Source organism: Salinispora goodfellowii (assembly GCF_059570675.1).
In genome coordinates this window covers 1-91,609 of sequence record NZ_JCANTD010000022.1, presented here as the reverse complement: position 1 = coordinate 91,609, position 91,609 = coordinate 1, and the positions used below count along the sequence as shown (strand labels likewise).

Sequence of the window (91,609 nt, the reverse complement as noted above, 5' to 3'; positions counted from 1 at the left end):
TCACCAGCCTCGACGCCCACCAAGCCAGCCCTGCCGATCTGGCCACCGCGACCCGCGGGCACTGGTCAGTAGAGAACTCCTCACACCACATCAGGGACGTCACCTTCACCGAAGACGCCTCCACCGTCCACACCGGAACTGCCCCCCGGGCCATGGCGACCCTCCGCAACCTCGCCATCGGCGTGCTGAAAACCCTCGGAGCCGACAACATCGCCAAGACCACCCGGGCCATCCGTGACGAACCCCGACGAGCGCTCCCCATCCTGGGCATCACCAACAACCCGGACACTCACGGAACTTGATCAGGCCCTGGGTCGCCGGGCTGCGTCGCTCACCGGTGGTATAGAGGCGGGCGAATTCCGGCACCATCTCGTCAATAGCGGCATTGGTGCGGGCCGTCGCCGATGCTGACAGCCCTCGCTTGCGGCCCGCGTACGCCGCCCAACCCCGCAGCACCCGGGGCAGCAACGCCGCGTCGTCCATGTCCAGGACGGCCTGCCGGTGCACCCAGTCCAGCAGGAACAGCCCGGCGACCGTCGGGCTCCACCGCAGCGGGTCGGGGTCGGTGAAGGTGGCGGTGTGATCCAGCAGTAGCCCGAGGCAGAAGTGCAGGGAGGCCAGCTGGTCGTCGCCGAGGGAGTCCAACCCGAACTGGGTGGCCTCCGGCGCGGCGAGGAAGCGCCGGATCAGGTCCGTTCGCTCCGCCGCGGTGAGCGGATCCGCCGGCTGCCGCGTTGCTGCCGCCCGACTGGTCGGCAGCAATGCGAGCCGGGCCCCGACCAGGGCGCGGTCGGTGGCGAGGGACCCTTCTCCGGGCAGCTCGCTGAGCTCGTCGGTGATGGCCAGATGCCGGCTCACCTCGGTGTGCATGGCGGCTGGTGTCTCGTCCCGGAACCAGGTCAGCTCGTCTTCGGCGCACATCTGGCGGATCTGGTCGAGGACCCGGGCCGGCGGGCCACCGACGAAGATGTCCTTGGTGATGCCGATGTTGTGGTCCACGAGCGCCACCAGGGCGTGTTCCGGTCCGCCCGCCGGGTCGTCGTAGGCGAAGGTCGCCAGGTAAGAGGTCTGGTCGCCGAAGACGTCCCCGTACGCCCAGCAGCCGGTGAGGTGGACCCGGCCGAGCTGCCCCGACCAGGCTGGTGCGGCGGCACCCGGCCGGACCCGGTCCGCCCCGGGCGCGTCCGGCACCAACGCGGCGAAGACCGAGCGGATGGTGGTGGCCGCCGCCGCCCGGCGGCGGGAGGTGGCGGCGAGGAAGTCGCTGACGAAGGCGCGGACGGCGTCGCCTCGGCGGGCCTCGGCGACCGCGTAGACGCTGCCCAGCAGCGCCGCTCCGAGCCGTTCGGCGTCCAGGGCGTTGTCGAGCTCGGCCACATCCCGGGCCGCGTGTAGCACCGCGTCGTGGGGGGTCTGCGCAGTTCCCATCCACCGACCCTACGCTGCGGTCCGCCCACGGTGGCCCCGGAAGTGGCCGGGCGTCCCACCACCCCCCAACGGGTTGTTGAGCCCGCCCAGGAAGACGCCGTCAACCAACCCCGTGCGGCGGCCGTCGAGAGGGCGGAGCCGGGGTGACCGGGTGGGCGACCGTGCGGCGACGAAGAGTGACTTGCGCCGGGTACGCTCAACCTCGACTTGACGATCGCGGACGGCATGGCAGTATTGAGCCCGGTCCACTCAACTTGCGCGGGGTGCGCTGCGGCGGCGCCCGGCAACGGTTCAATCGAACGAAGCGAGGAAGCGAAGATGGCACGTGCGGTCGGCATCGACCTCGGCACGACGAACTCCTGCGTCAGCGTCCTGGAGGGCGGTGAGCCCACCGTAATCGCGAACGCCGAGGGCTCGCGGACGACCCCGTCGATCGTCGCCTTCGCCCGAAACGGCGAGGTGCTCGTCGGTGAGGTCGCCAAGCGGCAGGCGGTGACCAACCCGGACCGGACGATCCGGTCCGTCAAGCGGGAGATCGGCACCGACTGGTTCGTCGACATCGACGACAAGAAGTACACGCCGCAGGAGATCTCGGCTCGTACGCTGATGAAGCTCAAGCGGGACGCCGAGGCGTACCTGGGCGAGCAGATCACCGACGCCGTGATCACCGTTCCGGCGTACTTCAACGACGGCCAGCGGCAGGCCACCAAGGAGGCCGGTGAGATCGCCGGCTTCAACGTGCTGCGGATCGTCAACGAGCCGACCGCGGCCGCCCTGGCGTACGGGCTGGACAAGGGCTCCAAGGAGCAGACCGTTCTGGTCTTCGACCTCGGCGGCGGCACCTTCGACGTGTCGCTGCTGGAGCTGGCCGAGGGCGTCATCGAGGTCAAGTCGACCAGCGGCGACAACCTCCTCGGCGGGGACGACTGGGACCAGCGGATCATTGACCACCTGGTCAAGACCTTCAACGGTGAGCACGGCATCGACCTGGCCCAGGACAAGATGGCGATGCAGCGCCTCAAGGAGGCGGCGGAGAAGGCCAAGATCGAGCTGTCCGCCGCCGCCACCAGCAACATCAACCTGCCGTACATCACCGCTGGTGCCGCCGGCCCGCTGCACCTCGACGTGACGATCACCCGCGCCGAGTTCCAGCGGATGACGCAGGACCTGCTGGACCGCTGCAAGGTCCCGTTCGAGCAGGCCGTCAAGGACGCCGGGATCAAGGTCGCCGACGTCGAACACGTCATCCTGGTCGGCGGCTCGACCCGGATGCCGGCCGTGACCGAGCTGGTCAAGCAGCTCACCGGCCGGGACCCGAACAAGGGCGTGAACCCGGACGAGGTCGTCGCCGTCGGTGCCGCCCTGCAGGCCGGTGTGCTCAAGGGCGAGGTCAAGGATGTCCTGCTGCTCGACGTGACCCCGCTGAGTCTCGGCATCGAGACCAAGGGGGGCATCTTCACCAAGCTGATCGAGCGCAACACCACCATCCCGACCAAGCGTTCCGAGGTCTTCACCACGGCCGACGACAACCAGCCGTCCGTGCTGATCCAGGTCTTCCAGGGTGAGCGGGAGATCGCCGCCTACAACAAGAAGCTCGGCACCTTCGAGCTGACCGGCCTGCCGCCGGCGCCGCGCGGCATGCCGCAGATCGAGGTCACCTTCGACATCGACGCCAACGGCATCGTGAACGTCCACGCGAAGGACACCGGCACCGGCAAGGAACAGAAGATGACGGTCACCGCTGGCTCCTCGCTGCCGAAGGAGGACATCGAGCGGATGCGTCGGGACGCCGAGGAGCATGCCGAGGAGGACAAGCTGCGGCGGGAGGAGGCGGAGACCCGCAACGTGGCCGAGGCACTGCAGTGGCAGACCGAGAAGTTCCTCGCCGAGAGCGGCGACAAGCTGCCCACCGAGTCCCGGGACCAGATCAACGAGGCGCTCGGCGAGCTGCGCAGCGCCCTCGGCGGTCAGGACATCGAGAAGATCAAGTCTGCGCACGCGCAGCTGGCCCAGGTTTCCCAGCAGGCCGGCTCCCAGCTCTACACCCAGCAGCAGGGTGAGCAGGCCGGTGCGGCCGGCGATCAGCCAGGTGCTCAGGCGGGTGCTCAGGCCGGCGGCCCGGACGACGTGGTCGACGCGGAGATCGTGGACGAGGACAAGGACAAGGACAAGAAGTGACCGTTCTCGAACCCGGACTCCACGTACAGGGATGAGGTAGCCGTATGACGGACAAGCCACGAGCCACCGACCCGGACGCTGCCGGGTCGGTGCCGGGTGGCTCCGCCTCCGCCGGTGAGGCCGGTGCGGAGCCGCGGGTCGTGATCCGTGACAACCGCAAGATCAGCGATGCCGCGGGGTCCGGCTCGGATACCGCCGACGCGGAATCCGCCTCGGACGCGGCGAGCACCGCCGCGGAGGCGGCCGGCTCCGGCTCGGACGCGGCGGACGCCACCGCCGCCGACGCCGGGTCCGACGTCCCGGCAGCCGGGCTGGTCGAGGAGGCGGATGTCGTGGTTGACGAGATCCAGGCCGAGACCACCGAGGGGGCGTCCGCCAGCCCACCGGTGGTGGACGCGCCGGCCGAGCCGGTTGACGCCGCCACGGCGACCTCACTCGGTGCGGAGTTGGAGGCGTTGCGGGTCGATCTGGAGGAGCGGACCCGGGACCTGCAGCGGGTGACCGCGGAGTACGCCAACTACCGCAAGCGGGTGGACCGAGACCGGGTGCTCGTCACCGAGCAGGCCACCGGCTCGGTGCTCGCCGCGCTGCTGCCGATCCTCGACGACCTGGACCGGGCTCGTGAGCACGGCGACCTGGTGGGACCGTTCGGATCGGTGGCGGAGCAGCTCACCACCGCGCTCGGCAAGTTCGGGCTGACCCCGTTCGGCGCCGAAGGCGACCCGTTCGACCCGACCCAGCACGAGGCGGTGACGCACCAGACCTCCGCCGAGGTCACCGAGCCGACCTGCGTACAGGTCATGCGGCGGGGCTACCTGGTGGGGGAGCGGTTGCTGCGGCCGGCGTTGGTCGGAGTCGCCGACCCGGAATGAACGGGTGACACGACGGCGTGATCGTCCCGCCCGCCCGCCGGACCGGGCGGGCGGGACGATCACTCGACGGAAGGGGGCGGACCGGTGAGTTCCAAGGACTGGATCGAGAAGGACTACTACGCCGCCCTTGGAGTGGGCAAGGCCGCCTCCGCTGATGAGATCAAGAAGGCGTATCGGAGGCTGGCGCGCGAGTCGCACCCGGATCGCAATCCTGGCGACACGTCAGCCGAGGAGCGGTTCAAGGCGGCCTCCGAGGCGTACACGGTGCTTGGCGATGACGCGAAGCGCCAGGAGTACGACGAGATGCGGTCGTTGTTCGGTTCGGGCGCGTTCCGGCGTAACGCCGGCGGAGCGGGCCCGCCCGGCGGGATGCCGTTCGATGTCGGCGACCTGTTCGGTGGCGCGGCCGGTGGTGGCCGGCGGTCCAGCGGGGCTGGGTTTCAGAACCTGTTCGGTTCGATCTTCCCGGGTGGGGGTGCGGCCGCACCGCGTGGCCCGGCGCGGGGACGGGACGTGGAGACCGAAGTCGCGCTCGACTTCGACGACGCGATTCGCGGGGTGACCCTGCCGCTGACGTTGCGGACACCGGGGGTGTGTGACACCTGTCGTGGCGACGGGGCGGAGCCGGGCACGCAGCCGCGGGCCTGTCCGACCTGTCGCGGTGCCGGGGTGACCACCCGTAATCAGGGCTCGTTCAGCTTCTCCGAGCCCTGTTCTGACTGTCAGGGCGTCGGCACGGTGGTGGACGAGAAGTGCCCGGAGTGCCAGGGCAGCGGTGGCGTCACCAAGAACCGGACGTTGAACGTCCGGTTCCCGGCCGGGGTGTCCGACGGTCAGCGGATCCGGCTGGCGGGGCGGGGGGAGCCCGGGGCCCGGGGCGGGCCCGCCGGTGACCTGTTCATTCAGGTCCGGGTCAGTCCGGACGACCTGTTCGGGCGAGCCGGCGAGGACCTGACACTGACGGTGCCGATCACCTTCGCGGAGGCGGTGCTCGGCACCGATCTGCGGGTACCCACCTTCGATGGTGCGGTAACTCTCCGGGTGCCTCCGGGTACGCCGAGCGGACGCGTCCTTCGGGCCCGGGGCAAGGGGGTGGTCCGTACCGATGGACGGGCCGGTGATCTGTTGGTCACCCTTGAGGTGGCGGTACCAGCGAAGCTGTCGGAGGAGGCCCGGGCGGCGTTGGAGACGTTCGTTGCCCAGACCCCGCCGGCTGCTCGGGAACATCTCGACGCGCGGGTGCGTCGGGGTAGCTGACCGGGCGGCGGGCTCGGTGGAGTGCACGCGGAGGTGAGCGGGGATGGCGGACAACTTCGTCGGTATGGATGACCCTGCCTACGAGGCCAAGGTGCTGATGATCTCGGTGGCTGCCCGGATGGCGGGCATGCACCCACAGACGCTGCGTCAGTACGACCGGCTCGGTCTGGTGCAGGCCGGCCGGGCGGCCGGGGGCGGTCGTCGGTACAGCGTCCGGGATGTGGTGCTGCTCCGCGAGGTGCAGCGGCTCAGCCAGGACGACGGCATCAACCTGGCCGGGGTGAAACGGATCATCGGGTTGGAGCGGCTGCTGGAGCAGGCGCAGCAGCGGGTGGCCCGGCTGGAGGTGGAGTTGGAGGCCGCGTACCGCCGGATCGCCGAGTTGGAGGCGGTGGCCCGCTTCCCCGGCAGCGACCTGGTGCCCGCCCGCCGTACCTCCACCGCGCTGGTGGTCTGGCGTCCCCGCCGGAACCCGGAGCGGTGAGCTCACGCCGGATTCGAGGTTCGGCCCCGGGGAGCGTCCGGGTCGGCTAATCTCAGGATTAGCTTCAAATCTACCCAAATCGGACGTCGCTGGTAGGGGGTCATGGCGGAAGCAGCCAAGAGTCTCGCCCAACAGGCGGAGGAGAGCCTCGAGCAGGTGGCCGAGGCGGTCCGAAAGCGGTTCGACGAGCTCACTGAGGGAAGGTTCAGCGACCTGATCAGGGAAGGACGGTTCGCGGATTCGGGTGACTCTGGCACCGACCAGGGGCACCCCGCGGATCAGCATCAGCGTCGCTGACCGAGCCGGTCGGCCGATGGGCGGGCCGGGACCCACGGGGGGTCCCGGCCCATCCGGTCAGGAGAGGCGGCGGTTCTCCCGGACCAGTCCCCCCTCGCACCAGTCGCGGTAGACGAAGACGTCCGGTTGGGCCAGCAGGATCCGGCTGTTCTGCGCCCACGTCCGCATCGGCTCGTCCCCCTCCCGCTCGGCCCGCTCCACCAGCTTCCAGAACCGCCGTTTCGGGTGGGCCCGAAACCCCGATCGGATCCCGCCCGCGGCGTAGATGTAGAGGCAGTGCAGCGCGAAGCGGCGAGCCGGACAGGCCGGATCCATCGCCAGGTCGAAGAGGGTGGCTACCAGCCCGTTGCCGGCGACCAGGAGGTCCCAGTCCTGCGGCATGGAGGCCAACGGCACCGAGTCGGGATGGTAGGCCCAGGCCCGTAGCTCCGCCGGTGACGGGTCGACGGGGTTCGCGAAGCCACGGAAGGTCGAATCCTGCGCGCTCACCGGCCAACCCTCCGCTCTCTGCCTGGGTGACGGCCCCGGGCACCCCTTTCCCCGCTGTTGGGCGGCAACGGTAACGCGAGCATGCCAGCGGCGGTAGCCCTCGCCGGGGCGGAGTCGCTACCCGATGGGCCAGGGCCGGTCCGTCGGTGGCCCGCCCGGGGCAGGCCACCGAGGCGGGGCGGGGTCAGTCCCCGACGGGCACCGGTTGAGCCTGCTGCTTGGCGGCGCGTTGCCGCAGCCAGCTCTTGAACCAGTCGAGGTCGGGCACCCGGGCGAGCGTCGGCCCGACCACGACGGTGATCAACACGTACGCCGTGGCGAGCGCGGCCAGCTGCGGATCGACACTTCCGGCCGCCACCGCCAGCCCGGCGATGACGATGGAGAATTCCCCGCGCGGTACCAGGGTGAGCCCGGTGCGCCAGCGGCCGGGCTCGGCGATGCCGGCCCGGCGGGCGGCGAGGTACCCGGTGAGCGTCTTCGTGCCCATCGTCACCACCGCCAGCGCGAGCGCCGGCAGTAGCACCGGCGGGATGTCGCGTGGGTCGGTGACCAGCCCGAAGAAGAGGAAGAATACCGCGGCGAACAGGTCCCGCAGCGGCGTCAGGAGTTGGGTGGCGTGGTGCGCGACCGGTCCGGAGATCGCGATGCCGACCAGGAACGCGCCGACGGCGGCCGAGACCTGGAGCTTCGCGGCGACCCCGGCGACCAGCAGGGTCAGGCCGAGTACGCCCAGGAGCAGCGCCTCCGGATCACGGGCCGACATGACGTTGGAAATGGTCCGGCCATACCGGATCGCGACCACCAGCACGACCAGCACCGTGGCGACCGCGACGGCGAGCGCGGCGCCCCCGGCGACCAGCCCGGCTCCGGCCAGGACAGCGGTGAGTAGCGGCAGGTAGAAGGCCATCGCCAGGTCTTCGATGACCAGCACCGACAACACCACCGGGGTTTCCCGGTTGCCGAGCCGACCCAGGTCGCTGAGGACCTTCGCGACCACGCCGGAGGAGGAGATCCAGGTGATTCCGGCGAGTACGACCGCCGCTACCCAGTCCCAGCCGAGCAGCAGTGCGAAGGCGGCGCCGGGCAACGCGTTGAGCAGCCCGTCGATCATCCCGGCCGGCGCGGCGGCCCGGAGGTTACTGACCAGCTCGCTCGCGGAATATTCCAGGCCGAGCATGACCAGCAGGAGGATCACGCCGATCTCGGCGCCGATCGCGAAGAACTCCTCGCTGGCCTTGAACCCAAAGACTCCGCCGTGCCCGAAGAGGAGCCCGGCGAGCAGGTAGAGGGGGATGGGGGAGAGCCCGATCCGGCGGCTGAGTCGGCCGAGGAGTCCGAGCAGGAACAGCAGCGCGCCGACTTCGATGAGCAGTGTGGTGATGTCGTGCATCCGCCTCAGCCGTCCGGGTCGCCGTCGGCGAGGATGGCAGTCACCCCGTCGAGACCCTGTCGAGTCCCGACCACAACGACAACATCACCGGCCGCGAAGCGGAATGCGGGCTCTGGGGATACGATTACCTCGCCGTGGCGGAGCACCGCCACGATCGAGGCGCCGGTGCGGGTACGTGCCTTCGTGTCGCCGAGCTTACGGCCCACGTACGACGAGGCCGCGGGGATGGCGACCTGCTCGGTCAGCAGCCCGGCGGCCTGCTCCCGCAGCCCGGAGAGCTGGCCGAGGAGCAGCGACGCACCGAGGATGTCGGCGAGCGCCTCGGCCTCGTCGTCGGTCAGCGGGATGTCGGCCTGGCAGGCGTCGGGATCATCCGGGTCGTAGAGAACGAGATCTCGTCGGCCGTTGCGGTGGGAAACCACGCCGAGCCGCCGTCCGGACTCCGTCATCAGATCGTGGCGGACGCCGATCCCCGGAAGAGCAGTCTGTTCGACACGTACTCGCACGTGGACAAGGCTACCGCGCGCGTCAGGTCGAGATGATCGAGCGGGATCGCGGAGCCAGTGTCAGTGGGACACCCGATGGGGTGACTCACGTCACAGCGCCAAAGTTGAGCGAAATAGGCTCAACTTTGGCAGTGTCCGTACCAGTGGACACGCCGACCCCGGGGGAGCCCATGAACACCGAACGCCTCACCACGAAGAGCCGCGAGGCCATCACCGGCGCCGTCACCCTCGCCGGACAGCGTGGACACGCCACCGTGGAGCCCTGGCACCTGCTGCTGTCCCTGCTGGACACCACGGGATCGACCGCGGTCGGCCTGCTGCGCGCCACCGGAGCCGACCCGGACGAGTTGCGCCGGGCTGCCCAGCGTGCGGTAGCTGTGCTGCCCGTCGCCCGTGGGTCCAGCGTCGCCGAGCCGACCCTGGCCCGGGAGTTCGTCAACGCCATCGGCGCCGCCGAACAGATCGCCCGCCCGCTCGGCGACGAGTACACCTCGACCGAGCATCTACTTGCCGGCCTGGCCCAGGTCGGCGGCGCGGTGTCGGCGGCGCTGCGGAGTGCCGGGGCCACCGAGGAGGCCCTGGTGGCCTCGTTCCCGACCGTACGGGGCGGGGACCGTCGGGTCACCAGTGCCGACCCGGAGCAGACCTACCAGGCCCTCGCGAAGTACGGCGTCGACCTCACCGCCAGCGCCCGGGATGGCCGGATCGACCCGGTGATCGGCCGGGACACCGAGATTCGCCGGGTGATCCAGGTGCTGTCTCGGCGGACGAAGAACAACCCGGTCCTGATCGGCGAGCCGGGCGTCGGCAAGACCGCGATCGTCGAGGGCCTGGCCCAGCGGATTGTCGCCGGTGACGTCCCCGAGTCGCTACGGGACAAGAAGCTGGTCTCCCTGGACCTCGGCGCGATGGTGGCCGGCGCATCGTACCGGGGCCAGTTCGAGGAACGGCTGAAGTCCGTCCTTGAGGAGATCAAGAATTCGGATGGGCAGGTCATCACCTTCCTGGACGAACTGCACACCGTCGTCGGCGCCGGTAAGGGCGAGGGCGCGATGGACGCCGGCAACATGCTCAAGCCCATGCTGGCCCGGGGCGAGCTGCGGATGGTGGGCGCGACCACCCTCGACGAATACCGCCAGCACATCGAATCCGATCCAGCCCTGGAGCGCCGGTTCCAGCCGGTGCTGGTCGGTGAGCCAACCATCGAGGACACCGTCGGAATCCTGCGGGGCCTCAAGGAGCGGTACGAGGTGCACCACGGCGTGCGGATCACCGACGGCGCGCTGGTCGCCGCCGTCACCCTGTCCGACCGTTACATCACCGACCGGTTCCTGCCGGACAAGGCCATCGACCTGGTCGACGAGTCCGCGTCCCGGCTCCGGATGGAGATCGACTCACGGCCGGTCGAGGTGGACGAGATCGAGCGGGCGGTGCGTCGCCTCGAGATCGAGGAGATGGCGCTGGCGAAAGAGGCGGACGCCGCATCCGTCGAACGGCTGGAGCGGCTGCGCAAGGAACTGGCCGACAAGCGCGAGCAGCTCACCGCCCTTTCTGGACGCTGGCAGACCGAGAAGCGGCACATCACCCGCCTCTCCGCCGCCAAGGAGGACCTGGAGCGGCTCAGCGGGGAGGCCGAGCGGGCCGAGCGCGACGGCGAGTTGGAGCGCGCCGCCGAGCTGCGGTACGGGCGGATCCCGACGCTCAGGGCCGACCTGACCGAGGCGGCGGAGGAGCTGGCCCGGCTCCAGGCAGACGGTGCGATGCTCAAGGAGGAGGTCGGTGCGGATGACGTCGCCGCCGTGGTCGCCTCCTGGACCGGCATTCCCGCCGGCCGGCTCCTGGAGGGCGAGACGGCGAAGCTGCTGCGGATGGAGGAGTCGCTCGGCGAGCAGGTGGTCGGCCAGGCCCGGGCGGTGGGTGCTGTCGCCGACGCGGTCCGGCGGGCCCGTGCCGGTATCGCGGACCCGGACCGCCCGACCGGCAGTTTCCTCTTCCTCGGTCCGACCGGGGTCGGCAAGACCGAGCTGGCCAAGGCGCTCGCGGGGTTCCTCTTCGACGACGAGCGGGCGATGGTCCGAATCGACATGAGCGAGTACGGCGAAAAGCACTCCGTCGCCCGCCTGGTCGGCGCCCCACCCGGCTACGTCGGGTACGAGGAGGGCGGCCAGCTCACCGAGGCGGTACGTCGTCGGCCGTACTCGGTGATCCTGCTCGACGAGGTGGAGAAAGCCCACCCGGACGTCTTCGATCTCCTCCTGCAGGTGCTCGACGACGGCCGGCTCACCGACGGCCAGGGCCGGACGGTGGACTTCCGCAACGCCATCCTGATCCTCACCTCAAACCTCGGCTCGTCGGTGGTGGGTGACCTCACCGTGGCGGAGGAGCAGCGCCGCGAGGGCGTCCTGGCGGTGGTTCGGTCGCACTTCAAACCGGAGTTCCTCAACCGCCTCGACGACACCGTGGTCTTCGCCGCCCTCCAGGGCGAGCAGCTGCGGGCCATCGTGGACATCCAGCTGGACCGGATGCGCCGACGGCTCGCCGACCGCCGGTTGGGCCTGGAGATCACCGACCCGGCTCGGGAGTGGCTCGCCGAGCACGGCTACGACCCGGTTTACGGCGCCCGCCCGCTTCGCCGCCTGGTGCAGACCGCCATCGGCGACCAGCTGGCGAAGGCACTGCTGGCCGGGCGAATCCGCGACGGTGACACCGTCCGGGTGGGCCGGACCGACGGCAGGGACGCCCTCACCGTGACCGCCGCCTAGGCGCCCTTCGTCGCCCGGGTGCGGGCGCTTGCCAACTCCGCCGAGGTGCACCGGGTTGCTATCGTCTCCGATCGACATGCCTGGGGAGGTGGTCGGTGAACGGGCCGGTGGCGTATCTGCTGACGACGGTGGGCTGCCTGGCGGTGGTGGCCGGAGTGGTGATCGCCGCGTGGGCCCAGCGCCGGACCAGCCGCCGTCCCCCCGGTACGCAGGTCGCCCCAAAAGACCCGCTGCGCGATCGCGACGCGGACGCCCTTCGGGGCGACCCGCGGCGGCTCAAGCCCGGGGACCTCGTCGAGGTCTCCGGCGGCGTGACGTACGCGGTGCGCGGCTCCGTCCGGCTGGTGGAAGGTGCGTGGAGCTGGACGGAACACCTGCTCGACGACGCGGACGGCGTCCGGCGCTGGCTCTCCGTGGAGGAGGATCCAGAGCTGGAACTGGTGCTCTGGGCGGCCGAACTCGGCACGACGATCACCCCGGGGGCGCCGACCATCGACTTCGCCGGCCGCCGCTACCGCTGGAGTGAGTCCGGTCAGGCCCGCTACACCGCGGTCGGCACCACCACGCTCGACCCGAGCGGCACCCTGCGCTACCACGACTATCAGGCCTCCGGCGGCGAGCGGCTGTCGTTCGAGGCGTACGGCGAGGCGGGCTGGGAGGTGGCCCGCGGCGAGCGGCTGCACCGCTCCGAGGTGATGATCTATCCGCGGGACGAGGTAGCCTGAGTGCTCGTCACCCTGGTGGCCCCCTATGTCGACACCTGCGCCACCGACCTCAGCCTGGCGCTTGACGATGCCCCGCGACCCGCGCTGCACGTACTCCAGGTCGATTTGCCCGGCGCGGTCCAGGTGCGGCTGCGCCTGCTCGGCGCCTCGCACCAGGTGATGCTGCGTGCCCCGGGCACCGAGCTGACCGAGACGGTGGCGTGTCTGCCCGGTCGCCGCCCCGACCTGCCCGACCGGATCCACGACGAGTCCACCGGCTACCGGTTCACCGCCACCGTGCTGCGCCCCGGCGACGAGGGCCTGCGGGAACGGGTGGCGGCGCTGCGCGCCGACCTGGCGGATGACCCGTACGCCCTGGTCGGTGTCTTCCCCGGCGACGTTGACGCGGTGACCGCGTTGGCGGTGCGTCCGGGCCGATCGGGCGGTGCCCTCGGCTGGCGCACCTGGCACGCGTACCCGCAGACCCGGGAGCTGGTCCTGACCGAAACGGTGGTGACTCCGCGATGACGTACCGACGCTGGTTTGTGGTGGGGACGGCGTTCGCCCTTCTCGGCGTGTTGGTCGTGGCCATCGCCATCAGCTACGGCAGCTTCTCCCCGCGCGGCTTCGTCGAGGACCGCTACCAGCGGGCCGCCGCGCACGACCTCGACAGCGCGGCGCTGGCCTACAGCTCGACGAAGCAGCCGAGCCAGGTGGCCCAGGAGCTCACCGACGCCTGGCAGCCGGCGGACCAGTACGTCGACAGCACCGGCGTCTATCTGCGCTACGACGATGATTCGGTGGTGATCCGGCCGGTCGCCGCGGGCTCACTGATCCTTCTGGAACGGCTTACCACCGCGTATCCGCGCTACCACTCCCGGGTCGGAGGCCACTGGGGCTGGGGTCGGGGCAACACCGTCCGGGGCGGTGGCCCGGGCAGCGGCAAATAGGACCTCTGTCGACCGAACGAACCCCTGGAGCGCCCCTGTGTTGCAGACCCTCGTCACTGACCTCCTGCTCACCCTCGCCTACGGAGTGGTCGGGATCGCGCTCATGGGCGTCGGCTACGGTCTGGTTGACCTGGCCACCCCGGGTCGGCTCAATCAGCTGATCTGGAACGAACGCAACCGCAACGCCGCGCTTCTGCTCGCCTCGAACCTGCTCGGCGTCGGCATCATCGTGGTTGCCGCGATCGCCGCCAGCGAGGACGACTTCGTCGTCGGCCTGATCGGGGCGGCGTCCTACGGGTTCCTTGGTCTGGTCATCATGGCAGCCGCGTTCCTGTTGCTGGATCTCGCCACCCCCGGGCGGCTGGGCGAGATCCTCGTCGACCCGGAGCCGCACCCCGCGGTCTGGGTCACCGCCGCCATTCACTTCGCTGCCGGCGCGATCATCGCCGCCGCGATCAGCTGATGGCCCCGCGAGCATCCGCGCGGGGCGGGTGGGTGTGGGGTGGCATCGCCGTGGTGGCCGTCCTCGTCACCGTGGTCGCCGTTGGCTCCCGGACCGAGGACAACCGCTTGGTCGTACCGCCGCCGACCGCCACCGAACAGAACGACACGGTGGCTCTGCTGCGCGACGCCGCCGAGCAGCAGGACATTTGCTACGGCTGGGTGCTCAAGCAGGGAGGTGGGGACGTGGTCAGTGCCGGATCGAACCTCGGTGTCGGCCGCTCGGTGGTTGACCACCCGCAGTGTCCCCGCTGGCTGCGGGTCGCCGCGACCGTCGACTACACCCCGGAGAGCAGCGAGGCCGAGGACTTCGCCAGGGTGGTGGTCGACGGGTCGCCCGAATTCCGCTATGACCTCTTCAAGCTGGAGACCAGCTTGTCCCGGTTCGGTCTCGACGGAGCGGCCTTCCTCGCGGAGCCCGGATGGGCGGTGACGCGGGCCGCGGTGAGTCTTTCACTATTGGTCGTCGAACGTGGTGTGGTCAGCCCGGAGCCGGTGGTGACCAGCGCTCCTATCGCGGCGCCGAGCCCGCTGCCGGCAGCCGGCAGCGACCTGTGGCGGGAGCGTTCCGGCTGGCTGATTGGGGCCACCGGGATGGTGCTGATCGCCGTGCTGCTGGTCGTGGTCGGTCTGGTCGAGCGGCGTCGGCAGCGCGGCGGGGCGGCGGTTACGGCCCGGCGTGGCAAGGGCAGAGCTCGGCGCGGCCGGTGAGGCGGGCGTGACGGTGGACGTGGACGCGCCGATCCGGTGGCGGTCGGCTCGCGCCGCCGTGCTGGCCGCGGTGTTCGTCTGCGCGGCCTGCGGCCTGGTTTACGAACTGGCCCTGGTTGCGCTCGGTAGCTACCTGATCGGCGACACGGTCGGGCAGGCGTCGATCGTGCTCGGGGTCATGGTCTTCGCGATGGGGGTGGGAGCCCTCGCCGCGAAGCCGCTGCAATCGCGGGCCGCCGCCGTGTTCGCCGCGATCGAGCTGGCCCTGGCGCTGCTCGGAGGGCTGTCGGTACTCGGCCTCTATGCGGCGTTCGCCTGGCTGAACCTGTATCTGCCGGCACTGGTCGGCACCGCCTTCGTACTCGGGCTGTTGATCGGCGCGGAGATCCCGCTGTTGATGGTGCTGCTGCAACGGATCCGCCAGCAGGCGGCCGGCAGTGCGGTTGCCGACCTGTTCGCCGCCGACTACGTCGGCGCCCTCCTCGGTGGCCTGGCCTTCCCGTTCCTGCTGCTGCCGCTCTTCGGCCAGCTCAAGGGCGCGCTGGTGGTCGGCGCGGTGAACGCCGTCGCCGGCCTAGTGTTGGTCTTCACCGTCTTCCGGCGGGAACTCAGCGGTCGGGCACGCACGGCGTTGACCGCCGGTTCCGTGCTGGTTGCCCTCTGCCTCGGGTACGCGTGGCTGACCGCCCATGACTTCGAGGTGACCGCCCGGCAGCAGCTCTATCGCGACCCGGTGGTGCACGCGGAGCGCAGCCGCTACCAGGAGATCGTCCTCACCGACTCGGTGGCCGCGCCCGGTGGCCAGACCGACCTGCGCCTCTTTCTCAACGGGGATCTCCAGTTCAGTTCGCTCGACGAATACCGATACCACGAGGCGCTGGTGCATCCGGCGCTCGCTGGTCCGCGCGGCGAGGTGCTCCTGCTCGGCGCGGGGGACGGGCTCGCCGTTCGGGAACTGCTGCGCTACCCGGACATCCGTCGGATCACCGTGGTCGACCTGGATTCGGCGGTGGTGGCGTTGGCCCGCACCGAGCCGCGACTGCGGCAGCTCAACGGTGGCTCGCTCGACGATCCCCGGGTTCGGGTGTTGCCCGCCGACGCGTTCAGGTGGCTGCGGTCCACCACCGAGCAGTTTGACGTGGTGATCGCCGATCTACCCGACCCGGACGAGACGGCTACCGCGAAGCTCTACTCGGTGGAGTTCTACACGTTGGTCCGGAACGCGCTGGCCGTCGAGGGTCGGCTGGTGGTGCAGGCCGGTTCCCCGTACTTCGCGCCCCGGTCATACTGGTCCATCGAGGCATCACTGCGGGAGGCCGGATTCGCCACCACCCCGTACCACGTGGATATCCCCTCCTTCGGTGACTGGGGCTTTCTGCTCGCCGCGCCCGGTGCGAACCCGCCCTTGCTGACCCTGCCCAGCGGCGCGCCAACCCTGCGTTTTCTGGACGCGCCCACGCTGGCCGCCGCCGAGGTCTTCCCACCGGACCGAGGCCGGGTCAATGTGCCGGCCTCAACGCTGTTGCATCCCCGAGTGCTCGACTACGCGCGTGCCGAATGGCGCGGGTACTGAGGCTCGTACCGTCGAGTTTGTTGGCCCGAGGCCGTACGGTGTGGGGCGCGAATGAGGGAAGGAGACTCGTGGTAAATCCGCACCAGCCCGTTCGGGTACGTCCGGGCGTCGTCACTATTTCCAGCTACCTACTTATCTTCTATGCCGCCCTAGCCGTGCTCGATGTGGTGGTCGCTCTCACCACCCTGGGCGCGGTCCAGGAGATCTACGAGGATGCCTTTGCGGGCACCACAGCAGAGGGCACCGAGGGCGCCGTGGCGTTCATGGCTGCCGCGACGAGCGTGGTCAGCCTGCTGTTCGCGGTGGGAATCGTCGTTCTCGCCCTGCTCAACAACCGGGGGATGAACCCGGCCCGGATCACCACCTGGGTCGTCGGTGGCATCGCGCTCTGCTGCGTCGGCGCCGGCTTGGCCTTCTCCGCGGCGGGTAGCGTGGTGGAGGGCGATGGTTCCGGTGCCATTGTCAGCCAGGAGGAACTCGACCGCCGGCTGGACGAAGCCCTGCCGTCCTGGCACGAGCCGGTGCTGACCGCGACCGTCGGTGCTATCGCCCTGTTGGCGGCCCTGATCCTGCTTGCCTTGCCGCCATCGAACGAGTTCTTCCGCAAACCGCAGCAGCAGTGGGAGCCGCCGCTCCCGGGCCAGCCGGCGTATCCACCGGCTGCGGGCCAGCCGGCGTATCCGCCGTTCCCGGGCCAGCCCGCGTATCCACCGGCTGCGGGCCAGCCGGCGTATCCGCCGCTCCCGGGCCAGCCCGCGTATCCACCGGCTGAGGGCCAGTCCGCGTACCCGCCGCCCCCGGGCCAGCCAGGCTACCCGCAGGCTGATCCGAGTTCGGGCGCCTTGGGGAACCCGGGTTCGGCAGACCCGGGTCAAGGGGGGCAGTCCGGCTCCGGCGGCATCGGCTAGCCATCGGTGCTCTGCCCGCGATAGAACGCGACGTCGACTGGTCCCTCCGGATAGCGTGCAACCCGACGCCTACCGGAGGGACCAGTTGTGTCGTACCCCGAACCGGCCCGCCGCCCGGCTGCGGTGACCGCGGCTGTCCTGCTGCTGGCGGTGATGGCGGTGGTCGCCGTCGCGTACGCCGCTACCGGCCTGTTCGTGCTGGTCAGTACGGTTGACGCCTTCCGGCTGGCGGCGGCGGGAAGCGCGGCCTCGTCGGACGAGATCGATGGGGTGGTCCTGCTGGTCAGTGCCTGGACAGTGACGGGTGCGGTGGTCAGCCTGCTCGCCGGGGCGCTCCTGGCCGCGCTCGCCGGACTGGTGCGCATTGGCCGTTCCGGTGCGCGGGTGGCGACCTGGGTGGTCGCCGGCCTGGGGGTGGTCGCCGGCTGCTGTGGGTGCGCCGGTCTGGGCGGGATGCGGGCCTTCCCCATGCAGCCGGGGGACGAGGATCGCGCTCCCGTTGAGCTGTTTGCCCAACTGTCCGAGGCGTACCCGGACTGGTGGATTCCGCTCGGCGCAGGTCTTTCGGTTGGGCAGGTGCTCGGTTACCTTGTGGTAGCTATATTGCTGGCCTTGCCGCCGGCAGCCAGCTGGTTCCGGCGGCCCGTGCCCGGCATGCACGTGCCGTATCCACCCCCACATCCCCCGAGGTGAGGCGCTCGTGCCGAGTGACCAGTCGACCGCCGAGCGACGTGCCTTGATTACCGGTGCGACGGCTGGCATCGGGGCGGAGTTCGCGCGCCAACTGGCCGCGGAGGGCTGGCACCTGGTGCTGGTTGCCCGGGATGCGGCCCGGTTGGGGGAGGCCGCAGCCGAGCTGACCTCCCAGCACGGCCGAGAGGTTGAAACGATCTCCGCCGATCTGTCCACCGACGATGGATGCGCGGAGGTGGAGCGCCGGCTCACCACGGGTTCCCCGGTCGAGTTGCTGGTGAACAACGCGGGGATCAGCCTCAACACGCCGTTTCTGCGGTCGTCGCCGGAAGACGAGGCGCGCCTGCTCCGGCTCAACGTGCACGCGGTGATGCGGCTCACCCTCGCCGCCGTCCAGCCGATGACCGAGCGGCGGAGTGGGGCAGTGATAAATGTCTCTTCGGTCTCTGGGTTCGGGCCGGTAATGCCCGGTTCGACGTACCCGGCGAGCAAGGCGTGGGTGACCAGCTTCAGCGAGTCGGTCGGTCTGTCGGTGCGGGCGTTCGGTGTCCAGGTGATGGCTCTTTGCCCGGGCTACACCCGTACCGAGTTCCACGACCGGGCCGGCATCGACCGGTCGCAGACGCCGGCGTGGATGTGGCTGCGGGCGGAGGATGTCGTCGCTGAATCCCTTCGTGACCTGCGAAAAGGTAAGTTGATCAGCATTCCGGTATGGAAGTACAAGCTGCTCGTGGCGGCGATGCGGCACGCCCCCCGGCGGCTGGTGGAGGCCTTCTCGCAGGACACCCGGGGGCAGGTCGGCCGCCCGAAACAGTGATCGCCCGGGAAGGGCCATCGGCGGCGCCGACGGCCCTTCTGGTTGCGGAGCGTGTTGGTATATCGCCCGCTGTCGCATCGCCCGCAGGGTTGACCCAGGCCGCCCCGGCACATGGCTCCCAGCATCGAGCAGTACCCTCTTCGCCATGGGGGACCACGACGACCTGCGTAAATTCATCACCGACCTGGCAGTGGTCCATGGTCGGGTGGTGCTCTCCTCGGGGCGTGCGGCGGACTGGTATGTGGACCTGCGGCGCGTAACGCTGCATCACGAGGCCGCACCGTTGGTGGGCCGGGTGCTGCGGGAGCTGACTGCCGACTGGGCGTACGACGCGGTGGGTGGGCTCACCCTCGGCGCCGACCCGATCGCGCTGTCGATGCTGCACGCCACCGCTGGTACCGACCGCCCGCTGGATGCCTTCGTCGTCCGAAAGGCGGGCAAGGCGCACGGTCTGCAACGCCGAATCGAGGGACCCGATGTGGCGGGGCGCCGGGTGCTCGCGGTGGAAGACACTTCCACCACGGGCCAGAGCGTGTTGACTGCTGTGGAAGCTCTACGTGAGGCCGGGGCTGAGGTGGTGGGGGTAGCGGTTATTGTTGATCGAGGTGCCGGCGCCGCGGTGCGAGCCGCCGGACTGCCGTACCGGGCGGCCTATACGTTGGCTGACCTCGGCCTTGTGGCGTAAAAGTCTGCCGATTTGGATTCGCCGATATGTAGGCGAGTCAATGCTGCTGGTGGAAGGATGGAATACGTGGGAACTGCGTTGGCGGAAATGACAATGCCTCAGATCTCGCCGCTTGGCGGCGAGCCGATCGAACGAGCAGACGCGGAGCGGCTGGCCGGGGTCCTCAAGGCCCTTGCCGACCCCGCTCGACTGCGGCTGCTGAGCCTGATCCAGTCGGCTCCGGAGGGTGAAGCGTGCGTGTGTGATCTCACCGCGCCCCTTGGCCTCTCCCAGCCGACGGTCAGCCATCACTTGCGCATCCTCACTGAGGCTGGCCTCCTGGAGCGGGAGAAGCGCGGCGTCTGGGCGTACTACCGGCTGGTGCCGACCGCGATCGCGACCATCGCCGACCTCCTGACGCCGCCGCGTAAGCGCGCCGGCAAGAAGGCGCGCTGACCGTACCGCCCGTCCGACGCCCTCCGAGCGGGGTGGCGTCGGACGGCCGGTTTCGCGGAGCGCGGCCGGCCGGCTGACGGCTCGCCGGTCGGAGCGCGACTCGGAGTGTGCCTCGTCGCGCGACGGGGCACACCCTCTGACGTGCCGTTTCGAGCGTGGGCACCGCGGGGTCCCGGGGGCGCGGCCACACTCGGTGCCGCGCCCCGGCCAGGTTGGTGCTTGCGCCAGGTCAGTGCTTGCCGTAGTGCTCCCGGGTTTCCTGGATCGCCTCCTCGGCCGCGGCCCGCTCCGCCGCGGTGGTGCCGCGCCTCGCCGCAAGGCGGGCGCGCAGCAACTCGACCACGATCGGGACCACCGAGAGCACCACGATCGCGATCAGGATCAGCTCGATGTTCGCCTTCACGAACGGGATCTGGCCGAGGAAGTAGCCGAGCACCGTCACGCCGGTGCCCCAAAGGATTGCGCCGATCACGTTGTAGATGACGAACGTGCGGTAGTTCATCCGGCTGACCCCGGCCACGATCGGAGTGAACGTCCGGACGATCGGTACGAAGCGGGCCAGTACCACCGAACGGGCCCCGTACTTCTCGAAGAATTCGTGCGACTTCAGCAGGTTTTCCTGCTTGAACAGCTTCGAGTTGGGCCGCCGGAACAGCGCCGGCCCGACCTTGCGTCCGAAGGCGTACCCCACCTGGTCACCGGCGATGGCCGACAGCGTGATGAGTAGGCAGACCAGCCAGAGCGGCGTGGTGATCCACTTCCCGTCGGCGGTGAGTAGTCCGGCGGTGAACAGCAGCGAGTCACCCGGCAGGAAGAAGCCGATCAGTAGCCCCGACTCGGCAAAGACGATCACCAGGATGCCGAGCAGGCCGAAGGTCGAGATCAGCACCTCGGGATCGAGCCAGTCCGGCCCGAGGGCCAGGGTAGTGGTGGGCGTCGACACGCGGTGACCTCCGTGGGCTGCCGGGCGGTGGATGTCGCCAACGGCGACGGGAATGTCCGTAGTCTAGGTGGCCGCCCGGTCCGTCCGGTGCCTGACGTCATAGCTGCACCCACACCGCTGGTCGGGGTTCCTTGGCCGAGGACCAGCCCCGCGCGGGCCACTGACGCGAACCTGGCCGACCAGAATTTGCACTCTTATGCACGTTGCCCCGCCAACCGGACAGGCTGACGGGGCAGCGCGGTGCTGCTGGGTGATCAGGCGACGAAACTGTTCCGTCGGCGGCGGGCGACCAGGAAGCCGGCCGCACCGGTGGCGAGCAGCAGGCCGCCGAGGCCCGCCACCCGCAGGGTGGAGTCACCGGTGATCGGCAGGCTCGGGTCGGCACCGCCACCCCCGCCCCCGGTGTCGCCGGTTGCGTTGACCAGGATCGCGGCCTCGTCGTTGGCCGGCTGGATATCGTCGTAGAAGCCGCCCTCGCAGTGGCAGGGCACGTTAATTTTCGCCGCGGCGGAAGCGTCCGCGATGACCTCGTCGATCCGGAGCGTGAAGTCAAACGTCTGCTGCTCGCCAACCTTGCTGATGGTGGAGGCGTAGCAGTGGTATCTAGCTCCCCCCGGCTCACCCCATTCGCCCAACTCGCTGCCGCGCAACGGCGCGCAGCTGTCGGGGACCCCGACCGCCGTGGTGCCCTGCGGGATGTTGACCTCGAGGTAGGTCACGGGCATGTCCCTACGACGATAGTCGAGAGTGGCCGGGCCGTTGTTGTGGAAGCCGATGGTCGCCCGGACCTCGGCGTCTTTCTCCCCGGCGACCTCGGTGCCGATCGCCGCCAGGTCGGTGCCATTGCTGCCGGTGGCTGAAATCGACAGGTGGGACCAGTTGTTGGACGGATCCGTGTCGGCCTGCGCCTCGCGAGCCGACTGGGTACGGCTCTGCTCGGTCAGCGTCAGCTTCCCACCGGTGCCGGGCTCTCCCAGGGAGAGCCCCAGGCGGTGCAGGCGCGCCTCGTAGGCTTCGAACTCGGCCGGCGTGTGCCAGTAGAGCCCGCCGTGTACGAAGCTCGGCGCGTAGGTGTCCGCCCCGAGCGTGTGGGCGAGGGGGGCGCGGTAGCTGGCCCCCGGTGTCAGCTTCTCATCGAAGCGGCAGAAGAGCAGGTGGTCGCCGTCGTAGTTGCAGTTGCGGTAGCGCTGGTCGGCCCGGATCCCGTAGTCGTGGTCAAAGGACGCGACCGCCCCGTCGGCGGTGACCTCGCCAGCGTTGCTGACTGTCAGTGGTTCCGTGAACGTCTCACCGGGTGCGACGGAGAACTCGTGCTCTGCCCCAGCGACGAGATCGACTCCGGTGCCGATGCGTACTGTCGCCTCGTGGGTGACGGGGGAGAAGCCCTGGGCGCTGAAGCTGACCTTCAGCACCCCCTCGTCGCCGTTCGCGGCGGCGGCGGTGGGCACGAGAGACGCGCTGTAGGCGCCTCGGCTGTTCTCAATGGGGTCGGGGAAGGGGCGGACACAGCGCAACACATGCGGTTCCGGCGTGGTGCAGTCGTTGTCCCCGAACTCCGAGGAGACGTCAACCTTACCGGCGAGGTCGTTGAAGTCGTACTGGATGGTCAGGTCGTTCAGGGTGACCGGCGCCGAGGTGAAGATGGTCGCCCACCTTACCTTGCCAGCGGAGCCAGCGGCGAGGGTGACGTTGTCGAAGTAGACGTCGAGCGTGATGTCGGTCTCGGCCGCGGAGGCGGGAGCGGCGGCGACGACGAGCGCGCCGGCGAGGCCGATCCCGGCGAGCCAGCGCCGGGTGGGGTGTTTGAACATCGAAATCCTTCGGCTGGGGGTTTCACACCAAAGTCGGTTCGTGGATCGTAATTGGCACCCCGAAGCCTGACTGTCCCGAGTAGGGTTTGCTGACCGACATAAGCCGAAGATCTGAATCGAACTCGCCGTTTCGGCCAGTTGTATCCGGCTGCGATTCCGGCCGAATAGCCCCGGCCCGTTGGCCCCCGCTCAGCGGTAGTCGTCCTCGTCGCCCCCGACGGCGCGGGCCTGCTCCGTCGCATCCCAGCCGTTGACCTCCAGACCGCGGTGCGGCTCGACCTCCACCTCGCCCGGATCTGCCACCATGGCCTGCTCGACCGCGTCCGCCGGCTCGGCCTCCAAGTCCCGCTCGTCCGGCGTGAGGTGCTCGCCCGGGGCGAAGTCCTCGTCGGGTAGGCCCACGGTCCCTCCCTGGATCTGGTGCGGACAGCTACCCACACCGTACGGTCTGGTTACGCTCCGCGTCGGGGGTGGCGTGGACCGTGCCGGTCCGTTCGGAAACGGGAATGCCTCCCCGGCATGGCGCCCCGGTGCCACGATGGGGGCGGGGCCTTCGCCGGGTGCGAACGGGCGGTCCGGACCTTTCTGATCAGCGTCGCTGGGCTGGGTCGAACCAGGGGCATCGGGACCGGGTGTGCCCGGGCCGGTGGTGCCGACCGTAATCAACTGCGGGATACTGCCGGCGGTGGACAGCGCGGTCCGGCGCACCCAAGGACAACAGCGGCCGGCGACGGCCGAGAGCGTTAAGTAAGGAGCGTTCGACATGCCTATCGCTTCCCCCGAGGCCTACGCGGAGATGCTGGACCGTGCCAAGGAGGGCCGGTTCGCCTACCCCGCGATCAACGTGACCTCTTCGCAGACCCTCAACGCCGCGTTGAAGGGCTTCGCCGACGCGGAGAGTGACGGCATCATCCAGGTCTCCACCGGTGGTGCCGAATACCTCTCCGGCCCCTCGGTGAAGGACATGGTCACCGGCGCGGCGGCGTTCGCCGCGTACGCGCACGAGGTCGCCAAGAAGTACTCAGTCAACATCGCCCTGCACACCGACCACTGCCCGAAGGACAAGCTGGACAAGTTCGTCCGGCCGTTGCTGGGCATCTCGCAGGAGCGGGTGCGGGCCGGCCAGGAGCCGCTGTTCCAGTCGCACATGTGGGACGGCTCGGCGGTGCCGGTAGCGGAGAACCTCACGATCGCCGAGCAGCTTCTCGGCGAGGCCGCCAAGGCCAAGATTGTCCTTGAGATCGAGGTCGGCGTGGTCGGCGGCGAGGAGGACGGCGTCGAGAACGCCATCAACGAGAAGCTCTACACCACCGTTGACGACGGCCTGGCCATGGTTGAGGCGCTTGGCCTGGGGGAGAAGGGCCGCTACATGGCGGCGCTGACCTTCGGCAACGTGCACGGCGTCTACAAGCCGGGCAATGTCAAGCTTCGTCCCGAGGTGCTCAACCAGATTCAGGCGGCGGTCGGGGCCAAGTACGGCAAGGACAAGCCGCTGAGCCTGGTCTTCCACGGTGGCTCCGGTTCGCTGCTGTCGGAGATCCGTGAGTCGCTGGACTACGGGGTGGTGAAGATGAACATCGACACCGACACCCAGTACTGCTTCACCCGTCCCGTCGCGGACCACATGTTCAGCAACTACGACGGGGTGCTGAAGGTCGACGGTGAGGTTGGCAACAAGAAGAAGTACGACCCGCGGGTCTGGGGCAAGGCCGCCGAGGCCGGGATGGCCGCCCGCATCGTCGAGGCCTGCGAGGACCTGCGTTCCACCGGCACCCGGATGAAGTGATCTGATCGCCGTGTTCGACGGCCGGCTCCCGCACCGGGGGCCGGCCGTCGCGCTTGGTGCCCCCGGCGCTAGCCCGAAGGGGGCCCCGGCGTTAGCCCGAAGGGGCCAGGGTGCCGACGATCCGGTCGGTAGCCCGACGACGGTCCGCGCAGCATCGGACCCGGAGTCGGTGACCAGCAGCGCGACCGGCGGACGGCGATGGGGTCGCACGCGTGCGTGTACTGCGGTTGGGTCAGTCGACCCGCTCGCGGGTCGCCGGGGGAAGCAGGTTGAATAGGGCGATGCAGAACCTGTTGCCGGAGCCACCGGCCACCCTCCTGCCCGCACATGATGAGGCTGACAGCGCCATCGCCGCCGCTGCGGAGAGCGGCGCCGACGAGGACTTCGCCGCGGTGGCGGCACGTTTCCCCACATTCAGTGCGGCCTGGGCCGCGCTCGCGGTCCGCGCGTTCGCGGCGGACCAGGTGGTCCAGGCGTACGCGTACGCCCGCACCGGCTACCACCGGGGCCTGGACCAGCTACGCCGAAGCGGTTGGAAGGGGCACGGCCCGGTGCCGTGGTCGCATGAGCCGAACCAGGGCTTCCTGCGGTGCCTCTGGGTGCTGTCCCGGGCGGCTGACGCCATCGGTGAGGCCGACGAGGCGGCCCGCTGCGCCCAGTTCCTCCGCGACTGCGATCCGGCCGCGGCGGACGCGCTGGCGAGCGACTGAGCTGCCGCGGACGACCGACGCCGGGCTGGCAGCAGCCAGCCCGGCGTACCCGGCTCGCCTCGGCGGGTCAGAGCCCCTCGGCCACCGCAGCTGCGATCTTGAGCCAGGCGTCCCGAGCGGCCGACGAGAGCCCCGCGTACCGGAGCGGCTCGCCGGAGTCGATGAGCCGCTCGTACGGGGCCAGGAGCACTGCCCGGGTCCGCGCTGCGAAGTGTGCCTGGATCGCCGGCAGGTCGATCTCTTTCCGGGACGGCGGCATCGATACGACGGTCACCGCCTGCCGAACCAGTCGTTGTCGGTTGCTCTGCTCCAGATGGTCGAGCATCCGGGCGGCTGTCTCCGCTGAGTCGTTGCGGGCGGACATGGTCACCACCAGCTGATCGGTGGCGTCGATCGCGGCCTGCCAGTTCTGCGCCCGCACATTGTTGCCGGTATCCACAAAGATCAGTTTGTAGAAGCGGCTGACCACCTCGCGGATCTCCGCGAACGCCGTAGCGGTGAGCATCCCCCCGCCGGTGGCCGACTCGTCCGACGCGAGGACGTCGAACATCCCCTCGCCCTGAGCCCGGACGTACTGCGACAGGTCACCGACCCGGCCGTGGGAGCTTTGGAACTGATTCAGATCGTGCAGCAGGTCTCGCACCGTACGGGCGTGGAAATCCTGCTGGGCGCGCATGCCCAGGGTGCCCTGCGTCTCGTTGTTGTCCCAGGCCAGGACGTAGCCGCCACGTTTCTGACCAAAGGTCATGGCGAGCAACAGGATTGCGACCGTCTTGCCGGCGCCGCCTTTCGGGTTGACCACGGTGACTTGCCGCAGCCCGCCAAAGTTGCGGCGGACCATCTCAATGTCGCGGCGCAGCTCCTGCTCCTGGCGGCCAGGCGGGAGGCGGAGCCCAATCCGGTTGGCCATCGCCCGAACGCCCATGGTGGCCATCGGGTCCACCGGGCGTAGCTGCCGACGCCGGGCAAAGTCCTCGGCGGTTGGTGGCGCCTGCCCCGGCGGCGTCCACCCGGTCCGCGGAGGTACGGGGTTGCCGGGTACTGGTGCTGGGTGGGGAGCCGGAGCCGGCCCTGCGGTTGGTGGTCCCGAGGTTGGCGGCCCCACGGTTGGCAGTGCACCCGAGTCCGGGCGGTGGCGGGAACCGCCACCGCCCGGGTCGTCAACGCCGTGGTGGGGTTCGGCTATGCCGTGGCCAGGTTCGTCGACGGCGGGGCGGGGGTCGTTGGCGCCGTGGTGGGCATCGTTGGATGCCTCCTGCGGTGTGGGACGTTGCCTTGGCACCACCCGTGGCCACTCGGTCGAGGCGCCGCGGTCAGCCCAGGCAACCCGGTTGACGACGGGCGGGCTCTCCGACGATGCCTCGGCGGTCGGTCTACTGGTCGATATGCCAGGTGCCGGATCGGTCGGGTCGAGGCTGAACGGTTGGTGGAGATTGACGCCGGGAGCCGGCGCCACGTTGGGAACGTGGGGTGCCGGGACATCGGCTACCGCACTGCGCGGACCGCTCTCCGGGCTCGGCGCCCAGGCGCGCGCTGCATCGGAAGGCGTGCTCGCCCACTCGACGGGTACCTGCGTCTCGTCGGGCGGCGGAGGCGGCTGATTCTGGTCATCCGGTGCCGTCGCTGGCGACCAGGACGCCGGTTCGGCTTCGGCCGCTGGCCACCAGGGTTCGATGTCCCGCTCCGGCGCCGGCTGCTGGCCGGCCGTGTACGACCGGTCGACGTTTTCGTCCACCATGGTTCCTCCCCACGCCTCCTGCTGAGGATATGCCTCGGAAAGTGATTCTGAGTGGCTACGCGTGGGCGGTCGGGGGAGACCAGACCGCCCACGCGCCCGGCTCGGTCCACCAGGACCGCTTACGTTTGAGCTCGCCCTCGGCGCCGTCGTCGAGGAACGGGATCGCCCCCTCCCGGGGCGCCACGGCCACCGCCCGGCCGCGGGCACGGCGAACCTCCAGGCGGACCCGGCGGCGACCCCACCGGGACGAGGTGAGGACCGGGACCGCCACCGCGACCTCGACCAGACCGTCGCCCGGGTCGGGGGCGGCGAGCAGGGTCACGTCGGCCAGCTGGGCGTACCCACCAGCGTTGCCGATGGCGCAGGCCAGCAGCGGGTCGTCGCCAGCGGAGAGGAGCGTGTCGTCGACCTCGACCCGGCCGCGCCAGTGCAGCGGCTGGCCCCCCTCGTCGGCCGCGCCGAGCAGCGCGCCGTCCAGCGTGACCGATCCGGCGTCATTGCGCAGCAGGTCGAGCCGGCGGGGCGCGCCCGCCAACACCGCCGCCGCCACCGCCACCGGGTCGCGGGGCAGCCCGAGCTGTGCTGCCAGATCTCGAGGTTGGCTGCTGCCGCGGGCCGGGTCGAGCGGCAGCACGCCGACCGGGGGCAGATCCGGCACCGTCCGGTTGACCGGCAGATCCGTCGGACGGCGGCTCGGCGGCGGGGCGTACCGCCGGACGAGGCGACGTAGGACGGTGCGCAGCTGTGTGTCACTGGCGGTGCCGACAATCAGTCGGGTGCGGGAATCAGGGTCGGGCCAGTCGAGGCCGTCCGGTCGAGGTGGGCCATCGAGACGGCTCAGTACCTCGTCGATCTCCCGCTCGGACCTGGCGGTCACCAGGTCGACCCGCGCACCCCGGGCGGTGAGCGCGTCCGCGCAGGCCAGCACCGGTACGCGGGGGGTCTCGCAGCGGTCGGTCGCGGGCTCGTCGTTGGCCTTGTCGGGGTCGCCGCAGCAGGCACCGTCGCTGCCGCAGGCGCCCGGCGCGTCCCGTTCCGAGCCGAGCGTGAGCAGCACCACGTCGTACACGGGTCGCAGCCTCCTGCCTCTGGGCGCGAACCCCTGCCGGACGCGCCGTCACTTCTTGTTAGCCTGACACCTCGGGCTCGCCGACCGGTCGCCGCCTGGCACCCGAGCCTTCTGGAGGCTGAAGAAGATGCCAGCGATCGTGCTTCTCGGGGCCCAGTGGGGCGACGAGGGCAAGGGCAAGGTTACCGACCTGCTGGGGGAGCGGGTTGACCACGTGGTGCGCTACTCCGGCGGCAACAACGCCGGCCACACGGTCATCACTCCGGACGGGCAGAAGTACGCCCTGCACCTGATGCCCTCGGGGGCGCTCTCGCCCAACGCGAAGATAGTCATCGGCAATGGCGTGGTGGTCGACCCGAAGGTGCTGCTGGCCGAGATCGACGGGCTCGCCGAGCGCGGTGTGGACGTCTCCCGGCTGCGGATCTCCGGCGACGCCCACCTGATCATGCCGCACCATCGGGCGTTGGACCGGGTGGTCGAGCGGTACCTGGGGTCGTCCCGGATCGGCACCACCGGCCGGGGCATCGGCCCGGCGTACGGGGACAAGGTCGCTCGGATGGGGATCCGGGTGCAGGACCTGCTCGACCCGGGGATCCTCCGCAAGAAGCTGGAACTCGCCCTGCGCGAGAAGAACCAGATGCTGTTCAAGGTGTACAACCGCAAGGCGATCGACGTCGAGGCGACGGTCGAGGAGTACCTGGGCTACGCCGAGCGGCTCCGGCCGTATATCGCCGAGACCCGGGCGATGCTCTGGGAGGCGCTGGACCGCGGCGAGACCGTGCTGTTGGAAGGCGCCCAGGCGACCATGCTCGACATGGACCACGGCACCTACCCCTTCGTGACCTCCTCGAACCCGACGGCCGGTGGGGCCTGCGTCGGAGCGGGAGTCCCGCCGACCGCCATCACCAAGGTGATCGCGGTCAGCAAGGCGTACGCCACCCGGGTCGGTGCCGGACCGTTCCCGACGGAGCTGCACGACGACAACGGCCAGCACCTGCGCAAGATCGGCCACGAGTACGGCACCACCACCGGTCGGGAACGCCGGTGCGGCTGGTTCGACGCGGTCGTCGCCCGGTACGCGTGCCGACTCAACGGGGTCACCGACCTGGTCGTCACGAAGCTCGACGTGCTGACCGGCCTGCCGAAGGTGCCGATCTGCGTCGGGTACGAAATCAATGGCAAGCGCGTCGACGAGATGCCGATGACGCAGACGGACTTCCACCACGCGACTCCGATCTACGAGGAGCTCGACGGCTGGTGGGAGGAGATCACCAACGCGCGGACCGAGGCGGAGTTGCCCGCCGCCGCCCGCCGTTACATCGCCCGGATCGAGGAGCTTTGCCGTACCCGGGTCAGCGTGGTCGGTGTCGGCCCCGGCCGGGAGGAGAACGTCGTCTACCACCCGCTCCTGCCCTGAGTTCCCCGGTCGTCGTCCCTACCCCAGGACCGAGTGGGCTGCGAGTGGGGGCCGTAGGATCATCCCCGTGCGGGTACTTCTGATTGGTAGCGGTGGGCGGGAGCATGCCCTCGCGCTCGGGTTGGTGGCCGATCCCTCGGTCGAGGTGCTTTTCGCCGCGCCGGGGAATCCGGGGATCGGCACGGTCGCCGGGATGCGGGACGTGGTCTTCACCGATCCGGTCGCGGTGGCGGCGCTCGCGGTCGAGTGCCGCGCGGACCTGGTGGTCGTGGGGCCGGAGACGCCGCTGGTCGCCGGGGTCGCCGACGCCGTGCGGGCCGAGGGTATCCCCGTCTTCGGGCCGTCCGCGGCGGCCGCGCGACTGGAGGGGTCGAAGGCGTTCGCCAAGGACGTGATGACCGCCGCCGGAGTGCCGACCGCCCGCGCGTACAGCTGCGCCGACGCCGAGAGCGTCGGCCGGGCGCTGGACGACTTCGGTGCGCCGTACGTGGTCAAGAACGACGGTCTCGCCGCCGGTAAGGGAGTCGTGGTCACCGAGGACCGCCGGGCGGCCGAGGAGCACGCGCGGGCCTGCGGCCAGGTCGTGATCGAGGAGTATCTCGCCGGCCCCGAGGTCTCCCTCTTCGTCGTTACCGACGGTGAGACGGCCGTCCCCCTGCTGCCGGCGCAGGACTTCAAGCGGGTCGGGGACGGCGACACCGGGCCGAACACCGGCGGCATGGGGGCGTACGCGCCGCTGCCGTGGGCGCCGCCCGGCCTGGTTGACGAGGTGATGCGCGACATCGCCCACCCGACCCTGGCCGAGCTGCGGCGGCGCGGCACGCCGTTCGCCGGGCTGCTCTACGTGGGCCTGGCGATCACCGCCGCCGGCCCTCGGGTGATCGAGTTCAACGCCCGCTTCGGTGACCCGGAGACGCAGGCAGTCCTGGCCCTGTTGGAGACACCGCTCGCCGGGCTGCTGCACGCCGCCGCCACCGGTGAGCTGGCCGCGCACCCGCCGCTGCGGTGGCGTTCGGGCGCGGCGGTCACCGTCGTGGTGGCCGCCGAGGGGTACCCGGCGAAGCCGCGCACGGGCGACGTGATCCACGGGGCGGAGGTCTCGGGCATCATCCACGCGGGTACGGTGCGCCGGGCCGCCGACGGCGCGCTGCTCTCCGCGGGTGGCCGGGTCCTCAGCTGCACGGCCACCGGCTCCGACCTGGCCGCTGCGCGCGACGCCGCCTACGAGTCGGTCCGCGGCGTCGAGTTGGCCGGCTCGCACCACCGCACCGACATCGCCGCGGCGGCGGTGGCCGGCCGGATCACCATTCCCGGCTGACCGCCGTCGGCGGGCGCCGACTCATCGGGAAGCTGGCGGGTCGCGGTGCGCGGCGGGCAACCACTGCTCGCCGAGCGGCACCGGCCCCTCGCTCCGCCCCGTCGTCCCACCGGGCGGGGCGGGCGGATATCGGGGCGGGTCGTCCAATGCCGCCAACACCGGCAGCGGCGCGGCGACCAGCGCGGCCACCAGGAGCGCGCCGGCGAGCACCAGGAAGGCGGTGGCCAGGCCCAGCCACTCCACCAGCGGGCCGGCCAGCAGGTAACCGGCGGGCCCGGCGGCGTACGCGAACGAGGTCATCACCCCGACCACCCGGCCGCGGAGCTGCTCCGGGGTACGGGTCTGCATGGCGTAGTTGGCCAGCGGGTTGACCGGCCCGTAGGCGAGCCCGACCAGGCCAGCGAAGGCGAGCATCCCCGGGTACGGCGGCAGGAACGCGAGCCCGAGCAGGGCCAGGCCGGTGATCACGAGGGCGGCGGCCAGCAGGGAGCGGCGGCGGATGAACCGACCGGCCGCCGACGAGCCCAGCGCACCTGCCACGGCTCCGGCGCTCATCGCCATCAGGACGGTACCGAGGCGGGCGGGTTCCCCCTCGGCGACGAACCAGGCGGGCAGCAGCACCCCCTCGACCGGCAGGTAGAGCGCGACCAGCACCATCGTGATCAGGGAGAGGGTGCGCAGCAGTGGGTCCCGCCAGACGAAGCCCAACCCTTCCAGCGTGCCCCGCCACAGGCCGCTGGGTGGGCGTTCGGGACGGCCGGCGCCGGGCAGCCGGACGGCCGCGATCAGGAGAACCGACAGCGCGAAGCCGGCGGCGGTGACCCAGAACGTCGCCTCCGGGCCGACCGTGGCGATGAGTAGGCCGCCGACTCCGGGGCCGATCAGGAAGGCCAGCCCGAAGATCGCTTCGTGGACGCCGTTCGCCCGTTCGATTCGCCAGCCGGCGGCCTGCGCGGCGGCGGGCAGCAGCGTCTCGCGGGCGGTCATTCCGGCCGGGTCGAAGACCGCGCCGAGGACGGCCAGCGCGACGATCCAGCCGAGGTTCAGCCCGACCAGGGCGTCGACGAGGGGGATGGCGGCGACCGAGACGGCGGAGAGGGCGTCGGAGACCAGCGCGGTCCGGCGACGCCCGAGTAGGTCAACGACCGTGCCGGAGAAGAGGCTGGACAGCAGGAGTGGTAATCCGGTGGCGGCGGCCACCACCCCGGCTGCGGTGGCGCTGCCGGTGCGTTCCAAGACCAGCCAGGGTAGCGCCACGACGGCCACGCCGTTGCCGGTGGCCGAGAGCAGCGTCGCCGCCTCGACCAGCAGCAACGGTGTCCGGCGGCGGTGTTCGGTCCGAGTCATCGTGAAGATCATCATAGCCAGTCGGTCGGGACTGGCAGCGGCGTATTGCAGCGCTGACGGGTCTGCTGACGGCGCCGGCCGCGCGGAGTTCGGGGGCCGCTCCCCGGGCCCGGCAGAATCTGGGCCCGGTGAGCGGCCGGTGAGCGTCCGGGCTCCGGGGAGCCCGGCGCGGGTCAGCGGATCTGGACGCCGGAGATGGCGCGGGCGACGACGAGCCGCTGGATCTCGGAGGTGCCTTCGAAGATGGTGTAGATCTTGGCGTCTCGGTACCACCGCTCGACCGGGTGGTCGCGGAGGAAGCCGGCGCCGCCGAGCAGCTGCACCGCCTTCTCGGTCGCGCTGACCGCGACCTCACTGGCCTTCAGCTTTGACATCGAGCCCTCGCCGGCGGTGAAGGCCCGGTTGTTGCGCCCCATCCAGGAGGCGCGCCAGACCAGCAGCCGGGCGGCGTCGATCTCCATCTTCATGTCGGCCAGCGCGAACGCCACCGCCTGGTTCTCGATGATCGGTCGGCCGAACTGGACCCGTTCCTTCGTGTAGTCCAGCGCGTACTCGTAGGCGGCGCGGGCCACCCCGATCGCCTGCGCGCCGACGGTCGGCCGGGAGAGCTCGAACGTTCGCATCGCCGCCTGGGAGGCGGCCCGCCGGCCGGAGCGGGCCCGGGCCAGCCGTTCGCCCAGCGCGTCCTTGCCGCCGAGCAGGCAGCGGCCGGGTACGCGGACATCGTCGAGGAAGACGTCGGCGGTGTGCGACGCGCGTAGGCCCAGCTTGCGGAGCTTGCGGGTCGCGGCGAGCCCGGGGGTGCCCGGCGGTACGACGAACGCCGCCTGCCCGCGGGAGCCGAGTTCCGGGTCGACCGAGGCGGTGACCACGTGCACGCCGGCGATTCCGCCGTTGGTCGCGTACGACTTCTGGCCGCTGAGTATCCACTCGTCGGCGGCCTCGTCGTAGACCGCGCGGGTGCGTATCGCGCCGACGTCGGAGCCCGCCTCGGGTTCGCTGGTGCAGAACGCTGCCACGGCGGGGGATTCGAGGTCGCCGAAGCACTGCGGCACCCACTCCATCAGCTGCTCCGGGGTGCCGGTGCCGTAGATGGCGGCCACGGCGAGGCCAGTGCCGAAGATGCTCAGGCCGATGCCGGAGTCGCCCCAGAAGAGTTCCTCACAGGCGATCGGTAGGGAGAGGCCGCTGGGGTCGCCCCAGCAGGTTGCGAGGAACTCGAAGTCGTAGAGGCCGACCTTGGCCGCTTCCTGGATGATCGGCCACGGGGTCTCCTCCCGCGCGTCCCACTCGGCCGCGGCTGGGCGGACGACCTCGCTGGCGAAGCCGTGCACCCAGTCACGAAGATCCCGCTGCTCCTCGGTCAGATCGAGCGAGAACTCGGCCACTGTCAGCTCTTGGGAATGTCGAAGAGGTTCGCGATGTTGGCGGCCAGTCCCAGATCGCCCTTGGCCTTCAACTTGCCGCTCATGAACATCATGACCGGGTTGGCGCTGCCGGAGACGGTCTTGAGGAACTCCACCGGGCCCAGGGTGAGGCTCAGCTTCGGGTCGTGCTGGGAGGTCTGGTTGACGGTGCAGGCGCCGTCGGCGATGACCACCTCGTAGGTGTCGGTGCCGCCGTCGGGACCGCCGGTGATGTTCCAGTGGATGACCGTGTTGGTCGAGCCCGCCCGGTCGGCGCGGAACAGCTGCGGCATCCGGCCGAAGACCTCGTCGAGGACCTTGCCGCGGAGGTCGCCCGACATCATCTCTGTGATCTTGTCGTCGGGAGTGGACTTGACCAGCTGGGCGAACTCCTTGGGTCCGACGTTCGCGAACTTGGCCGGGTCGAACTCAGTCATGGGGCGCACCTTCCGAAATTTGACTACTCGCGCGTAACCCTACGCACGAGTAGGTATGCTCGCAAGAGTGTCCAGTACCCCCACCTTTCGCCGGCTGCCCCGAGCCGTCCGCGAGCAACAGATGCTCGATGCCGCAGTCAGGGTCTTCTCCCGACGGGGCTACCACGGGGCCAGCATGGATGAGATCGCCGACGACGCCGGCATTTCCAAGCCAATGGTCTACGCGTACCTGGGCACCAAGGAGGAGCTCTTCGTCGCCTGCCTGCACCGCGAGGGCACCCGGATGATGCAGGCCATCGCCGACGCCGTCGCCCCCGACCTGTCGGCCGACGAGCGGCTCTGGCGGAGCCTGCAAGCCTTCCTCGGCTTCGTCGGCGCGCACCGCGACGGCTGGGCGGTGCTCTACCGGCAGGCCCGGGGCGAGCAGCCCTTCGCCAGGGAGCTCACCGCCCTGCGGCGGCGGATCGTCGAGGTCGTCGCCGGGATGCTCGAACACACCCTGCGCAGCGAGGGGCGCGAGGTGACCGAGACCGAACTGGAGGTCGTCGCGTACGCCCTGGTCGGCGCGACCGAGTCAGTCGCCGACTGGCTGGTCGACCACCCGGAGGCGGATCCGGAGCAGACCGCCACCCGGATGATGAACGTCGCCTGGGTGGGCGCTGGCCAACTGCTCGCCGGGACCCTTTGGCGCCCGCCCAACAAACGGGGCGAAGCCCCCTCCTGACGCGTCCGGATCGCCACCGGTCTCCGGCGGGCGGCTCCCTCGGTCTCCGGCGGGGGCGCCCTCGGACTGCACGGGCGGCGTCCTCGGTCTCCGGCGGGGCGCCCTCGGTCTGCACGGGGCGGCGTTCTCGGTTACCGGTGGGCGGTGTTCCGGCGACGCGAGCGCCGGCGTAGCCGCCGGGTCAACTCCAGCAGGCCGGTCACCGCGACCGAAAGGGTCAGGCCAGCGAGTACGCCAAGCAGCGGCTCCTGCTGGAACGCCAGCCCGCCGAAGTGGCCCAGCAGCACGCTGTACAACGCCCAACTCCCCGCGCCGATCGCGTCAAAGAGCAGGAACGACCGGGGCGGATAGCGCACCGCACCCATCGTCAGGGTCACCGCCGTTCGCCCGCCGGGGACGTAGCGGGCGGTGGTGAGGACCAGCCCACCCCGCCGGTGCAACGCCCGTCGGGCCCACTCCGAACTGGCTTTCCGCCGACTCTGCGCCGGTAGCCTGGCCAGCCGTCGCGCGCCGCCGCCCCGGCCGATCACGTACGAGGCGTGGTCGCCGGCCAGCGCGCCGAGGGTGGCGGCGGTCCAGATGCCCGCCAGCTCCGGTACGTCGCCGCTGACCAGTACCGCCGCGGTGATCACCGCGGTCTCGGCCGGCACCATCGGGACGACCGCGTCGACCGCGGTGAGCGCGAACAGCAGCAGATACACCACGGGTGAGGTGATCAGCTGCCGCAGCAGGTCGAGCGCGGACTCCATCTCCTCATGCTCGGCGCGCCGGTATGGGAAAGGGGGCCCTTCCGTCACAAAAGGAAGGATGAGGGCGCTCTCACCGCTCGCGGAGCGTGCCAATGAGGTGAGGGCGGTCCCGCAGGTCGCACAGCGCGAAGTCGCCCGCCGAGGTGCTGCCGAAGGCGACGGTGCCGGGTAACGGCACCGGCAGCTTGAACGCCACGTCTACGGTGTACGCGTCCGGCAGCCGTGGCTCCAGCGCGGCCAGGCAGCGGGCCTTGCTCCACATGCCGTGCGCGATCGGGCCCCGGAAGCCGAAGAGCCGCGCGCCGAGCCAGGAGGTGTGGATCGGGTTGTGGTCGCCGGAGACCCGGGCGTACGCGGGCCCGACCGGGCGCTCGACCCGCCAGCGTGCGGAGGTACGCGGCGCCGGGGGCCGGTCACCCCGGTTGGCTCGCTCGCCACCGCCGGGCGTCTGCTCCCGGCCCAGGTAGGTGGAGACACCGCGCCAGACCTCCTCGCCGCCGACGGTGCCCACCAGCACCACGTCGATCAGTCGGCCCCGGTCGTGCGGGCGCAGGTTCGTCGCGTACGTGACGAAGTCGAGCGGCTCGGCGGCGTCGATCGGGCGGTGGACGGTGATCCGGTTGCCGACGTGGACCACGCCGGCGAGCGGGATCGGGAAGTCCGGCGCGGTCATCAGGCCCAGCGCCAGCGGGAAGCCCAGGACGTGCGGGAACGTCGCCGGCAACCGGTCGGCGAGCCGGAACCCGCAGACCCGGTCGTAGTCGGCGAGGTGCCCGCGGTCGACGGCGATGCCAGCGACCCCCAACTCGACCGCCGGGGGCTGCTCGGCCCGCCGCGACCCGGTCCCGGGCAGCGCGCCGCGCAGGGCCCGGCGGTAGAGGGCGCCGATCGTCGGCAGCGCGGCCAGCTGGACCCGGGACCGGGTGGCCGCGGCGATGTCGGACGGCTCCGGCGGGCCTCCCATCACGCCCCCAGCAGGCTCTGGCCGCAGACCCGGACCACGTTGCCGCTGACCGCGCCGGTGGCCGGCCAGGCCAGCCAGCTGATCGTCTCGGCGACATCCACCGGCAGCCCACCCTGGGCGAGGCTGTTCATCCGCCGGCCGGCCTCGCGCAGCATCAGTGGGATCCGGGCGGTCAGCCGGGTCTCGATGAACCCCGGGGCGACCGCGTTGACGCTGATGCCGCGTTCCGCCAGCACCGGGGCGAGCGACTCGACCAGCCCGATCACGCCGGCCTTGCTGGTGGCGTAGTTGGTCTGCCCCCGGTTGCCGGCGATCCCGGCGATCGAGGAGACCGAGACGATCCGGCCCCCGGCCGGGACCAACTCGCGTTCCAGCAGGAGGTCGTTGATCCGCTCCTGGCTGGAGAGGTTGACATCGATCACCTGGTCCCACCGGTCGACATCCATCCGACCGAGCGTCCGGTCCCGGGTGATGCCCGCGTTGTGTACCACCACGTCGACCCGGCCGTGTCGGGCGGAGAGGTGATCGGCCAGCCGGGCCGGGGCGTCCGGGGCGGTGAGGTCGAGCTGCACGGCGGTGGCACCGATGTCGTTGGCCACTGCGGCCAACTCCTCACCGGCGGCCGGGGTGTCCAGGGCGACCACCTCGGCACCGTCTCGGGCCAGGACCCGGGCCAGTGCCGCACCGATCCCCCGCGCCGCACCGGTGACCAGCACGACCTGGCCGTCCAGCGGGCGGTCCCAGTCCGCCGGGAGCGCGGCCTGCCCGGCGCCGACCCGGATCACCTGACCGGAGACGTACGCGGAGCGCCCGGAGAGCAGGAAGCGGAGCGTGGCCTCGAGGCTGGTTGCGGTGCCGGGGTCGTCGGTGTCGGTGACATAGACCAGCTGGGCGGTGACCCCCCGGCCGAACTCCTTGCCGATGCTGCGGGTCAACCCTTCGAGCGCCCGCTGCGCGGTGGCCTGTCGGGGCGTGGCGCACTCGGCGGGCGGGGTGCCGAGTACGACCACCCGACCGCTGGGCAGCACCGAGCGGGCGTGCGGGTGGAGGCAGTCGTAGAGCTGGCGCAGCGCGGTCGAGTCGGTGATCCCGGTGGCGTCGTAGACGAGGGCGCCGAGCCGGGCCCCGGGGGCGACATCGGCCGGGTCGCGGAGTTCGACTCCGGCGGCGGTCAGGAGTTTGCCGACGCTGCCGGCGAGCCGGCCACCGGCGGCGGCACCGAGCAGGACGGGTCCGGGAATGAGGGGGTCACCGCTCCGGTGTCGGCGGAGTTGGGGCGGGTCGGGCAGCCCGAGGCGCTTGACCAGCCCCCGGCCGACCCCCGATTGGACGAAGCTCGCGTACCTGTCGGTCATAGGCGTAGCCTACTGGCGAGTAGGTTGAGAGCAACCCCAGAGGAGGCGGGAACATGCAGAACATCCGGCGGGTCGCGGTCATCGGCGGCAACCGCATCCCCTTCGCCCGCTCCAACTCGCGGTACGCCGACGCGTCCAACGCGGACCTGCTCGGCGCGGCCCTCGACGGGCTGGTCGCCCGGTACGGCCTGGCCGGCCAGCGGGTCGGCGAGGTGGTGGCGGGTGCCGTGCTGAAGCACTCCCGGGACTTCAACCTGACCCGCGAGGTGGTGCTCGGCTCGAAGCTCGACCCGCACACCCCCGCCTACGACATCCAGCAGGCCTGCGGCACCGGCCTGGAGGCCGCCATCCTGGTCGCCAACAAGATCGCTCTGGGGCAGCTCGAGGTCGGTATCGCCGGTGGCGTCGACACCACCTCCGACGCGCCGCTCGCCGTGAACGAGCAGCTGCGGCGCACGCTGCTCAAACTGAACAGTGCCCGGACCCTCGGGGAGCGGGTGCGGACCGCCAGCCGGTTGCGTCCCACACACCCGTTCCGGCCGGAACTCCCCCGCAATGCCGAGCCCCGCACCGGCCTGTCGATGGGCGAGCACGCCGCCCGTTCCGCCCGGCGTTGGCAGGTCGACCGGCAGGCGCAGGACGAGCTGGCGTTGCGGTCGCACCACCGGTTGGCCGCCGCGTACGAGCGGGGGTTCTTCGACGACCTGATGACGCCGTACCTCGGGCTGACCCGGGACCAGAACCTGCGGCCCGACACCAGCCTGGAGAAGCTCGGCAACCTCCGCCCGGTCTTCGGAACGAAGGGCCCGGACGCCGAGCAGGCCACCATGACCGCCGGCAACTCGTCGCCGCTGACCGACGGCGCCTCGACCGTGCTGCTCGCCAGTGAAGAGTGGGCGCGGGCCCACAACCTGCCGGTGCAGGCGTGGTTCACCTGGTCGCAGACGGCCGCCGTGGACTTCGTGCCCGGCGAGGAGGGGCTGCTGATGGCCCCCGCGTACGCGGTGCCCCAGCTGCTGGCCCGCGCCGGGCTGACGCTCCAGGACTTCGACTTCTACGAGATCCACGAGGCGTTCGCCGCGCAGGTGCTGGCCACCCTGGCCGCCTGGGAGTCGCCGGAGTTCTGCCAGGACCGGCTCGGGCTGGACGCCCCGCTCGGAGCGATCGACCCGGAGCGGATCAACGTCACCGGTTCGTCGCTGGCCGCCGGGCACCCGTTCGCGGCGACCGGCGGTCGGATCGTGGCGACCCTGGCCAAGCTGCTCGCCGAGCGCGGCGGCGGCCGAGGGCTCATCTCGATCTGCGCCGCGGGCGGGCAGGGCGTAACGGCCATCCTGGAACGCTGACCGAGGCGCCAACCGGGCAGCCCACGGCGTTAGGCCAGTCGCAGCCAGCCCAGGAACCGTTCGTACAACTCCTCGGGTGGAAGGTGACGCAGGTCGGGTACCGCTGCCGTCAGCTGTGTGCTCAGGTAGATGCCGAGCGCTGCGGAGTTGCCCGCGTACCGGTCGAGTAGGCGCCGCCGAGTGCCGCGTCGGCGGTCGGAGTCGCTGGTGGCCCGCTGCGTCCACTCCGGCAAAGGTTGTTGCGCCGTCGGGTGACGATCGCTCCGACTTTGCTGCCATTCGAATAAAGTAGCAAGGTGTGACGATGCGTGAGCAGGCATAGATGGATACGCTGACGCAACAAGGAACCGCGGGGAGGTAGCGATGGGCGGATCTGACTGGCTCAGCGTCTCGATGCCCTATGTCCAACCGGACGCGACTCATGCTGGAGACGTGTGGGCCGCCGACGCCGCGGGGCAGGGCCGAAGCGGTACGCAGCGAATACTCGCGGTCGGTGAGGTGGTGGCGGCCGCTGAGGTGGCTGCGGCGCTACGAGTGGCACCGGGCGACCCGGTGACCGTCCGAAGGCGATTGATGCTGCTGGACGACGAGCCGGTGGAACTAACGGACTCGTATTATCCGGTCGCCATCGCCCGCGGTACCGCTCTCGCCGAACAACGGAAGATCCGCGGTGGGGCCGTCCGATTCCTCGCTGAGGTGGGCTATCGTCCCAGGCGGGTACGAGAGGATGTCTACACGCGCTTGCCGGAGCCAGCTGAGCGGCGCCTGCTTGGCCTGGCCGATCATGAGTGGGCGCTGGGCCTCACCCGGGTGTTGAGCACGCAGGACGACGTTGCGGTCGAGGTCAGCGTCATGACGATGGTGCCGTGGGGGCGACACCTCCGGTACGAGCTGGCGATCGACTGACGGAGCGGAGCAGCGGACATGGCGAGCGGATCCGACAGCCGTCCCCGTCATGAGCAGGTCGCGGCCGACCTTCGGTCCCGCATCATGTCCGGCGAGTTGCCGCCGGGGTCAGCGCTGCCGTCGATCCCGACGCTTGTGCGGCAGTACGCCGCTGCCACCGCGACAGTCCAGCGTGCCCTCGGTGCGCTGAAGGCGGAGGGCTCTGTCTACAGCGAGGTGGGAAAGGGCGTCTACGTCCGGCCGAGGCGACCGCTGGTGGTGGAGGCGTCGGCTTACCTCGCTCCCACCTCCGACGGGTACGCCTACCGGCTCCGCTCGGTGGCAGAGGTGGTGCCGCCCGCCGAGGTGGCGCGGGAACTGGAGATAGGTGCGGACGAACGAGCGGTCCTGCGGCATCGGCTGCTCGTGTGTGGTGACGAGCCGGTTGAGCTGTCCTGGTCGTACTATCCGGCGGCCATCGCCAGCGGTACGGAGCTCGCCGAGCGGCGCAAGATCCCGGGTGGTGCCCCGCGGGCTCTGGCAGATCTTGGGTACCCGCAGCGGCATACGCGGGACCGGGTTTGCGCGCGGATGCCCACGACGGAGGAGGTCGAAGCGCTCGACCTGCCGCCGTACGTACCGGTGCTCCGCCAGTTGCGGGTGATCCGATCGGTTGACGCCAGACCGGTCGAGGTGTCGATCCTCGTCAAGGGCAGCCACCGGCACGAGCTGCACTACGACCGGCGGGGGTAGTTCCGGGCCCGGTTTCTGGACGTATCGCGGGCGGAAATCGGTCGGTGGCGCGCCGGAGTTTTCGGTAGTCTCCCGTCCGTGTCCAGCATCGAGCTCCGACGAGTCCTCCTCGACCGCCTGAGCTGACCCTTCGTGTCCGGCGGATCGATCCGCCGGACACCCTGGTCGTCGATCTGCTCCCCGAGATTGGCGTACCTTTCATGGATCTTGAGAAGTTGCTGGCGGACCGGCTGGCACCGGCGTTCTCGGCGGTGGCCGGCGAACGGGTCGATCCGGCCGTGCGGCGGTCGCAGCACGCGGACTACCAATGCGACGCCGCCCTCTCCCTGGCGCGCCGGCTTGGCCGCCGGCCACGGGACATCGCTGCCGAGGTGCTGGGCCAGGTGGAGTTGGCGGACCTCTGCTCGGCGGTGACGGTGTCCGGTCCCGGTTTCATCAACCTGACGGTTGCCGACTCGGCACTCGGCACGCTGCTGTCGACCGCGGCCGCCGACACCCGGCTCGGGGTCGCGCCCAGCGCCGCCACGGAGACGGTGATTGTCGATTATTCGTCCCCGAACGTGGCCAAGGAGATGCACGTCGGGCATCTGCGGGGGACCGTGATCGGTGACGCCGCCGTACGGCTGCTCGAATGGCTCGGGCATCAGGTGATCAAGGCCAACCATCTGGGGGACTGGGGCACCCCCTTCGGGATGCTCATCGAGCATCTGCTCGACCTGGGTGAGTCGGAGGCCGCCGACGAGTTGTCCGTCGGGGACCTGGACTCGTTCTACAAGGCGGCCCGGGCCAAGTTCGACGCCGACGACGCGTTCCGGGAGCGGGCCCGGCAGCGGGTGGTCGCCCTGCAGGGTGGGGACGAGCTGACGCTGCGGTTGTGGCGGCTGCTCGTCGCCGAGTCGGAGCAGTACTTCCTCACCGTCTACGACCAGCTCGGCGTCCTCCTGACCGAGCAGGACTTCTGCGGGGAGAGTTACTACAACGACCGGCTCGCCCCGGTGACCGACGAGCTGGATCGGCTCGGCCTGCTGCGGGAGAGCGGCGACGCCGCCTGCGTCTTCCCGCCCGGCTTCGCCGGCCGCGACGGGCAGCCGCTACCGATCATTGTGCGGAAGCGGGACGGCGGCTACGGCTACGGCGCCACCGACCTCGCGGCGATCCGCCACCGCACCCAGGACCTCGGCGCGACCCGGTTGCTCTACGTCGTCGGTCTGCCGCAGCGTCAGCACTTCGAGCTGGTGTACGCGGTCGCGCGGCAGGCCGGCTGGTTGAGGTCACCGGCGCGGGCCGAGCACCTCGGCTTCGGCTCGATCCTCGGCTCGGACGGCAGGATGCTGCGCAGCCGGACCGGTGACTCGATCAAACTTGTCGGGCTGCTCGACGAGGCCGTGACCCGGGCCGCCGAGTTGGCCCGGCAAAAGAACCCCGACCTCTCCGCAACGGAGGTCGCTGACGTCGCCCGCGCGGTCGGCATCGGTGCCATCAAGTACGCCGACCTGTCCACCGACCGGAACAAGGACTACGTCTTCGACTGGCAGCGGATGCTCTCCCTCGACGGCAACACCGCCCCGTACCTGCAGTACGCCCACGCCCGGATCCGGTCCATCTTCCGTCGGGCCGAGATCGAGCAGTTCACTCCCGCCCCGATCACGATCGGGCACTCGGCCGAACACGCCCTCGCCCTCGAACTGGCGAGCTTCGGAGCCGTGGTGGCCAACGTCGAGCAGACCCTGCAGTTCCACCGGCTCGCCGGCTACCTGCACACCCTCGCCACCACCTTCAGCGGCTTCTACGAAGCCTGCCCGGTCCTGCGGGCCGAGGACGCGGTGCGGGACAGCCGGCTGGCCCTCTGCGACCTCACCGCCCGGGTCCTCCGGCAGGGCCTGTACCTCCTCGGCATCGCCACCCCCGACCGGATGTAGCGACCGGGCGTGCCGGCCGTGCATCCGGCTCGCATGGCCGGCTCGCGCGTCCGGCTCGCGTGGCCGGCGGCGGCCCGGCCGGGGACGCTGCGCCCGGGTACCGGAGAATAGGGCCGTGACGACGATCCCGAACGTGCTCGCCAACCGGTACGCCTCCCCCGAGCTGGTCACCCTCTGGTCCCCGGAGGAGAAGATTCGGATGGAGCGGCGGCTCTGGCTGGCCGTGCTCATCGCGCAGCGGGATCTCGGCGTGGACGTGCCGGACGGGGTGGTCGAGGCGTACCAGCGGGTGCTCGACCAGGTCGACCTGGCCTCGATCGCGCAGCGGGAGCGGGTCACCCGACACGACGTGAAGGCGCGGATCGAGGAGTTCAGCGCGCTCGCCGGGCACGAGCACGTGCACAAGGGCATGACCTCCCGGGACCTGACCGAGAACGTCGAGCAGCTTCAGGTGCGGGCCTCCCTGGAGCTGATCCGGGACCGGGTGGTCGCCACCCTGGCCCGGCTCTCCCAGCTTGCCGTCGAGCACTCGGGCCTGGTGCTGGCGGGGCGCTCGCACAACGTGGCGGCCCAGGCCACCACGCTGGGCAAGCGTTTCGCCTCGGTGGCGGAGGAACTGCTGATCGCGTACGAGCGGCTGGACGACCTGATCGGGCGGTACCCGCTGCGGGGGATCAAGGGCCCGGTCGGCACCGCCGCGGACCAGCTCGACCTGCTCGGCGGGGACGCCGGCAAGGTGGCCGAGTTGGAGCGTCGGGTGGCGGAGCACCTCGGGTTCGGCCGGGTGCTGGACAGCGTCGGTCAGGTCTACCCGCGTTCGCTCGACTTCGACGTGCTCGCGGCGTTGGCCCAGGTGGCGGCCGGGCCGTCGGCGTTGGCCACCACGATCCGGTTGATGGTCGGCCAGGAGTTGGCGACCGAGGGCTTCCAGCCGGGCCAGGTCGGGTCCAGCGCGATGCCGCACAAGATGAACACCCGGTCGTCGGAGCGGGTGAACGGCTTCGCGGTGATCATTCGTGGCTACCTGTCGATGGTCGGCGAGCTCGCCGGCGACCAGTGGAACGAGGGGGATGTCTCCTGCTCGGTGGTGCGTCGGGTGGCGCTGCCGGACGCCTTCTTCGCCGCTGACGGGCTGTTCCAGACGTTCCTCACCGTGCTGGACGAGTTCGGCGCGTACCCGGCCGTGGTCAACCGGGAGTTGGAGCGGTTCCTGCCGTTCCTGGCCACCACCAAGATCCTGGTCGCGGCGGTACGGCGGGGCGTCGGCCGGGAGGTCGCCCACGAGGTGATCAAGGAGCATGCGGTGGCGGTCGCGCTGGCGATGCGGGAGAAGGGCGCCACCGAAAACGACCTCTTCGACCGGCTCGCCGCCGACGACCGGCTGAACCTGACCCGCGCCGACATCGCCGACCTGGTGGCCGACCGTACGGCCTTCGTCGGTGCCGCCCCCGCCCAGGTCCAGGCGGTGGTGCAGCGAGTCGCGGCGGTTCTCGACCGCCACCCCGGTGCCGCCGGGTACAGCCCGCCGCCGATCCTCTGATCGCCGCTGTCCCCGCCCCGCGCCCTGGCCCGTCGGCGGCGGCCCTCGTGGGTCGGGGTGCGGCGGGTCAGGGCTCGGGGGTGGGAGTCTCGGCCGCGCTACGCAGGTCGGGTGCGGTGGCTGGCTCGCCGATGCCGCTGGGTTCCGGCGTGATTGTCGGCTCGTGTGCGGTCTCGGCCGCCACCAGGGGCTGGTCGGGGGGCATGACGTCGGGGACCCGGGGTACCACGATCACCGCCGTGCCGTAGGCGCAGATCTCCATCCACATCTCGCCGCAGTCCCGGCTGTCGAACCGCATCCCGATCACCGCGTTCGCGCCGAGCCGGCGGGCCTCCTCGCCGAGGCGGGCCACCGAGTCGGCCCGCCAGCGGGTGAGGTTGTCCGGCGCCATCGGGTCGTACGCGCCGCCCCGGAGGTTCTTCACGCCCTCGCGGTACGGGTTACGGGTCCTGGCCATCGAGGAGACCACCTCGCCGAGGATCTGGCGGACCTCATAACCGGGTAGTTGATCCGTCGTCACGACCAGCACGGTTCTGATGCTGTCAGCCGGCGCTGAGGTCGAACGTGGGCCTTGTTCACCTGATCGGATGGTGAAAAACAGCGCGGCGCGGACGGTCGGCGCTTGGCCGGCCAGCTGCGCCGTGCTGGCGCTAACCGTCGGACACCGGAAACCGAGGCGATCCAGGCGCGGTTGTACGCGACACCGCCTATGCATCCGGAGGCCGACGCCGCTGGCCACCCCGATTTGCTGATGGGAATGAGTCCGGCGGCGGCTGCTGGGATATAAATTGAAGCTCCTGTATTCTCTGGGGCTGTATCGCTCCGTTGGTAGGTCCGTCAACGACGTGGTCGGTTGCAACGAAATCGCATCGGGGTCACAACGGAACGGCATCGGACTTTGTGCCCGCCTTAACCGCGCCGGAGATTGCCCAATCCGCGTGCGGCCGGTGCGGGCGGCGCGGTATCTGCCAGGTAGGCTGGCTGCGCTCGCCCCTTGTGGGTCGGCACCCAACTGCGTACACAGTCAGGAGTGCCCAGTGCCTCGCGTCGTCGTCGACGTCATGCTCAAACCGGAGATTCTCGATCCGCAGGGACAGGCCGTCGCTAGCGCGCTGCCTCGGCTCGGCGTCGAGGATGTCGCCTCGGTCCGGATCGGCCGGCGGATCGAGATCGATTTCACCGGGGAGCCAGATCTGAACCAGGCCCGGGAGATCGCCGACAAGCTGCTCGCTAACCCGGTCATCGAGGACTTCACCATCCGACTGGCCGAGGATGGCGAGACCGTGGGCGCCCAACCGTGACCGCCCGAGTAGGTGTGGTCACGTTCCCCGGTTCGCTCGACGACGGGGACGCCGCGCGGGCAGTTCGGCTCGCCGGCGCCGAGCCGATCCGTCTCTGGCACGCCGACCCGCAGCTGCACGGGGTGGACGCCGTCGTCCTGCCCGGCGGCTTCTCGTACGGCGACTATCTGCGCTGCGGCGCCATCGCCCGGTTCGCCGCGGTGATGGAGACGATCGTGGACGCCGCCCGAGCGGGTCTGCCGGTGCTCGGCATCTGCAACGGCTTCCAGATCCTCTGTGAGGCCCACCTGCTGCCCGGTGCGCTGACCCGAAACCAGCACCTGCACTTCCGCAACCGGGACCAGGTCCTGCGCATCGAGTCGGCCGGCACCGCCTGGACCAACGCGTTCCAGCCCGGCCAGGAGGTGCTGATCCCGGTCAAGAACGGCGAGGGCTGCTACGTCGCGGACGCCGCGACGCTGGACCAGCTCGAAGCCGAGGGCCGGGTGGTAGCCCGTTATGTGGGCAACCCGAACGGGTCCCAGCGGGACATCGCCGCGATCACCAACTCCGCCGGAAACGTCGTCGGCATCATGCCGCACCCGGAGCACGCGGTGGAGGAGCTCACCGGCCCCTCCCTGGACGGCCTCGGCTTCTTCACCTCGGCGCTCAAGCACCTGGTGGAGACCGCGGCGTGACCGCAGGCGGCATCATCGGTCGGCTCACCCGCCCGACGGGCGGCCCGCTGCGTAACAAGGAGAGGCCATGACCACCCAGGACCCGGCCCGGGATACCTCAGACGCCGCGGCAACCGGAGCGACGGCTGCGCCGGACCGAGGCGCCGACATCATCGGCTGGGCCGGCGGCGTGGACACCGTCCCCCACGCCGGGAACAGCCCGGACGAGCTTCAGCCCTACGCCGACCTCGGTCTGCGAGACGACGAGTACCAGCGGATCCGGCAGGTGCTTGACCGGCGGCCCACCCAGGCCGAGCTGGCCATGTACTCGATCATGTGGAGCGAGCACTGCTCCTACAAGTCGAGCAAGGTGCACCTGCGCCAGTTCGGGGAGAAGGCGCCGTCCAGCGACCGGCTGCTCGCCGGCATCGGGGAGAACGCGGGCGTGGTCCGGGTCTCCGACGAGCTCGCGGTGACCTTCAAGGTCGAGTCGCACAACCACCCGAGCTTCGTCGAGCCCTACCAGGGCGCGGCGACCGGCGTCGGCGGCATCGTCCGGGACATCCTCGCCATGGGTGCGCGTCCGGTCGCGGTGATGGACCCGCTGCGCTTCGGCGCGGCCGACCACCCCGACACCGCTCGCGTACTGCCGGGCGTGATCGCCGGGGTCGGCGGCTACGGCAACCGCCTCGGCCTGCCGAACATCGGCGGCGAGGTCGTCTTCGACCCCTGCTACCAGGGCAACCCGCTGGTCAACGCCCTCTGCGTCGGGGTGCTGCCGATCGACCGACTCCAGAACAAGGCCGCCGCCGGCGACGGAAACGTCGTCGTGCTGATGGGCGCCAAGACCGGCCGGGACGGCATCGGCGGCGTGTCGGTGCTGGCCAGCGCTACCTTCGACGAGCGCAGCGAGCAGCGCCGCCCCTCGGTGCAGGTGGGTGACCCGTTCATCGAGAAGCTGCTCATCGAGGCCTGCCTGGAACTCTACGACGAGCAGCTCGTCGTCGGCATCCAGGACCTCGGCGGCGCCGGGCTGACCTGCGCCCTCGCCGAGACCGCCGCCGCCGCGGGCACCGGCATGCGGGTCTGGCTCGAGCGGGTCCCGCTGCGGGAAGCCTCGATGGAGCCGCACGAGATCCTCGCCAGCGAGTCCCAGGAGCGGATGCTGCTGGTGGTCGAGCCGGAGAAGCTGGAGGCGGTGCTCAAGACCGCCGAGAAGTGGGGCGTGCTCGCCACCGCGATCGGTGCGGTCACCCCACCGGCGGCGGACGGGCAGCCGGGCCGCCTGGTCGTCACCTGGCGAGACCATCTGGTCGTTGACGTCCCGCCGGGTTCGCTGGCCGACGACGGCCCGGTGTACAACCGGCCGATGCGGGAGCCGGCCGACCTGATTCTGCTCCAGGCCGACCGAGCAGAGACCTTGCCCCGGCCGAGTGACCCGGAGGCCCTGCGGGAGACGGTCCTGCGCATGATCGCCGCACCGAACCTCGCCGACAAGACCTGGGTCACCGAGCAGTACGACCGGTACGTGCTCGGCAACACCGTGCTCGCCCAGCCCGAGGACTCGGGTGTGATCCGGATTGACGAGCGCAGTGGCATCGGCATCGCGCTCTCCGTCGACGGCAACGGCCGGTACGCACGCCTCGACCCGTACCACGGCGCCAAGCTCGCGCTGGCCGAGGCGTACCGGAACGTGGCGGTGAGCGGCGCGAAGCCGATCGCCGTAACCGACTGCCTCAACTTCGGCTCGCCGGAGGACCCGGGCGTGATGTGGCAGTTCGCCGAGGCCGTCCGGGGCATCGCCGACGGCTGCGGCGAACTGGGCATCCCGGTGACCGGGGGTAACGTCAGCTTCTACAACCAGACCGGTGCGGCAGCCATCCATCCGACCCCGGTGGTGGGCGTCCTCGGTGTGCTGGACGACGTGGCCGACCGCGTCCCGATGGGCTTCGTCCCGCGCGACGACGGTCACGACCAGATCTACCTGCTCGGCGAGACGCACGTGGAGCTGTCCGGCTCGGAGTGGGCGTGGGCCACCCACGAACACCTCGGCGGCGTACCTCCCCAGGTGAACCTCGACCGCGAGCGGGCGATCGCCGAACTGATTGCGGTGGCAGCCCGGGGCGGGCACCTCAGCTCCGCGCACGACCTCTCCGACGGCGGTCTGGCGCAGACTCTGGTCGAGTCCTGCCTGCGCCGGGGCGTCGGTGCCCGGATCATGCTGCCGGAGCAGTTCACCGACGGTTCGATGCCGTTCGTCTTCCTGTTCAGCGAGTCTGCTGGCCGGGTGTTGGTCTCGGTGCCGCGTGGGCACGAGAAGGCGTTCACCGCGCTGGCCGACGAGCAGGGGGTGCCGTGCGAGCGGATCGGCGTCACCGATCCGGCGGGTGGTGCGCTGGAGTTGCACGGGCAGTTCCGGCTCAGCCTGGCGGAGCTGCGTGCGGCGCACAGCGCCACCCTGCCCCGCCTCTTCGGCGGAGCGGAACCTGCCACCGGGCCGGCCGCCAGCTCCGAGTCACAGTCGGGAGGACCGAGCGAACCGGTGTGATCCCCTGCCGTGCCGGCCCCGCCCGGTCCGGCACCCGACCCGAGTAAGGCGATCCGGCCCGGCTGATTTCAGCCGGGCCGGATTCTGCTGTCAGTCGTCCAGCCAGTCCAGCCGGCGACCGCTCCGGTCCGGCGGGGGAGCGTCGGACCGGGTCCGATCGGCCTGCGTCGGCTCCCCGTAGCCACTGCCGTAGCCGCCCTGGCCATACCCACGGTCGTCGTAGCCGCCGTGTTGGGCGGGTGGTTCCTGGCGGTACCCGCCGTAGCCGCCCTGCTGGTCATAGCCGTAGCCGGCCTGCTGGGCGGGTGGTTCCTGGTGGTAGCCGGCCTGCTGGTCGTAGCCGTAGCCGGCCTGCTGGGCGGGTGGTTCCTGGTGGTAGCCGGCCTGCTGGTCGTAGCCGTAGCCGGCCTGCTGGGCGGGTGGTTCCTGGTGGTAGCCGGCCTGCTGGTCGTAGCCGTAGCCGGCCTGCTGGGCGGGTGGTCCCTGGTGGTACCCGCCGTAGCCGCCCTGCTGGTCGTAGCCGTACCCGCCGTAGCCCCCCCGCTGGTCGTAGCCACTGGCCGGCTCGGCCCCCTGCCCGTACGCGGGCTCGGTCTGGCTGTAGCCGGCGTCCTGCTGGTATCTCCCGGTGGGGTACGGGTCGACCGGGGCCGGGTACTGCGTGGCGGCCGTCTGGTAGCGGCCGGTCGCTTCGTCGTACCGATTGTCGTAGCCAGAGGTCCCGCCGGAGGCGGGAGGATAGCCGGTGCTGGCCGACGAGGACATGCCGTAGTCGCTGGCGCCGTACCCGCCGCCGGACGCGGGGGACGTGGCGCCGTACCCGCTGTCGGCCCAGCTGGACTGGCCAGCGGATGCATTGTAGGGCTGCGGCGGAGCGCCATAGGGGTCCGGTGGGACATCGTCAACCACCGGGCTGTGCATCATCGTGGGAGCTTCGGCGAGGGACGGGTCCCCGCCGACCATCGTCGGCGCTGCCGCGGTCGGATTCACGATCCGCGTCTGATCGTCGGTGCCGCCGTAGCCACCGCGGGCAACCGGGACGGCACCCGTGGCCGCGCCGGAGGGGGTGGCACCCGCCTCGTCTTCGTCGTCGGTCTCCTTGCGGCGTAGCCACAGCAGCACCATGGTGCCGACGCCGGCTGCTACGAGGAGGCCACCGAGCAGGATGATCAGCAGCGAGCCGGACTCCTCGTCGCTGGCGTCCGCCACGGGGGCATCCACGGCGGCTTCGACCGGCTCGTCGGTCTGCTCCTCCACCCCCACGGTCGGTGCCGGCTCGACACTCGATGATGCGGTGGGGCTCGGGGTCTGCGCTGCGATCTTGAGTGAGATCCGCTGGCCGGAGATGCTCTGCCCGGTGGAGGCACTCAGGGTCTTGGTGGCGGCGAAATCGTCGATGCTCGCGCCGATGTCGAGTCGGCCGGGGGCGATCGGCTTCTGAGTGCTCCCAGTGAACCGGAAGTTTCCCCCGTTGTCGGTGCTGGTGTCGAACCTGTTGTTCTTGGAGTCCTTGAGGACTACCTGGGCTCCCGGTACCGGGCTGCCGGTGTTCTGGTTGACCACCTCCCCGGAGACCGACTTCACCGTCTGCGGCTGGGAGGGCTGGCTCGGGCTGGGCTGTGGCTCCGGCTTGCCCACCAGGGTGACCTTGGTGGTCCCGGTACCGGTACCGTCACCGCCGACGGATTTGGCGGTGACGGTGATCGTGGCCTCTCCGTCGGCCGCGTCGTCCGCCAGCCGGAAGGTGGCCTGAAAGTTCCCGCCCTGTTTGACGTCAATATCGCAGCCGGTGGCGCAGTCGAGTTTTCCGTTGTTGGACTCCACCGTCACGGTCGCGGGATCGTTGGCCGAGGCCTCGATCGAGTAGCTGACCGTGGTGCTTCCGCCCGCCTCGACCCGGCTCGGTGAGGCCGAAACCTTGTTGACCGCGGGGGCGGCGGAGGCCGGGCTGGCGGGGACGGCGAGCAGGGCGCCGACCAGCAACGCCACGACCACACCGGCCCGCTGCTTCCAGGCACGTCGGTGTGTTGACACGTCCACCGCCTTCCACTGGATTCCCGGTGGCCGGCGGTCGCCGGGCCGGGGATCATCACGGTACGAATACGCCGTGAGCTACTATGCCTTGTCCAGTCGGATCGGCGCGACCCAGGGCCGGTGTGTGAGCCGCCCCGCGCGCGCCGTATCGTCCCGCTGTGCCCCCTTCATACGCTAGGACCGCTGCCGTTGTGGCGGCGCTGTCAGCGCTTGACGAGGGGCGTAACCCCGATCGTCCGGTGCTCCGAGCGGCGGTCCGTGCCCTGTTGACCGTGCTCGCGGAGCGGGTGCCCGGTCGATCGGTGGAGGTGCGGGTCCCACCCTATGGCGCGGTGCAGTGCGTCCCGGGCCCCCGGCACACCCGGGGCACCCCGGCGAACGTGGTCGAGACCGACCCGGAGACCTGGCTGCGGGTGGCGACGGGACGGGTCTCCTGGGCGGAAGCGGTCGCCGAGGGTCACGTACGGGTCAGTGGGGCCCGGGCGGACCTGGCCGCGTACCTGCCGCTTTAGTGGGTGACAGCAGGTTGACCATTACAGGATGCAGTGATTTCGTGACTTTCTGTGTAGGCAGGGGTTCGCGTACACTGTCAGCGACGACAAGCGGTCCCGGCCGGGGAGCGGATCCCGTGATTCGCCTGGCCAGTCCAGCAAGAGGGAGCGGCAGGTGCCCCGAGGCGATGGCCGGTTGAGCCACGACCTTGACCCCCAGCGTCCCGGCCCCCAGGACGCCTGTGGTGTCTTCGGGGTCTGGGCCCCCGGCGAGGAGGTCGCCAACCTGACCTACTTCGGGCTGTACGCGTTGCAGCACCGGGGGCAGGAGGCGGCGGGAATCGCAGTCAGTGACGGCACGGGCGTGGTGGTCTACAAGGACCTCGGCCTGGTAGCCCAGGTCTTCGACGAGCCGACCCTGGCCAGTCTGCGCGGTCATGTGGCGATCGGCCACGCGCGATACTCGACCACCGGCGCCTCCACCTGGGAGAACGCCCAACCGACCATCCGCTCCACCGCTTCCGGCACGACGATCGCCCTGGCCCACAACGGCAACCTGGTCAACACGGCCGAGCTGCAGCGGGAGGCCGGCGAGCGGGCGTTGACCGACGACGGGGCCACCAACGACACCTCGCTGGTGACCATGCTGCTGGCCAGCCGACCCGATCTGTCGGTGGAGGCCGCCGCTCTGGAGGTGTTGCCGCAGCTACGAGGAGCGTTCAGCTTCGTCTTCATGGACGAGTCGACGCTCTACGCGGCCCGTGACCACCACGGGGTCCGTCCGCTGGTGTTGGGCCGACTGGAGCGTGGTTGGGTGGTGGCCAGTGAGACGGCCGCGCTCGATATCGTCGGTGCCAGTGTGGTCCGCGAGGTCGAGCCGGGTGAGCTGATCGCGATCGACGAGGATGGGCTGCGCTCCGCCCGTTTCGCCGCGCCGGAGCCGAAGGGCTGCCTCTTCGAATACGTCTACATCGCCCGTCCGGACGCCACGATCGCCGGCCGGAACGTGCACGCGGCACGCGTACAGATCGGTCGTCAGCTCGCTCGGGAGCACCCGGTATCGGCCGATCTGGTGATCCCCGTGCCCGAGTCGGGCACCCCCGCCGCGATCGGCTACGCGGCCGAGTCCGGCATTACCTTCGGGGCCGGTCTGATGAAGAATCCGTACGTCGGGCGGACCTTCATCCAGCCGTCGCAGACGCTGCGTCAGCTCGGTATTCGGCTCAAGCTCAACCCGCTACGCGAGAACGTTCGGGGTAAGCGCTTGGTCGTCGTGGACGACTCCATCGTCCGGGGCAACACCCAGCGGGCCATTGTGCGGATGCTCCGCGAGGCTGGCGCGCTGGAGGTGCATGTTCGGATCTCCTCGCCGCCGGTCTCCTGGCCTTGCTTCTACGGTATCGACTTCGCCACCCGCGCCGAGTTGCTCGCCAACGGCCTGGACAATGAGGGTATCCGGCGGTCGATTGGTGCCGACACGCTCGGCTACGTGTCGCTCAGCGGTCTCATCGCGGCCACCGAGCAACCGAAGAGCCGGCTCTGCCGTGCGTGTTTCGACGGTGAGTATCCGATCGAGCTGCCCGCTGACAGCTTGATCGGCAAGCACGTGCTGGAGGGGGTCGGTCGGCGGGTCGCCGCCGAGTCCTCCGAACCGCACGCCAGTCCGTTCGTCGCCGCTCCGAGCGGCCGCGACGCGTTCAGCTCGGCGCGGGCGCCGCGCCCTGACCCGGAAGAGCCGACCACCCACATCCGGTAGCACCACCCGGGTGCAACCCGGCTATCGCCGGTTCGCACCAGGACCATCTAAGGGGAGAACCGTGACCCACGTGTCCGAGCGCAGCGGCGCAGGAAGTAGCCAGACCGGTGCCGGCGGTGACCGCCAGCCCTGGACCAACGCCACCGGGCGTCCGGTGCGCAAACGTTCGGCCTCGTACCTGGATGCCGGTGTCTCGATCGAGGCGGGCGACCGCGCGGTCGAGCTGCTCAAGTCGAAGGTGAAGCAGACTCGACGACCGGAGGTGATGGGCGACCTGGGTGGCTTCGCCGGCCTGTTCCGGCTGGACACGAAGAAGTACAAGAACCCGATCCTGGCCTCCTCCACCGATGGGGTCGGCACGAAGCTGGTGATCGCGCAGCAGCTCGACATTCACGACACGGTCGGCATCGACCTGGTCGCCATGGTCGTGGACGACCTGGTGGCGTGCGGTGCCGAGCCGCTGTTCCTGCTCGACTACATCGCCACCGGTGAGGTCGTACCGGACCGGGTGGCCGAGATCGGCGCCGGCATCGCCGACGGCTGCCGGTACGCCGGTTGTGCCCTGCTGGGTGGGGAGACCGCCGAGCACCCCGGTGTCCTCCGGCCGGATGAGTACGATATCTCGGCCACCGGCGTGGGGGTGGTGGAGGAGAGCGGAATCCTCAGCTCCGAGCGGGTGGAGGTCGGCGACGTCGTGATCGCGATGCGCGCTTCCGGCCTACACTCCAACGGATTTTCCCTGGTCCGGCACGTGCTGCTCGGCGCCGGCCGGATGCGCCTGGACGTGGTCATCGAGGACTTTGGCCGGCAACGCACCCTCGGCGAGGAACTGCTGACCCCGACCAAGATCTATGCGCAGGACTGCCTGAAGCTGATCGCCGAGGCGGAGGTCCGGGTATTCGCCCACGTGACCGGGGGCGGTATCCCGGGGAACCTGGTCCGGGTCCTACCGGAGCACGTGGACGCGGTTGTCGATCGCGCTACCTGGAAGCCCCAGCCGATCTTCGACCTGGTGCAGTCCAAGGGGCGGATTGAGGCCCCGGAGATGGAAGCGACGTTCAACATGGGCGTCGGCATGTTCGCGATCGTCTCCGCCGAGGATGCCGACCGCGCGCTGGCCACCCTCACCGGCCGCGGCGTGGATGCGTGGCAGGCCGGTGAGATCATCGACGGCACCGGCAATGTCCAGCTGGTCGGGCAGCACACCCGTGGCTGATCGCCTCGGTGCCCGGTTGGACTGCCGATCCGGGCTTCGCGCCGATCCCGACGGTCTGCGGGTCGGGGGCTTCACCCGGGTGGCCGACGCCGCCTAGCCTGAGGTGCACCCCCGCAATGTCGCCGGGGCACGCCGGGGTGTCGTAGCGCGCCCGGCATGGCAGAGGAGGGCGATGGCGGTACGGGGGCAGTCGACAGCTGGGATGCGCGGTTTGGCGGCCGTCCCAGCCTATGTGGTTATGCAGCCCACAACGCTCTGCAACCTCGACTGCGTGTACTGCTATCTCCCGCTCCGCCACGCCGACCGGCGGATGCCGGTCAGCGTGGCGGAGGCGGTGGCGGCATCAGTCAACCCGTGGGCGAGAGCTGGGCGATTCTCCGTGGTGTGGCACGGTGGCGAGCCGCTCGCCGCCGGGCAGGAGCTGCTTGCCGGGCTGATTGCCCCGTTCGGGCCGGAGGTGGAGCATCACGTCCAGACCAACGCGACGCTGATCGACGATGCTTGGTGTCGGTTCTTCGCGGAGCACCGGGTCCGGGTGAGCGTCAGCGTGGACGGGCCGCGGGGGCGAAACACGGATCGGGTCACCCGGGGCGGGCGTCCCGCGTACGCCCAGATCATGCGGGGAGTAGAGGCGTTGCGCCGGCATGGGCTGCCGTTTTCGGCGCTGGCGGTGGTGGGGCGCCCCGAGCCGGGTCTCGCCCGCGAACTGTACGACTTCTTCCTCGACCTCGGCCCGGACGTGTTGGGTGTGAACATCGAGGAGACCGAGGGGGTCAATACGCGGACCAACCGCCACGACGCGGCTGCGGTGACCGCCTTCTGGGCGGAGTTGGTGGCGGCCTGGCGCCGGAACCCCCGCATCCACCTGCGTGAGATCGAGTGGTCCCTGCGGTACGCCGCTGCCGTGTTGGACGGCGTCGAGGAGCGGCTGTTGCCCCGTCGGCTGGATCCGATTCCCACGGTCGGGCACGACGGCTCGGTAACCGTGCTCTCGCCCGAACTGGCCGGTTTCACGAACCCTCGGTACGGCGACTTCAGCAGCGGCAACGTGCTGGCCACTCCGCTGGCGGAGATCGTGGCCGAGGCCGCAGAGACACCCTGGGTCGGCGAGTTTCTCGCCGGGGTGGAGGCTTGCCGAGCATCGTGTTCCTACTTCGGCTTCTGCGGCGGTGGCCACGCGGCCAACCGCTACTTCGAGCAGGGACGTTTTGACGTTACGGAGACCGAGCACTGCCGCAACAGCAAGATCCGCCTATTGGAGGGAGTGTTGGAGCATGCCCGAGAACACCGGTCCCCGGAAACCTGAGCGTACGGTGGGCACGGTCGCGGACGACGTGGTTGATCGGGTCCGCGCCGCTGGCGCCGACCTCACCACGTTGCTTCGCGAGGCCGAGGCGGCCCGCCGCCTACGGGCGGAGGCGGCGGGAGACGGCACCTCCAGCGCGGTCTGCGCCTGGAACCACTTCGAGAACATCCCGACGTTCTACAACTGGAACAACCGTCCACGCTGAGCCGACCGGTCACCCCGGGTCACGCTGAGCCGACTGGCCATCCCAACCGGTCCATGCCGCGTCGGGGTTCCGCGGTACCTGCCGAAAAGGGCGTGTCTCGGAGCCACTGCCAGCACTCCGAGACACGCCCTGCCTCCGTCGGGGACCGCTGACCGATGGGCACAAACATGAGCACGCGGATCGACCGCGTGCTCATGTTGCACCAGGGGTCAGCGGTTGGGACGAGCCCGGCTGTCCGGGTCGTCGTCCACGTGGTCCTCGTCATCGTCGTCGACATACTCTTTGTAGTCGTCGTCGAAGTCGTGGTCCGACTTGTGGCTGCCGCCGAGTTCGCGTTGCAAGGCGGCGAGGTCGGTGTTCGGGGAGTGGTACTTCAACTCCCGGGCCACCTTTGTCTGCTTGGCCTTAGCTCGGCCGCGCCCCATGGCTCGACCCCCTCGCACAGAATGCGGGGCAGCCCGAAGGCGGGCCCCGATGACGTCAGGCATCTCTCGTGGCTCTTACGGTACATGGAGATGCCACCGTTCGGCACCTCGGGTTACCGTCGTCCGGCTCCGCGCGTCGCGGCGGCTCGGTCATCACCCAGTGTACTCGGTAAGGGCCAATCCGGGGAGCGCCCCTAACAGCAGGCGAATCACCGTGAATCCAGCTTAACCGCGCCGTGACGCTGTGGCGGTCCAGGGGCGGAACCAGCCCGGCCCGCCCCTGGACGTGATCAGGGCAGCAGGATCGTCCGCAGTCGGCCCACCTCAGCCATCCGTCGCTCGGCCAGCCGGTCCGCGGCCACCGCCGGTGGCACCCCTTCGGTATCGGCGAGCCGCAGAATTTCCCGGGTAGTGTCGTAGATCTTGGTCGCCCGTAGCTTGGCGCGTTCGAAGTTGAAACCCTCGACTTCGTCGGCGACCTGGATCACGCCACCGGCGTTGACCACGTAGTCGGGCGCGTACAGGATGCCCCGGTCGGCGAGGAGTTTCTCGATGCCCGGGTGGGCGAGCTGGTTGTTCGCCGCCCCGGCGACCACCTTTGCCCGCAGCGCGGGGACGGTGTCGTCGTTGAGCGTGCCCCCCAGCGCGCACGGGGCGTACACGTCGAGGTCGGCAGCGGTCAGCGCGGTGGCGTCGTCCATCAGCGTCACCTGCGGATGGTTCGTCCGCGCCCAGGCCAAGGCCCGGGGGTTCACGTCGGTCGCCACGACCTCGGCGCCGTCGTCCAGGAGGTGGCCGACCAGGTACTTGCCGACCTTACCCAGGCCCGCTACGCCGATTCGTCGTCCGCGTAGCGTCGGCGTGCCCCAGGCGTGCTCGGCCGCGGCGCGCATGCCCTGGAACACGCCCCACGCGGTGAGGATCGAGGAGTCGCCGGCACCCCCGTGCTCGCGGCTTCGGCCGGTCACGAACCGGGTCTCCCGGGCGATCACGTCCATGTCGGCCACGTAGGTACCAACGTCGCAGGCGGTGTAGTAACGGCCGCCCAGGGTGTCCACGAAGCGGCCGTAGGCGCGCAACAGCGCCTCGCTCTTGAGCCGTTCGGGATCTCCCCAGATGACTGCCTTGCCGCCGCCCAGGTCCAGCCCGGCGAGGGCGTTCTTGTAGGCCATACCGCGGGAGAGGTCGAGTACGTCGGCGAGGGCTGCTTCCTCGTTCGCGTACGGGTAGAACCGGGTGCCGCCGAGCGCGGGTCCCAGCGCCGTGGAGTAGATGCCGATGATCGCCCGTAGGCCGGACTGTTTGTCCTGGCAGAACAGAACCTGCTCGTGGCCGACCGACCCGGGGTCGTCGGTGGTGGCGAATACGCCCATGACTCACTCCTGGTGTGGTGTGCGGCCTTGTGGGCCGCGGACCTAGGACGCCGGCGGGATGCTGCCGGTGCCGCTGAGCCTAGTATCGGCCGACATCGTCTCCGTCGTCACCGGCGTGTGCGTCCGTACGGCGGGACCAGCCGCTCGGCGACTCTCCGGAGTGCACGCGAAACTGTGCCACCAGGGATTCGCCTCCGACTCGTGGGAGGATCGCGCCGTGCCCTCGCTCTTCGCCGCATACCTGCGCGTGTACGAACCGTTGACCGCCTTCGACCGTGACCGCCAGGCGTACTGGCGGAGTTACGTCGACCAGGGACGGGCCGTTGCCCCGGCGGAAGGGCCCGGCCGGCAGCTCACGTCGGTGATCGAGGCGCTCGGAGCGGGCTGGACGCGGCTGCCGAAGCTGCCGGACGAGGCGTACGTTCTGGAGGCCGATGACACGCTGCTGGTCTGCCCGTGGAACCTGCGGATCCGGGTCGCCGAGGCGGCGCTGAACGCGCGGGATGGCGTACCCCCGGTGTTGGCTGACGCCTTTGTGCCGCCGGTGCTCGCCGGGAAGGCCAAGGCGGTGGTTGACGACTGGCGTAGCGGGGCGCGTGTCCTGGAGCACGGCGTTCCCCGCGTGCACGAGCAGATCGCCACCTGGGGCGTACCGCTGCGGTGGTTTGTCCTCTTCGAGCCGGCGGAGCGGCATCAGGTCACCGAGCCCGGCCGGCGGGCACTGCGGTATCGGACGGAGATTTCCAAGGCCCGCCGTCGCTCGTCGCGGGCCCTCGCCGTGTTGCGCAAGTCGGTCGGTGCCGCGCCGATCACCGAGGCGGTGGAGGAAGCCGCGCGTTGGCTGGAGGAGTTTCATCCACGGTCGGTGGTGGAACTGGACTACGGCGGGCTGGTGTCACTGCTCTCCGACGAGACCCTCGCGGCTGACGACTCGCCGGAGTTGGTCGCCGCCGGCTTGGCCGGGCTGTCCCGGGGCGAGGCGGAGGAGGCGTCAACGGCTTACGACAAGCTGGTTGCGCGGTGGCGCGCGGTGCAGTTGCTCGAGCGGTGCAACTGACGCCAAACCAGTCGACTTCCCCTCGTTGACCCGGGAACCATTCGCATTTGATACATCACGAACCGTGATCATGAGACCGCATATGGCAGCTCCTGTCATGTTAAAGGCGAATAATTCGGTCATGGTTCATCCGTCCGTCTAAGGACGTTCGGCCGTTCGGCCCATGTCGGACATCGGGGACTAGCCGGACCATGGGAGACGCGTCGGCCGGCGGGACCCCGGCCGATGTCTATACATGTGGAGGAGTGACCCATGGCATCGCGAACGCACGAACCGGAGCCGCTGCTCACGCCGGCCGAGGTGGCGTCGATGTTCCGTGTCGACCCGAAAACGGTGACCCGTTGGGCCAAGGCCGGCAAGCTGAGTGCGATCCGGACTCTTGGCGGGCACCGCAGATACCGGGAGTCGGAGGTCAGAGCGCTGTTGCAGGGGCAGATCCCACAGCAGCGTCAGGGGGACTGACCGGGTGCGAGCCAACGGACAACGCGCGTAGGGCGGTGGACGATCTGTCCGCCGCCCTACGGCATTTCTGCGGGGCGAACGCGGCTTCGCCCCCCGGGAGGCTCCGCGGGGCAGACCCGGTTCAGCCCTTGAGCGTGACCCGAATCCCAACCGTGCCCTGCTCGCCCCGGCGTAGCCGGCTTCCCAGCAGGGTGAGCCGGCCGAGCACCCGGTACTTCTCCTTGATCAGGCCGCGGACCCGCCGGGTGCCCGCCGGGTCGGCGAGCGCGGCGTATCCGGCGACCGCCGGGCCGCGCGGTCGACCTCGGACATCGCAGGGGGCGACGGTCACATCGCCGCTGCGCCGGATCCGCTTCACCTTGCCGGAGCTGGCAACTGTCCAAACTACGAGCGCATCGCCGTCACGGACCGCCCAAACCGGGGTCGGTACCGCACGGCCGTCCTTGCGGAAGGTCGTGAGCAGGATGTATTTCTCGGTCGCGAGTCGGTCCAGCGTGGCCACGCCGACAGGATACGGCCCCGCGGCCGGTTGACCGGGCAGTAAGCCGGACCGGCGTGCCGTACGCCGCAGAGCTGGTCGGGACGCTGCCGCGGCGGTGCCCATCCGGGAGCTTCGTTGCCGCCTGGTGCCGGGCTGCCGCGCGAGGCCGCCCAACCAATAGGGTCGCGGGGACGAGCGACACGGGTAGGCGGGACGGCGCGGGCGACCCCCGGGTCACCGCCGGAGGGAGGAGGCACCATGGGTGACCGTTGGGTCGTGATCGGGGCCGGCACGATGGGCCTCGGGATCGCGTACGTGGCCGCCGGTGCCGGCTACGACGTGGACCTGGTCGAGGTCGACCCGGCCCGGGGTGAAGCCGCCGCGGTGCGCCTCGATGAGCTGTGGGACCGGGCCGTTGGCCGCGGCCGGACAACGGTTGAGCAGGCCGGCGCCAACCGGTCCCGGGTGACTGTTCGGGGAACCCTCACCGAGGTCAGCGCCGGCCCGGAGGTCGTGGTCGAGGCCGTCCCGGAGCGGGCCGACCTGAAGCGCTCCGTGCTGCGCGACGCTGAGAACCTGAGCCCGGCGCTGTTGGCCAGCAACACCTCCAGCATCTCGATCGCCGAGCTGGCCGAGGGGCTGACCCGCCCGGACCGCTTCCTCGGCCTGCACTTCTTCAACCCGGTGTGGGCGATGACGCTGCTCGAGGTTGTGGTCGGCCCGGGGACCGCACCGCAGAGCACGGACGCGGCGGTCGCGCTCGCCACTCGGCTGGGCAAGGATCCGGTCGTCGTACGTGATCTGCCCGGCTTCGCCACCTCCCGGCTGGGGGTGACGCTCGGTCTGGAGGCGATCCGAATGGTCGCCGACAAGGTGGCGGAACCGGCGGACATCGACAAGGCGATGGTGCTTGGCTACCGGCATCCGGTGGGGCCGTTGGAGCTTACCGACCTGGTCGGGCTGGACGTGCGGCTCGACATCGCCCGCACCCTGGCGGCCGCGTACGGGGAGCGGTTCGCGCCGCCGCCGCTGTTGGTCGAGATGGTTGCCGCCGGACACCTCGGCAAGAAGTCCGGCCAGGGCTTCTACCGGTGGGAGAACGGGGTGAAGGCGTGACGGGTCTGCGGATCGACGAACAGGCCGACCGGGTGGTGGCGACGCTGGACCGCCCGGAGAAGCGCAACGCCATCGACGTTGACCTCGTCCACACGCTCCACGAACTCTGCGCCGAGCTGGAGGACCGGCCGAGGCTGCTGCTGCTCACCGGAGGCGCTGACGGCATCTTCGCCGGGGGCGCCGACATCGGGCAGCTCCGCGAGCGCGACCGGCTGGATGCCCTCGCCGCGATCAACTCGGCGGTCTTCGCCCGGATCCGGGCGCTGCCGATGCCAACCGTGGTCGCGGTTGATGGGCCGGCCCTGGGCGGCGGTGCCGAGCTGGCGTACGCCGGCGATCTACGGGTGTGCACCTCGCGGGCCGTTTTTGGGCAGCCCGAGGTGCGACTTGGCATCCTGGCCGGGGCGGGGGCGACGCACCGGCTGCCGGCGCTGGTCGGTGAGGCACGGGCGAAGGAGCTGCTCTTCACCGGCCGGCGGGTGGACGCAGCGGAGGCCCTGCGGATCGGTCTGGTCAACCGGGTGGTCGCCGAGCCGGGCGAGCTGCTGCCGGCGGCCCACGCCCTGCTCGACGAGGTGGCGAAGGGCTCCGCGCTCGCGTTGCGGCTGACCAAGCTGGCCGTGGACGCTCCGGCGGCCGCGCACCCCCACCTGGATCTGGTCAGTCAGGCAGTGCTCTTCGAGGATGAGGAGAAGCACCGGCGGATGACCGACTTTCTCGAGCGTCGGGCCCGGTCCTGAGCCGGCTGATGTCGGCAGCGGTAGCAGGGCCCGCCCCTGACCGTCGGAGAACCGTGGGCGGGTAGCCGACCGGGGTGGCCGCAGCGGCCGTGCGCACACTGGTCAACGGCGGGTTACCTCGGTGCGGCCACCACCCGATGGAGGCTCAGCGGTTCAGTGGTGCAGCGGCACCCCCGCGTCGGCGAGGGCCCGGATCAGCCCGGCCGACTCACTGAACCCGATGATCAGGACAGCGTCGGCCCCAGATTCCTTGATCTCGTGGACCCCGGAGGCGAAGTCGACCGCTGCCGCGTCGGTGCCCTCCGGCGGTTCGTACGTGATCAGCTTGAGCCGGTCCGAGTCGACGCCGGCCCGTTCCAACTCGGACCGCACGATGTTCTGTAGGCCCTCGCCATAGGAGTCCTGACGGGCCACGATGGCGATCTGCTGCGGGCCGTCCCGCAAGATCACGTCGGCCAGCGCACGGCCCTGCAAACTGTCGGATGGGGCGGTTCGGAAGTAGCGGCCCTCGTCGTCCAGGTCGGTGAGGCTCGCGTCGGTGTTCGACGGGGAGAACAGCACCAGCCCGGCCCGTACCACGTCGGGTAGCACTGCCCGGGAGATGCCGGAGCCGCCAGCGCCGATGATGACGTGGACGCCGGCGGCGGCATGGCTCGCCACAATTTGCTTGGCGATCGTCGGACTGGTGCCGTCGTCGCCGTCGATCCAGGTGACCGGGGCGCCAAGGACTCCCCCGGCGTCGTTGATCTCCTGGATAGCGAGGGCAGCGCCGGCGGCGAGGGGCGGGTTGGACAGCGCGAGTTCACCAGTCTGCGACTGCAGGCCCCCCAGCACCAGCGGGGCTCCGTCCGTCTGGTCGGCCGCGGCGGCCTCCGGTGGCGGCGTGCTGCTCGCGGCGGACTCGAAGCCCGCACCGACGAACTCTGTCCTGGCGTCGTTGATCTGCTCTCCGCCGAAGTGCAGCGTGGCGTAGCTGGCGGTGGAGGGCTCGCCGGCCGCAGTGAACCCAGCCCGGGTGATCGAGACGCTGCGGTACTCGATGTCCTGTCCGTCCTGGGCCAGCGCGAGGCAGGCCACGGCGGTCTCACACCGCTGGCCGCCGTTGGTGATCCCGACGATCTGTGCTGCGATGGCCGCCGGATCGGTGGTGCCGGCGACCTGTGCCGCGAGCGCGCTGATCAGCACCGCGTCATATGCCTCTGCCGCATAGACGAAGTTGGTCAGGTCGGGGTCAACCGAGTGTAACCGGTCTATGAAATCCTCCGGCAGCAGGGTCAGCGGTGTGGTGCCCTTCATCCCGTCAACCAGGTCGGCGCGGTCCCTCAACTCGGCGGGGAACGAGTTGATCATGGTGCCGTCGGTGCCGTAGAGGCGTACCGGGGTGGCGGTGGCCTTGTCGGACCCGTCGGTCCCGCAGGCACTGCTGGCGAGTAGGAACGTCGCGCAAGCGGCCAGGGTGGCAGCTCGCGTGGCGCGTGTGATCAGCATTGTCGTCCTTCCTCGGGCGCGACCGTACGCTACGCAAGGTAGCGTGCTTCGCCCACCGTCGGGACCTGGCCGTGTCGGCTGGCGAGGTTGACCACAATTTGTTACTCAGAGTGATGCGGGGTGACGGGAGTGGGTGAGTCACGGTCTCGGCCGACGACGCGTTTCGCGACCACGCTCGCGTAGCGGGCGAGGAGTTCAGACCAGCCAGCGGTCAGCGCCCGGCGGTAGCCCTCCGCCGCCGGGCCGTGTCGATCGAAGTGTCGGTGTTCCACCTCTACCCGGGTTTGCCCAGGTCGGTCGGGCTGGAAGAGTGCCTCGACCTCGCTGGCCCGGGCCGGATCGGGCGCTGGGACGCGGTCTGCCCCGATCTGCCAGGTGAAGACGAGCCGGTGGGGCGGGGCCCAGGCCAGCACCCGGCCCCAGTCGGCGCGGAAGCCGTGCGGGCCGATTTCGTACAGCATCCCGCCGGTCCGCGGCTCCATCCCCAGCGTGGTTAGTAGGCCGGGGCCGGACCAGGTGTACTCCATGACCCACCAGTCGGCTATCGCATCGGTGAATACCGCGAAAGCCTGCTGCGTCGACGCGGGAACGAGGAGCGAGCTGCGGAGCGAGTACCGTGCGAAATCCTGCTGGACATCGACGGGATCGATCATCTCCTGTCCCATAGGCCCGGACCATACCGGCTGATGCGTGCCGGTGCAGCCTTGCGAAGTGCTCGATTCCAGTTGTTTGGCGGCACTCGCGCAGGAGTGTGGAAAGTCAATACCTTCCTCGGGAATAGGTTCGTGGTGGAAATTTTCGTCTTTCGCTCTGGCCTGGCTTCCAGGCCAGGTTTAGATTTTGTTTAGAAACTTCTGAACATTCGAGACTGTTGCGTCAGGAGGGGATTTTATGGACCCGGAGGCTGGCCGGCGGTACGCCGAGGAGGTTGGCGTCGTCCTGGCTCGGATGGGCACCACCCCCGCCTTCGGCAAGCTACTGGGCTGGCTGCTCATCTGCGACCCGCCGAAACAGACCACCGCGCAGCTGTGCGAGGCGATGGGGCTGTCCAAGGCCTCGGTATCCACCGGCATGCGGGTGCTGGAACAGTCCGGCCTGGTCCGACGGGTGCCGAGCCAGGGCCGCGGACACGCGTACGAGATGCATCCGGATGCCTTCGCCCGCGCTATCGACCCAACCGAAAAGATGCGCGTCTTCATCGATCTGATGCAGCGCGGTATCGATCTGGTCGGCGACCCGGCGGCACCAGAGGCCAGCCGGTTACGCCATTCCCGCGACTTCTACGCCTTCATGGTCGAGCGCACCCCAGCCCTGATGGAGGAGTTCCGGCAACAAGCACGAAAGGACAGCTAGGATGCGAATACTGGTGATCACCGTAGGGTCACGCGGAGATGTCCAGCCGTACGTGGCCCTCGGCAAAGGTCTCCAGTCGGCCGGCCACGACGTCACTCTGGCCACCTGCGCCCGGTTCCGGTCGTTCGTCACCGACCAGGGTTTGGCGTACGGCCAGCTCAGTGACGACATACTGCAGCTGCTTGACTCGGCGGCGGGCCGGGCCGCGATGGAGGAGACCACCGGGGTGCTCGGGGCGGTCAAGACCAACATCAGGCTGGCCCGTCAGGCGAACCCAATCAACCGGAGGCTGCTGGCCGATGCCTGGGCGGCAGCCCGGCAGGCCAAGCCAGATCTGGTCGTCTACCACCCCAAGGTACTGGCCGGTCCGCACATCGCCGAGAAGCTCGGCGTGCCGGTAGTACTGGCGCTACCCGTGCCGGTCTCCGTACCGACCGGTGACTTCCCCCTCGTCGGGCTGCCCGAACTGCCCCTCGGCCGTTGGTACAACCGACTGACCTACCGCCTGGCCGGTGCCGGATACCGGATGTACGACGGCATGGTGAACACTTTTCGTCGCGACACGCTCGAGCTCGCGAAAACCAGCGGTGCCGCGCTGACCACCCGGCTACCCGACGGGCGGCCGATCCCGGTGCTGCACGGCATCAGCGAGCACATCCTGCCGCGACCCGTCGACTGGCCCGAGCACGTGCACCTCACCGGGTACTGGTTCCTCGACGACGCCGCCCGCTGGCAGCCCCCGGCCGCCCTGGTCGACTTCATCGAGGCGGGCGACCCACCGGTGTACGTCGGCTTCGGAAGTATGGCCGGGCGCGACCCACGCCGACTCACCCGCCTTGTCGGCGAGGCACTGCGCCAGGCTGGCGTCCGCGGCATCGTGGCCACCGGCTGGGGTGGCCTGGCGGAGATCGAGCCGTCAGACACCATCTGGCACCTCACCCAGGCCCCACACGACTGGCTCTTCCCGCGGATGTCCGCCGTCGTGCACCACGGCGGGGCCGGCACCACCGCGGCGGCGCTTCGCGCTGGCAAGCCCTCGGTGATCTGCCCGTTCCTCCTGGACCAGTTCGTCTGGGGTCGGCAGGTGTTCGCGCTCGGCGCGGGCAGTGCACCCATACCGCAGCGGAAGCTCACTCCGCAGCGGCTGGCTACCGCGATCCGTGCGGTGACCACCGACGCCGCGATCCGGGCCACCGCGGTCAAGCTGGGGAGGAGTCTCGCGGCCGAGGACGGTGTCGCGAACGCGGTGGCCAGGATCGACACTCTTCGCAACCCGGCGGGTTAGGGCACCAGCGGCCCGGGTGGCCACGCCTCGGGCACCCCTGGCGCTGAGAACGGCTCCGGCTTCCCAGAAAGGGAGCCGGAGAGTGACGTCGGAGAGTACTGCGACGTGTCACTGTCACCCGATCAGAATCAGCGGCACGGTGGGACGCACTCGTGCTCACCCCCGTTCCTACCTGCGATCTCGGGGGATCACCACACTACGTAACCCCGGCGGCTGGAGTAGGTTGTCTGATTTGCCGGCTTGGCTAATCTACGAATGCACCATATCCTACCGGTGTAGCACCCGTTGCCTCCGGCCGCCACAGGTCGGAGGCTGTGTTTGGGCCCTGAGTTTGCATCCGGAGTAAAGGGAGTCAAAGCGTTGACCGACGAGTCCGGTAAGGCCAACTTCAGCGGAATCTACAACCAGGAGACGCCGTGCGCGTATTACGCCAACCTGCGACAGTTTGAATACGAGATCCCGCAGCATGGGGCTACCGTATTCAACCAGCTGATCGACGCCCAACCGTGGGGTGACGGCTACCGACCCACCGTGCTCGACGTGTGCTGTTCCTACGGCATCGTCGGGGTGCTCACCAAGACCGATCTTGAGCTGGACGACGTGTACACGTACTACCAGGGTGCCAGTGACGACGGGCGCACCCTGGACCAGGTGCGCCGCGCCGAGAACGAATTTCTGGGTCAGCGGGCCCGGCCAGATGCTCCGCACATCATCGGGTTGGACGTCGCCGAGAACGCTACCCGGCACGGTGTGGCAGTCGGTGCGCTCGACGATGCCTTTGTCGAGAACCTGGAGGCGACAAAGCCATCGTCAGAGCTGGCCAAGAAGATGTCGGAGGTGGACCTCATCACGACCACGGGTGGCATTGGCTATGTCACCGAGCGGACTTTCGAGCGGCTACTCACCTGCACTGAGGCTCCGCCCTGGGTTGCCGCGTTCTGCCTCCGGACGTACGACTATGAGCCGATTTCGGAAGTGCTCGCGCAGTATGGGCTCGTGACCGAGAAGGCGGACCAGGCTGTTCGGCAGCGGCGGTTTATCGACGATACCGAACGAGAGTGGGCGATGGCGGAGCTGGCGGCGCGGGGCGTCGACCCGGCCGACTTGGAGAGCACGGGATATCTGTACGCCGATTTCTACCTCTCCCGGCCGCGGGAAGATGCCACCGAGAAGCCGCTGACAGACCTGGTGACGATTCCAGCCAACTAGCTGGCTCTGTTCCGGCCTCGGCAACACTGCGCCGGGGCGCGGGGTGAGTCGGTGACAGTGCCCTTCGGGCTTGCGGGATCACGGTTGCGGTGACTTCCGCCGCTCGGTTCGAGGGCTGCTACGGCGTGAGATCGAGGCTTGGGGGCCTGCCCTGCACGTGGGCAGGCCCCCAAGCCCTTCCCAGGTAGATGTGGTGTTGGGGTACCCGGGCGTTGAGTTTCCCGGTGGTGTCGGCGTCGGTGGTGTCACGCCGTGCCCCGCATGAGGCCGAGCAGCATCCCAAACACGATCACCGTTTGGATCGAGTGCGGAATAACCGAGAGCCACATGCTCCGATAACGCCTTACTGGTAGCGACATGACCAGTCCGCTGGTGAGCATGATGCCACCAGCAGTCCAGGGCTGATGTACGTGGTACAGGCCGAACAAGACTCCGTTCGCGAACCAGTCAGCTGACCCGAACACGCCTTGCATCCTGGGTAGGAGGATTCCGCGGAAGATAAACTCCTCACCGAGGAAGACGTTGAAGATACTGAGCGTCAGGAAAAGTGCAAGGAACCACCAAGCCCCTTCCATCTGTGGGGCGACTTCGGCCGAGAACAGCGTTTCGGCTTTCTGGAAGGGTAGTGGGGCAGGCCCGGGTAGCAGGTGCTGCTGCAGGTTCTCAATCACTGGGGACACGTACATCATGTTGAGCACGAACGCTGTTCCCAATGGCGCCAGCAGCCAAAGGAGGCGTTTGCGGGGACGACCGCTCACCGGGTCTCTGGGAACCTGTAGCCACAGTCGGCGGGCCATGGCGGAGCGGCCTATCGACCCCTCTTCGCGCCAGAGTATCAACAATGCCAGCACGAACTGCCAGATCAGGCCGGCCGCCAGCGTGACGGTGGCCAGCACCACGGTGTCGTAGGGGCCGTCTGCGACTGCGGGGGTAATCACCCAGTAGCCCAGTCCCATGGGTAGGGTGGCGGCCGCCCAGATTCCCAGGATTTTCGCCAGCGAGTACTGTGCCGGCAGATCGGTTGATGTCGGGTCGGATGTGCTGTGCTCCGGCGGGCCCGACCTATTCCTTGTGGTGCCACCGCCCATGCCGCTCAGCTCCTTGCAAAAATGTGCTGTGCCTCTGGCTTCGGGCTAATTCTGGTGCCGGCGAAAGGTGTTCGTCCATGCCGGTCAGCCCGCCGAATTCGGGCGGGGCATCCCTACCTTCCGGCTTGGGGCTCTCCCTACCTCTCGGCCAGGACTCAGTGTGCCGCCGCGGGGTTCGTTGCCGCGCTAACCCGTGGGTGGTTTCAGGGGTTATGTCGCCTTTCATCGTTTTCTTAGGCGGGAGTGCGTGCAGAAGCAGCTGGATGGAGCCCCGGTCCTTGCTGGTAGCGCCCGTAATGCTTGCATGCATAGCGATGTGAGCATATGTTCGTGGGAGCACTGACTGACGAGAAGGGGGAGGCGGATGAGCGCGGGGCACGACCACGGTCAACAAGCGGTGCGGGCCGGCGAGCGGCACCGGGGTCGGCTCTGGGCGGCCTTCGGGCTGCTCCTCACCTTTATGGTGGTAGAGGCGGTCGCAGCGGTTATGACCGGCTCATTGGCGCTGCTCTCCGACGCCGGACACATGTTCACCGATGTCCTCGGTATCGGTATGGCCCTGGCCGCGATCGCCGCCGCCAGCAGAGCGTCCCGGTCTGGCCAGCGCACGTTCGGGCTCTATCGGATGGAGGTGCTGGCGGCGCTGGCCAACGCCGTCCTGCTGTTCGGAGTTGCCTGCTACGTGGTGGTCGAGGCGGCACGTCGGTTCAGTCAACCACCGGAGGTGCCGGCGGGGCCGATGTTGACGGTGGCGGTAGCGGGCCTGGTGGCCAACGTCGTCGCCTTCTTCCTGCTGCGCGCGGGCTCGCGGGAGAGTCTGAACGTGCGGGGCGCCTACCTGGAGGTTCTGGGAGACCTGTTCACGTCCGTCGGCGTGATCGTCGCCGCGGTCGTGATCGCCGTGACCGACTGGTGGTACGCCGATCCGCTGATCGCGGTGGCGGTGGGGCTGTTCATCCTGCCCCGCGCGTACCAGTTGGGTCGCGCCGCGCTGCGGGTGTTGGTGCAGGCCGCGCCGGCACATCTGGACATCTCCGCGGTGCGGGCGGCGCTACTCGTCGTGGACGGGGTAGCCGACGTGCACGACCTGCACGTATGGACGCTAACCTCGGGGATGGACGTTGCTTCGGCGCACCTGGCTCTCGAGCGTGATGCCGATCTTGCCGCAGTGCTGGCCCGGTCCCGACGGCTGCTGCAGGATCGTTTCGCAATCGAGCACGCCACCCTGCAAGCCGAACCGGCGGAGCCGGCCGACGCGGACGCTGTCTGCCACGGGTGCGGATGGTGACCTGCATCGCTCCTGGGAACCAGCGGGCGCGGCAGGCCGACTGCCTTATATGCCGCCATCTATCTGGGAGCTGTTCGTGAACCGCCCATCCAGCCTGACTACCCGCCGGGCCGCCATCTGGCGGGTAGTCGCCGCTCTCCGGCCGGTCCCCCGCCACCCGCGCCGGTTGGCGACCCGGTGATGAGTCTCGCCGCTATCGGGCGTCGACCGTTCCTGCTGTCGGCAGGGACGGTGCTGGTGGCCGCCACCGTCGGTGCGGTGCTGCTGTGGTGGGGCGGTGCGGTCGCGGAGGCCCCGCCCGGGCTTCCGGACCCAGGACCAACCACGGCCTGGCTGCTGCCGGCCTCCCGGCTCGGCATGCAGGTCAGCGCGGTCGCCACGGTCGGTCTACTGCTGGCAGCGGTGGTGCTCTCGCCCCGGGACGACGGTGGGCGGTTGTCCGCGACCGGCTACCGGCGCATGCGCGCTGCCGCCGGCGCGGCCTCGGTGTGGGCGGCGGCGTCTGCGGTCGCGGTCTGTTACACCATGGTCGATCTGTTCGGCCTCCCCGCCGCAGAGGTGCTGTCCGTGCCGGGGGTGCTCCACTTCGCCACCGCCGTCCCGCTCGGGCAGTCCCTGGCGTTCAGTGGCGTGCTGGCCCTGGCGGCGGCGGTGGTCGCGGCGACCAGCCTGCGACCCGGTGGCGCGCTGACCGCCCTGGTGCTGGCGTTGGGGGCGCTGGTGCCGCCGGTCTTCACCGGCCACGCCGCGGCCAGCGGTAACCACCAGTTGGCGGTGTCCGGCCTGCTCCTGCACGTGCTGCCGGTCACGATCTGGGCCGGTGGCCTGCTCGCCCTGGCCGTTACCAGTCGCGGCACGACCGCCGACCTGGCGCGGGCCGTGCGTAGGTTTTCCCCGCTCGCCGTTGGCTGCCTGACCGCAGTGGGTTTGTCCGGGCTGCTGTCGGCCGCTGTTCGGCTCCCGAGCGCCGCCGACGTGCTGGGCACCCGCTACGGGCAGGTACTTCTGATCAAGGCTGCTGCGCTCGTCGCGATCGCCGCCGCGGGATTGGCGCACCGTCGCCGGGCCCTGCCGGCCCTGGCGGCAGGTCGGCGCGGGCCGTTCCTGCGGGTTGCGGCCGTCGAAACGCTGCTCTTCGCCGCTGCGATCGGTACCTCGGTCGCCCTGTCCCGCACCCCGGCACCCATCGGTGCGGAGACGGAGGACCTCGCCACCGCGCTACTCGGCTTCCCGATGCCGCCGCCGATGACCATCGGCAACCTCGCCACCGGGTGGCTGCCCGAGCCGTTGATCATGGCGGCCGTGCTCGCCGCCGCCGGGTTCTACGCGGCCGGGGTGTGGCGGCTCCGCCGCCGCGGCGATGCCTGGCCCGTCTCCCGTACCGCCATGTGGCTGTTGGGCTGTGCCCTCATCATCGTGGCCACCTCGAGCGGTCTGGCCCGCTACGGGCCGCTGCTGTTCTCGATCCACATGATTCAGCACCTGCTGCTGATGATGATCGGCCCGATTCTGCTCGCGCTCGGCGGACCCATCACCCTGGCGCTGCGCGCCCTGGCCCCGTCGACCGACCCGCGCTGGCCGGGTCCCCGCGAGTGGCTGCAGGTGGCGCTGCACTCGCGGCTCTCGCGCGTCCTCACCAACCCCGTGGTCGCGTTGGTGATCTACGTCGCCAGCCTCTACCTGATGTACTTCACCGGCCTGTACGAGCTGGCACTGCGCTCGCACGCCGCGCACCTGGCCATGGTCGGACACTTCGTCGGCGCCGGCTATCTGTTCTTTTGGGTCGTCATCGGGGTTGATCCCGCGCCGCGCCGTATCCCATACCCGCTGAAGCTGATCCTGGTCCTGATCAGCATGGTGCTGCACGCCTTCCTCGGTGTCACGCTCATGCAGTCCACCACCTTGATCGCGGAAACCTGGTGGAGCGCGTTGGATCGCCCCTGGGGCGCCACTCCCCTGGAGGACCAACGCACCGCTGGCGGCATCGCCTGGTCCTTCGGTGAGTTGCCCACCGTCGTCGTGCTGGGCGCGTTGATGCGCCAGTGGATGAAGGCCGACGAGCGGGAGGCCCGCCGCCGGGACCGGGCCGCCGACCGTGCCGAAGCCGAAGGGCGCGAGGACGCCGAGCTGGCCGCGTACAACCGGATGCTGGCGGATCTGGCCGAACGCGATCGGCAGGTCCGTCGGTGAGTAGGCGGTGGCCCGCTCGTCCACGGGCGTCAGCGGGCCGGCGCGCAATCGGCCGGCTGGTGCGGGCGACGGCGGCGTGCAGCTCGTCGGATGGTGTCCCGATGGCCCGCCGCTCGGTGCGGCCCTGCCCGTTCCGCACTGAACAGGTGAATCACAGTGCTCCGCGGTGGTGCGCCCGGTACCTTTGCGTCCGGCGCCTCGCCTGCTCAGGGCGGTCGCCGCGGGATCGGACAGACCGACAGGAGATAGAGATATGACGAGGAACACCCGGCTGACCCTGGCCGCGGTCGTGGCGTTGATTCTGGTGGTGGTGGTCGGCGTGCTGGCGTTCAACCGCCGCGACGCGATCCCCAGCGCGGAGACGACCGGCGGCACGGTCGAACCCACGGTGCTGGTCCGGGACGACAGCCACCGACTGGCCTCCGCTCCCGACAGCAGGGTCACCCTGGTGGAGTTCCTCGACTTCGAGTGCGAGGCGTGCGGGGCGGTGTACCCGACGGTTAAGGAGATCCTCGCCGACTACGAGGACAAGATCACCTTCGTGGTGCGGTACTTCCCCATCTCCAGCCACCCCAACGCCGAGCTCGCCGCCCGGGCCGCGGAGTCCGCGGCCAACCAGGACCGCTTCGCCGAGATGTACCAGCTGCTCTTCGAGAACCAGGACGTCTGGGGCCACCAGGAGGAGCCGCAGACCGAGGTCTTCGTCGACTACGCCCGTACCCTCGGTCTGGACATCGACCGCTTCCAGCGTGACCTGGACGACCCCGCCACCGCCGCCCGGGTGGCGAAGGACCGCACCGACGGTGAGGCGGTCGGGGTGCAGGGCACCCCGACCTTCTTCCTCAACGGGGAGCCCCTCTCCGACCTGCGCAGCAAGGACGATCTGACCGCAATGATCGACACTGCCCTGGCCCGGTGACGAGCGCCACCGCCGACCGGCCCGCCACCGCCCCCGCTGAGCGTCGCTTCCTGACTGCTGTCACCGCGTGGATCCTCAGTGTCGGCGGTGGCGTCGGCCTGCTCGCCGCCGCCACCCTCACCGTCGAGAAGATCAACCTGCTGGCTGACCCCGGGTACGTCCCCACCTGCAGCATCAACCCGGTCCTGTCCTGCGGCTCGGTGATGAACACCCCGCAGGCCGCGGTCTTCGGATTCCCCAACCCGCTGCTCGGCGTCGCGGGGTTCGCCGTGGTCACCACGCTCGGCGTCGTCCTGCTCGCGACCGGAGGCCTCCCCCGGTGGATATGGCTCGGCCTGCAGGGGGGCGTCACCTTCGGTGTCGTCTTCGTGCACTGGCTCATCTACCAGAGCCTCTATGTGATCGGCGCGCTCTGCCCGTACTGCATGGTGGTCTGGGCGGTCACCATTCCGATCTTCCTCTACACCACGCTGCAGACCCTGCGGGACAACGCGACCGTACTGCCGCGGGCGCTGCGGCGGGCAACGGAACAGGCCGCCCTCTACCACAGCCTGGTCCTCGTCATCTGGTTCGCGTTCATCGTCGTCGCGATCCTGCACCGCTTCTGGGACTACTGGAGCACCCTGGTCTGAGGCCGTCGCGGCGTCCGACCCGGACCCGGCCGTTCCGGAAACATCCGGCCTTGCCGCAGCTTATGGGAGGAACTGGAAGATCCTGCCGGTCGTGGTCAGTGGCTGCGGAATCCCGGTGAAGCGGTGAACCCCGACCGAGAAGAGCTCTCCTTCCGGAGCGGTGAACTCTCGCTCGGCGAACCCGGCGGCGGACATCCAGGTGCGGATCGCCGGGGTCAGGTCGGGGGGCCGTCGACTCCGCATGTCAGGGTTACCCCGCGACGGTGGGGCGCGGGCCGGCCGACCGGAACGGGGTCACCGGGTGCGTCAACCGGTGCGGGAACAAAAGAAACCGGGCTGACCTCGTTGCCGGTTTCAACGAGGTCAGCCCGGCCGTTACTGCGCCCCGGATCCGCAGTCGGTGGGAGCGGGACGGGACGGTCAGCTGGGCTTGGGTGCTCCCGGGCGGGCGTAGCGTTGCCAGGTGATGACGACGCAGAGGAGCGCGAACGCCAGCCCGACGAGGTAGAACGCGGTCGGGGACATGAGCGTCAGGCCGATGCCGAAGAAGAACGGGCCGAAGGCAGCGATCGCCGCGGTCCAACCGATGACGCCACCGGCCTGCCGGCGCTCGAAAATCATCGGCATCTGCTTGAAGGTGGACGCGTTACCGATCCCACTGAACAGGAAGATCGCGAGCATTCCCCAGAGGAACCGGTCGAAGCCGGCATCCAGCGCCGCGGCCGAGCTGGTGTCGGGTCGCAGTGCGGTGATGGTGAAGGCGATGGAGACGACGAGGCCGATTCCGGAGATCAGGGTCCACCGGGCGCCGCCGAACTTGTCGGTCAGCGGCGAGAAGGCGACGCGGGCGGCGGCACCGACCAGCGGGCCGAGGAAGACGAACTTGACCGGGTCGGGTACGGAGTAGCCGTCCACGAGTAGCTGCGCGGCGTCCCCGGCGCCCTGCACGATGTCGGGGTTGCCGGCACCGTAGAGGTTCTTCATCAGCAGCCCGAACTGGGCGGACAGTCCGGCGAAGGTACCGAAGGTCATGATGTAGAGCAGCGTCATCCACCACGTGTCAGCGTTGCGGAAGATGTCGAACTGCTGCCGGATGTTCGCCTTGACGGGGACCGACCGCAGCATGGTCCAGGCGAGCACGGCACCGACGATGATGAACGGAATATAGATGTACGCCGCGTTCTGGTACCAAACGTCCCTGGCGGGCTCGCCGGGCGAGGTGGTCATCGGCCGGGAGCTGCCGAGGAACCCGATCAGCGAGAAGCCGATGACCCACGGGGTCAGCAGCTGCACCAGCGAGACGCCGAAGTTGCCGATACCGGCCTGGACGCCCAGCGCGGTGCCCTGGAGCCGACGGGGGAAGAAGTAGGAGGTACTCGGCATGAAGCCGGAGAACGCTCCGCCACCGATACCGGAGAGGAACGACAGCGACAGCAGCACCCAGAACGGGGTGGACGGGTCCTGAACAAAGATTCCCCAGCCCACGACGGGGATGAGCAGGAGCACGGTGGTCAGGGTCACCATCTTGCGGGTGCCCATGATCGGCGGCAGCACCATCCAGATCAGGCGCATGAGACCGCCGGCCAGGCCGGGCATGGCGGTGAGCCAGTAAAGCTGGCTGGTGCTGAGGTCGAAGCCGAGATTCGTCAGCTTCGGGGCGATCGCCGAGGCGAGGAACCACGAGGTGAAGCAGAGGGTCAGCGTGAACGTGCTGATCCAGAGGGTGCGCCACGCCAAGCCCTTGTCCCAGGAGTCCGCGTCTTCCGGGTTCCAGGATTCCAGCCACTCGCGGTTCCCGGATCTCCGGGAGGAACTCGTGGTGTTCATTCGTGGGCCTCCTTCGGCGCACGGGTCGCCGCCGAAGCGGGAGCGGCCGGTCGGTTCGTGAAGTCGGGCTTTTCGAAGTGGTCGGCGAGCTGGGGTGATTCACCGTGCAGCATGCGCACGACGGTGAGGTGCATCCATATCGCGCAGATGAGGGTGAGCACGAACAGGACCAGGAAGGTGCTCGACGGGAGCCCGGTCCAGGCCTTGGTGTACGCGAACAGCGGGGGCAGGAAGAATCCACCGAGGCCACCGAGCATGCCGACCAGACCTCCCACAGCTCCCACCTGGCTCGGGAAGTACTCCGGGATGTGCTTGTACACCGCGGCCTTGCCGATGCCCATGGCACAGCCGAGCAGGACGACCAGCAGGGTGAAGGGCACGATGCCGAGCTGGTAGGCGAGGTGGGTGGTCTGGGTGCCGTCGGGGTGGTTAACCACAATGTGGCCCGGGGGCATCATCAGAATCCCCGTGCTGAGCAGCATGAGGCCGAACGTCCAGTACATGACCCGGCGGGCGCCCAGCCGGTCGGAGAGCGATCCGCCGACCGGTCGCAGCAGCGAGGCCGGGAAAATGTACAGGGCGGTCAGGTAGGCCGCGGTCTGCAGGGACACGTCGTAGTTGTTCATGTAGTAGGTCGGCAGCCACGCGGCGAGCGCCACGTAGGCACCGAACACCGCCACGTAGTAGAGGCTGAACCGCCACACCCGCAGCCGCTTGAGCGGTTCGAGCTGGGCCCGCAGCGGGGTGCCGTGGCTCGGCACGCGATCCCGGCGCGGAGTGAGGAACCAGGTGGCCGCCGCGAGGACGAGCAGCAACACCGCGTAGACGACGGGGACCAGCCGCCAGCCGCCCTCGATGACGCCGAGGTAGGTGGCGCCGGCGGTACCGGCGATCAGCGGCGGGCCGATGAACTTGGTGACGGAGGCGCCGACGTTACCGGCGCCGAAGAGGCCGAGCGCGAAACCCTGCTTCTCCCGCGGCTGCCAGGCGGAGTTCCAGGCGATACCCGCGGTGAAGGAGTTACCGGCGAAACCGACCAGGAACGCCAGCACCAGCAGCATCGCGTACGAGTCGGCGCGGGATACCAGGAAAGAGGCGACCGCGGTCACGAGGAGCATCGCGGTCATCACCCGGCGTCCGCCGATCCGGTCCGCCACAATCCCGGCGGGGAGCCGCCAGAGCGAGCCGTTGAGCACGGCGGCGGCGATGATCCAGGACAGCTGCACCTCGGAGAGCCCGAACTCCTCACTGATCGGCTTGCCGAGGATGCCGAACATGAGCCACACCGCGAACATGACGGTGAAGCCGATGGTGGACAGGGTCAGGACCCGGGTACGCCCACGATCGTTGCGGCTGTTCTGCCCGGCCGCCGTTTCATCCGGCGTCGGGTCGTCTGGAGCGGGTTTGGCGTACACGGCAATTCCTCGATCAGCGGTAGACGGAGGTCGGCGCTAGCGGCACTGGCGCGACTGTCTACCCAAGGGTGCTGTCGTTTATCAGCAGCGGGTAGGGACCTTCTTCCCCGTCTGGCTGGCAGCAGGTCCCGTCGTCGCGCTCCACCCGGTGGAATAGCGGGGTGGTCGGGACCTTGGTCCCGACGGGTCGGGACCGCGGCCTCCCGATCTGGCGGTTGATTTCGCGAACCCTGGTATGCGTGGCGCACTGCCGTGTGCCGCCGACAGCCCTCGCGTTGTCGCTCGCCGCCGGAGGAGTGCCCACGTGTCAGCGCACCGCCCGCCAGAAGTTCATGACCCTGCGACGGACCAGGTCCCCGGCGCGGCGCCGTTGCTGGCTGCTCGGCGTTTCCTCCGCCGGGAGGCGGTCGGTGACCACGGCCGGACGCTGCACCAGGTGGACGACGGCGACTGGGAGCGGTTCTACCGCGACCGGTGGCGCTACGACCGGGTGGTGCGCTCCACCCACGGCGTCAACTGCACCGGCTCCTGCTCGTGGAACGTCTTCGTCAAGGACGGCCTGATCACCTGGGAACACCAGGCCACCGACTACCCGACGACCGGCCCCGACTCGCCGGACTACGAGCCGCGGGGCTGTCCCCGCGGCGCCTCCTTCTCCTGGTACGAGTACTCGCCCTCCCGGGTGCGCCACCCCTACGTACGCGGGGTGCTGGCCGAGATGTTCCGCGACGGGCTCGCGCGCCTGGGTGATCCGGTGTCCGCCTGGGCCGACATTGTGGAGAACCCACTCAAGGCGCGCGCCTACAAGACCCAGCGGGGACGTGGTGGCTTCGTCCGCGCCAGCTGGGACGAGGTGACCACGATGGTTGCCGCCGCGCACGTCTACACCACGAAGACGTACGGACCGGACCGGGTGGTGGGCTTCTCGCCGATCCCGGCGATGTCGATGGCCTCCTTCGCCGCCGGCACCCGGTACCACGCCCTGCTCGGTGGCACCCTGCTGAGCTTCTACGACTGGTACGCCGACCTGCCGATCGCCTCGCCGCAGATCTGGGGCGACCAGACCGACGTACCCGAGGCCGGCGACTGGTGGAACTCCACCTACCTGATGATGTGGGGCTCGAACATTCCGGTCACCCGTACGCCGGACGCCCACTTCCTGGCCGAGGCCCGCTACCGGGGGACGAAGGTCGTCGCGGTCAGCCCGGACTACGCCGACAACGTCAAGTTCGCCGACGACTGGCTCGCCCCGCACCCGGGTACCGACGGCGCGCTGGCGATGGCGATGGGCCATGTCGTACTCACCGAGTTCTTCCGGGACCGCACGGTCGACTACTTCGCCGACTACATTCGCCGCTACACCGACCTGCCGTTCCTGGTCACGCTGCGACCCACCACGGACGGCCGGTGGACCACCGACCGGTTCCTCACCGCGGCAGACCTGGGCCAGGAGGACGGGGCACACAAGACCGTCCTGGTTGACGAGCGCACCGGCGAGTTGGTGGTGCCGAACGGGTCGCTGGGCTTCCGGTACGGCGAGGCCGGCGAGGGGCGCTGGAACCTGGACCTGGGCGAGGTGCTGCCCGCGCTCGGGCTGCTCGACCGGAGCGACGAGGCGATCGAGGTCGACCTGCCCCGCTTCGACGTCGGGGAGACCGAGGGCGGGGCCACCATCAGCCGTGGCGTACCGGCCATCCGGGTCGGCGAGCAGCTGGTCACCTCGGTCTACGACCTGGTGCTGGCGCAGTACGGGGTGCGTCGCGGCGACCTGCCGGGGCAGTGGCCGACGGGTTACGACGACCCGGACTCCCCGAACACCCCGGCCTGGCAGGAGCGGATCACCGGGGTGCCGGCTGCGGTGGCGGCCCGGATCGGCCGGGAGTTCGCCCGCAACGCCGAGCGCAGCCAGGGGCGGTCGCTGATCGTCCTGGGTGCCGGCGCGAACCAGTGGTTCCACTCCGACATGAGCTACCGGGCGCTCATCTCCCTGGTCACCCTGACCGGCTGCCAGGGCGTCAACGGCGGCGGCTGGGCGCACTACGTGGGGCAGGAGAAGGCCCGGCCGATCACCGGCCAGCAGCACATGTCCTTCGGGCTGGACTGGCAACGGCCGATGCGGCACCAGGCGAGCACCCCGTTCTGGTACCTGCACACCGACCAGTGGCGGTACGAGCGGGTCCCGGTCGACGAGCTCTCCTCCCCGTTGGGCACCGGCCGGTTCGCGGGGATGGCCTTCGCCGACACCGTCGCCGCCGCGCAGCGGATGGGCTGGAGCCCCGGCCACCCGTCGTTCAACCGCAACCCCCTCGACCTCACCGACGAGGCGGCGGCGGCTGGGGTGACGGTGCAGGAGCACGTCGTCGCCGAGCTGAAGGCCGGCCGGCTGCGGTCCGTGGCGGAGGACCCGGACGACCCGGCGAACTTCCCGCGCTGCCTCACCCTGTGGCGGGCGAACCTGCTCGGCTCCTCCGGCAAGGGCAACGAGTACTTCCTGCGCCACCTGCTGGGGATCGACTCGACCGCCACCGCCTCGGAGTGCGACCCGGAGCACCGACCCCGGGACCTGGTGTGGCGAGATGAGGCGCCGACCGGGAAGCTTGACCTGCTCACGGCGATCGACTTCCGGATGACCAACACCGGCCTGCACGCCGACGTGGTGCTGCCCACCGCGACCTGGTACGAGAAGCACGACATCTCCACCACGGACATGCACCCGTTCGTGCACGCGTTCAGCCCGGCGGTGGAGCCGCCCGCCGACGCCCACTCCGACTACGACACCTTCCTGGCGCTCGCCGACCGGTTCAGTGAGCTGGCCGTCGACCACCTGGGGGTGCGGCGGGACGTGCTGGCCGCGCCGCTGCAGCACGACACCCCGGACGAGTTGGCCATGCCCAGCGGGCGGGTGCGGGACTGGAAGGCCGGCGAATGCGAACCGGTCCCCGGCTCCACCATGCCGAAGCTCATCGAGATCGAGCGGGACTACGCCCAGATCGGCGCGAAGATGCGGGCGGTCGGCCCGCTCCTGGACAAGCTCGGCACCACCACGAAGGCGCTCACCGTGGATGTGACCGCGGAGGTGGAGTACCTGCGGGAGCGAAACGGGGTCGTCGCCGACGGGCCGTGCGCCGGCCGGCCGTCGCTGGCCACCGCCGACCGGATGTGTGAGGCGATCCTGGCGTTGTCGGGCACCACGAACGGTCGGGTCGCCGCCTCCGGTTTCGCGGCGTTGGAGCAGCGGACCGGGCAACCGTTCGTCGATCTGATCGCCGGGCACGAGACCGACCAGATCACGTACGCGGACACCCAGCGGGCACCGCAGTCGGTCTTCACCAGCCCGGAGTGGTCCGGCTCGGAGAAGGGCGGCCGTCGCTACTCGCCCTTCACCCTCAACGTGGAGCGGCTCAAGCCGTGGCACACCATCACCGGTCGGCAGCACTTCTTCGTGGAGCACGACTGGGTGGCGGAGTTGGGCGAGCAGTTGCCGGGCTTCCGACCGCCACTGAACATGGCCCGGCACTTCGGTGCGCCGGGTGAGTTCGTCGATGGCGGCGTCACCGTACGCTTCCTGACCCCGCACGCGAAGTGGTCTATCCACTCGATGTACCACGACAACGAACTGATGTTGGCGTTGTCGCGGGGTGGGCCGGTGATCTGGATGAGTGTGCCGGACGCCGCCAAGGTCGGGGTTCGGGACAACGACTGGGTCGAGGCGCACAACCGCAACGGGGTCATCGTGGCCCGGGCGGTGGTCAGTCACCGGATGCCGGAGGGCACGGTGTTCCAGTACCACTCGCCGGAGCGGACGATCAACGTGCCCAAGGCCGAGAAGAGCGGTCGCCGGGGTGGTTACCACAACTCGTTGACCCGGCTGCTGGTCAAGCCCACCCACCTGGCTGGCGGCCACGCCCAACTCACCTACGCCTTCAACTACTACGGCCCGATCGGCAGCCAACGCGACGAGATCACGGTGATCCGCCGCCGCGACCAGAAGGTGGAGTACTGATGAGGATCCGAGCGCAGGTCGCCATGGTGATGAACCTGGACAAGTGCATCGGGTGTCACACCTGCTCCGTAACCTGCAAGCAGACCTGGACCAACCGGGACGGCACCGAGTACGTCTGGTTCAACAACGTCGAGACCAAGCCGGGCATCGGCTACCCCAAGCACTACGAGGATCAGGACCGCTGGCACGGGGGCTGGCAGCTGGACGAGAAGGGCCGGCTGAAGCTGCGCTCCGGCGGCCGGGTCAAGCGGCTCAGCCGGCTGTTCGTCAACCCGGATCTACCCTCCATCGACGACTACTACGAGCCGGCGACCTTCGACAAGGACATCCTGGCCAACGCCCCCGCCGGGCTCAAGGACACCCCGGTCCAGCAGCCCCGTTCCGCGCTGACCGGCGAGCCGATGGCCCTCACCTGGGGGGCCAACTGGGAGGACAGCCTCGGCGGGGCCCACGAGCACGGCACCGGTGACCCGAACATCGCCCGGATGCCCGTCGAGGCGGCGGCGCGGGTGAAGTTCGAGTTCGAGAAGACCTTCCTGTTCCACCTGCCGCGCATCTGCGAGCACTGCCTCAACCCGGCGTGTGTCTCGGCCTGCCCCTCCGGCGCGATGTACAAGCGGGAGGAGGACGGGATCGTCCTGGTGGACCAGGACCGCTGCCGGGGCTGGCGGATGTGTGTCTCCGCCTGCCCGTACAAGAAGGTGTACGTCAACCACAGCACCGGTAAGGCGGAGAAGTGCACCCTGTGCTTCCCGCGGATCGAGGCGGGGCAGCCGACGATCTGCTCCGAAACCTGCGTGGGTCGGCTGCGTTACCTGGGCATAGTGTTCTACGACGAGGACGCGGTGCTCGCTGCCGCTTCGGTGACCGACGAGCACGACCTGCTCGAGGCGCAGCGGGCGGTCTTCCTCGACCCGAGCGACCCGGCCGTGCAGGCGGCAGCCCGGGCCGCCGGCATGCCGCAGGAGTGGCTGGACGCCGCCGAACGGTCCCCGGTGTGGCGGCTGATCAGCGAGTACAAGGTGGCGCTGCCGCTGCACCCGGAGTATCGGACGCTACCCATGGTCTGGTACGTACCGCCGTTGTCGCCGGTGCTGGACGCGGTGGGGGAGGCCGGCCGGGACGATACGGACGCCGACGACGTCTTCCACACCATCCGGGAGCTACGGATTCCGGTGGAGTACCTGGCCGAGCTCTTCACCGCCGGTGACGTGGAGGCGACGGCCGGGGTCCTGATGAAGCTGGCAGCCATGCGCTCCTACATGCGCGCTCGTACCCTCGACGGTACCGTCGCCGACGAACTGCTCGACGGGATCGGGATGACCGCGGACCAGGTCGAGGCCATGTACCGGCTGCTGGCCATCGCCAAGTACGACGAGCGCTACGTGATCCCGGCCGCGTACAGCAAGGACGCCGCCGCGCTGGAAGCGCAGGCCACCGCGAACCAGGACTGCGCGCTGGAGTGCGAAGGCGGCCCGGGAATGACCACGCAGGCCTCTGCGGAGAGTTTCCACCTGGTCGAGGGCGAGCAGGTTCGGCCCGGCCGGCCTGGGCTGGTCTCCCGGCGCGCTGACGGTCGGCGTGGCTTCACGATCAACCCGCTGCGAGGCGGCGCATGACCGCCGCGACCGACCGGGCCCGCATCTTCGAGCTGGTCTCGCTGCTGCTCACCTACCCCGATGACGAGCTGCTCGGTGCCGGAGCGGAGCTTCGGGGCGCCGCCGGGCAGATCGAGGCGCCCCAGGCGCGGGAGCAGATCGACGGGTTCCTGGACTGGCTGCTGGAGAACACCCCGATCGACGTACAGCAGCACTTCGTGCAGACCTTCGACCTGCGCCGCCGCTCTGGTCTCTACCTCACCTACTACCTGCACGGGGACACCCGCAAGCGGGGAATGGCGCTGCTGGTGCTCAAGCAGCGATATCGGGCGCACGGACTGCGGCTCGCGGACGGCGAACTGCCGGACCTGCTGCCGGTGGTGCTCGAGTACGCCGCCATGGTGGGCCCCGGCGAGGGGGAGGCGCCCCTGCGTCAGCACCGGCAGGGCATCGAGCTGCTCCGCGCCGCCCTGACCGACTGCGGCACCCCCTACCGCCTGCTGCTGGACGTTGTCTGCGCCGTGTTGCCCGAGCTGACCGACGACGACCGGGCCGCCATCGCGGCGCTCGCCGTTGACGGACCGCCGGTGGAGACCGTTGGGCTGGACTCCCTCGGCGACGGCCCGGACCTGCACGCTGCCGCGCTTGCCCCTTATCCCGCCTGCTCCCCGTCGGAGGCATCGCGATGACCAACCTCGTCTGGACCGTCCTGCCGTACCTGTGCCTCGCGGTCTTCGTCGCCGGCCACGTCTGGCGGTGGCGCCACGACCAGTTCGGCTGGACCACGCACACCAGTCAGGTGCTGGAGAACCGCCTGCTGCGGCTCGGCTCACCCCTGTTCCATCTCGGCGTTTTCGGGGTTGCTGGCGGGCACGTCATGGGCCTGCTGGTGCCTGCGTCGGTGACCGAGAAGATCGGGATCAGCGAGCACGTCTACCACCTCACCGCGGTCCTGGGCGGTACGGTGACCGGCCTGATGCTGATGACCGGCTTGGTCCTGCTGATCATTCGGCGTGTGATCAACGGGCGGGTTCGTCGGGTGACCAGCCGGATGGACAAGGTGCTCTACGCCGCGCTCGCCGCCATGGTGGCGCTCGGCATGATCGCCACGGTCGGGGTCAACCTGCTCGGTGGGGGTTACGACTACCGGGAGACGATCGCCGTCTGGTTCCGCGGGATCTTCTGGTTCCAGCCGGACCCCACCCTGATGAGCGGGGCTCCCCTGGTCTACCAACTACACGCGATCGGCGGCTTCCTCTTCCTGGCGCTGTGGCCGTTCACCCGACTGGTGCACGTCTGGTCGGCGCCGCTGGCGTACCTGTGGCGCCCGTACGTGGTCTACCGCGGGCGCCGCGGCCCGGCGCCGACGGCGACCGCCGCACCGGAGCAGGTACGGGACGCCGCCCGGGAGCCGTCGGCTCGGCGGTGACCCGTCGGGTGGTGGCGCCTCGATCGAGGCGCTACCGACGCGGCGGCCGGCGAGGCGTGAGTTCTGCTTGGATACGTCCTCGGACCACGGTGGCCACGGGTCAGGGCTAATGTGTCAATATCGGGCGGTAGCGGAGGGTGATATGCAGCAGCAGTATCTTCCGGATGTCTACGTGAAGTTCCTGGAACGCTTTCCGGATGTCGCCGAGGCGCAGGGCGCGCTGGCGCGGACGGTGCGGGAGCGCAACTCGTTCGACGACCGGACCGACCGGCTGATCAAGTTGGCGGTGGCGGTTGGGGCCGAGGCGGAGGGAGCGGTGCGCTCCAATGTCCGCAAGGCCCTTCAGCACGGTGCGACCGTGGACGAGGTGCGAGCCGTCGCGCTCGCGGCCATCACCACCTGTGGGTTTCCTACTGCCATCGCGGCCTTGGGTTGGATCGATTCGGTAGTCCTGGCGTCGCCGGACGAGTGATGCCGGTCGCCGCCCCGCGTGGTGCCGGTGGCACGGGTTGACGTCACCCCGCGGGCGGTGTGGCGTCCCGCCACTGGGTGGGGGTGACTCCGTGGCGCGCGCGGAAGCGTTTGCTGAAGTAGCTGGTGTCGGGGTATCCGACCCGGCGGCTGATCGTGCTGACGGCCAGGTCGGTCTCGGTGAGCAGTAGGCGTGCCTGCTGCATCCGACGCTGGGCGATCCACTGGGTTACGGTTCGGCCGGTTTTGCGACGCACGGCGGTGGTGAGGTAGCCGGTGGTCAACGCGAGGTCGGCCGCGATGTCGGCGAGGGAGATGGGCTGGTGGTAGCGCGTCTCGATGGCCTCGAAGACGGCCGCCAGCAGCGGTTCGTCGGCGCAGCGTAGGTGGTCGGCGAGGTCGGCCGACAAGCGGGCCACGGTCACGAGCAGCAGGGTCAGGTGGGCGAGGGCGGCCGCCTGGTGCCCGTCGCGGCGGGCCCGGAGCTCGGTGTCGAGCGCGGCGAAGCGCTCCATCAGGCTGGCCCGGTCGACCGGTGGGACCGGTAGCCGCTGGGCCCGGTTGCCGCCCTGCGCGAACGGGAAGAGCAACGGGTGTGTCCGCCAGGACGAGTAGGCGCCGGGCATTCCGGCCCGGACCACGTCGGCCGGGAACCAGACGGTCCAGCCGTCGCTGGTGACCTCCGCGAACGGGTCGCCGGAGGTGACTACCTGCCCTGGTGCGATGACGAAGAGGTCGCCGTCGGCCACTGTCCAGGTGCGGTCGTCGATGCGTACCGTCCCGTGAGCCACGTGGGCGTAGCAGAGCACCAGGAAGTCGTGGGTGTGGGTGCCGATGGTGGCGAGGTCGAGGAAAGGCTCGCCGTGGGGATGGTGGGCTACCGCTATCGGGGCGATGCCGGGCACGTGGCCGAAGTCGAAGACCGGCACGCCCTGCCCGGTGACACCGACCTGGCGGGACGGGGGAGCCAAGCTCCGTCGCATCCTGTCCACAGTTCCGCCATTGTTCGCAGTTTCGCTGTCCATGAGGCTGAGGGTACGACCGAGTTTCCGCTATTACCGGAGCGTGCCATGACCGGACAGCCCAACTACCATTCTGAGAATCGGGCCTATCTGCCCGCCATGGGCAAACAGTGGTTGCTGCCCCTCTACGACCCGTTCGCCCGCTTTATCGGCCTCGGTCGGGTTCATGAGAAGCTTTTGGAGCGTGCGAATCTGCGGCCGGGACAACGAGTCCTGGAGATTGGCTGTGGCACCGGCGATCTACTGCGGACCCTCAAGCGCCGCCACCCGGAGGTGGACGCCCTGGGCATCGATCCGGATCCCGCCGCTCTGCGCCGTGCCCGCCGCAAGGCGGCCCGGGGCAAGGTGCAGATCCAGTACGAGCGCGCGTTCGCCGATGACCTGCCACTGCCGGACGACAGCCTCGACCGGGTGCTCTCCTCGTTCATGCTGCATCACATCGACGAAGCGGACTGGGTGCGAGTGCTGCGTGAGGTCCGGCGGGTGCTGCGCCCCGGCGGTGAACTGCACGTAGCCGACATCGACGGCAGCCTTCCCGGACACGAAGGCGGCCATGTCCACCGCTCTGGTCGGACCGGGGACAGCCTGCCCGATCGGGCCCTGTCCGCGTTGGTCGAAGCCGGGCTGACCGGCGTCCGGGAGAACGGCTACGGTCGAGCCCGACTGGGCCGGTACGTCTTCTACCGGGCCGACGTCGGTTGAGGGAGGGCGCTTTCGCCCGGGACGGCGGTGGGCCGTCAAGCACGGTGGTCTGACCCAGCCGAAGCCGGGTGTCGGCGGGGTCAACGCCGGATCTTCGGGGGTACGTCGAGGTCCTGGGCGTCGGCCACGTCGCCGCACGGTACGACCGTGACGATGTCACGATGCTGACGGAGGTAGTCCCGGGCGCCCCGGTCCCGGGTGGCGCTCGCGCCGGCACCGGCCCAGTGCTCCCGCCCGAGCAGTACCGGGTGCCCCCACCGGTCGCCGTGGTAGCCCCCGACCACCAGAGCATCGGGCCGGGCGGCGGCAGCCACCCGGCGTACCGCCTCGACTCCCACCCCCGGCATGTCAACCAAGGTCACGACCGCAGCCGACGCGGTCGTTGCCTCCAGCGCTGCCAACCCCGCCCGCAGCGATGAACCCATTCCGGTCGGCCACGCCGGGTTTCGGACGACGCCCGAGCGGACCAACTCGGTCACGGCCTCCGCCCGCGCCCCCACCACGACCAGTACGGGAGCACAGCCGGCGACCACCAGTACGTCTCGGCTCCGCAGCACCAGGGGCTGGCCCCGGAAAGCCACGAGTGCCTTCGGCCCGCCGTATCGCCGCCCCGCTCCCGCCGCGAGCAGCAGCCCCGCGACGCGGCTGGTGCACCCCGCGTCCGCCGGTCCCGCGTCTACCGGCCCTGCGTCTATCGGCCCTGCGTCCGCCGGTGAGCAGGCCGGGCCATGCCGTCGTTTCCGCATGCTCAGCTGACCGGGACGTCGGCACGCCGGTGGATGGGGCCAGCCAGGTAGGTCAGGGGCCGACCGGTGCCCCCGGTGCCGGCGACCGCGATCACTTCGGCGCAGATGGACACCGCGGTTTCCTGCGGCGTTTGGGCGCCCAGGTCGAGGCCGATGGGCGCCCGAAGACGGCCGAGTTCGTGCTCGGTCAAGCCGGCCGCGGTGAGCCGGAGCAGCCGCTCGCGGTGCGTTTCTCGGCTGCCGATCACGCCGACGTAGCCGGCGCGCCCCCGTAGGGCCAGCGACAGCAGTTCGGTCTCGTGGCGATCATCATGGCTGAGCACCACGACGGCGCTCCGGGCATCGGTCTCGATGCTGCGCAGGTGGCGGTGCGGCCAGTCACAAACCACCTGGTGGGCGTCGGGGAAGTGCGCTGCTCGCATGAACACCGGCCGGGGGTCACACACGGTCACCTCGAAGCCGAGGAAATGCCCGAGTTGGCTCATCGCTCGGGCGACCGGGCTCATCCCGTAGAGCAACATACGGGGTGCCGGCTGGTGTCTGACGAACAGGACGTCAATGGGCTGCCCGGCGCCGTCGACGATGCGTTCAACCGGCCCCGCTCCGATGCGTTCGACCGGCCCCGCCCCGGTGGACACCCGCTCCCGGAGCCGGCGTGCGACGAGCTCATCCATCCCCGGATCGCCGGACGATCCCCACAACCCAGCCGGGTCTGCCACCAGCAGCGCCGCCCGTGGGCCGGCGGCTAGCACCAGAGCGGAACCGACCGTCCGGTTCGCCAGCAACCGATCGAGCAGCGGTGCCATGACCTCCACCGCCGCGGGCAGCACCACCACGTCGATCTCACTACGACAGGAGAGTCCGAGCACCGGCGAGCTGTCACTCTGGTGGGTGTAGCGGTTCCGGTGCACCCGACCAGAGCGGATCGCGTCCTGGGCCGCCGTGACGACCGCGCCGTCGATGCACCCGCCGGCGACGCCACCGGCGACCTCGCCGGTGGCGCAGCTGGCCAGCACCGTCCCAACCGGACACGGCGCGCTCCCCGTCACACCGACGACAACGGCCATCGCGAAGGAGAGGTCGGCCGAACACCACCGCCGTAGGGTCGGCGCGATGTGCCTGATCCCTGCTGTCATCAGACTCCCTGCCGGCCCCCGGCGAGCGGCCCAACGCGGTGTGGACAAGCCCCGGGCCGTTACCGAGCAGGCTCGGCCATGAGGTCCTCGATGCGGACGGGCAGACTCCGGACCCGGACGCCGGTCGCGTGGTAGACGGCGTTGGTGATCGCCGCTGCCGCCCCGACATGGACGACCTCGCCCAGGTTCTTGAGACCAAACGCGCTGAACGACGGGTCCGGCTCGTCAATGAAGTCGACGTCGAGTGTGGGCACATCGGCGTTCACCGGAACCAGGTAGTCGCACAGGTTGGTATTGAGGAACCCGCCGAAGCGAGGGTCCACGGTGCTCTTCTCGCGGAGCGCGGTGCTGATGCCCCACACCAGGCCGCCCAGGGCCTGGCTGGTGGCGGTGCGCCGACTGATCACCCGCCCGCAGTCGATGACCGACAGCATCCGGGTGACCCGGGGTCGACGGATCCGCGGACCAATGCGGACCTCGACGAAGTGGGCGACGTAGGAGCAGGTGACGAAGTCGGGGAAGACCGGGCCCACCTTGGCGTTGCCGACGTCCGCCAGCACCGCGCTCATCGGCGCCGTGGCGGTGTCGGGTGTTTCGGTCGGGCGTCGCCCTGGGGCGAAGTACTGCCCGCGAGCCTCGACCGAGGGGAGGCCGGCGGCCATGAGAAGCCCGGTTACCAGTGGCCCCGAGTTGTCCGGTCCGACCAGCCGTCCCGCCGCCAGTCGGCACTCGCTGACGTCGAGGTTGGCGACCGGCTCGCCATGGGTGGCGGCGATCTGATGCAGTTGGGCTCGGATCCCGTTGGCCGCTTCCCGGATGGCCGGCATGGCCGAGGCGGTTCCCCACGAGGCACCGGTTTCTGGCTGGGGAGCGACCCGGGTGTCACCAACGGCTACCCGGATGTTGCCGGGCGACAGGCCGAGGGAGTCGGCCGCGGCCAGCGCGACCACGGTGCGGATGCCCTGGCCCATCTCGTGTCCGCTGATCGCGACCTCCGCCGTGCCGTCGTCACACAGCCGTACGTGTGTGCCGGCGGCGGAGGCGAGGCCGGGATAGCAACCCGTCGCCACGCCCCAGCCAATGAGGCTGCCATCGTCGCCGCGCATCGACCCGATCGCCGGGTCGCGTTCCGACCAGCCGAACCGCTCAGCGCCCCGATCGAGGCACTGCTGGAGCCGCCGCGAGGAGAATGGTTTTCCGGTTATCGGGTCGGTCGCGGTGTCGTGGCGCCGCCGCAGCTCGACCGGGTCGACGCCCACCCGCTCGGCGAGTTCGTCCATGGCGCTCTCCAGCGCGAACATCGTCGACATCTCCATCGGCGCTCGCATGTAGCCGGGCGTCTGGGTGTCGAGCCGTACCAGGGTGGTGGTGCCGCGGAAATTCGGGATGCCATACATACTTCCCGAGACCTGCGGCCCCCAGAACGGCATCAGGTCATGGCGTGATGTCTGCGCGAATGCCTCGTGCACCAGGGAGGTGATCGTGCCGTCGTCCCGCGCACCGAGCCGGATCCGGTGCCGGGTAGCGGCCCGAAAGTGCACGCTGTGGAAGACGGCGGACCGCGGGATGATCAGCATCACCGGTCGGTCGACCCGCCGGGCGGCCAGGGCGGCCAGGGTGGTGCTGTACGTCTGACCGGTGCGTTGGCCGAAGCCGCCACCGAGGGAGGGCGAGACGACCTGGACCAACTCCATCGGGAGCCCGATCTGCGTCGCCAGCGCGTGCCGGACGCGTCCCGCCGCCTGAGTGCCCTCATGGATCAGGAGCGACCCCTCATGCCACTCGGCGAGGGTGGACAGCAGCTCCAGCCCGTTGTGGTGCTGCGCGGGGGAGCAGTAGGTGGCGTCCACCACAACTGACGCCTGGTCGAGTAGCCGGTCACCCTCGCCGATCTCCACCACGGGAAACGTGGGAACCGCCTCCGCCTGGTCGACCCGCTCGCCCCCCGGGTCGTCGAACTCCACGGCGAACGGTTCGACGTCGTAGCGGGCGGTCACCAACGCCGCGGCTTCCGCTGCGGCCTCCAAGGACTCCGCCACCACAATCGCGATTGGCTGACCGCGGTAGGCCACGACGTTGTCCCGCATCGGTTGGAAGCTTTCGCTCGCACCCCCCAACCCGAAGGAGAAGTCGGACGGGTGCAGGCGATCCAGGTTTTCGTGCGTGAGTACCGCGAGCACCCCCCGTACCCGTTCCGCCTCGGCGGTCTCGAGCGTCGTGATCCAACCGCGCCCCACGGTCGCACTGACCGGGACCGCGTACGCCATCGCCGTGGCCGCGCGGTCCGCACCGTAGATCGGTTCGCCGCGGACCTTCTCTGCGCCGTCGTGGCGGACGTGGTCGGAGCCGATCCAGGCCATGGCGTTCATCCCATCCTCTGCTGGGCCGCCGCGACGGCCTCGAGTACGGTTTCCACAGCCAGCCGTACTCGGAAGTGGTTCTGTGGCGTGGTGCGAGCCGACCGGAACTCCGGCTCCAGGGCCGTACGGATGGCCGCGTCGTCCAGCTGTGTTCCGGTCAGTGCCTGTTCGGCCTCCCGTGCCCGCCAGGGCACGGTGCCCACACCACCGAGGGCGATCCGTACCTCGCTGGTGGTACCCCCCGCGTCGAGGTGGAGCCCGACGGCTGCCGATGCGAGGCCGAACGAGTACGAACTCCGGTCGCTCACCTTCTGGTAGCTGGACGACGGCGCCGCGGGTGTCATCGGCACCCGGATGGCCGTGATGAACTCGCCGGCCTCGAGGGTTGTCTCCCGGTTCGGTGTGTCGCCCGGCGGCACGAACAGGTCATGGATCGACATGGAGCGGGTGCCGTCGGGTCCGAGGACGGAGAGGCTCGCGTCGAACGCGGTCAGCGCCACCGCCAGGTCACCGGGGTAGACGGCGATGCAGTGGTTGCTGGTACCGAGGACAGCGTGGTGGCGGTTGACGCCCTCCATCGCGGAGCACCCCGACCCGGGCTGACGTTTGTTGCACGAGAACTCGACCGATCGGAAGTAGCCGCAGCGGGTGCGTTGCAGCAGGTTGCCGCCGATTCTCGCCATGTTCCGTAGCTGTTGGGAGGCCGCGGACAGGAGGGCCTCCGCGAGCACCGGGCAGCCGGCAGCGACCAGCGGGTGGCGCGCGGCGTCGTTCATCCGGGTCAGCGCGCCGATGACCAGGTCCCCCTGCTCTTTACGGACAAAGTCGAGGTCCGGGACGTCGGTCAGGTCGATGAGTAGACCGGGGGCTTCGACGTCGAGCTTCATCAGGTCCACGAGGGTCGTGCCACCACCGAGGTAGTGGGGCTGGTCGCGGTGGGCGGCGGCGAACGTCGACACCGCCTCCGCCGCGGAGCGCGCCCGGGTGTAGGTGAAGGCTCGCATCAGGACCGCCCGGGACCGGCGGCATGAACTTTGGCGACCGCTTGGACGATGCCCTGGTAGGCGCCGCAGCGGCAGAGATTCCCACTCATGAACTCGCGGATCTCGTCTGCGGACCCGGCGTGCCCCTCGTTGACACAGGTAACCGCCGACATCAGCTGTCCCGGAGTGCAGTAGCCACACTGCAGCGCGTCGCAGTCGAGGAACGCCTGTTGCATGGGATGCAGCTCGTCCGGCGACTCCGTGAGTCCTTCGACGGTCCGTACCGCACCGCCGGCGACCTGGGCGGCGAGGGTCAGACAGGCCACCACGGGCCGGTCGTCGAGATGGACCGTGCAGGCGCCGCACTGCCCATGGTCACACCCTTTCTTTGTGCCGTAGAGGCCAAGGTGATCTCGTAGCGCGTCCAGCAGCGTCGTTCGGGCATCGAGCGTCCACTCCCGGTCCTGACCGTTCACGGTGAGTCTGGTCTGCACCGTCATGGACCCATCCCCCTCCTGGTCTTTCGCATTCACCGCAGCTCGTCACCCGTACGCAGACTAGTGACTGTTTCGGCCGATAAAGGGTCTTTCCGCCGAATTGCCGACCAGATTGGGACTGGCGCCCCTGGCGGTTCACGGGTGCTGTGCAGGTTTCCGCAGCTCACGCGCCTTCCCAGCCATCCGGAGAGCGGGTGTGACGGGGGCCGCAGCCACTCGATTTGACGTACGAACCCGAATCCGCGTAACTTTCTCTCTGCCAGCGCGGAACGGGGCAAACAGGGCGAAAGTCCTGAGGCCCGCTCCAAGCGGCACCGGCGACAAGAAGCTTCACTTTCGAGTCGCCGGGTGGGCGGTGCCCGCCGAGTCTGCCGAGAGGCCGATTTGGTGCGGCGAAACCGGCCGGGTAAGGTAACAGCCGGCAGGAACCGGGCGAGCCAGCGGGAAACCGCAAGCGGCCGGTCTGCCGAATCCGAGGAACACACACGAGGGCCACCTCGTGCGTGCTCAGCGGTGGCCGAGCCGTGCGAAGCGTGACAGACCGGGACAAAGGGTTTGACACGGCGGAGCCGGTGAGGTAAAGTAGTAAAAGTGCCTGACGCGAGAGTGGCAGGTAGGAGCGGTTGCCTCCGGAGGGGCCCTGGTTTGGGGTTCTGCTGGTGTGTGGTTGTTCTTTGAGAACTCAACAGGGTGTTTGGAAAGCCAGTGCCGTTTTGGTCTGGGTTGGCCTGCTGTTTGGTGGGTTGGCTTGGGCTTGAATTTGGCAGCAAATATATTTTGTTGCTGGGATTTTTCTTCAAGTTTTTGTTGGAGAGTTTGATCCTGGCTCAGGACGAACGCTGGCGGCGTGCTTAACACATGCAAGTCGAGCGGAAAGGCCCTTCGGGGTACTCGAGCGGCGAACGGGTGAGTAACACGTGAGTAACCTGCCCCAGGCTTTGGGA

The 91,609-nt window shown here is 69.8% G+C and carries 85 protein-coding genes, 1 rRNA gene and 1 pseudogene; 54 read left to right on the top strand and 33 right to left on the bottom strand.

Annotated features, from left to right (window positions below):
• A partial coding sequence (locus T398_RS19240; protein WP_496448760.1) for a transposase occupies positions 1-302 on the top strand: 302 nt, incomplete at its 5' end.
• A 10-nt stretch (positions 303-312) separates the two neighbouring features.
• Here T398_RS19240 and T398_RS19235 read toward each other — a convergent pair.
• Positions 313-1,428, bottom strand: a pseudogene (locus T398_RS19235) (hypothetical protein); the annotation flags it as partial.
• A 318-nt stretch (positions 1,429-1,746) separates the two neighbouring features.
• On the opposite strand from T398_RS19235, the gene dnaK reads away from it, so the two are divergent.
• The 5 genes from dnaK (at position 1,747) to T398_RS19210 (ending at position 6,516) form a co-directional block, all read left to right on the top strand.
• Positions 1,747-3,606 (top strand): molecular chaperone DnaK, encoded by a 1,860-nt coding sequence (dnaK, locus tag T398_RS19230; protein WP_496448758.1) that lies wholly within the window; start codon positions 1,747-1,749, stop codon positions 3,604-3,606.
• Positions 3,607-3,650: 44 nt separating this feature from the next.
• Complete coding sequence (gene grpE, locus T398_RS19225; protein ID WP_496448757.1) at positions 3,651-4,478, top strand: nucleotide exchange factor GrpE; 828 nt, start codon at positions 3,651-3,653, stop codon at positions 4,476-4,478.
• Positions 4,479-4,562: 84 nt separating this feature from the next.
• Positions 4,563-5,735 carry a molecular chaperone DnaJ gene (dnaJ, locus tag T398_RS19220; protein WP_496448755.1) on the top strand — a complete coding sequence of 391 codons (1,173 nt, stop codon included), beginning with the start codon at positions 4,563-4,565 and terminating at the stop codon, positions 5,733-5,735.
• Between the two features lie 43 nt (positions 5,736-5,778).
• On the top strand, positions 5,779-6,219 hold the full coding sequence (locus tag T398_RS19215; protein WP_496448753.1) for a heat shock protein transcriptional repressor HspR: 441 nt from the start codon (positions 5,779-5,781) through the stop codon (positions 6,217-6,219).
• A 102-nt stretch (positions 6,220-6,321) separates the two neighbouring features.
• Positions 6,322-6,516, top strand: a complete 195-nt coding sequence (locus T398_RS19210) for a hypothetical protein (RefSeq protein WP_496448752.1) — start codon at positions 6,322-6,324, stop codon at positions 6,514-6,516.
• A 57-nt stretch (positions 6,517-6,573) separates the two neighbouring features.
• Here the strand turns inward: T398_RS19210 and T398_RS19205 are convergent, their stop codons facing one another.
• The 3 genes from T398_RS19205 to T398_RS19195 form a co-directional block, all read right to left on the bottom strand.
• Positions 6,574-7,005 (bottom strand): hypothetical protein, encoded by a 432-nt coding sequence (locus T398_RS19205; RefSeq protein WP_496448751.1) that lies wholly within the window; start codon positions 7,003-7,005, stop codon positions 6,574-6,576.
• A gap of 184 nt (positions 7,006-7,189) precedes the next feature.
• Entirely contained in the window at positions 7,190-8,395 is a 1,206-nt protein-coding gene (locus tag T398_RS19200) for a cation:proton antiporter (protein ID WP_496448750.1), read from the bottom strand.
• Positions 8,396-8,400: 5 nt separating this feature from the next.
• On the bottom strand, positions 8,401-8,901 hold the full coding sequence (locus tag T398_RS19195; RefSeq protein ID WP_026185539.1) for a cation:proton antiporter regulatory subunit: 501 nt from the start codon (positions 8,899-8,901) through the stop codon (positions 8,401-8,403).
• Between the two features lie 170 nt (positions 8,902-9,071).
• Here T398_RS19195 and clpB point away from each other — a divergent pair, with 170 nt between their 5' ends.
• From clpB to T398_RS19135, 12 genes are all read left to right on the top strand, one after another.
• Complete coding sequence (clpB, locus tag T398_RS19190) at positions 9,072-11,663, top strand: ATP-dependent chaperone ClpB (RefSeq protein ID WP_496448776.1); 2,592 nt, start codon at positions 9,072-9,074, stop codon at positions 11,661-11,663.
• 95 nt (positions 11,664-11,758) lie between these two features.
• Positions 11,759-12,388, top strand: coding sequence for a DUF4178 domain-containing protein (locus T398_RS19185; RefSeq protein WP_496448748.1), 630 nt, complete (start codon positions 11,759-11,761; stop codon positions 12,386-12,388).
• Positions 12,389-12,895 (top strand): DUF2617 family protein, encoded by a 507-nt coding sequence (locus tag T398_RS19180; protein ID WP_496448746.1) that lies wholly within the window; start codon positions 12,389-12,391, stop codon positions 12,893-12,895. It abuts the gene before it with no gap.
• Complete coding sequence (locus T398_RS19175; protein WP_018221776.1) at positions 12,892-13,317, top strand: DUF4247 domain-containing protein; 426 nt, start codon at positions 12,892-12,894, stop codon at positions 13,315-13,317. Before T398_RS19180 ends, T398_RS19175 begins: the two co-directional genes overlap by 4 nt.
• A gap of 40 nt (positions 13,318-13,357) precedes the next feature.
• Positions 13,358-13,780 (top strand): DUF350 domain-containing protein, encoded by a 423-nt coding sequence (locus T398_RS19170; protein WP_496448774.1) that lies wholly within the window; start codon positions 13,358-13,360, stop codon positions 13,778-13,780.
• A gap of 32 nt (positions 13,781-13,812) precedes the next feature.
• Positions 13,813-14,529, top strand: coding sequence for a hypothetical protein (locus tag T398_RS19165; RefSeq protein ID WP_496448772.1), 717 nt, complete (start codon positions 13,813-13,815; stop codon positions 14,527-14,529).
• 13 nt (positions 14,530-14,542) lie between these two features.
• Complete coding sequence (locus T398_RS19160; protein ID WP_496448771.1) at positions 14,543-16,102, top strand: polyamine aminopropyltransferase; 1,560 nt, start codon at positions 14,543-14,545, stop codon at positions 16,100-16,102.
• Between the two features lie 38 nt (positions 16,103-16,140).
• Positions 16,141-17,010 carry a hypothetical protein gene (locus T398_RS19155; protein ID WP_496448770.1) on the top strand — a complete coding sequence of 290 codons (870 nt, stop codon included), beginning with the start codon at positions 16,141-16,143 and terminating at the stop codon, positions 17,008-17,010.
• Positions 17,011-17,097: 87 nt separating this feature from the next.
• Positions 17,098-17,703: a hypothetical protein gene (locus tag T398_RS19150; protein ID WP_496448744.1), complete on the top strand. Its 606-nt coding sequence runs from the start codon at positions 17,098-17,100 to the stop codon at positions 17,701-17,703.
• Between the two features lie 7 nt (positions 17,704-17,710).
• A complete protein-coding gene (locus T398_RS19145) occupies positions 17,711-18,520 on the top strand; it encodes an SDR family NAD(P)-dependent oxidoreductase (protein ID WP_496448743.1) in 810 nt (269 codons plus the stop codon).
• A gap of 145 nt (positions 18,521-18,665) precedes the next feature.
• Positions 18,666-19,205: an orotate phosphoribosyltransferase gene (gene pyrE / locus T398_RS19140; protein ID WP_018217902.1), complete on the top strand. Its 540-nt coding sequence runs from the start codon at positions 18,666-18,668 to the stop codon at positions 19,203-19,205.
• 57 nt (positions 19,206-19,262) lie between these two features.
• Positions 19,263-19,640: an ArsR/SmtB family transcription factor gene (locus T398_RS19135; protein WP_018816275.1), complete on the top strand. Its 378-nt coding sequence runs from the start codon at positions 19,263-19,265 to the stop codon at positions 19,638-19,640.
• A 229-nt stretch (positions 19,641-19,869) separates the two neighbouring features.
• Here the strand turns inward: T398_RS19135 and T398_RS19130 are convergent, their stop codons facing one another.
• The 3 genes from T398_RS19130 to T398_RS19120 form a co-directional block, all read right to left on the bottom strand.
• Entirely contained in the window at positions 19,870-20,583 is a 714-nt protein-coding gene (locus T398_RS19130; protein WP_496448741.1) for a DedA family protein, read from the bottom strand.
• Between the two features lie 254 nt (positions 20,584-20,837).
• Complete coding sequence (locus T398_RS19125) at positions 20,838-22,394, bottom strand: LPXTG cell wall anchor domain-containing protein (protein WP_496448740.1); 1,557 nt, start codon at positions 22,392-22,394, stop codon at positions 20,838-20,840.
• A 189-nt stretch (positions 22,395-22,583) separates the two neighbouring features.
• The gene (locus tag T398_RS19120) at positions 22,584-22,796 is read right to left on the bottom strand and encodes a hypothetical protein (protein ID WP_496448738.1); all 213 of its coding nucleotides are present in this window, start codon (positions 22,794-22,796) and stop codon (positions 22,584-22,586) included.
• A 361-nt stretch (positions 22,797-23,157) separates the two neighbouring features.
• On the opposite strand from T398_RS19120, the gene fbaA reads away from it, so the two are divergent.
• On the top strand, positions 23,158-24,180 hold the full coding sequence (gene fbaA / locus T398_RS19115; protein WP_018727964.1) for a class II fructose-bisphosphate aldolase: 1,023 nt from the start codon (positions 23,158-23,160) through the stop codon (positions 24,178-24,180).
• Between the two features lie 281 nt (positions 24,181-24,461).
• Entirely contained in the window at positions 24,462-24,890 is a 429-nt protein-coding gene (locus T398_RS19110) for a DUF3151 domain-containing protein (RefSeq protein WP_018217910.1), read from the top strand.
• Between the two features lie 67 nt (positions 24,891-24,957).
• Here the strand turns inward: T398_RS19110 and T398_RS19105 are convergent, their stop codons facing one another.
• Entirely contained in the window at positions 24,958-26,628 is a 1,671-nt protein-coding gene (locus T398_RS19105) for a MinD/ParA family ATP-binding protein (RefSeq protein ID WP_496448736.1), read from the bottom strand.
• A 55-nt stretch (positions 26,629-26,683) separates the two neighbouring features.
• Positions 26,684-27,697 carry a hypothetical protein gene (locus T398_RS19100; RefSeq protein ID WP_496448734.1) on the bottom strand — a complete coding sequence of 338 codons (1,014 nt, stop codon included), beginning with the start codon at positions 27,695-27,697 and terminating at the stop codon, positions 26,684-26,686.
• Positions 27,698-27,824: 127 nt separating this feature from the next.
• On the opposite strand from T398_RS19100, the gene T398_RS19095 reads away from it, so the two are divergent.
• Both T398_RS19095 and purD read left to right on the top strand, forming a co-directional pair.
• Positions 27,825-29,114 (top strand): adenylosuccinate synthase, encoded by a 1,290-nt coding sequence (locus T398_RS19095; RefSeq protein WP_496448732.1) that lies wholly within the window; start codon positions 27,825-27,827, stop codon positions 29,112-29,114.
• A gap of 67 nt (positions 29,115-29,181) precedes the next feature.
• Complete coding sequence (gene purD, locus T398_RS19090; protein WP_496448731.1) at positions 29,182-30,432, top strand: phosphoribosylamine--glycine ligase; 1,251 nt, start codon at positions 29,182-29,184, stop codon at positions 30,430-30,432.
• Between the two features lie 21 nt (positions 30,433-30,453).
• Here purD and T398_RS19085 read toward each other — a convergent pair whose 3' ends face one another.
• The 3 genes from T398_RS19085 to T398_RS19075 form a co-directional block, all read right to left on the bottom strand.
• Positions 30,454-31,791 carry an MFS transporter gene (locus T398_RS19085; RefSeq protein WP_496448730.1) on the bottom strand — a complete coding sequence of 446 codons (1,338 nt, stop codon included), beginning with the start codon at positions 31,789-31,791 and terminating at the stop codon, positions 30,454-30,456.
• A 161-nt stretch (positions 31,792-31,952) separates the two neighbouring features.
• A complete protein-coding gene (locus T398_RS19080; RefSeq protein WP_496448728.1) occupies positions 31,953-33,167 on the bottom strand; it encodes an acyl-CoA dehydrogenase family protein in 1,215 nt (404 codons plus the stop codon).
• Positions 33,168-33,169: 2 nt separating this feature from the next.
• The gene (locus T398_RS19075; RefSeq protein ID WP_496448726.1) at positions 33,170-33,622 is read right to left on the bottom strand and encodes an SCP2 sterol-binding domain-containing protein; all 453 of its coding nucleotides are present in this window, start codon (positions 33,620-33,622) and stop codon (positions 33,170-33,172) included.
• Between the two features lie 67 nt (positions 33,623-33,689).
• Here T398_RS19075 and T398_RS19070 point away from each other — a divergent pair, with 67 nt between their 5' ends.
• Positions 33,690-34,346: a TetR/AcrR family transcriptional regulator gene (locus T398_RS19070; RefSeq protein ID WP_496448725.1), complete on the top strand. Its 657-nt coding sequence runs from the start codon at positions 33,690-33,692 to the stop codon at positions 34,344-34,346.
• 131 nt (positions 34,347-34,477) lie between these two features.
• Here T398_RS19070 and T398_RS19065 read toward each other — a convergent pair whose 3' ends face one another.
• The 3 genes from T398_RS19065 to T398_RS19055 form a co-directional block, all read right to left on the bottom strand.
• Positions 34,478-35,095 (bottom strand): DedA family protein, encoded by a 618-nt coding sequence (locus T398_RS19065; RefSeq protein ID WP_496448724.1) that lies wholly within the window; start codon positions 35,093-35,095, stop codon positions 34,478-34,480.
• Between the two features lie 70 nt (positions 35,096-35,165).
• Entirely contained in the window at positions 35,166-36,059 is an 894-nt protein-coding gene (locus T398_RS19060; protein WP_496448768.1) for a MaoC/PaaZ C-terminal domain-containing protein, read from the bottom strand.
• Positions 36,059-37,414: a 3-oxoacyl-ACP reductase gene (locus tag T398_RS19055; RefSeq protein ID WP_496448722.1), complete on the bottom strand. Its 1,356-nt coding sequence runs from the start codon at positions 37,412-37,414 to the stop codon at positions 36,059-36,061. The genes T398_RS19060 and T398_RS19055 overlap by 1 nt, the downstream gene beginning before the upstream one ends.
• Before the next feature lie 53 nt (positions 37,415-37,467).
• Between T398_RS19055 and T398_RS19050 the strand changes: the two genes are divergently transcribed.
• Positions 37,468-38,760, top strand: coding sequence for an acetyl-CoA C-acetyltransferase (locus T398_RS19050; protein WP_496448720.1), 1,293 nt, complete (start codon positions 37,468-37,470; stop codon positions 38,758-38,760).
• 29 nt (positions 38,761-38,789) lie between these two features.
• Here T398_RS19050 and T398_RS19045 read toward each other — a convergent pair whose 3' ends face one another.
• Positions 38,790-38,993, bottom strand: a complete 204-nt coding sequence (locus tag T398_RS19045; RefSeq protein WP_496448777.1) for a hypothetical protein — start codon at positions 38,991-38,993, stop codon at positions 38,790-38,792.
• Between the two features lie 130 nt (positions 38,994-39,123).
• Here T398_RS19045 and T398_RS19040 point away from each other — a divergent pair, with 130 nt between their 5' ends.
• From T398_RS19040 to purB, 4 genes are all read left to right on the top strand, one after another.
• The gene (locus T398_RS19040) at positions 39,124-39,666 is read left to right on the top strand and encodes a UTRA domain-containing protein (RefSeq protein ID WP_496448719.1); all 543 of its coding nucleotides are present in this window, start codon (positions 39,124-39,126) and stop codon (positions 39,664-39,666) included.
• A gap of 18 nt (positions 39,667-39,684) precedes the next feature.
• On the top strand, positions 39,685-40,398 hold the full coding sequence (locus T398_RS19035; RefSeq protein WP_496448717.1) for a GntR family transcriptional regulator: 714 nt from the start codon (positions 39,685-39,687) through the stop codon (positions 40,396-40,398).
• A gap of 200 nt (positions 40,399-40,598) precedes the next feature.
• Positions 40,599-42,317 carry an arginine--tRNA ligase gene (gene argS / locus T398_RS19030; protein WP_496448715.1) on the top strand — a complete coding sequence of 573 codons (1,719 nt, stop codon included), beginning with the start codon at positions 40,599-40,601 and terminating at the stop codon, positions 42,315-42,317.
• 115 nt (positions 42,318-42,432) lie between these two features.
• Complete coding sequence (purB, locus tag T398_RS19025; RefSeq protein WP_496448713.1) at positions 42,433-43,857, top strand: adenylosuccinate lyase; 1,425 nt, start codon at positions 42,433-42,435, stop codon at positions 43,855-43,857.
• Between the two features lie 67 nt (positions 43,858-43,924).
• On the opposite strand, the gene T398_RS19020 is transcribed toward purB, so the two are convergent.
• The gene (locus T398_RS19020; RefSeq protein ID WP_496448767.1) at positions 43,925-44,491 is read right to left on the bottom strand and encodes a YbjQ family protein; all 567 of its coding nucleotides are present in this window, start codon (positions 44,489-44,491) and stop codon (positions 43,925-43,927) included.
• Positions 44,492-44,894: 403 nt separating this feature from the next.
• Between T398_RS19020 and purS the strand changes: the two genes are divergently transcribed.
• The 3 genes from purS to purL all read left to right on the top strand — a co-directional run bounded on the left by purS (position 44,895) and on the right by purL (position 48,362).
• Positions 44,895-45,158 (top strand): phosphoribosylformylglycinamidine synthase subunit PurS, encoded by a 264-nt coding sequence (purS, locus tag T398_RS19015; protein ID WP_496448711.1) that lies wholly within the window; start codon positions 44,895-44,897, stop codon positions 45,156-45,158.
• Positions 45,155-45,835, top strand: a complete 681-nt coding sequence (gene purQ / locus T398_RS19010; protein ID WP_496448710.1) for a phosphoribosylformylglycinamidine synthase subunit PurQ — start codon at positions 45,155-45,157, stop codon at positions 45,833-45,835. Before purS ends, purQ begins: the two co-directional genes overlap by 4 nt.
• A gap of 67 nt (positions 45,836-45,902) precedes the next feature.
• Positions 45,903-48,362, top strand: a complete 2,460-nt coding sequence (gene purL, locus T398_RS19005; RefSeq protein ID WP_496448708.1) for a phosphoribosylformylglycinamidine synthase subunit PurL — start codon at positions 45,903-45,905, stop codon at positions 48,360-48,362.
• A gap of 90 nt (positions 48,363-48,452) precedes the next feature.
• On the opposite strand, the gene T398_RS19000 is transcribed toward purL, so the two are convergent.
• Positions 48,453-50,402 carry a carboxypeptidase regulatory-like domain-containing protein gene (locus tag T398_RS19000; protein WP_496448706.1) on the bottom strand — a complete coding sequence of 650 codons (1,950 nt, stop codon included), beginning with the start codon at positions 50,400-50,402 and terminating at the stop codon, positions 48,453-48,455.
• A gap of 152 nt (positions 50,403-50,554) precedes the next feature.
• Here T398_RS19000 and T398_RS18995 point away from each other — a divergent pair, with 152 nt between their 5' ends.
• From T398_RS18995 to amcA, 5 genes are all read left to right on the top strand, one after another.
• Positions 50,555-50,908, top strand: a complete 354-nt coding sequence (locus T398_RS18995; protein ID WP_496448704.1) for a sterol carrier family protein — start codon at positions 50,555-50,557, stop codon at positions 50,906-50,908.
• A 154-nt stretch (positions 50,909-51,062) separates the two neighbouring features.
• Positions 51,063-52,643, top strand: a complete 1,581-nt coding sequence (gene purF, locus T398_RS18990) for an amidophosphoribosyltransferase (RefSeq protein WP_496448702.1) — start codon at positions 51,063-51,065, stop codon at positions 52,641-52,643.
• Between the two features lie 61 nt (positions 52,644-52,704).
• Positions 52,705-53,859, top strand: coding sequence for a phosphoribosylformylglycinamidine cyclo-ligase (gene purM, locus T398_RS18985; RefSeq protein WP_496448701.1), 1,155 nt, complete (start codon positions 52,705-52,707; stop codon positions 53,857-53,859).
• Between the two features lie 202 nt (positions 53,860-54,061).
• Positions 54,062-55,165: a cyclophane-forming radical SAM peptide maturase AmcB gene (gene amcB / locus T398_RS18980; RefSeq protein ID WP_496448766.1), complete on the top strand. Its 1,104-nt coding sequence runs from the start codon at positions 54,062-54,064 to the stop codon at positions 55,163-55,165.
• Entirely contained in the window at positions 55,134-55,370 is a 237-nt protein-coding gene (gene amcA, locus T398_RS18975; RefSeq protein WP_496448699.1) for a multiple cyclophane-containing RiPP AmcA, read from the top strand. Before amcB ends, amcA begins: the two co-directional genes overlap by 32 nt.
• A 209-nt stretch (positions 55,371-55,579) precedes the next feature.
• Here amcA and T398_RS18970 read toward each other — a convergent pair whose 3' ends face one another.
• Both T398_RS18970 and T398_RS18965 read right to left on the bottom strand, forming a co-directional pair.
• Entirely contained in the window at positions 55,580-55,795 is a 216-nt protein-coding gene (locus T398_RS18970) for a DUF3073 domain-containing protein (RefSeq protein WP_018221734.1), read from the bottom strand.
• 290 nt (positions 55,796-56,085) lie between these two features.
• Positions 56,086-57,168, bottom strand: a complete 1,083-nt coding sequence (locus tag T398_RS18965) for a Glu/Leu/Phe/Val dehydrogenase dimerization domain-containing protein (RefSeq protein WP_496448697.1) — start codon at positions 57,166-57,168, stop codon at positions 56,086-56,088.
• Positions 57,169-57,385: 217 nt separating this feature from the next.
• On the opposite strand from T398_RS18965, the gene T398_RS18960 reads away from it, so the two are divergent.
• Together T398_RS18960 and T398_RS18955 are read left to right on the top strand one after the other, a co-directional pair.
• Complete coding sequence (locus T398_RS18960; RefSeq protein WP_496448764.1) at positions 57,386-58,225, top strand: DUF8083 family protein; 840 nt, start codon at positions 57,386-57,388, stop codon at positions 58,223-58,225.
• 252 nt (positions 58,226-58,477) lie between these two features.
• Positions 58,478-58,687, top strand: a complete 210-nt coding sequence (locus T398_RS18955) for a BldC family transcriptional regulator (RefSeq protein ID WP_007073996.1) — start codon at positions 58,478-58,480, stop codon at positions 58,685-58,687.
• A 121-nt stretch (positions 58,688-58,808) separates the two neighbouring features.
• Here the strand turns inward: T398_RS18955 and T398_RS18950 are convergent, their stop codons facing one another.
• On the bottom strand, positions 58,809-59,189 hold the full coding sequence (locus tag T398_RS18950) for a PPOX class F420-dependent oxidoreductase (RefSeq protein ID WP_496448695.1): 381 nt from the start codon (positions 59,187-59,189) through the stop codon (positions 58,809-58,811).
• 237 nt (positions 59,190-59,426) lie between these two features.
• Here T398_RS18950 and T398_RS18945 point away from each other — a divergent pair, with 237 nt between their 5' ends.
• On the top strand, positions 59,427-60,284 hold the full coding sequence (locus tag T398_RS18945) for a 3-hydroxyacyl-CoA dehydrogenase family protein (RefSeq protein WP_496448693.1): 858 nt from the start codon (positions 59,427-59,429) through the stop codon (positions 60,282-60,284).
• Complete coding sequence (locus tag T398_RS18940; protein ID WP_496448691.1) at positions 60,281-61,024, top strand: enoyl-CoA hydratase/isomerase family protein; 744 nt, start codon at positions 60,281-60,283, stop codon at positions 61,022-61,024. Before T398_RS18945 ends, T398_RS18940 begins: the two co-directional genes overlap by 4 nt.
• A 153-nt stretch (positions 61,025-61,177) precedes the next feature.
• On the opposite strand, the gene T398_RS18935 is transcribed toward T398_RS18940, so the two are convergent.
• Both T398_RS18935 and T398_RS18930 read right to left on the bottom strand, forming a co-directional pair.
• Positions 61,178-62,512, bottom strand: a complete 1,335-nt coding sequence (locus T398_RS18935; RefSeq protein ID WP_496448689.1) for an ABC transporter substrate-binding protein — start codon at positions 62,510-62,512, stop codon at positions 61,178-61,180.
• Positions 62,513-62,613: 101 nt separating this feature from the next.
• Positions 62,614-63,177: an SRPBCC family protein gene (locus T398_RS18930; RefSeq protein WP_496448687.1), complete on the bottom strand. Its 564-nt coding sequence runs from the start codon at positions 63,175-63,177 to the stop codon at positions 62,614-62,616.
• 226 nt (positions 63,178-63,403) lie between these two features.
• Between T398_RS18930 and T398_RS18925 the strand changes: the two genes are divergently transcribed.
• The 3 genes from T398_RS18925 (at position 63,404) to T398_RS18915 (ending at position 66,359) form a co-directional block, all read left to right on the top strand.
• Positions 63,404-63,865 carry a GbsR/MarR family transcriptional regulator gene (locus tag T398_RS18925; RefSeq protein WP_496448686.1) on the top strand — a complete coding sequence of 154 codons (462 nt, stop codon included), beginning with the start codon at positions 63,404-63,406 and terminating at the stop codon, positions 63,863-63,865.
• Position 63,866: 1 nt separating this feature from the next.
• Complete coding sequence (locus tag T398_RS18920; protein WP_496448684.1) at positions 63,867-65,150, top strand: glycosyltransferase; 1,284 nt, start codon at positions 63,867-63,869, stop codon at positions 65,148-65,150.
• Between the two features lie 360 nt (positions 65,151-65,510).
• The gene (locus tag T398_RS18915) at positions 65,511-66,359 is read left to right on the top strand and encodes a hypothetical protein (RefSeq protein ID WP_496448682.1); all 849 of its coding nucleotides are present in this window, start codon (positions 65,511-65,513) and stop codon (positions 66,357-66,359) included.
• A gap of 245 nt (positions 66,360-66,604) precedes the next feature.
• Here the strand turns inward: T398_RS18915 and T398_RS18910 are convergent, their stop codons facing one another.
• Complete coding sequence (locus T398_RS18910; protein ID WP_496448680.1) at positions 66,605-67,447, bottom strand: CPBP family intramembrane glutamic endopeptidase; 843 nt, start codon at positions 67,445-67,447, stop codon at positions 66,605-66,607.
• A 364-nt stretch (positions 67,448-67,811) separates the two neighbouring features.
• Between T398_RS18910 and T398_RS18905 the strand changes: the two genes are divergently transcribed.
• From T398_RS18905 to T398_RS18890, 4 genes are all read left to right on the top strand, one after another.
• Entirely contained in the window at positions 67,812-68,735 is a 924-nt protein-coding gene (locus T398_RS18905; RefSeq protein ID WP_496448678.1) for a cation diffusion facilitator family transporter, read from the top strand.
• Between the two features lie 180 nt (positions 68,736-68,915).
• Entirely contained in the window at positions 68,916-70,925 is a 2,010-nt protein-coding gene (locus T398_RS18900; protein WP_496448676.1) for a bifunctional copper resistance protein CopD/cytochrome c oxidase assembly protein, read from the top strand.
• A gap of 253 nt (positions 70,926-71,178) precedes the next feature.
• Positions 71,179-71,844 (top strand): DsbA family protein, encoded by a 666-nt coding sequence (locus T398_RS18895; protein WP_496448674.1) that lies wholly within the window; start codon positions 71,179-71,181, stop codon positions 71,842-71,844.
• Positions 71,841-72,476 (top strand): vitamin K epoxide reductase family protein, encoded by a 636-nt coding sequence (locus tag T398_RS18890; RefSeq protein WP_496448672.1) that lies wholly within the window; start codon positions 71,841-71,843, stop codon positions 72,474-72,476. Before T398_RS18895 ends, T398_RS18890 begins: the two co-directional genes overlap by 4 nt.
• 60 nt (positions 72,477-72,536) lie before the next feature.
• Here T398_RS18890 and T398_RS18885 read toward each other — a convergent pair whose 3' ends face one another.
• The 3 genes from T398_RS18885 to T398_RS18875 all read right to left on the bottom strand — a co-directional run bounded on the left by T398_RS18885 (position 72,537) and on the right by T398_RS18875 (position 75,718).
• Entirely contained in the window at positions 72,537-72,719 is a 183-nt protein-coding gene (locus T398_RS18885) for a hypothetical protein (RefSeq protein ID WP_496448671.1), read from the bottom strand.
• 177 nt (positions 72,720-72,896) lie between these two features.
• Entirely contained in the window at positions 72,897-74,303 is a 1,407-nt protein-coding gene (locus T398_RS18880; protein WP_496448669.1) for an MFS transporter, read from the bottom strand.
• Positions 74,300-75,718: an MFS transporter gene (locus T398_RS18875; protein ID WP_496448667.1), complete on the bottom strand. Its 1,419-nt coding sequence runs from the start codon at positions 75,716-75,718 to the stop codon at positions 74,300-74,302. The genes T398_RS18880 and T398_RS18875 overlap by 4 nt, the downstream gene beginning before the upstream one ends.
• A 304-nt stretch (positions 75,719-76,022) precedes the next feature.
• Between T398_RS18875 and T398_RS18870 the strand changes: the two genes are divergently transcribed.
• From T398_RS18870 to T398_RS18850, 5 genes are all read left to right on the top strand, one after another.
• The gene (locus T398_RS18870; protein WP_496448665.1) at positions 76,023-79,721 is read left to right on the top strand and encodes a nitrate reductase subunit alpha; all 3,699 of its coding nucleotides are present in this window, start codon (positions 76,023-76,025) and stop codon (positions 79,719-79,721) included.
• A complete protein-coding gene (gene narH, locus T398_RS18865) occupies positions 79,721-81,340 on the top strand; it encodes a nitrate reductase subunit beta (RefSeq protein WP_496448663.1) in 1,620 nt (539 codons plus the stop codon). Before T398_RS18870 ends, narH begins: the two co-directional genes overlap by 1 nt.
• Positions 81,337-82,008: a nitrate reductase molybdenum cofactor assembly chaperone gene (narJ, locus tag T398_RS18860; RefSeq protein ID WP_496448661.1), complete on the top strand. Its 672-nt coding sequence runs from the start codon at positions 81,337-81,339 to the stop codon at positions 82,006-82,008. The genes narH and narJ overlap by 4 nt, the downstream gene beginning before the upstream one ends.
• Positions 82,005-82,748, top strand: a complete 744-nt coding sequence (gene narI / locus T398_RS18855) for a respiratory nitrate reductase subunit gamma (RefSeq protein ID WP_496448659.1) — start codon at positions 82,005-82,007, stop codon at positions 82,746-82,748. The genes narJ and narI overlap by 4 nt, the downstream gene beginning before the upstream one ends.
• A 142-nt stretch (positions 82,749-82,890) precedes the next feature.
• Positions 82,891-83,220 carry a carboxymuconolactone decarboxylase family protein gene (locus T398_RS18850; RefSeq protein ID WP_496448657.1) on the top strand — a complete coding sequence of 110 codons (330 nt, stop codon included), beginning with the start codon at positions 82,891-82,893 and terminating at the stop codon, positions 83,218-83,220.
• Positions 83,221-83,263: 43 nt separating this feature from the next.
• Here T398_RS18850 and T398_RS18845 read toward each other — a convergent pair whose 3' ends face one another.
• Positions 83,264-84,148 (bottom strand): AraC family transcriptional regulator, encoded by an 885-nt coding sequence (locus tag T398_RS18845; RefSeq protein ID WP_496448762.1) that lies wholly within the window; start codon positions 84,146-84,148, stop codon positions 83,264-83,266.
• Positions 84,149-84,289: 141 nt separating this feature from the next.
• Here T398_RS18845 and T398_RS18840 point away from each other — a divergent pair, with 141 nt between their 5' ends.
• Positions 84,290-84,943 (top strand): class I SAM-dependent methyltransferase, encoded by a 654-nt coding sequence (locus tag T398_RS18840; RefSeq protein WP_496448655.1) that lies wholly within the window; start codon positions 84,290-84,292, stop codon positions 84,941-84,943.
• Between the two features lie 80 nt (positions 84,944-85,023).
• Here the strand turns inward: T398_RS18840 and T398_RS18835 are convergent, their stop codons facing one another.
• From T398_RS18835 to T398_RS18815, 5 genes are read right to left on the bottom strand one after another with little or no spacing between them, the layout of a single operon-like run.
• Entirely contained in the window at positions 85,024-85,689 is a 666-nt protein-coding gene (locus T398_RS18835) for a nucleotidyltransferase family protein (protein ID WP_496448653.1), read from the bottom strand.
• 2 nt (positions 85,690-85,691) lie between these two features.
• The gene (locus tag T398_RS18830; RefSeq protein ID WP_496448651.1) at positions 85,692-86,825 is read right to left on the bottom strand and encodes an XdhC family protein; all 1,134 of its coding nucleotides are present in this window, start codon (positions 86,823-86,825) and stop codon (positions 85,692-85,694) included.
• 59 nt (positions 86,826-86,884) lie between these two features.
• On the bottom strand, positions 86,885-89,194 hold the full coding sequence (locus T398_RS18825) for a xanthine dehydrogenase family protein molybdopterin-binding subunit (RefSeq protein WP_496448649.1): 2,310 nt from the start codon (positions 89,192-89,194) through the stop codon (positions 86,885-86,887).
• Positions 89,191-90,189: an FAD binding domain-containing protein gene (locus T398_RS18820; RefSeq protein ID WP_496448647.1), complete on the bottom strand. Its 999-nt coding sequence runs from the start codon at positions 90,187-90,189 to the stop codon at positions 89,191-89,193. The genes T398_RS18825 and T398_RS18820 overlap by 4 nt, the downstream gene beginning before the upstream one ends.
• Positions 90,189-90,668 carry a (2Fe-2S)-binding protein gene (locus T398_RS18815; RefSeq protein ID WP_496448646.1) on the bottom strand — a complete coding sequence of 160 codons (480 nt, stop codon included), beginning with the start codon at positions 90,666-90,668 and terminating at the stop codon, positions 90,189-90,191. The genes T398_RS18820 and T398_RS18815 overlap by 1 nt, the downstream gene beginning before the upstream one ends.
• 801 nt (positions 90,669-91,469) lie before the next feature.
• On the opposite strand from T398_RS18815, the gene T398_RS18810 reads away from it, so the two are divergent.
• A 16S ribosomal RNA gene (locus T398_RS18810) occupies positions 91,470-91,609 on the top strand; the annotation flags it as partial.

What these genes read in the sequence shown, in the direction of transcription:
- T398_RS19085 (WP_496448730.1), bottom strand. Translation starts at nt 31,791, where the DNA reads ATGATCTTCACGATGACTCGGACCGAACACCGCCGCCGGACACCGTTG.
- T398_RS18850 (WP_496448657.1), top strand. Translation starts at nt 82,891, where the DNA reads ATGCAGCAGCAGTATCTTCCGGATGTCTACGTGAAGTTCCTGGAACGC.
- T398_RS19110 (WP_018217910.1), top strand. Translation starts at nt 24,462, where the DNA reads ATGCAGAACCTGTTGCCGGAGCCACCGGCCACCCTCCTGCCCGCACAT.
- T398_RS18930 (WP_496448687.1), bottom strand. Translation starts at nt 63,177, where the DNA reads ATGGGACAGGAGATGATCGATCCCGTCGATGTCCAGCAGGATTTCGCA.
- T398_RS19095 (WP_496448732.1), top strand. Translation starts at nt 27,825, where the DNA reads ATGCCAGCGATCGTGCTTCTCGGGGCCCAGTGGGGCGACGAGGGCAAG.
- fbaA (WP_018727964.1), top strand. Translation starts at nt 23,158, where the DNA reads ATGCCTATCGCTTCCCCCGAGGCCTACGCGGAGATGCTGGACCGTGCC.
- T398_RS19050 (WP_496448720.1), top strand. Translation starts at nt 37,468, where the DNA reads ATGCAGAACATCCGGCGGGTCGCGGTCATCGGCGGCAACCGCATCCCC.
- T398_RS18830 (WP_496448651.1), bottom strand. Translation starts at nt 86,825, where the DNA reads ATGACAGCAGGGATCAGGCACATCGCGCCGACCCTACGGCGGTGGTGT.
- argS (WP_496448715.1), top strand. Translation starts at nt 40,599, where the DNA reads ATGGATCTTGAGAAGTTGCTGGCGGACCGGCTGGCACCGGCGTTCTCG.
- T398_RS19105 (WP_496448736.1), bottom strand. Translation starts at nt 26,628, where the DNA reads ATGGTGGACGAAAACGTCGACCGGTCGTACACGGCCGGCCAGCAGCCG.
- T398_RS18880 (WP_496448669.1), bottom strand. Translation starts at nt 74,303, where the DNA reads ATGAACACCACGAGTTCCTCCCGGAGATCCGGGAACCGCGAGTGGCTG.
- T398_RS19060 (WP_496448768.1), bottom strand. Translation starts at nt 36,059, where the DNA reads ATGGGAGGCCCGCCGGAGCCGTCCGACATCGCCGCGGCCACCCGGTCC.
- T398_RS18825 (WP_496448649.1), bottom strand. Translation starts at nt 89,194, where the DNA reads ATGAACGCCATGGCCTGGATCGGCTCCGACCACGTCCGCCACGACGGC.
- T398_RS18885 (WP_496448671.1), bottom strand. Translation starts at nt 72,719, where the DNA reads ATGCGGAGTCGACGGCCCCCCGACCTGACCCCGGCGATCCGCACCTGG.
- T398_RS19135 (WP_018816275.1), top strand. Translation starts at nt 19,263, where the DNA reads ATGGAATACGTGGGAACTGCGTTGGCGGAAATGACAATGCCTCAGATC.
- clpB (WP_496448776.1), top strand. Translation starts at nt 9,072, where the DNA reads ATGAACACCGAACGCCTCACCACGAAGAGCCGCGAGGCCATCACCGGC.
- pyrE (WP_018217902.1), top strand. Translation starts at nt 18,666, where the DNA reads ATGGGGGACCACGACGACCTGCGTAAATTCATCACCGACCTGGCAGTG.
- T398_RS19200 (WP_496448750.1), bottom strand. Translation starts at nt 8,395, where the DNA reads ATGCACGACATCACCACACTGCTCATCGAAGTCGGCGCGCTGCTGTTC.
- T398_RS19055 (WP_496448722.1), bottom strand. Translation starts at nt 37,414, where the DNA reads ATGACCGACAGGTACGCGAGCTTCGTCCAATCGGGGGTCGGCCGGGGG.
- T398_RS19065 (WP_496448724.1), bottom strand. Translation starts at nt 35,095, where the DNA reads ATGGAGTCCGCGCTCGACCTGCTGCGGCAGCTGATCACCTCACCCGTG.
- amcA (WP_496448699.1), top strand. Translation starts at nt 55,134, where the DNA reads ATGCCCGAGAACACCGGTCCCCGGAAACCTGAGCGTACGGTGGGCACG.
- T398_RS18945 (WP_496448693.1), top strand. Translation starts at nt 59,427, where the DNA reads ATGGGTGACCGTTGGGTCGTGATCGGGGCCGGCACGATGGGCCTCGGG.
- T398_RS19040 (WP_496448719.1), top strand. Translation starts at nt 39,124, where the DNA reads ATGGGCGGATCTGACTGGCTCAGCGTCTCGATGCCCTATGTCCAACCG.
- T398_RS18900 (WP_496448676.1), top strand. Translation starts at nt 68,916, where the DNA reads ATGAGTCTCGCCGCTATCGGGCGTCGACCGTTCCTGCTGTCGGCAGGG.
- T398_RS18815 (WP_496448646.1), bottom strand. Translation starts at nt 90,668, where the DNA reads ATGACGGTGCAGACCAGACTCACCGTGAACGGTCAGGACCGGGAGTGG.
- T398_RS18910 (WP_496448680.1), bottom strand. Translation starts at nt 67,447, where the DNA reads ATGGGCGGTGGCACCACAAGGAATAGGTCGGGCCCGCCGGAGCACAGC.
- T398_RS19035 (WP_496448717.1), top strand. Translation starts at nt 39,685, where the DNA reads ATGGCGAGCGGATCCGACAGCCGTCCCCGTCATGAGCAGGTCGCGGCC.
- T398_RS18920 (WP_496448684.1), top strand. Translation starts at nt 63,867, where the DNA reads ATGCGAATACTGGTGATCACCGTAGGGTCACGCGGAGATGTCCAGCCG.
- T398_RS18835 (WP_496448653.1), bottom strand. Translation starts at nt 85,689, where the DNA reads ATGCGGAAACGACGGCATGGCCCGGCCTGCTCACCGGCGGACGCAGGG.
- T398_RS19075 (WP_496448726.1), bottom strand. Translation starts at nt 33,622, where the DNA reads ATGACTGAGTTCGACCCGGCCAAGTTCGCGAACGTCGGACCCAAGGAG.
- T398_RS19125 (WP_496448740.1), bottom strand. Translation starts at nt 22,394, where the DNA reads ATGTTCAAACACCCCACCCGGCGCTGGCTCGCCGGGATCGGCCTCGCC.
- T398_RS19175 (WP_018221776.1), top strand. Translation starts at nt 12,892, where the DNA reads ATGACGTACCGACGCTGGTTTGTGGTGGGGACGGCGTTCGCCCTTCTC.
- T398_RS18970 (WP_018221734.1), bottom strand. Translation starts at nt 55,795, where the DNA reads ATGGGGCGCGGCCGAGCTAAGGCCAAGCAGACAAAGGTGGCCCGGGAG.
- T398_RS18905 (WP_496448678.1), top strand. Translation starts at nt 67,812, where the DNA reads ATGAGCGCGGGGCACGACCACGGTCAACAAGCGGTGCGGGCCGGCGAG.
- T398_RS19210 (WP_496448752.1), top strand. Translation starts at nt 6,322, where the DNA reads ATGGCGGAAGCAGCCAAGAGTCTCGCCCAACAGGCGGAGGAGAGCCTC.
- T398_RS18820 (WP_496448647.1), bottom strand. Translation starts at nt 90,189, where the DNA reads ATGCGAGCCTTCACCTACACCCGGGCGCGCTCCGCGGCGGAGGCGGTG.
- narI (WP_496448659.1), top strand. Translation starts at nt 82,005, where the DNA reads ATGACCAACCTCGTCTGGACCGTCCTGCCGTACCTGTGCCTCGCGGTC.
- narH (WP_496448663.1), top strand. Translation starts at nt 79,721, where the DNA reads ATGAGGATCCGAGCGCAGGTCGCCATGGTGATGAACCTGGACAAGTGC.
- purL (WP_496448708.1), top strand. Translation starts at nt 45,903, where the DNA reads ATGACCACCCAGGACCCGGCCCGGGATACCTCAGACGCCGCGGCAACC.
- grpE (WP_496448757.1), top strand. Translation starts at nt 3,651, where the DNA reads ATGACGGACAAGCCACGAGCCACCGACCCGGACGCTGCCGGGTCGGTG.
- T398_RS18895 (WP_496448674.1), top strand. Translation starts at nt 71,179, where the DNA reads ATGACGAGGAACACCCGGCTGACCCTGGCCGCGGTCGTGGCGTTGATT.
- T398_RS18935 (WP_496448689.1), bottom strand. Translation starts at nt 62,512, where the DNA reads ATGCTGATCACACGCGCCACGCGAGCTGCCACCCTGGCCGCTTGCGCG.
- T398_RS18925 (WP_496448686.1), top strand. Translation starts at nt 63,404, where the DNA reads ATGGACCCGGAGGCTGGCCGGCGGTACGCCGAGGAGGTTGGCGTCGTC.
- T398_RS19215 (WP_496448753.1), top strand. Translation starts at nt 5,779, where the DNA reads ATGGCGGACAACTTCGTCGGTATGGATGACCCTGCCTACGAGGCCAAG.
- dnaK (WP_496448758.1), top strand. Translation starts at nt 1,747, where the DNA reads ATGGCACGTGCGGTCGGCATCGACCTCGGCACGACGAACTCCTGCGTC.
- T398_RS18840 (WP_496448655.1), top strand. Translation starts at nt 84,290, where the DNA reads ATGACCGGACAGCCCAACTACCATTCTGAGAATCGGGCCTATCTGCCC.
- amcB (WP_496448766.1), top strand. Translation starts at nt 54,062, where the DNA reads ATGCGCGGTTTGGCGGCCGTCCCAGCCTATGTGGTTATGCAGCCCACA.
- T398_RS18965 (WP_496448697.1), bottom strand. Translation starts at nt 57,168, where the DNA reads ATGGGCGTATTCGCCACCACCGACGACCCCGGGTCGGTCGGCCACGAG.
- narJ (WP_496448661.1), top strand. Translation starts at nt 81,337, where the DNA reads ATGACCGCCGCGACCGACCGGGCCCGCATCTTCGAGCTGGTCTCGCTG.
- T398_RS18955 (WP_007073996.1), top strand. Translation starts at nt 58,478, where the DNA reads ATGGCATCGCGAACGCACGAACCGGAGCCGCTGCTCACGCCGGCCGAG.